The organism is Rhizobium sp. YTU87027 (assembly GCF_050644135.1).
In the GTDB taxonomy this organism is placed as follows: Bacteria; Pseudomonadota; Alphaproteobacteria; order Rhizobiales; family Rhizobiaceae; genus Rhizobium.
Genome location: NZ_CP098441.1, coordinates 1,254,986 through 1,368,886, shown reverse-complemented (window position 1 = coordinate 1,368,886; position 113,901 = coordinate 1,254,986). Strand labels below are relative to the sequence as shown.

The following is a 113,901-nucleotide window of genomic DNA, read 5'->3' as shown; positions in this document are numbered from 1 at the left end:
CGCTTATCTTGCCAACCGCCTGTTGAGGCAATCCCATGTAGGGGTCAGGAAGGAGTTCGTGGGGTTGGCGGGATGGACGTCTTTTAGCGCCCGACCGGCGCACGCCCACCACACATCTGGAGCTGGCCGAGGTTAGGCCGCGGCTTATCGGCTATCCCATGCCCCCTCGGGATGGCGTCGTAGAATATAAGAAACCGATATACGTCCTGCTCGAGGTCAGCGCATAGCTGAGCGTACTCGCCGAGCAGCTCTTTATCTCCCGACGTCCGCAACCATTCGAGATAAAGCACCGGCTCGCTCAAGGATTTGCGTAGGTCCTTCACGCGATGCTGCTTGCCGCGAAAGGCACGATCGGCCGGGCACGGCATCTGCAGAAGCATCCAGCCATGAGCGAAAGCATCGAATGTTTGTTGCATTCCAGGCTTCCGGTACTGCGTTTCGAGTGGAAGCTCAATATAACGGCGGTCCATCGGTTCCCTCAGCCCGGCGAATTTTAACACGTCTTCGGGAACGAAGTGCGGGCACTGCTCAATCCGAATACGGAGCACACCACTTTGACGAACATCAAAGAAACCTTCCAGGAACGCGATACGATCCAGCTATCAAGAAGGAGGCAGTGCGATGAGCATTAAAACCGTCATGTGCGTCTTCGACGTCGACCGCTGGGACCAGGACCTCAAGTTGGCCATTGAGTTTTGCGAAACACAGGGCGCCCATATGACCGCCCTCGTGATCTGCATGGGTGGCGTTCCAGCGATCGCCACCTACGAAGCAATCTCGACAACCTGGCTCGAAGGCCAACAACAGGAAATAGACCGGCTTGCCGCGGAAACGAAAGCGGTACAAGAGATCCTGGAAAGGACGGAGCTGTCCTTCGACGTCCAGGAGATCTACACAGAGTTCGCATGGGCTGAAGGAGACATCGCTCAGCATGCGCTTTACGCCGATCTCGTCCTTGTTGGAGCCCAGGCTGCTGGCAACGAGGATCTTCAGAGACGCATCATCGATGGCGCGCTGTTCGAATCTCCGACGCCGATCCTGATCAACCCACGCATGCAGGCTGTCAGCTCGTTTCCAAAGTCGATCCTGCTCGCCTGGGATTCGAGCGACGAGGCAGCGCGTGCCACCCGCCAGTCGATGGAATTCCTGAAGGGTTGTGATTCCGTGCACGTCACGATTGTTGACCCTGTCGCGAGAAGCTGGGAGAACGGCGAAGAGCCCGGATCCGATATCGCCATGTTCCTGACCCGCCACGGCGTGAAGGTCGAGGTCGATCGGGTGGCCAGCGGCGGGCGCCGCGTGGACGAAACCTTGCGCCAACATGCCACGGACGTGGCAGCCGACATGGTGGTCATGGGTGCCTACAATCACCCGCGCATACAGCAACGCCTGTTTGGAGGCGTCACCCGTTCGATGCTGAAGGACAGCCAGGTTCCGCTCTTCCTATCGCGGTAGTGGAAACTTCGAGCGACCGTGCCGGTCGGCCTGGCCGCTCGAAGCAATGAACCATGTCATGTCTCGGGAGGACGTCATGAAGCCACAGTTTCATCTGCCATTGACCACGCATCCAGAAGCGAGTTCGTTTGCGATAATCGAGAACGCCATCCAGTTTTCGTTGCATCAGGGTGCCGACCTTGTCGCCAGCCTCGCTGCCGCGCGACGCCATCGTCACGAAGTGGCCGAGACATATTCAGACGACGACGAGTTCCAGGCCGATCGCTTTGATCGGGATGTCGCAGCACAGCTCGTCAGGCATTTGCGAGAGCGGGCCGAACGGGTTGGTCTCGACGTGAGGCTTGTCCCCACTGATGCCGAGGCGATGTCGGCGACGATAAGGCTCGCCGAACTTGCTCGCGCCTACGACGTTACGATCCTGGAAAACACCGAGCTGGCGAGGCCGATCATAGAAAGTCTCGTCTTTGACAGTGGTCGCCCGCTGCTTCTCATCCCGTCGGGGGACTTCTACGGTCGCATCGACAATATCGCGATCGCGTGGGATGGGAGTGCAACGGCGGCCCGCGCGGTTTCCAGCGCGTATCCGATGATCCAATCGGCGACAAAAATGACAGTGATACACGTGTGCGCTGCAGCTCCGCGGAGCGAGGTTTTTCTTGATCGCTACGTGGAGGCTCTGAAGCATTCAGGGCTCGACGTCGCGTTGGCTGCCGTGCACAGTGACGGAGAAGCCGTCACCACCGTCATCCAGGACATCGCCATTGAGGGCCATGCCGATCTTCTTGTCGCAGGTGCCTATGGGCATTCCAAACTGCACGAAACCCTCGTCGGCGGAGTGACACGCGGCCTGCTCGACAATCTCCGTATTCCGACCCTGCTTTCTCACTAGACAAGGGCTCGAAGCGCATTCAGAACCACCGCAATGTCGATCGCCTCCTGAATGAGCGCGCCTTGAACCGGGGGCAAAAGTCCGGCTCCGGCGAATGCCATCGCGACAGTAGACAGGCCAATACCAACTGCCACGCTCTGGAGTGCAATTCGCCGCGACCGACGGGCAACCTCCAACGCAGCCACTATGCCGCTCAAACCGCTTTTGAGCAGCACCAGGTCCGCAGCCTCGGCCGCGGCGGCCAGATTGCCGCGGGCGACCGCCAGTCCGACGTCTGCTGCGGCCAGTGCCGGAGCGTCATTGACGCCGTCGCCCACCATCATCACGCTGCCCAGCGCCTTCGTCCTTAAAACGATTTCGACCTTGTCTGCCGCGCTGAGATCTGCCTCGACGGCGTCCATTCCAAGACGGTCGGCGATTGCTTTTGCGACCTCGAGCCGATCGCCGCTTGCGAGCGAAATATGCTTTATGCCGAGCGTGCGGAGATCTTCGATTGCCCGAACGGCATCCCCTCTCAGAGGGTCTTCGAAACGTATTGCCCCGAACACCCTGTCATCCACACACACGAGCGCACTGGCCGAGGCGTCGGCAACCGACATTTGCGGCTCGATGCCCTTTGCTCTGACGAAGGCAGGCCCTCCGACAAGAACACGACGCCCATCGACCATCGCCTCGACACCCTCGCCCGCCACCTCGGCTGCCCGTACGGGCTTGCTGAGCAAAAGGCGCCGACTTTGCGCTTCCTTGACGATGGCCCGGCCCAATGGGTGTGCCGATGCCAGTTCCGCTGATCCCGCCAGACGCAGCAGCGCGTCCGGGTCGTCAGTGCCGAGAACGTCAGAGACCGTCGGTTGCCCGATCGTCAGGGTTCCAGTCTTGTCGAAGACGATGGTATCGATCTTCGACAAGGCTTCGAGCACAGCTGCGCCCTTGATCAGGATTCCTCTGCGGGCCGCCTTCGATATCCCCGCTACCAAAGCCACAGGAACGGCCAGGATGAGGGGACAGGGCGTCGCGACGACGAGGACCGCCAGGAGCCTGACGCTGTCTCCCGATGCCGCCACTGCAGCCGCAGCAACGAGGAGGGTAAGCCCAAGAAACCAAAGCCCCATACGGTCGGCTACTCTGAACATCGGCGCCTTGGATTGCTTGGCCTGCTCGACCAGCCGCAGGACATGCGCATAGGTGCTGTCCTTGGCCGCCTTCGATGCGATCAGATCGAACGCGTCGCCGGCGTTCGATGCGCCGCTCAGGACCACCTCGCCCTGCAAAACCCGGGCAGGCAGCGGCTCCCCCGTCAGTGCGGACTGGTCGAGGACGGCCGTGCGCCCATCCACGGTTCCATCGACGGGAACGACATCGCCACGCCGAATGAGGAGGCGGTCTCCGGGTGAGATCGCATCAATGGGCACCTCTATGAACTCGCCGTCGCTAATACGCAGCGCACTGCGGGGCACTCGGGAAAGAAGCTCAGTCATCCCGCTTTCGGCACGACGATGCGCATAGAATTCGAGAAAGTGGCCCCCGGCATACATGACCGAAACGATCGCGCCAGCGAGGTATTGGCCGAACCATAGCGCCGTGGCCATGGCCAAGGCGGCAATGAGATCAAGTCCGAACTCTTTGCGTCGAAGCTTTGAGGCAATTTCGACGAGGAGACAAGACAGCACCAGGAGGATGCCCGAAACGAGAAGAACGTTCGCAGTCGACCAACCGCCCAGCAGTGCAAGAAATAGACCGCTTACCAGAAATGCGAGAGCCAAACAGAAGAGGATAAGGGGCCAGTGCCGTCCGACAAGGAGCTTCGCACGCCCTGCGAATAAAGCCGGTTTCAAAGTTGATGTGGCTTCGAAGGATTGCATGGCGCGCGTCCTCCTTGAAAGCTGCGCTGCTGGAACTGCCTGTCATAGACCGAGTGGACTTTCAGCGACGTTTTAAAAAAAAGGCGCTCAGCGCACCAACCGCTCTTGCCATGGGCCTCGGCCGTCCCCGGATTTCAGTCCATCTTTTCCAGTCGCGCCCAGTGTGCCATTTCTCCAGAAAAAGCAGATCCAGCTTTCCCGCGCGATTGTCGCGCGACGGGACTGGCCGGGGCGATCGGCATGCCGGTCGCCGGCGTAACCTTGCAGAACATTTGCATGAGCATGTTCATGACGAGCGCGACGCGCCCATCGCAGATAGAATAGTAGACTTGGCGCGACTGGCGGCGGGTTAAGACAAGGCCTGCCTGGCGAAGTTCGGCAAGTTGCTGCGAAAGCGCCGGCTGCTTGAAACCCAACTCCTCCTGGATTTCACCGACGGCGCGCTCTCTTTGCGCGATGTAGCAAAGGAGCGTCAGCCGACTTGGGGTGCTGAACAGGCGCATGAAGTCGGCGGCCTCGACGGCCTTCTCCTGCATTTCTTCAAAAGGGAGAGGGTGACCACTCATCCGCGACGCTCCCGATAGTACCAGGAACCGCCTTCGCACGGTTCGCAGGCGTCCTCCATTGAAGCCGCAGCCGGCTCAAGCAGCGCGTCCCCATGTCTCCACCCTTCCGGAGTAAGAGCCGCTTCCCTTTCGGATGTCTGCAATGCTTCGACCAGACGAAGCAGTTCGCCAACCGATCTGCCCACGTTCATCGGATACCAAACGATGGCGCGAATGACACCTTCCGGATCGATCACGTAAGTCGCGCGCACCGTTCCGCTGTTCTCGGCAGAATTGTCCAACATCCCGTAGGCTTTCGCGATCACCATCGCCGAATCTTCGATCAGAGGGAACGGCACCTTGACGCTGAAGCTCCGTTCGATGTCACGCAGCCAGGCGACATGAGCATAAAGGCTGTCGACCGAAAGACCAAGGAGATCGCAGTTCAGTTTGGAAAAGCTATCATGGGCGCGAGCGAACGCGATGAACTCGCTGGTGCACACCGAGGTAAAGTCGGCCGGGTGAGAGAAGAACAACAGCCATCGTCCCCGGTAGCTCGAAAGGGACACTTCCCCGGCAGTCGAGCGGGCGACAAAACCAGGTGCCCTGTCGTTGATCCGCAAGGCCGCTGGCGCGGCCTCCAAATTTTCAGTCGTCGCGTTCATTTCCACCCCTGTCGACCGGCAGCACAGCCACGCTGGCATGTGTAGCAATACATACTTGCATATTTAATGTAAATATGTATATGTGCAAAAAAACTGCAAGGGAGAACCACATGCCCGGCCCGGCTATAGACACCCACCTTTCACATGCGTCCTGGATCGTCCGGCAAGCGCTTGAGGATCATTCCAAGCGGCCCGCAGTTCGCTCGTTCTTCGATCCCGCGACATTCACCGTCAGCCATGTCGTTCGCGATCAGAACTCGAAGGCCTGCGCCATCGTCGACAGCGTGCTCGACTTCGACCCGACATCCGGGCAAACGACGAACCCATCTGCTCGCGCCCTTATAGATTACGTAAAATCCGAAAGTCTGGAAGTTCTATGGCTTCTCGAGACGCATGCGCATGCCGACCACCTGTCGGCGGCGCCACTGCTGCAGGCCGAACTCGGCGGTCAGCTCGCGATCGGGCGTGAGATCGTTCGCGTCCAGGAGGTGTTCGGCAAGATCTTCAATGCCGGCACGGAGTTTCAAAGAGACGGCAGCCAGTTCGACCAACTCTTCCAGGACGGCGACCGCTTCAAGATCGGCACCCTGGATGCGACGGTTCTTCACGTTCCCGGCCACACGCCCGCTTGTCTCGCCTACGTCGTCGGCGACGCCGTCTTTCCCGGCGACACCCTGTTCATGCCCGACTATGGGACGGCGCGCTGCGACTTTCCGGGCGGTGACGCGCGCACGCTCTACCGATCGATCAAGCGCCTGACCCGGCTCCCCGACGAGGCACGCATGTTCATGTGCCATGACTACAAGGCGGCAGGTCGCGATCACTTCGCCTGGGAGACGACCGTCGGCGCCGAACGCAAGGGCAACATCCACGTGCATGAGGGGGTCAGCGAGGACGCCTTCGCCAAGATGCGAAACGATCGCGACGCCACTCTGGCGATGCCGAAGCTGATCCTCCCCTCGGTGCAGGTGAACATGCGCGCGGGCAAGCTACCGCCCGCCGAGGACAATGGCATCCATTACCTGAAGATTCCAATCAACGCACTGTAGGCGCACATGTCACACCTGAACTACATCTGGCCGCTTTCCGGCGGTCTTCTGATCGGCCTGTCAGCAGCACTTTACCTGCTGCTTGACGGTCGCATCGCCGGTATCTCCGGCTTGACCGCCTCCGCCCTCGGATGGACGGGTGCGGGCATCAGCCCGCTCGGCATCGGTTTCATTGGCGGGATCGCCGGCGGAGCGGCAATCGCGTTCACCTATTTCAGGCATGCCGAGTTGACGATTATATCGTCGCCGATGCTTCTCATTGCAGGCGGCCTGCTCGTCGGCTTCGGCACACGACTGGGCTCGGGCTGTACCAGCGGCCACGGCGTCTGCGGTCTGGCAAGACTGTCGCCGCGTTCGATCGTTGCCACAGCGACCTTCATGGTCGTTGCGGCAGCGACTGTCTACGTGATGCGCCATGTGATCGGAGGCTTGTGATGGCCAACCGCATCCTTGCTTCGATCCTCTGCGGCGTTCTCTTCGGTATTGGGCTCGTCGTATCGGATATGGTCAACCCGGCCCGCGTGCTCGCCTTTCTCGACGTCGCCGGAGACTGGGATCCGTCTCTCGCCTTCGTCATGGGCGGCGCGTTGGTCCCGTCGTCGGCAGCCTATGCGATCAAGCGATATCGGCAACGCCCGGCCTTTGATACTGAATTTCATGTTCCGACCAGCCGCTCCATAGATGCCAGCCTCGTCGTCGGCGCGGTTCTCTTCGGCCTGGGCTGGGGCCTCGTCGGTCTTTGCCCCGGCCCGGCGATCGCATCACTCGTCACCGGCCGTTGGGAGGCTGTCCTGTTCGCCGTGGCCATGATTGCAGGCATGTTCGTCTACCGCATAGCAAAATCCTGGCAAACCGCGCCGCTTCGGCTTCATTGAGCATAAGGGGCCGCCCGGCGGCTTGCGTCCATCCATGTACCTCGATCCAATGCAATATGTTCTGGGGGCCGCTTCCGGCGGCCTTGTCGGCTTGACGCTCGGGATGTTCGGCGGTGGCGGCTCGATCCTTGCCGTTCCCCTGATGGTCTATTTTGTCGGCGTTCCAAGCCCACACCTGGCAATCGGCACGAGCGCCTTTGCCGTGGCCGCCAATGCGTTCGCAAACCTCCTCGGCCATGCGCGGCTCGGCAATGTCAAATGGCGATGCGCGGGCGTCTACAGTGTCGCGGGCATCGCAGGTGCCTTCATCGGCTCGACCGTGGGCAAGATGATCGACGGACAGAAGCTGCTTGTATTCTTCGCACTTCTGATGCTCGTCGTCGGCTTCCTGATGCTTAGCAAGCGCACGGCGGAAGGCGACCCAGGAGCGCAATGCTCACGAGGCAACGTGCACAAGGTGGTCGGTTTTGGCGGACTGACGGGTGTCTTCTCCGGCTTCTTCGGTATCGGTGGTGGCTTTCTCATCGTTCCGGGTCTGATCGCCTCGACCGGAATGCCGATTCTCTTTGCGATCGGATCATCACTCGTCGCCGTCACTGCATTCGGGTTGACGACTGCGCTCAACTACGCCCTATCCGGATATGTAGACTGGTTGCTCGCAGCCGCCTTCATCGCCGGCGGCGTGGTCGGAGGATGGCTTGGTGCCAACCTCGCCCGCCATCTTTCAGCCCGCAAAGGGCTTTTGAACAGCCTGTTTGCCACCCTGATCTTCGTCGTTGCCGGCTACATGCTTTACCGAAGCCTCGCTCAGACGTTGACTGCCTGATGTCGGCGACGAGGTCGAACCTGGCCTGTCGGTCGAGTTCAAACCTCGCTGGCCTGGCCATTGCCGCGCGCAGGCTACCGACCGGTGCCGCACTGGCGCAAAGCGGCGAAACGTCGTTCGGTGGATCGTCCGCATCGGACAGGAAACCGACAGCTTTGCAGCCTTATCGATGTCCCTGTCGCCCGCAACGGGTGCTAACAGAGGATATTGTTCATGACGCTGAAACTGATCGCCGCTATCGCTATTGCATCCGCAACGCCCGCCCTTGCACTCGCAAGCCCGAGCTGCACCGTTGAACCGAAGTCCAAATGGATGTCCGAAGAAGCCATGAAGGCGAAGATCGACACCATGGGCTACAAGGTCAAGACGTTCGAGGTCACGGGCAACTGCTACGAAATCTACGGCAAGGACAAAGACGGCAATCGCGCCGAGGTCTATTTCAACCCCGTTTCTGGTGCCATTGTCCAGAAGGGTGACTGAGATGACGATGGTCTCATCGAAGAAGGAGGGCTTAGCGCCCTCCGACACTGCAAAGCGCACGATCAAGGTGTGGGATCCTGTTGTGCGCTTGTTTCACTGGACGGTGGCTGCGGCATGCATGCTCAATCTCTTCGTGCTTGAGGAGGGAAAGTACTGGCATCGCGTCACTGGATACGTCGTGGTCACCGCCATCGCCGTCCGCGTCGTCTGGGGTTTTATCGGCACGAAACACTCCCGCTTCAATGATTTCCTGCCGACGCCTTCGAAGGTGATGGATCAGATCCTGGATATCCTCAATCGCAACGAAAAGCGCTACATTGGCCACAACCCGTTGGCTTCGGTCATGATGCTGGGCCTGATGGCCTTGCTGGCGGCAACGGCGCTGACGGGCTGGATGACGACGCTCGACGCCTTCTGGGGACAAAAGTGGCTGGAGGAATTGCACGGCGCAATCGCCAACAGCATCATGGTCCTCGCTTTCGTCCATGCCGGTGTTGCCGTCATCGAAAGTTGGAGACACAGGGAAAATCTGGTCTGGTCGATGGTTACGGGTCGCAAGAAGGCATGAGGATTCTGCTGATCGAGGACAGCTCGCGGCTTCGCGACCTGCTTTGCGAAGCCATCAGGAGCGTCGGTTGGAAAATCGACGCCTTCGAAAGCGCGCAGGAAGGACGTTTCGCGCTTAAGGGCGCGCACTACGATCTTCTCCTTCTTGATCTCGGCCTGCCCGATGAGGACGGAATCGATGTTCTAAAATCACTGCGAAGTGCAAAGGTTGCAATTCCCGTTCTCGTGCTGACGGCGCGCGGTGCGATCGACGAGCGTATCGTTGGCCTCGATGCAGGCGCAGATGACTACCTTGCCAAGCCCTTCCACAATGGCGAACTGATCGCGCGTATTCGTGCCCTCATGCGGCGTGCTCCCCTCACGGCGATGCCGACATTAGAGTACGCAGACCTCCACCTTGAGATCGCGTCGCGACGCGTAACGTGCGCCGGCGCCGAAATCGCGCTCGCCCCCTCGGAGAAGGACCTGCTCGAACTTCTGATGCGCAATGGCGGCAAGGTGGTCTCCAAGATCAAGATTGAGCATGCATTTTCAGAATTCGGCGACGAAAGAAGCAGCAATGCGGTCGAGCTGGCGATCTCGAGGCTACGCAAGAAGCTCGAAGGGCATCCGACCGGCGCTTCGATCGAAACCGTCCGAGGCGTTGGCTACATGATGCGAGAGGAAGGCGCGTGAGCTCCTCACATCCTACACTCGGTGCAATCCTGACCAGACGGATTGCGTTTTTTGCAGTGCTCGCAATGATCCTGCAACTCGTCGTGATATTCTCCAACTATTATTGGAACGTCGGTGAGCTATCGCGTCTGTTTGTTGAGCAGGAAACCGAGCGCCTGGCCTCCGGTATAAGCGTGGAGGACAAAAACGTCCGCTATCAGCTTCCTGATAGCGTCAGGCAGCGCTATCAGGAGCGAGCATCCGGATACGTCGCGAGGATACGTGATGCGGCTGGCGCACTTGTGTTTTCGTCCTGCGACGACGCCTGCGAGAGCCGGTTTCTTCCAGCCGATGTCAATCCGCCGGATTTTTGGCTGAGGTCGCTGCGGCCGGGAAAGCCGTTGGCCCTTGTTGGTGGCCGTGCGTTCGCGGTTGGAAACCGACGGTTCGTCGTCGACGTCGCAACAATCGACGACCCTCAAAATGTAGTCTCCTCCGTCTTCTGGAACGAAGTCATCGAACATATGCTGGTGCCGATGAGCATCCTGCTTGTCCTGGTTCTCGGCGCCACCCTGCTCTCGGTGCGACAGGCATTGAAGCCGGTGCGTGCCGCAGCCGATGCAGCTGATGACCTTGATCCGATGGATGCACGGTCGCACCTGAATTTCGACGGGATGCCGCGCGAGGTCGCCCATCTCGCCATTGCCGTCAATCGCGCTTTCGAGCGCGTTGGCGAACTGATGACGTCACAGAAGGTTCTTACATCCGGCATAGCTCACGAAATCCGTACGCCACTTGCAGCCATAAAGCTCGAACTGGGAAACATCGACCATCCGCGTGCCCGCAAAGCGGAAGATGATCTGGATGACCTCGTACGCTTCGTCGCGGAACTAACGACGCTCGCCCGACTAGACAGCTTCGACCATGGTATCTTCGAGGCGGTCGACCTCGTCGCGCTTTCGGCCTCCGTTGTCGAGCAACTCGCACCATGGGTCTATGAGAACCGCCACTCCCTGGAGTTCAGTCCTCAAGTCGAATCCGCCCTCGTCCAGGGGGCGCCGGCGCTAATGAAGGACGCCTTGCGTAATCTCGTCGAAAACGCCGTACATCATACGCCGGCAGGCACCGGTATTCTTGTGTCCGTCAGCAGCAATATCGTTCGTGTGGAGGATCGGCATCCAGGTGGTCTGCGGCGGGACACCAGAGCGCCCGGCGGCAGTGACAACCTTGGCATCGGTTTGAAGATCGTCCGGCGGATAGCTGAATTGCATCGGGCTTCATTTCGCCAGTCCACCTCCAAGATGGGGCACGTCTTCGAGATCGTTTTTTCCGATCGACAGCCGAAACCCATGTCGCTGCGCCCTTAAGGCATGGCGACGGCCAGGATGAGAGGGAAAGACACCTGCCCGGCGACACGCGTCAGCACGCCGAAAAAGTCATGCGCGCCGATGGCGGATTCTGGCGGGGTCGCCAACTTGGGCACGGCCCGAGCCGGTCATGACGATCGCTCCCCGTTTGACGCGAGAACGCTTCAAAGGCCGGGGCCGTAGAAGGCTCTAGCGGTCGCTATTGCCCTATCGGACCGAACAGCCTGTTATGCGGTATTGCGAATCGACTTTCAAATTCGGGGGGCCCAATTGTATCGCCGCAGTCTTATTGCCATTTTAGCGCTCGCTCTTACCGCTTGCACCACAGCCACCATTGATCCGCAGAAGAAGGCCTCCATGGGCGCTGTCTATGTGGCGCCTGTGCAATTGTCCAAAGCCACTGTCTTCGGGCCAAGCGTAGGTGAGGTAAATGCAAGTTCTGGGAAAGTGCCCACCACTGTGTCAGAAGCGACATCTCGACTTCAGCGGGTCGTAGATTCGCGTGCAAACCTGCCCGAGCTCATCGGGGAGCAAGCCAGGCAAGATCTCATTGCCAAGGGATATCGCGTAGCAGACGCGGCATCAAGCGCCTCCGCCGAGCTGAAGATCAACGTGTACCACGCATTGAGCGTTCCAGTGGGCGCCAATGATGGGCGAGGGATTGCAATGACCGTCAGCGCCGAGATGGTTCGCTCATCGGATGACAAGCGGTTGATGTTCGCCGGCGAGAGCCAAATCAGGGATTCTGAAAAGAAGGGAGTTCGCATGGCACCCTACGCCGAATGGTTCACCAATGATGATTTACTCGTCGACCAGTACCGCTTGGTTGCGCGGCTACTGACAGCTCAGGCCCTTGCGGGCCTATAGGGATGTAAGAACGCGTTGGTGGCGATGTCCCGTCGAGGATATCTTCGAATGGGCACCTCTCCTACCCTTCTCGACTGCGGGTGCCGTCCAGCGTGGTCCCTCGCATCGGGCGAACGATCGGATCGACACCAATCACCAGGCTCTGCCCCCGCGAACCCATTTTATGGATGACAGCCGCGCGCTTCTCTGCGACAAGAAGCCGAAGAGAGACAGGGGCGCCTTCCGAACGGCAGGCTGAGAAGCACCCTTTGAACCTGAACCGGATAATGCCGGCGGAGGGAGTCGCTCGGGACCTCCCGCTTCCCGCGTCTGTCCCTCGCGCCTTTCTTCCCGGTCGAAAGGCACACAATGCTTGACCAAACCTCACCGGGAACCTTGCTGAGCGAATTACGAAAGCAACCGCCGCTCGTCCACTGCATCACCAACTTCGTTGCCATGAACATCGCAGCCAACGTGCTTCTGGCGACGGGCGCTTCTCCCGCCATGGTGCATGCGCAAGAAGAGGCGGGTGAATTCGCCGCAATCGCCGGCGCGCTGACAGTCAACATCGGCACACTGTCGTCGGGCTGGCTTGGCGGTATGGAGGCGGCCGCTGTCGCGGCCCGTCAGTCCGGAAGACCATGGGTTCTCGATCCGGTCGCCCATTATGCCACGAGTTTTCGTCGTACGGCCGTGGGTCGGCTGCTGGAGCTCGGCCCCGCCGTCATTCGCGGCAACGCCTCCGAAATCATCGCGCTTGCCGGCGGCGCAAGCCGCGGTCAGGGCGTCGATAGCCGTGACGGTGTCGAACAGGCCGAAGAATCCGCCCGGCTGCTTGCCAGGGCGCATGGAGCGACCGTTGCAGTGACAGGCGTCGTTGACTTTGTCACAGACGGCGAACGGGCGGCGCGCATCGAGGGCGGCTCGGCATTGATGCCTCAGGTGACCGCGCTCGGCTGTTCTTTGACCTGCCTTGTGGGAGCTTTCACAGCAGTTCGCCCGGATGCGCCTTTCGCAGCAGCGGTTGCGGCGCTTGCGACCTTTGCTGTCGCCGGCGAGATGGCAGCCGGCAAGGCAAACGGCCCCGGCTCGTTTTCACCAGCGTTCCTCGACGCGCTCGCAGCGCTCGACGCCTCCCTGCTTGATCGCGATGCCAAAGTGTTTGCCGCATGAAACACCTCGATCTTTCTCTCTACCTCGTCCTCGACCCCGACCTTTGTGCCGCCTTCGGGATGGTGGAGACTGCACGTGCCGCGGTCGCCGGCGGGGCAAAAATAGTGCAGTTGCGCGACAAGCGTGCGGACACCGCCCGCATGATCGACACCGGGCGGGCACTCCGGGCGGTTTTGTCTGGCAGTGGCGCGCGGCTTATCGTCAATGACGACGTGGAGGCGGCGATCGCAATCGGTGCCGACGGCCTGCATATCGGACAGGAGGATATCGATACGCCGACTGCCCGGGCACGGATTGGGCCGGACATGATCCTCGGGCTCTCGGTCGAGACCGAGGCGCTGGCCGCGGCGGTCGATCCGGACATCGTGGACTATGCCGGTATCGGCCCGGTATTTGCGACGCCGACGAAAGCGGACCACAAGGAGCCGATCGGTTTTGCCGGGCTTGCTCGCCTGGTGCGGATCTGTCCCGTTGCCTCAGTCGCGATCGGCGGCCTTAAGGCCGCCCATGTCGGGGATGTCTTTGCGGCCGGCGCTGACGGTCTTGCCGTCGTCTCGGCGATCTGCGGCACGCCTGACCCGGAGGCTGCGACCCGTGACATCGCCAGAAACATCAAGAAGGTTTACGGATGATCCGCAATGTTCTCTCCATAGCCGGTTCCGATCCGTCGGGTGGGGCCGGAATCCAGGCCGACTTGAAGGCATTCTCTGCCCGCAGCGTCTACGGCATGGCAGCCTTAACCGCGCTGACGGCGCAAAATACGCAGGGTGTGTCTGGTGTTCATCTGGTTCCCGCCGCCTTCGTTGCCGACCAGATCAGAGCGGTCTTTGCCGATGTGCGCATTGACGCAATCAAGATCGGCATGATTGCCAATGCAGAGATCGCCGATGCGGTGGCCGATGCGATCGAGCCTCACAAGGGTATACCGATCGTCCTTGATCCCGTCATGGTGGCCAAGGGTGGCGCTGCCCTCCTCGATCTGTCTGCGGTCGAAGTCCTTAAAGGGCGCCTGCTGCCGCTGGCGACACTGCTCACACCCAATCTGCCGGAAGCCGCAGCACTCCTGCATGGAGCGACGGCTGAGACGCGCGCGGAAATGGCGGATCAGGCGCAAAGCCTGCGGGCGCTCGGCCCCGAGGCCGTGCTGGTCAAAGGCGGCCATCTGTCTGGCCATGAGAGCCCGGACGTCCTCGCGACCACCGCAGGGCTGTGCTGGTTCGAGGCGGAGCGGATACCAACGGCGAACACGCATGGCACGGGCTGCACACTGTCGAGCGCGCTTGCAGCCGAACTTGCAAAGGGTGCCGCGCTGCCCAAGGCGGTGGCGGATGCAAAGGCCTACCTTGCCGAAGCCGTGGCGCATGCAAACACGCTGAGTGTCGGCTCCGGTCATGGGCCGGTCCAGCATTTTTTTGAATTCTGGCCGATGGCGCCCAACGGAACCGAAAAACGGCGGTAACAACCAATGGGGGCTATCCTTTGTGCGCCCCGGAGGGATGATCCCGGAGCCTTCCTTGTGCAATCGCGCATGCGAACATTATAAAAAAAGCTCAGCGTCTCCCGAGGAACCTTTCCCAGCGAGAACGCGCCTTGGCAATACGATTGATCGCAAGTAGCGCTTTGCGGAAGAGACAATCGGCCCGTTGGGACCAGCAACGCTTGATCGAGCCCTGCGAAAAAACTGGCGCGTTGAAAGCTGACTGAAAGCTCGGGCTGCTAATCCTTTTTCCACGCACCGGGCAAATATGCGTTTGGAGAGCGTTGCGCCGGTGCCATACGCAACAGGGAGGAATTCATGCGTTTTCATCGCAGCTTCGTGCGCGCTTTTTCCATGTCTGCTCTGGCCATTGCCGGGCTTTTCGCTACAACCTCGCTTGCCGGCGCATCCGAAAAGATCACTATCATGGTCGGCGGCTATGAAAAGCAGATCTATCTGCCGGCCAAGCTCACCGAAGCACTGGGTTACTTCAAGGATGAAGGGCTCGATGTCGAATTGCTCAACGAGGCCGCTGGCGTTGATGCCGAAAACCAGCTTCTCGCCGGGGCGGTCCAGGGTGTGGTTGGCTTTTATGACCACTGCGTCGACCTTCAGGCCAAGGGCAAGTTCGTCCAGTCTGTTGTCCAGTTCAGCCAGGCGCCCGGCGAAGTGGAAGTCGTTTCCAACAAATATCCCGACGTGAAAGGCCTTGCCGACCTCAAGGGCAAGAATCTGGGCGTGACGGGGCTCGGCTCCTCGACAAACTTCCTGACCCTCTACATGGCATCCAAGGCCGGCCTTTCCGGCGGCGACATTGTCACCGTGCCGGCTGGCGCCGGGGCGACCTTCATCGCCGCCATGCAGCAGGACCAGATCCAGGCGGGCATGACGACCGAGCCCACCATCTCGCGTCTCGTGAAGACTGGCGACGCTCGCGTCCTCGTCGATTTGCGTACCGTCGATACCACGCGCGCAGCGCTCGGGGGTACCTACCCCGCCGCCTCGCTGTACATGGAGACGGCCTGGGTGGATGAGCACAAGGAAGAAGTGCAGAAGCTTGCCAACGCCTTCGTCAAGACCCTGAAATTCATCAATACCCATTCCGCCGCCGAGATCGCCGAGAAGATGCCGAAGGATTTCTACGTCGGTGACAAGGATGGATACGTAAAGGCGCTCGAAGCGGGCAAGGGCATGTTTACGGCCGACGGCGTGATGCCGCAAGACGGTCCGAAGACGGTCCTCGCCGTGCTCTCGGAGTTTTCCAAGAACGTCAAGGGCAAGCAGATCGACCTGTCCAAGACCTATACGAGCGAATTCGTGAAGAACGCCCAATAGCCAATCCTCCCGACCGCTCCCGCCTCCGGGCGGGGGCGGGTTCTCCGGAGATATCGTCTGCGAGCGCAAACAGCGCCGCCGAAAGGATAACCCATGTCCAAAAATCAGGGCCGAGAGCCGGCCATCGAGCTCATCAATGTCACCCGGCGCTTCGTCTCCCCGACCGGCAAGACGCTGACGGCGCTCAGGGACTTCAACATGACGGTGGAACGGGGCGAATTCGTCGCGGTGGTCGGTCCGACCGGCTGCGGCAAGTCCACCACCTTGAACCTCGTCACTGGTCTGGCCAAGCCCTCTGCCGGCGAAGTGCGACTGATGGGTGGTCCCGTGAAGGGCATAGACCCCCGTGTCGGATTCGCATTCCAGAAGGATGCGCTCTTTCCCTGGAAGAACGTCATCGACAATGTCATGGCCGGTCCCCTCTTCCGCGGCCGGTCGCGGGCCGATGCAGAGACGGCCGCCAAAGACTGGCTCGCCCGCGTGGGGCTGTCGAAATTCCTGCATCACTACCCGCACCAGCTTTCGGGCGGCATGCGCAAGCGCGTGGCACTTGCGCAGACCTTCATCAACGAGCCGGAAATCCTTTTGATGGACGAGCCATTTTCCGCGCTCGACGTGCAGACCCGCACCGTCATGCACGAGGAACTGCTGAAGCTCTGGGCGGAACGCAAGGCGTCGGTGGTCTTCGTCACCCATGACCTCGAAGAAGCCGTGGCGCTCGCCGACAAGGTCTATGTGCTGACAGCCGGACCGGCGACGGTGAAATCGGTCTACCACATCGACCTGCCGCGTCCCCGCGTCGTTTCGGAAATCCGTTACGAGCACGCATTCATCGACTACTGCAAAACCATCTGGGACGACCTGCGCCAGGAGGTCGAGACCAGCTATCGCCGCGCCAGCGAAGCGGCGTGAGAAAGGATAAGGCCATGACGGACATTACCATGGAGACGGGCACCACTTCCTTCCGTCCGGGCACGTCGGACAAGGAGATCGAGGCCGCCGCACTGAAAGCGATCAAGCGCCGCAAGCACACGGTCTTCTTCTGGCAAATCACGATCCTTGTCGCAGCCCTCGGGCTTTGGGAGCTCTCTTCCGATTTCGGCTGGATCGACCCCTTCTTCTACTCAAGTCCCTCCGGGGTCGCCCAACGCCTCTATGAGTGGGCGACGGAAGGCACCACGGAGGGGTCTCTCTGGTATCACCTCGGGGTGACGATGGAAGAGGCGCTGATCGGCTTCTTTACCGGCTCGATCGCCGGTGTCGTGGTCGGCGTCGGGCTTGGACGCAACCCGATGCTCTCGGATATTTTCTCGGTCTACATCAAGGCGATCAATTCGATACCGCGCGTCGTTCTCGCTCCCATCTTCATCATGATCATGGGTCTCGGTCTGGCCTCCAAGGTGGCACTCGCCTTCGTGATGGTGTTCTTCGTGGTCTTCGCCAACGCCTTCCAGGGCGTGCGTGAAGCCGACCGCGACATGATCGCCAATGCCCGCATCCTCGGCGCGTCGGACTGGCAAGTCACCCGCACTGTGGTTATCCCCTCGGCGATGAGCTGGATCTTCGCCAGCCTGCATGTGTCCTTCGGCTTCGCGATCATTGGTGCGATCGTCGGCGAGTTCGTCGGCGCCCGCTTCGGCATCGGTCAGCTGATCTCGATCGCCAAGGGTACCTTCGACGCCGCAGGCATGTTCGCCGCCATCGTTCTGGTGATGGTCGTGACGCTTGCGGCAGAATCTGTGATGACGCTCGTCGAGAACCGGCTTGCCAAGTGGCGCCCGCAACAAAGTCTCGAGACACATTGAACCGATCGCTGATCGAACCACTGTCGAGGGGGCCAAAAGCCCCCTCGTTGCTACGACGCCAACGGCAAACGAACCGTCACGGCAAGCCCACCGCTTGGCGATGTCGCGAGATCGATGGAACCGCCGGCACCGTCCACGACCTCACTGACGATGGCAAGCCCGAGCCCGCTGCCCTCGGCCTGGGTTCCGATAATGCGATAGAAGCGTTCGAAAACCTGGTCACGTTCGTTTTCGGGGATACCGGGACCGGAATCGTCGACTGTTAGCAAGACATGCGCTTCATCATGCGCTACGCTGACAGTGATTTCGCCGGGCGCCGGCGTGTAGCGCAACGCGTTATCGACGAGATTGACGACCATCTCGCGCAGCATCGTTTCGTCGCCCACGACCGGGGCCTGACCGTCCGCCTCAAGACCGATGTCGATGCCGCGTCTGAGTGCCTCCTCCGCATGAGCCTCGAGCACCTTCCGCGCCACCTCAGCCATGTCGATCCGTTCGGCGCGCGGCGCGCGACTGCCCGGCTCGGCGCGCGTCAGGGTAAGAAGCTGTTCGGCCAGGCGAGATACCTGCCGGGTGCTGCGCGTAAGCGCCTGCAGTGCCTCGTGGCGGCGGGTCGGGTTGCTTTCACGCGCCGCGACACTGGCCTGCGTCGCAAGCAGTGTCAAAGGTGTCCTGAGCTGATGCGCGGCATTGGCGACGAAGCGGCGCTGCGCGCCCATCTGCTTCTGTACCCTGCCCATGTAATCATTGAGAGCGTGCACAAGCGGTTGCAGCTCTGTCTGGACGCTTGCCGGATCGAAGGGTTCAAGTCGTTCGCGCCGGCTTGCCAGAACCGCATCGCGCAGCCTCAGCACGGGCGCAAGCAGGCGCCGCAGACCAAGCACGGTGACAAGGCCGGCGGCCACGACCAGCGCCACCTGATTGGTGAAATCGGACATCCAGAGGCTCCGCCTCAGCGCGCCCTCACTGTTCAGCGTCACCGCCACGGTCACCGTCGCGACGCCGTCATTGCCAAGGCCGACGACCGGATGATCGATCGCCATCGCCCTGATATCGAGGTCGCGAAACCGCATATCCTGGCCGGTGACGAGCTTTTCAGGCTGCGCAAGCGCCGGGTCACCGGCAACGAGATTTCCCCAGGGGGTCGTCACCCGATAATAGACGCGGTCGCCATAGCCGGTACCGAAGATCTCGAGGGCAGCCGGGGGAATGTCGACCGTGATCGTGCCGCCTGGATCGACGCGCACCGCTTCGGCGATCATGCGCGCCGAACCCAGCAGCATATTGTCGGTGACGATATTTGCGGTGAAGACGGCACGGCGTTGGCTGACATAGAGGTTGAGGCAGAGAACGCAGACGAGCGTTACGGTTACCCACGCCAATAGCTGGGCACGAAGGCTGTCGCGAAGGCGCGCAAAGAGAGCTGCAACGCGCGGCCACGGCTGAAAAACCGTCATCTCAAAGCGCCCTCAGCATATATCCCAGGCCTCGGAGCGTCGCGATCTGGACAGTTCCGCCTTCGAGCTTCTTGCGCACGCGGTGCACATAGATCTCGATGGCGCTCGGATCCGTCTCGGCGTCGAAACCGAAGACACTCTCCAGAAGCGCTGCCTTGGTCACCGTAGTCCCGGCTTTCAGGATCAAATATTCCAGAACGGAATGTTCGCGCGGCGTAAGCTGCAAGGGCTCGCCCTTCAGGCTGAATTGCCGAGTGGCGCTGTTGAGCACGAGATCGCCTACGGCAATTGCCGGATTCGCCAGGTCATGCCCTCGCCGGATCAGGGCGCGCAGCCGCGCTTCCAGTTCGGCAAGTTCGAATGGTTTGGCAAGATAATCATCGGCGCCCGTGTCGAGGCCCGCTACACGCCCGTCAAGCGAGGCATTGGCCGTCAGGATAATCACGGGCGTCTTGTTGCCAGCACGGCGAATGCGTTTAAGCAGCGTCATGCCGTCGACCTTCGGCAGGGAAAGATCGAGGATGACAGCCGCGTAGCTCGCGATGGCGAGCAAATGCTCGGCCTCCTCGCCGTCATGCGCCGCATCGACGGTATAGCGTGCCTGCTCAAGCGCTCTCGCCAGCCAATCTGCGAGCTCGTGATTGTCCTCAACGATTAACAGTCTCATTTGCCTCCACCCTTCACACCAAGGAAGACTAGGAAGAAAGTCGTGCAAATGCAATTGGTTGAGGTCGATAGTTATAGCGATCTATCGGATACCATGTGATAGATCAGCAGATTAGCGCAGGAAAATCCCCGGGTCGAGAACGGCCGGATAAGCGATTTGGCGCGGAGATCTTGCGGTAACGGTCTTCAGGATTGGCGATACCGCCGACGAAGCCGGACATCGTATTGTTTCGCATAATAGTGACCGCAACGCAAAGACAGCCATCGAAACGCAAACGACTCCCGCCATTCGGCTTTGCCGCTCATTCTCCCTTTTCCTGTCTTGCTTCAACGGCTGGGGCAGCCCACCATGATCGACGCGACCGACATCCCCGGACCGCTCGGGTCACGCGCGGTCCCGGTTGAGTAGAAGGATAGTTGCGATGCACAACGATTGGACCGCCCAAAGTTGGTACGAGGTGGGCAAGAAGCAAGGCGTACGCGCCGGCAGGCTCGGCGGAGAGGTACAGCGCCGCCAATACGACTTCGATGACGGGGAGGAGAACGCCGAATGGATCGACGGGGTCCTGGAGGGCGTCCTGTCCGTTGGCGCCAGGATCGCCGCGGTCACCCGTGTTCAGGACCTCATGAAAGGGTCGAAGGGCGGGCTCATTCAGGTGATCAAAGTGGAGCGTCGATAGACTTCTTCGTTTGCGAATGCCCAAGCTCCTGTCGACCGCAGCCAGGAGGGCGCAAACCGCAGGCAATACGAACAGGGTGCAGCAATAACGCGCTCAGAAGTGCGAACGGGCTGACGTCATTCGTTCGCCATTATCGTGGTCGATTCCGCCCAGGGGAATCTCCTCGCAGCATGAACTCAATGTAGGAAAACAAGAATGTTCGACTATATTAGAATTAGATTACCATGCCCGTTTCCGGTCAAACAAAGGTCAGCTCGCGAAAAAATGGCACTATCGGTATTTTGCGTACAACTACTCCGGTAACGTTCGAGGTGGTGAAGCATGGCAAGCATCTCGACAACATCAGATTTTCTCTCCGAGCTCGTTCGCGCCGTCGATCAAATCCACCTGCTGACGCCCGACGAGCGAAAAGAGCTGGTTGCTCGCGGTATCGCGAGCATTCACGAACTGCGGCTCACGCTTGATGAAAGCGGCACGGATACGCCCATGACATCTCGCGCACTGAGCGAAGTGGAGACATTGATTTCCGGGATGGACGATACGCCAAACGAGGTCGTCGCCGCTGCATTCATGGTTTTGTGCGACGAGATCAATACGCTCCTGAAAATTTGCGAAACGCCATCTGGGACCAAAGGGAGGGATCAGTGATCTCATCTCGGCACGGCTTTCGTTGCCGCGATTGCGGTCTTGACGCGAGCCTACGCCGGGACCAGCAAATGGCCCGACGGACGAGAACCATACTTGCGAAGCCGGTGGACCGTGGGCCTGGAAGGCGAATGAGTACCAGGTTGCACAGACATTTTAAAAGGACATGCCGGCTGCGGATCGCAACTGGCCCCAGCACCGCGTTCGCTACTTGCTGGATCTTCGTGTCTCCACCGATACAACACGACGATGCCGGGGCGCGACATGGGCGCAATTGAAACCGGCGTGGATGGAGGGCTTGCCTCGAACGACCAGCGAAACGTCACGTTGGCCGGACAACGACATCGCTGCCAGCTGCGCTCCAACGCTTAAGATATCAAGACTAAGGCACGCGCAGGCCGTTTAGTGATCATTGAAGGCAGTATCTGCCTGTTGCAGAACGACAACGGGCGCTGGCTGTGGCCTGATGTTGACGAGAATTCGATGTGACCACACATGAGATAGGCCTAAGAAGATAGGCTCTCTCAGTTCGTGAAAGGATTGCCATCATGCACGGCTCCAGAGCTTCCTTTTCCGTTTGCTTCGCCTTCGCCACTTTACTGGCAACGATGGCGTCCGCCCAGATGCCGCAGCAGCAGCCCGGTTCGAAATCCTTCAAACTCGGCTCATTCGACATTGTTGCCCTGCATGATGCACAGTTCGTCAGGCCGAACGACAACAAGATATTCGGTGTCGGTCGCAGCCCTGAAGACGTCGCAGACGTCCTAAAGGCGGCGAGCGCGCCTACGGACACGATAACGCTCAGCGTCGACGCGCTGCTGGTGAAGCAGCCGAAGCGGTTGATCCTCATCGACACAGGTGTTGGCGGCGCGCTCCAACAGTCGCTCGCTCAGGCAGGCTTCAAGCCGGAAGACGTCACCGACGTGCTGATCACACACTCCCATCCCGACCACGTAGGTGGTCTCGTCAAGGACGGCAAGCTGGCCTTCCCCAAAGCAACCATCCGCATCTCGTCACCCGAATGGGCCTTTGCCAAGAAGGACGATGAGCTCGCCGAAGTCGTCAAGGCAATTGCCGGGCAGGTGAAGACCTTCAAGCCCGGCGCAAAGGTTATCACCGGAATTACCTCGGTCGGGTTGAAGGGACACACGCCCGGCCATGTCGGCTACGAGTTGGTTTCCGGCAAAGAGAAACTGTTCGATATCGGCGACACCGTGCACAGCTCGATCATTTCGCTTGCCCGGCCCGATTGGCCGCTCGGGTTCGACAACGACGCCGTCATCGGTGAGGAAACTCGCATTGAGACCCTGAAGAAGCTTGCCGCATCGCAGGAACTGATCTTCGCGCCTCACTTCCCGTTCCCCGGTGTCGGCCACATTCAGTCCGATGGCGATCACTTCAAGTGGGTTCCGGCATCGTGAGATGGGCACGTGCTGTCACTTCGCCATTGCCTCATCGCGAACGGCCGCCTCGCCTTCGGCTGAAGCGCAGTCTCATCCTCGGGGCTCGCGTCAAGACTTGACCGCACCCGCAGTCAACCCGGCGATGATATGCTTCTGCGCCAGGAAAAACACGATGATCGTCGGCATGATGGTCAGCGTGATGAAGGCGAGCACCAACTGCCAGGCTGTGCCGAACTCGCCCCGGTAGACCATGATGCCGAGCGGCCAGGGATACATCGTCTCCGAGTTCAGCATGATCAAAGGCAGAATGTAGCTGTTCCAACTGCCGACGAAGGAGATGATGCTGACCGTTGCGATGATCGGCCGCGAGAGCGGCAGCGAGATGTGCCAGAAAAACCGGATGTAGCCACAGCCGTCGACGATTGCGGCCTGGAACAATTCTTCCGGAAGGTTGCGAAAATAGTTTCGGAACAAGAGAATGCTCATGCCGAGCCCAAAGGAGACCTGGGGCAAGACCACGCCCCAGTAGGAATTCAACAACCCAAGGTCACGGATCCGGATGAACAAAGGCAGGATGGCGGTCGCGGCCGGAAACATCAGGCCGATCAGGAAATAGTTCAATAGGAAGCCAGCACCGAAGAACTTCACGTGTGCGAAGGTGAAGGCGGCCATGGCCGAGACCGAAACTGTCAGGCAGACTGTCAACGTCGCGATGATCAGCGAATTCGTCATCTGCCGCCAGTAGCGGTCACCGAAGAGAATGTCGGTATAGTTCTCCGGGTGCCATGCGGCAGGCAGCCCAAAGGGGTTGGTGCGCAGATCGCCGAGATCCTTGAAGCCGCCAAGCGCCGTCGTCAGCAATGGCACGAGCACAATTGCGGCAATGATCGTCAGCGAGACGTAGAGGTAGATCTTTGTGCCGGCAGCAATCCGGGCGGTTGAGGCCATATCAGTCATTGCGCATGAATATCCGTTTGTAGCCGAAGGCGAGCGTCACGCAGATGACGAACAGGACGACGCCTACGGCGCTGCCGAGGCCAACCTGCATGCGCGTAACGCCGAAGTTGAACAGGAAGGTGACCATGGTCTGTGTCGCGTTGAAGGGCCCGCCGCCAGTCAGCGGCATGATGAGGTCGAAGAGCTGCAGTGAGCCAACGACTGCGAAGAAGACGGACAGGCGGACCGTCGAGCCGAGAAGCGGCAGGGTGATGTAGCGGAACCGCTGCCAACCGCTCGCGCCGTCGATTTCGGCAGCCTCCAGCACGCTCTTGTCGAGCGACTGCAGTCCCGCGATGAACAACATCATATGGAAGCCGAAATACTTCCAGACGACAACTGCCAGGACCGCATAGATTGCCAGGTCCTTATCGGCCAGAACATAGGGGGTTTCGACGCCAATGAGGTGGGCAGCCGAGGCAAACAAACCATAGTCGCCGTCATAGACGAAGCGCCATATGAGGCCCGCTGCAACCTCGGCCAAGACGTAGGGCAGGAAGAAGATCAGGCGGAAGACGACGACGCCCGCAATCCGGTGGGCGAGCATCATCGCCAGCCAGATGGCGAGCGGTATCTGGATCAGGATCGAAATGACGATGATCAGGGCATTGTTTTTCAGCGCGGTCAGGAAGGCGCTGTTCTTGAACAGCACCTCGAAGTTCCGCATTCCGACGAACTGCGTCGGTAAACCGTACCCGTCCCATTTATAGAGACTGTACCAGGCAGCCTCGCCCATCGGCAGGATGACGAAAATCGTAAACAGCAGCACTGCTGGCGGCAGGAACAGAAGCAGGACCGGCAGACGCCGCGCCAGGCTGGGATCCTTGCTGCGCACCGACGATCTGACGGTCGGGCGCGGACGCACAAGGCTTGTGGCGCTGATGGTGGTCATGAAGGCCGATCCCCTTTACCCGGATTGAGGGTGGCGCGGGGACTTGCTCCGCGCCGCGATAGTCTTGATCAGAGCTGATCCTGCTCGAAGGCTTCCTGGATCTGCTGAGCGCCGTCGGCGGGGCTCATTTGACCCGATACGATGGCAACCGAGACGTCGTTGACCACGCGACCGACGGACGGGCCGAGATCCTGATCGAAGAAGTTCTGATGCCACGTCGAATGCGCAAGCTGTTCGGCGGCCTGATGCATCAAGGGATTGGTCACCCCGTCCTGCGCACCGGCGGCAACCGGGATGAGCATGCCTGCCCTGGCCATCTCGCGCTCGTTTTCGGCATTTGTCAGATAGGCAAGGAAATCAAGCGTTTCTGGCGGGGCCTTCTTTGTCACAGCCCAGCCATTCAGGCCGCCGAGCGTGTCGGTTACAGCCCCCGCGCCGCCGGCAACGGCGGGGAAAGCGAAACGGCCGATATTGTCGGGATCGAGGCCTTTGCCGTCGCCGGAATTTGTGCGTTGGTTGGCAGCGGTGTTTTCGAAACCGAGGATCATCGCGGCCTTGCCGTCACCGAAGACGCCGAGCGCCTGTGGCCAGGTGGCACCAAGGTAGCCCGGCTGGAACGGTTCTAGCTTGCCGAGTTCGGCGAGTTGTTCGCCAGCCTTGATGATGGCTGGATCGTTGAAGCCCTCGCCCTGCCCGTTCTTGGCCGCATCGAAGACCTTCTGGCCGCCGTCGCGCATGACGAGGTAGCTCCAGTAGAAATGGATTGGCCATTTTTCGCCACCCCCGCCTGCAATCGGTACGATGCCGGCATCCTTGAGCTTTTTGACGGCGGCGAGGTAATCGTCCCATGATTTGATCGAGGCTGCGTCGACGCCGGCCTTCGCAAACATCTTTTTGTTATAGAAGAAGGAAACCGTACCCATCTTGTAGGGAACAGCACCGATCTTGCCGTCGAAGGTCAGCCCGTTGATCGAGGCCGGATTGTAGCTCTTCAGCCAGGCGCCATCCTTGGCCTTCATGGCTTCGGTCAAGTCCATCAGCGTGCCGGTGGCAAGCTGCTGCTTCAGGACGCCGCCGCCCCAGCTGAAAAACAGGTCCGGGGCATCACTCGATTGCAACAGCGTCGGAAGCTTCGCCTTGAAGGCTTCGTTTTCCAGAAACTGCATTTCGATCTTCACGCCAGGATGCTCAGCCTCGTACTTGACAGCGATCTTCTTCCAGACCGCCAGATAGTTCGGGTCGATTTCAAGATGCAGCCACTTCACGGTGGTCTCTGCTGCGGCACTTCCCGCAGCAATCAGGAGTGCCAGCCCGGTGGCCGCCGAGCGGGCAATGAAACGGCTGCGAAGCAAGGCTTTCGCCTTCAAATGGTCAAACATGATTTCTCCTCCAGGAAGGGCAAAAATCGTCCTCTTCAATTTTTCCCTTATGCGGATTAAATCATCGGGAGGTTTTGGAGAATGTCAACTCCCCTCCCGGAATTTAGCAATTTTGGCTTGACAGACGGGGTCACCGACGCGCTATTTAATTCGTATACCGTTGAAAATATAAGCCCCGCGACTTGCGGGAATATCGAAGAGCCGGCCAGACCTCATGAAGACCGCAGATCCGGAATTGATGCGCGCGATCAACCGCTTGAACGTGCTTGATACGATCCGCCGTCACGGGCCGATATCGCGTGTCGAAATCAGCGAGCGGACGCAATTGTCGACAACCACGGTTTCAGCAATCACCGCCTCGCTGCTCGACGACGGCCTGATCTTGCCACGCCATGAGGGCGATATTCGCAACGAGGCGGGCCGCGGTCGACCGCGCGTCATGCTCGAACTCAATCCGGATGCCGCACGGGTGGTCGGCGCCAAGATCGCCGCCAACCGCCTCGTTTTCGTCGTGACCGATTTTCGCGGAGACGTGCTGTCACAGCTCACGCTCCCTATTCGCATCGATCGCCAACCGATCGGCGTCATCGCCGATCTTGTCGAGGATGGTGTGCGCCGCTGCGTGGTCGATGCCGGGCTCTCGCTCGAAGATGTCGATACTGTTTGCCTTGGGCTTCCGGGGGTCATCGAACACCGCACCGGCCATATCCGCAGCAGCCCGATCTTTCGTGACACGAATGTCGACTTCGCAAGCGAGATGACGGCCAGGCTCAATACCCCGACGATCGTGGAAAGCGATGCGCATGCCATCACGCTTGCCCACCACTGGTTCGGCCAGGCGCGTGATCTGGAGGACATGGTCCTGATTTCCCTGGAGCAGACGCTTGGTCTGGGCGTCCTGCATGACAATCAGCTGTTTCGCGGCGCCGGCGGCCTCAGCCACAATCTTGGCGACCTGGTGCTGGGCATGGGACCGCGCGGCATCGTGCGACTGTCGAGCCAGGCTGGCGAAAGCGAGATTCTCGGCGACCAGCCGGCCAGCGGCCGGTTTGCCGAGGCCATCCGGCTTGGACGGGGAATGACGCATGCCCAGGCCCTTATCAAGGCCGAGGACGACACGCTGATCAGCGCAGCAATCCGCGCCGGAGAAGCTGTCGGCGTGGCGATCGCCAATATCGTCACCTTGTTTGCGCCGCCGCGGGTTATCCTCGTCGGTTCCAGTCTTGCGCTGGGCGAGCCGTTTCTCGACAGCCTGCGAAACGCCTATGCGCTCGCCGTGCCGCCGTCTTTGAAGGGTGTTGCCGAACTCGTCTTTGACGATTCGACCGACGACTTCTGGGCGCAAGGGGCAGCCGCTGTGGCACTTTACGAACTCTACGAGTCGCCGTGGAACACCACCGGTCCGGCGCTCTAGACAGCAAAATCACGACATCCAACAGGAGGAAATCATGGAACCAGTCGGCATCGGCATCATTGGCTGCGGCAACATCTCCGGCGCCTATCTGAAGGCGATGGCGTCGTTTCCTATCCTTGATGTTTGCGGCGTGGCCGACCTCAACCACGATATGGCCGTGGCAAAGGCCGCCGAGTTCAACGTGCCATCAAAAAGGATCGATGAACTGTTTGCCGATCCCAGGGTCGAGATCATCGTCAATCTGACGGTGCCCAAGGCGCATGTCGCGGTTGGCCTGCAGGCGCTCGAGGCTGGCAAGCACGCCTATTCGGAAAAGCCGCTTGGCATCAATTTCGCGGAAGGCAAACGACTTGCGGAGGCAGCAAGAGCCAAGGGCTTGCGCATCGGTGCTGCACCCGACACCTTCCTCGGTGGCGGGCACCAGACCGCGCGCACGCTTGTCGATCAGGGCGTGATTGGCCAACCGGTCGGTGGAACCGCGACCTTCATGTGCCCGGGTCACGAGCGCTGGCATCCCAATCCCGGCTTTTACTACGAAGTTGGCGGCGGCCCGATGCTTGATATGGGTCCCTACTACATCACGGATCTCGTCAACCTCTTTGGACCCGTCGCACAGGTCGCCGGCTTTGCCCTCACACCGCGCAAGGAGCGTGTCATTACCAGCGAACCGAGAAACGGCGAGCATATTCCGGTGCATGTGCCCACCCATGTCGCGGGTCTCATGGCCTTTGTTAATGGCGCAGTCGTTCAGATTGGCATGAGCTTCGACGTCGCCGGCCACAAGCACGTACCGCTTGAGATCTACGGGACCGAAGGCACGCTGATCGTCCCTGATCCGAACCACTTTGGCGGCGATGTGGAGCTGCTGAAGAAGGGCGGAGCATTCGAACCGCAGCCACTCACGGCACCTTATGCCGACGGCAACTACCGCTCGATCGGTGTCGCGGATCTCGCCCATGCTGTCCGCACGAACCGGCCGCATCGCGCCAACGGCGATCTGGCTCTGCATGTCCTTGAGGTGATGGAAGCCTTCGACACGGCCTCCAAGAGCGGACGCACGGTCGACATTACAACGCAAACAGAGCGGCCGATGCCGCTGTCCCAGTCGCTCATTGACGGGCGCTTGGCCAAGTAATCATCAGGAGGAAGAGCATGCGTGAAGCACTGATCGTCTGGGGCGGATGGAGCGGCCACGAGCCGCAGGAATGCGCCGCAATCATCAAGGACATGCTGGAGGAGGATGGGTTCAGGGTCTACGTCGAGCACACGACCGAAGCCTTTGCCGACCCTTCTGTCCGTGATCTCAGCCTGGTCGTACCGATCGTGACGATGTCGAAAATCGAAACGGAAGAGATCAAGAACCTCGCGGCTGCGATCGAGGGCGGCGTCGGCCTTGCCGGCTACCACGGCGGCGCCGGCGACAGCTTTCGCGAGTGCGTCGACTATCAATTCATCATCGGCGGTCAGTGGGTCGCCCATCCTGGCAATATCATCGACTACACGGTCAATATCGCGCGGCCCGATGATCCGGTGATGGAGGGCATTGGCGACTTCCCATACACTTCCGAGCAATACTACATGCATGTCGATCCTTCGAACGAGGTGCTGGCGACGACGACGTTCACCGGCGACCACGCCTATTGGATCGACGGCGTTGTGATGCCTGTGGCCTGGAAGCGCAAATACGGCAAGGGCCGTGTCTTTTATTCTTCGCTCGGCCACCAGGCCAAGGAATTCCAGGTCCCGCAGATGAAGACGATTTTCCGTCGCGGTGCGAACTGGGCAGCGCGTTGAACGCCCGTTCACAAAAATACCGGCGCCGCAGTATGGCGCCGGTATTTTAGAAAGATAGCGTACGAATTGCGCGGGCGCATGTCAGCCGTAGCGGCCGAGATCCAGTCCCTCGGTCGATATCTGCGGTTTCGCCCTGTTGACAAGATCGGTCAGTACGCGGCCGGAGCCGCAGGCCATCGTCCAACCGAGCGTGCCATGTCCGGCGTTGAGGTAGAGGTTGTCATAGACCGCCTTGCCGATGATTGGCGTTCCGTCGGGCGTCATCGGCCGCAGTCCGCACCAGAACTGCGCCTTGCTCTGGTCCCCTGCTCCACCGAACAGATCCTCAACCGAATGCGCAAGTGTCGCTTTACGATTAGGCGGCAAGTCCTTGTTGAAACGCGCGATTTCGGCCATGCCGCCGACACGGATCCGATCACCCAGACGGGTGATGGCGATCTTGAAGGTTTCGTCCATGATCGTCGAAACGGGCGCCCGGCTCTCGTCGAGGATCGGAACCGTGATCGAATATCCCTTCACCGGATATATCGGGACCTTCAGTCCGAGCGGTTTCAACAAGGTCGGCGTGAAGCTGCCGAAAGCGGCCACGAAGACGTCGCTGTCGAAGGCGCCATGCGAGGTTTCGACGGCCCTGATCCTGTTGTTCTCGATGCGCAGCTTATGGACCTCTGCCCCGTAGACGAAGCGCACACCTAATGCCTCCGCACGCTTTGCGAGTTCGTTTGTGAATTTGAAGCAGTCGCCCGTTTCGTCGTTGGGCAGGCGCAAACCGCCAACGATCTTATGCTTGACCGGCGCCAGTCCAGGTTCGGCCGCGACGCATCCTGCCGGGTCGAGGACTTCGAACGGCACGCCGTCCTTTGCGAGGACCTCGATGTCTTTTGTAATCGCATCGAGCTGCTTTTGCGTGCGGAAGAGCTGCAGGGTCCCTCGGGCCCGCTCGTCGTAGGCGATGCCGGTCTCGTCACGCAGCTCGATCAGGCAGTCGCGACTGTATTCGGCAAGACGGACCATACGGCTCTTATTGATGGCGTAGCGCGCCGAAGTGCAGTTGCGCAGCATTGCCGCCACCCAGGCCCAGGTGGCTGGGTCGAATGTCGGACGTATGATCAAGGGCGCATGCTTCATGAAAAGCCATTTGACCGCCTTCTGGGGAATCCCGGGGGCTGCCCAGGGGGATGCATAACCGGGCGAGATCTCGCCGGCGTTGGCGTAGCTGGTTTCCAGAGCCGGTCCGCTCTGCCGCTCCAGCACTGTTACCTCGTGTCCCGATTTCGCCAGATAGTAGGCAGTGGTAACGCCAATGACGCCGGCACCAAGCACGGTGATCTTCATAGTGAACCCCAAAAAAAGTCAGATCAGATGTAACGATTTCTCAAATGGCCGAGAATTTTAAAAAGGAGATGGTATCGGCGTCATCAGCCATCATCTCCACAATTTGCCCTTTTTCCAACAACACGCTTCATGCCGATGCTGCGCTGCCACGCGCCCGGCAAGGGCTGCTGCGGGAAAGCGCCAGGGTCAATTGAATTGGCGCCGCATCCGTCAGTTGCGAGCGTAACATTCTCGATGCTGCTGTTCATGACCCGGCCCAAGTGTATACGCCCGCAAGGATATCGGTCTGTGAACGAATTTTTCACTCACTTCGTTATGGAAACAAGCAATTGCGGCAGCGTTCTTGCAACTTTCTTCAAACCGTTGAACGTTTCGTGCGGGAACGCGGTCAGATGAGATAGTTGATGAAGCGCTCTGCCGCTGGAGGCAGGCTGGAGCGGCTGCGGGTCAACAGATAGAGGGAGCGGACAAGCCGAAAATCGGCTATCGCGCGAAAAACAATCTCATCGCTCTGGATGACCTTGGCAGCGTGCCTAGGCAACAGTGCGACGCCGGCGTTGCGGCTGATCAGGGTCAACTGCGCAATGGTGCTGAAAGTCTGTATGCGGCCGATAGTCAGGCTCGGTGGCAATTCGCGGCAATCGGCCAGCATCCTTGCAATACCGGCCTGTCGGTCAAGCGCGATCACATCTTCCGGATTGATATCGGCCAGCACAACCGGTCGCGATGATCGTGCAAGATGATGATCTTTGTGGCAGACGAGACCGAAAGGGTCCTCGCTGATCTTTCTTCCCTCCAATTCGCCCGATTCAAAGCCAGGACCAGCCAGCGCGAAGTCGAGTGTCTTGTTGATCACCATGCCGGCCAATCGCTCAGCCACGTCGTCATGGACAACAATATCAATTCCCGGATGGTCAGTGCGAAACTTCGCAATCGCCTCCGACAGCGGCGTCAGGACGGCTGATGGCGCTGCACCGATCGCCACACGACCGCGTTTGAGGCCGCCGACCTGCCTGAGGTTTGTCAGCGAAAGCTCGAAGCGATCGAGAATGTCGCGAGCGCCCTCAAGGAACGCTTCACCGGCTTCTGTCGCTCTTACAGGACGCGTCTTTCGATCGAAGATCGCCGTTGCGCACTCAGCCTCGAGCATGCGGATCGTCTCGGTCAGGGCCGAGGGCACGACGCCAAGCCGTTGCGCCGCCCGGCTGAAGGATCCTTCTTCCATGACCGTGAGAGCCGCGCGAAGATGGCGCAGTCCTATGTTCGTATTTTCCGAAAACACCTTCATATCTTTCTAATTATACGAAGTGGTCAGATGTGCTTCAATACTGGTTCCCCCGATTTTTCCGGATCTACAGTGATGCTGCACCAGACTGTCAATACAACGCCCTATCACATTGCACTTGAGGAAATTTCCTCCTTGCTGACTGACGCAGGATTTCGCGGCGACATCGCAGCAGACGCCGCACTGCTCGCAGCCATGTCGACGGACAACAGCATTTACACCATGATGCCGGATATCGTTGTTGCTCCACGCGATGCCGAAGATGTTCGACGGCTGATGCGCGTCCTCGACGCCGAACATCTGCGTGGTGTTCCCGTGACAGCGCGCGGCGGCGGTACCGGTACAAACGGCCAGAGCCTGAACACGGGCATCATCGTCGATTTTCAAAAATACATGAACCGCCTTCTGCGCGTGAACGTCGCGGAGCAATGGGTGGAGGTTGAACCGGGCATCGTTCTTGACGAACTGAACGCGCAGCTGGCCGCGACCGGTCTGTTCTTCGCGCCGACGACCTCGACGGCAAGCCGCTGCACGATCGGCGGTATGGTGAGCACAGATGCATCCGGAAAAGGATCGAGGCGCTACGGCAAGACCAGCGACAACGTGCTTGGAATGGAGATCGTCCTTGATGGCGGTCGGACACTGGATAGTGGCGCGCCTGCGCCTGACTGGGCGAACACTATGCTGTCTGAGATCGAAGCGGCTTGCAAGTCGGGCCGCGACGCTCTCATCAGCCAGGTCCCGGCGCTTTCGCGCAGGTTTACCGGATATGACCTTGAACGGGCAAAGCCGCCCGAACGCGATCTCGAATGGTGGCGCCTGCCGATCGGTGCGGAGGGCACGCTCGGCCTCGTTACGCGGGTACGTTTGCGCCTGCTGCGCAAGCCGAAATTCAAGCGATTGATCGTCATTGGTTTCGAGACATTTGCCGCCGCCCTGGACGCCGGAAGTGCCCTCCTCGCGCATGATCCGCTCGCAATCGAAGTCATGGACGAATGGGTGCAGGGTCTCGCCGACAAGGCCGGAATTCTGCAAGCCCTGCCAGCCAGCCTGCGCGCTCGCGACGGCCAGGCGATCGCCTACAATTTCGTCGAGTTCGTTGGAGACGAGGAGGCAGATCTGATGCGGCGGGTCGAAGCACTGCAAGAGAGCGCGCTGACGCTTGCCGGTGTAATCGCAAGCCATGTCGCCATTGACGATATCGAAATGGCATCACTCTGGCACGTCAGGGCTGCAAGTGTTGGCTTGCTCGGCAAGGTCAGTGGCAAGCGCCGACCGGTTGCCTTTGTCGAGGACTGCGTGGTTCCTGTCGAAAACCTTGCAGCCTTTGTCGAGGACTTCACGGCGTTGCTCGGCAGCAACGGCTTGACCTATGGCATGTACGGACATGTCGATGTCGGCTGCCTGCATATCCGTCCCGCACTCGATATCGACCGCGAGGAAGACCGGGCAATCATGAAGGTGATTTCGGATGGCGTCTTCGAACTGACACGCCGGCATGGTGGCATTTTCTGGGGAGAGCATGGCAAGGGCGTGCGTGGCGCGTACCTCGCGGAGTTCGTCGGCGCTGTCGCATATGATGCGTTTGGCCGTGTCAAACGCGCCTTCGATCCAAAACATCGCTTCAATCCCGGCAAGCTCGTCGGTGATGCGGGGTCTCTCATGGGCATCGGCACAACCCCGTTTCGCAGCGTCAACACCGAGGACAGTGATCCTCTCGGCCTTGCCTTCAGGTGCAATGGCAATGCGCAATGTTTGAGCTATCAACGCAGCAACGTCATGTGCCCCTCGTTCAAGGCGACACGGGATCTGCGCCACTCGCCAAAGGGCCGCGCCGACGCTCTGAGGCATTGGCACCAGGCGCAACGGCAAGGTCGCGCGACCGAAGAGCTGGAGCGCGATGTTCTGTTCGCTCTCGACGGATGCCTCGGCTGCAAGGCCTGCGCCACGAGCTGTCCGGTACAGGTCGACATACCGGAGATGAAGTCGCATTTCCTCGACCGGCTCCATCAGAAGCGTCGGCGTGCGCTTGCCGATAGGGCAGCGCTGTTGCTGGAGGAATACGCATCCGTTTTGATCCGTTACAGAAAGCCGGCGGCGGTCCTTGCAAGGCTCGTCAACCCACTGATGGAAAAATTGACGGGTCTGCGCGACCTGCCTCTCCTTGCCGATGATGATGTGGGCAGCGGTGGATATCAGACGTTTGGCGCCGAAACGATCACGCAGCATCGATGGCATGAGGACACGGTCTTTATCTGGCAGGATCCTTTTACGGCGCTTTTCGACACCAAGGCGGCATTGGCGCTCGCTGATGGCCTTCGTGGCTTTGGTTATCGCCCGGTTTTCGTGGCCATGTACCCAGGCGGAAAGGCAGCCCACGTGCTCGGCGACAGAGCCCGCTTTGTCAGGCAGGCGCGCAAACTCAGGTCGGCGCTCGACATGGTTGCCGCATCCGGTCGACCAATGGTGGGGGTCGATCCGGCCTTCGTCATGATGATCCGCCAAGAATATCTGAAGGCCGGTCTGACGGGCCAGCCGGTAATGTTGGTTCAGGAGTTCCTGAACAGGGAAATCGCAAACGGGCGCGCCCTGCCCAAACTGGCCACAGCACGCCTGCCGCGCAAACTGTTCCTTCATTGCAGCGAAAGCGCCGGCGCCGGGGCGACGGCCTGGAAGACGGTCTTTGCCGCACTCGGCGCACCGGTCGAAATTGCTGCAACCGGATGCTGCGGCATGGCCGGGTTGTTCGGACATAAGGAACGACACCAGGTGCTCAGCAGAAGCACATTTGACCTTTCCTGGACCGGGCAATTGCAGGGCGAAGAGGAGGCGATGGTCTCTGGCTTCTCATGCCGTTGCCAGACGAAGCGATTCTCTTCTATTCGGGGTGAGCATCCTATGCGATGGATGGCCGATGCAATCAGTGGCGCGTGACGGCTGCCTGCGGCGCGAATAGATGAGGCGATAATGTATGAGATTGATGCCATCGACCGGAAAATCATCCGGCAGTTGCGCCTGAACTCCCGCATATCCAATGTCGATCTCGGCAAGGAGGTTGGCCTGTCCGCCTCGGCTTGCCTGCGCCGTATTGCCCTCATGGAAAAGGCTGGAATCATCAAGGGTTATACAGCGCTTATTGATGTGCTTGGTGAGGAGGCGATTGCCGTGATCATCCAGATCACGCTGGAGCGCCAGACAGAAGAATATCTGAAACGCTTTGAAGCGGCCGTGCGCAAATACCCGGAAATTCGTGAGTGCTTCCTGATGACGGGCGGCTCGGATTATCTCCTGCGCATCGACGTCGAAAGCGCCGGTGCCTTCGAAAGGATCCACAAGGAGATCCTCTCCGTCCTGCCAGGTGTGCTGCGCATCAATTCCAGTTTCTCCATCCGCAATGTATTATCGGCTCGTCAAAAATAGACCCTGAGGGCTTGAGGCGGAGCGGCTTGCGCAAGCCTCTTGCAGTGCCATACGTCATAAGGATCGCAAGACGACGAGCCGCGTGAATGCTAGCCTGACAGCAGACGAGTCGGATCCGGGGTAGCGGCATGTATGACAATTGCGTCATTGGAGGTGGCATCGTCGGCCTGGCGGCTGCCATGGCGCTTCAGGAAAAAACACCTGGCGCCAGTATTGTCGTTCTGGAAAAGGAGACCGAACTTGCAAGGCACCAGACAGGTCACAACAGCGGCGTCATCCATGCCGGCATCTATTATGCTCCCGGCTCACTGAAAGCGAAACTCTGCCGCGAGGGCGCGGAGGCGACAAAGCGCTTCTGCGATGAAAATCGCATCCCCTTCGAAACCTGCGGAAAGTTGCTGGTCGCGACCAGTGACGCGGAGATGGAGCGGATGGAGGCGCTCGAGGAAAGAGCGCAAAAAAACGGCATCGATCATACCAGGTTGTCGACGGCGAAGCTGCGAGCCGACGAGCCCAATATCGCCGGTCTCGGCGCCCTTCTCGTTCACGCCACGGGAATCGTCGACTATGCCCTCGTGTGCCGTGCCATGGCACGAAAGATCGAGGAACGAGGCGGCAAAATCAGGCGCGGCGTGGCGGTCCGGGCGATTAACGAGGAAGACGAAGGCGTACGCATCGAAAGTGCGTCCGGTTCCATCAAGGCCCGCAGGCTGATTGCCTGCGCCGGCCTCCAGTCCGATCGCATTGCCATGATGGCCGGTGTGAAGATCGATCATCGGATCGTGCCGTTTCGCGGCGAATATTACGCATTGCCGGCATCAAGGGCGAAAGTGACGCAGCGCCTTATCTATCCGATCCCCGATCCAAACTTGCCCTTCCTCGGTATCCACCTGACGCGAACGATCGATGGTGGCATGACAGTTGGACCGAACGCCGTGCTTGGCTTTGCGCGCGAAGGCTACGGCAAGGGAAGTTTTGCGCTCAAGGACGTCGCCAGCATGGCTGCATTTCCCGGCTTCTGGAAAATGGCGCGGAAAAACTGGCGCTCGGCGATGTCGGAATTTGCCAATTCCGCATCGCGGGCGCGCTATCTCGAGGAATGCCGGAAATATTGCCCCTCGCTGACGATTGATGACCTGCAAAAACCACAGGCTGGCATTCGCGCGCAGGCGGTGATGGCCGACGGAAGCCTGGTACATGACTTCCTCTTCAAGCAGACCGAACGAATGCTGCATGTCTGCAACGCTCCCTCGCCCGCAGCAACCTCGGCCATCCCGATCGGCAGCATGATCGTGGATCGGCTGCTCGAAGGCAGCGCCACGACGATCACCGCCTCCCTGCCCCGTGAGGAAGCCCAAGCTTAGCTTCTTGCGGAGCTCGATCGGGTTCGCCGGCATCAAGATGGCGAAGCGGCCGTCGAGCGGAAGCGATATGCCCGTGACCATCGATCAGTCGTCGCTCAAAGCGAAGAGGATCGCTTCGGCGAAGATCGGCTTGCACGCGACCTCAAGTCGCCGCAATCGTGGTCAACTCCACCGCTGTAGCGCCCGCTTCGCCAGGTGAATGCTGCTGCGCGTCCGAGCTCTTTCGGCCGGGCGGGCGATGAGAATTCGTTCCCGACCCCGTCCTTCTTTTATTCTCCTGATGAACCCTGACGTCGGCGTCGTTGACGCAGATTTGACTGGAAATGCACTGTCGAACATCCAGGCAAGCATGAATCGGATGACAAAAAACTATCGGTAAGCGCGGTCAAATGTGGTGGAGCGGCCTGTCATGTCCGGCTAAGCTTCTTTCGTGGCCGCGGGATGGAACCGGGAGAGTTCGCCTGCTTTGGCCCGGCAAGAGAGTTCGGACCTGGGAGGGTAGTCGTATGAAGGATGCATCAGAGCCCGATCTGGAAGTCGTCCAGATACGTTCCGGCGAATCCTTCAAGATGTGGTCACACGGATATCCCTATCATACGGTGCGGTGGCACTTTCACCCCGAGTATGAAATCCACCTGATCACCGAAACCTCCGGCTGCTATTTCGTCGGCGACTTCATCGGCGATTTTCAACCGGGAAATTTTGTGATGACCGGTCCGAACCTGCCGCACAATTGGGTGAGCGAGGTTTCGGACAACAGACGCATCGAAAAGCGTTGCCTGGTCTTGCAGTTCTCCGAGCAATTCATCGACGGCCTGCTTGCCATCCTGCCCGAACTCAAAGGGTTTCGCCCGGTGCTGGCCGACAGCCGTCGAGGCGTCCTGTTCCCTGTTAAGACCGCCGCACTCGCCAAACCGGTCATGCAGGAGATGCTTTACGCCACGGGTGCACGTCGCATCGCACTTTTCATGCAGCTCGTCGAACTTCTGACGGTTGTGAACGATCGCATCGCGCTGACCACACCCGACTATCAGCCCGACCCGTCCGGTTACATGTCGATCGGCACCAACAAGGCGTTGGCATTTATCCGCGAACGACTGACGGAGCCGTTTGCCGAAACCGACCTGGCAGCGATCGCCGGTCAGACGCCAAGTGCGTTCTCGAGGTCGTTCAGGAAACATACCGGCTTCTCGGTGGTCCAATATGTGAACCGCTTGCGCATCAACCTCGCCTGCCAGCTGTTGATGAGCAGCGAGGACATGCCAGTGATCGATATCTGTTACGCGTCCGGGTTCAACAACCTTTCAAATTTCAACAGACACTTTCTCGCGCAAAAAGGAATGCCGCCCTCCAGGTTCAGAGCCTTGCGGGCACAAAACGAAAAAGCGGTGGAGGCCGCCTAACCAGGGAGGACAGGGAGGAGAAAGCACACATTGATGGCGCGTTCGAACGAAGGCCCTGGCGGCCCTCGTGAGGGCAACGCTTGTCTTCAAATTCAAAACAGCTGCGCCCCAGCAGCTCGGCCGGCGATGGTCCTCGACCGTTGGTTTCGGTGGCGGCTTCGTGCGCTTTGAACTCAGGTGAGCCACGCCTGAGACGGTAACCGCAACAATCGATCTCTTCAATGGAGAAACCGAAATGACGCAACTTTCAACGAAACTCGCAAGCGCTGCAATCCTGGCCTTCGGCCTTCTCGGCGCAACGTCCGTTTTTGCACAATCGGCCAAGGTCACGGATGCAACCGTTGCCTTCCTCATGCCCGATCAGAGTTCGACACGTTACGAAGAGCATGACTTCCCGGGCTTCCAGGCCGAAATGGCAAAACTGTGCGCCGGCTGCAAGGTGATCTACCAGAATGCCAATGGCGATGCATCGCGCCAGCAGCAGCAATTCAACTCGGCGATTTCGCAAGGTGCCAAGGCGATCATCCTCGACCCTGTCGACTCGACGGCTGCGGCCTCGCTGGTAAAGATGGCACAAAGCCAGGGCGTCAAGGTCATCGCCTATGACCGCCCGATCCCGTCGGCAGCTGCCGACTATTACGTCTCCTTCAACAATGAGGAGATCGGCAAGATGATTGCCGCATCGCTCGTCGATCACCTGAAGAAGACCAATGTCAAGCCCAAGGATGGTGGTCTCCTCGAGATCAACGGCTCGCCGACCGACGCGGCTGCTGGCCTCATCAAGAAGGGTATCCATGCCGGCATCGCTGAAGGCGGGTATCAGGTGCTGGCCGAATACGATACGCCGGAGTGGGCGCCGCCGAAGGCGCAGCAGTGGGCGAGTGGACAGATCACGCGCTTCGGCAAGAAGATCATTGGTGTTGTCGCCGCCAACGACGGTACCGGTGGCGCGGCAGTGGCAGCTTTCAAGGCTGCCGGCGTGGATCCCGTCCCGCCGGTGACGGGCAATGACGCGACGATTGCCGGCCTGCAGCTGATCATTGCTGGCGACCAGTACAACACGATTTCCAAGCCGAGCGAGATCGTCGCTGCCGCGGCCGCCAACGTCGCCATAAAGCTGCTTTCGGGCGAGACCCCGAAGGCTGACACGAAGCTCTTCGACACGCCGACCCAGCTCTTTACGCCGGCATTGGTGACAACAGAAAATCTCAAGGCCGAGATCATCGACAAGGCAGTCAACGGCAAGCCGATCCAGACGCCTGAACAGCTATGCGGCGATCGCTACGCCGATGGTTGCAAGAAGCTCGGCATCGGCAGCTGAGAAATCCTCCCGAGGGCCCTCCGACACACGCCGTCGGGGGGGCCGCCGCGGGTATCGCGAAGTCATACAGAAAGGCTTGCCTCGATGACGGACAACCAACATGACGCGCTCGCGACCGGCGAGCTGGTGCTCAGCCTGCGTGGCGTCTCCAAGAATTTCGGCGCCGTGTCCGCCCTGACGGATATCGACCTCGACGTGCGTGCGGGCGAAGTCGTGGCGTTGGTCGGCGACAACGGCGCGGGGAAGTCGACACTTGTCAAGATCCTGGCCGGGGTCCATCAGCCGACGTCAGGCACGATCACTTTTGCCGGCAAACCCGTCACGCTGGCTGATCCCAGTAACGCACTTGATCTCGGCATTGCGACAGTTTTTCAGGATCTGGCGCTTTGCGAAAATCTTGACGTGGTGGCCAACATCTTCCTCGGCCGGGAGACCAGTCCCTTAAAACTCGACGAGGTGTCGATGGAGGTGCGCTCCTGGACGCTCTTGAACGAGCTGTCGGCCCGCATCCCGAGCGTGCGTATTGCGATCGCCTCGCTTTCCGGTGGACAGCGTCAGACGGTGGCGATTGCGAGATCGCTGCTCTTGGAGCCGAAGCTCATCATGCTCGACGAGCCGACGGCGGCCCTCGGCGTGGCACAGACGGCGGAGGTCTTGAACCTTATCGAACGGGTCCGTGATCGCGGTCTCGGGGTGATCATGATCAGCCACAATATGGAAGACGTTCGGGCCGTGGCGGACCGCATCGTGGTCCTGCGTCTCGGTCGCAACAACGGAATATTCTATCCCGACGCCACCAACCAGGAACTGGTCAGCGCCATCACCGGGGCCGCAGACAACTCCGTCTCCCGCCGGGCAAGCCGACGCCAGGCGCCGCGGGAGATCACAGAGGGGAAAAACCCATGAGCAGCAACGCCAATCAAAACGCGCCATCCGCACCGCTGCTGGATAGAAGCGATGTTCGGGTCAAGCACGAAACAGGCATCAGCGGCGCCATCTTGACCTTTGCAGATCGGGTGAAATCAGGCGATCTCGGGTCGCTTCCAGTCGTCGTCGGTCTTGTTCTTATCTGGACGGTGTTTGCCTCTCTCAATCCGATCTTCCTTTCAGCCAACAACCTCGTCAATCTGCTTTTCGACGCATCGACCGTCGGCGTCATTTCACTGGGGATCGTCTGCATCCTGATGGTTGGCGAGATCGACCTATCCGTCGGTTCGATCAGCGGATTTGCTTCGGCGCTGGTCGGCATGCTGTGGGTCAACCAAGGCTGGCCGGTTGCGCTGGCGATCGTCGCTGCCCTTACCGCCGGCGGTATCATCGGCGCGCTCTATGCCTTGCTCTTTAACCGCCTCGGAATGCCGAGCTTCGTTTCGACACTGGCTGGCCTTCTCGCGGTCCTCGGCATGCAGCTTTACCTGCTTGGCGCGACTGGCTCGATCAACCTGCCATACGGTTCGGCGGTCGTGAACTTCGGCCAGCTGCTGGTCATACCGGATCCCGTTTCCTACGGTCTCGCTGCCATTCCCGGCATCGTGATGTTTGTGACCGGCTACCGGACCGTCCTGCGCCGGCGCGAGGCGGGCTTGTCGTCGCGCTCGCTTGGCAGTCTCGTTTTCCGCGCGGTCATGATCACCGCAGGACTGGAGACGATCGTCTTTTATCTCAACCAGGACCGCGGCATTCCGTGGATGTTTGGTCTCTTTGTCGGCCTGGTCGTGGCAATGAGCTATGCGCTGACCCGCACAAAGTGGGGCCGTTCGATGACAGCGGTCGGTGGCAATCGTGAGGCTGCGCGCCGTGCCGGCATCAATGTTCGCATGATCTATACGAGCGCCTTCATGCTCTGCTCGATGCTGGCTGCCTTGGGCGGCGTATTGTCTGCCGCGCGTCTTGCATCGGCAAGCCAGCAGGCTGGTACGGGCGACGTCAACCTGAATGCTATCGCAGCTGCCGTCATCGGCGGAACCAGCCTCTTTGGTGGTCGCGGCAGCGCCTATTCGGCGCTGCTTGGCATCATCGTCATCCAGTCGATCGCCAACGGCCTGACGCTGCTCGATCTGTCATCGTCGCTTCGCTACATGATCACGGGCGCCGTTCTTGCCGTTGCGGTCATCGTCGATTCCCTCGCGCGCCGTTCGAGAGTGTCGCACGGACGCGCGTAAAACCCGGGCAAAAGGTACGGAATGCTATGAAACAGGAACTTTCTGGAAAAGTCGCTGCAATCACCGGCGCGGCCTCGGGGATCGGCCTTGAATGCGCAAGAGCATTGATCCGTGAGGGCGTCAGCGTTGCCCTCATCGACCGGGCAGAGGATTCATTGAAGCGGATCTGCGCCGAACTGGGACCACAGGCATTCCCGCTGGTCGTCGATCTCACCGACCCGCAGAGTGTTGCGACGATGGTGCCGCATATCCTGGAAAAATTCGGCAAGCTCGACATTTTTCACGCCAATGCGGGTGCCTATATCGGCGGAGACGTGGTCGAGGGAGATCCGGATGCCTGGGATCGCATGCTTAACCTCAATATCAATGCGGCCTTCCGTTCGGTTCAGGCAGTGTTGCCGCATATGGTCGAGCGGCAGACCGGCGACATCATCATGACGAGTTCGATTGCCGGTCTGGTTCCGGTTGTTTGGGAACCGATCTACACCGCCTCCAAATTCGCGGTACAGGCGTTCGTCCATACGGTGCGCCGACAAGTGATGAAACACGGCATTCGCGTCGGCGCAGTCGCACCAGGCCCCGTTGTGACTGCCCTGATCAGCGATTGGCCGAAGGCCAAGCTCGAAGAGACCATTGCAGCGGGCGGCTTGATGGAGGCGAGTGAAGTCGCCGATGCTGTGATATTCATGTTGTCGCGGCAGCGGAACGTGACAATCCGCGACCTCGTCATTCTGCCTCACAGCACGGATCTCTAGACATGACACGCCACTTTCTCGGAATAGACGTCGGCACCGGCAGCGCGCGGACCGGAGTGTTCGACGAGAGCGGTGATTTGCTATCAACGGCGAAGCACCCAATCGCGATCTGGCACGAGGCTGGCGGCGTCGTCGAGCAGTCCAGCGAGGACATCTGGCGGGCAGTGTCCCGCACCGTCCGCCAGGCCGTCAAGGATGCGGGCATCGCTCCTGCCTCCATCGCCGGGATCGGCTTCGACGCTACCTGCTCGCTGGTCGCAGTCTGCCAGGACGGAGGTCCGCTCAGCGTCAGCACGTCCGGCGATGCCAACCGGAACATCATTGTCTGGATGGATCATCGGGCTGTTGTGGAAGCCGACGCAATCAACAGCGGCCAGCACGCCGTCCTGCGCTACGTCGGCGGCCGCATCTCGCCAGAAATGCAAACACCGAAGCTCCTGTGGCTGAAGCGGCACCTCCCCGGGCAATACCAGGCAGCCGCCCATTTTTTCGACCTTTCTGACTATCTGACCTGGCGTGCTACCGGCAGTTTTTCGCGATCGGTCTGCACGGTGACATGCAAGTGGACCTATCTCGCACATGAAGGGCGCTGGGACGTTGACTATTTTCGCGCCATTGGTCTTGCGGATCTGGCCACAGATGGTTTCGAGCGGATTGGGACGGATATCGTCGCGCCGGGAGCGGCACTTGGCACGGGGCTCTCCAGCCAGGCGGCGGCAGATTTCGGGCTGTTGGTTGGGACCCCGGTTGGCGCAGCCCTCATTGACGCGCATGCCGGCGGGATCGGGACACTTGGCGCAGTCGAAAATAAAACGTCGGGCTCAGCCGACACCGGCCGCCGGCTGGCCTATATCTTCGGCACGTCGGCATGCTCGATGGCGACCACGCAGCAGCCGACCTTTGTCGACGGCGTCTGGGGTCCGTATTTTTCAGCGATGGTGCCTGGCCTGTGGCTGAACGAGGGTGGACAGTCGGCGGCGGGAGCCGCAATCGACCACCTGGTGAGCATGCATCCGGCAGCCCCTGAAATCGCGACACGCGCCAAGGCCGAGGGTCTGTCGCTCGTTGCCTATCTGGAGCGCGCAGCCGCTCGGGCTGGTGACGACGCTGCCGATCTCGCCGGGAGGATCGTTGTCGTGCCCGAATTCCTTGGCAACCGCGCGCCTTTTGCCGACCCTGATGCGCGCGCATTGATTGCCGGGCTGACGCTTGATGCCGACGAGGCGTCGCTTGTTGCGTTCTATGTCGCTGGCCTTGCAGGGCTCGGCTATGGGCTGCGCCAACTGCTCGACGCATTGAGCGACAAAGCGATCGACATCGATCTGATCATGGCGAGCGGCGGTGCGGCAAACAGCCCCCTCGTTTTGCAGATGATCGCCGATACCACCTCAACCAAGGTTGCCAGCGTGACCAGCCCGGAGCCGGTCCTGCTTGGCGCCGCTATGCTTGGGGCGGTTGCCGGTGGCTGCTACCGCGACATCTCAAGCGCCATGGGGGTCATGTCGCGCATCGCAAAGGTCTATCGCCCTGCCTCGGGCGTAATAGGCGAGCGGCACGATCGGCGATATCAGGCTTTCAAGCTCTTGCAGGAGACCGGCCGAAAGCTGCGTGACGTGAACGAGTGAGGCTCTATGCCCGAGAGGTCGGTCTGTTTACATCACCGGAAAATAGGGATACTTTATATCCTTAATAGATGCGGTTCAGCATCGACCCGGACTGAATTTATGATCCTGAAAAGCCAAGTCGAATGGGCGCTGCATTGTTGTGCCATTCTCGCCGGTCTGCCCGCGGGCCGTTATCTGTCCACCAAGGCGCTGGCCGAGTTCCACGGACTTCCCAAGGAATATCTTTCAAAGGCGTTGCAGAGCCTGTCGCAAGCCGGTCTCGTCGATACGTCCCTCGGGCCGTCAGGTGGGTATCGATTGGCAAAGACGCCAGCAGAACTGACCTTTCTCGATATCGTCGAGGCGGTCGAAGGCAAGGCGCGGACCTTTATCTGCAACAATATCAGAGCCAACAACCCTTGCCGACCGCTCGGCTACTGCGAAAGCGATCCCTGCGCCGTGGCGCGCATCATGTGGGAAGCCGACGAAGCCTGGCGCCAGAAACTGCGCAGTGTCAGGCTATCCGATCTGATCGAGACGCTGTCTAAGGATATCCCGGCGGAGCTTTGGAAGAGCAGTTTCGAATGGGTGCTAGAGCGCGCGGGATGAACGCAGCTTGATGTCGTCTAATTCAGGCAACGCGTATTGATAGCTCTGGGGCGGCATTGCGAGGGAGAGGCCGCTTTGCCGGCAGTGATTGTGGACAAGGTCGATGACTTCATTTCTCGCCGGCGTCCTGTTTGCCGAACTGGCCACCCGAAACTGCAATTCGGTCTCGATGGCGATGGCGTCTATCCCTGTCAGGGCGACGATCGGTGGCGGGTCCTGGACGATGCGCCTACTGCCTTGCAAGGCGGTCCGCATTGCTTCTTCGACCAACCGTGGGCTATGGCTTGCGTCGATCCGGACAAGCAGTGTGATCTGGTGCGTTTCGTCGGGGCGGCTGAGATTCGTGATCCCGACCTTCGCCAGGACGCTATTTGGCAAAACGACGACGTTATGAGCGCCAGTCAGCAAAAACGTGGAGCGCCAGTTGTTCTCGATGACACGTCCCTCGGTTCCGTCGCAAAGCACGATCCAATCGCCGATGACAAAGGGCCGGCCCAATGTGAGTGCGATGCCCGAAAACACGTCGCCGAGTGTATTTTGCAGCGCCAGGCCGAAGATGATGGCGACGACGCCGGAGGTTGCGACCAGCGTGCCTATGGGCGCTTGGAAGACGAAGCCCAGGATGGACAACGCCACTGCGAGATAGACAACGGCAACGATCAGATCCTGCAGCAACCGCGCCTCCCGCGGCCTTCGCTCCAGAACAATATAGATGCGAACGAAGCCGATCAGGGTCCAGGCCAGATGTGTCCACCACAGTACGCGGGCTGAGATGGACAGAAACGCCATGAGGCCCGAAAACTGCATCTCGTCGACGCGATGCGGCAGGATGCCCGCAAAGACAAGGACGGCGGTCATGCTTGCGAAAAACAGAATCTGAACGACCAGGCGGGCAGTCGCACGGTTGCGACCCTGGAGATGCCATACGACGATGCCGGCAACGCCCAGAATATTGATCAGAACAAGCGGTAACGAGAGTTGGTCATTGAACATGACAGGCTCCAATCGCGATAATTGCGGCCCGTGTGGAGGGCCGTGTGTGCGATCACACCCGGCCCGCCGCTGACTTGCTACTTCAGAGGAAAGGTCAATTCCTTCTGATTGGTGTCAACCACAAAGACCGCCAGCAGCTTTGCAGGTTTTGTCTTGCTGCCGTTTGCGCTGACGCCATGACGGTCGCCGGGCATTTCCGAAAAGCTCTCTCCGGCCTTGTAGGTTTTCACCGGCCCATCATTGACCTGGCTGCGAATGGATCCTTCCAGAACCGTTGCATAGATGAAGGCGGAGTTCGGGTGGGTGTGGCCCTCGGAAAAGCCCCCTGGACCATATTCGACCAGCACACCCTTGACGCTCTTGCCAGGAACGTTCGGCAGTTCATGCTCATAGACGAGCGTAACCTTTGAGGCCTTGCCGCCGGCGTCATCGGCCAGCGCTGCGGTGAACGTGACCGCTGCAAGGGCAGTTGCAACAAGGATCGATTTCGTCATAGCAAATTTCCTTTCATGGGTTGGTTGCTGCGCCTCAAGACCTATGGCGCAGCCGCGCCTGGTCATTTCCGTGCGGCGGTTGCCAGCCATTGCTCGAAGGTGATCTTGCCCAGGCGTGGGTTGTTGTCGGAGACCAGCGAACCATCCTTGAGCCGGACGCCGAAATAACGCGCTTCGGCATCCGCTTCGACCTTGCGGGCATCACCGGTCGCCTCAAGGTAGCGAGCAACGAGTTCATTGAGCCGGAAGCGTTCGGGGCCAGCAATTTCGATCGTTCCGTTGACCGGGGCAGCAAGGGTCACATCCGCCATTGCGTCGGCGACGTCATCGGAGGCGATCGGCTGCACATAGGCCGGTGACAGATGAACTTTGTCGCCGACCGTGCCGGATTGCGCGATGCCGCTCAAAAACTCCATGAACTGGGTGGAATGGACAATCGTGTATGGTACGCCGGAGGCCTTGATCAGCTTCTCCTGGGCGAGCTTGCCGCGAAAGTAGCCGCTTTCCTGCAGTCGCTCGGTTCCGACGACTGAAAGGGCGATGTGGTGTTTGACGCCAGCTGTCTTTTCAGCCGCAATCAGATTACGGCCCGAGGTTTCGAAGAATTCCAGCACGGCCTTGTCTTCGAAGGATGGCGAGTTGGCGAGATCGACGACGATCGAAGCACCAGTAAGCGCTGCGGCGAGCCCCTCCCCTGTGATCGTGTTGACGCCGGTGTTCGGTGAGGCGGCAATGACCTCATGGCCCTCTTTGCGCAAGCGGTCGACTGTTTTGGAGCCGATGAGCCCGGTCCCGCCGATAATGACGATCTTCATAGGACTTCTCCTTTCGGGCGGCCATCGGCCGCGGTGTTGATGGCTTTGAGGTCGCAAGCTCAGTTGAGACCGGCTTTGTCGAGGCCGTAGGCCTTGTCTGCAGAGCCCGGGACTGCCTTGAAGGCGATGCTCGCGCGGTTCCAGGCATTTATCACCATGATCGAGAAGGTCAGGTCGGAGACTTCCTTCTCAGAAAGCTGGCCGCGCACCCGCTCGTAGAGCTCGTCGGCAACGCCGCCTTCGGCAAGCTTCGTGACTGCCTCGGTCCATGCAAGGGCCGCCCGCTCGCGCGGGACAAAGAGGTTCGATTCACGCCAGATCGCGACGTGATAGAGCCGCAATTCGCTTTCCCCGTGGATCTTGGCTTCCTTGACATGCATGTCGAGGCAGAAGCCGCAGCCATTAATCTGTGACGCACGGATATTCACGAGGTCACGGATCTTCTGTTCGATGACGCTGTCCTTCAGGCCCATGCTCAGGTCTGAAAGCTTCTTGAAGAACTCGGGTGATTGCTGTGCGTAGTTGAGGCGCTGCGTCATGTCTTTCTCCTTATTACGGATATTCAGTGTCCTTATGGACATACAATATCCGCAATCTCTGGACAGTAAAGTCTTTCCGACCTAAACTGCGACATAAGGCTTATGTCGAAACGTATGGGGGACAGGATGGACATCGTATCTGCGCTCAGAGCCTTTTTGCGCGTGGCGGAGACAGGGTCGTTTTCTGCAGCGGCAATCGATCTTGATCTCACCCAGCCAGCAGTCTCCAGGCAGGTTTCCGCACTCGAAGACCATCTCAACACGCGCCTGCTACATCGTACCACGAATGCGCTGGCGCTGACCGTGGAAGGCGAACAAATGATCGCGATGGCACTACGGGTGGTAGAGGCAGTGAACGCGCTGGCCGAATCCTCCTGCGTCGAGACCGCCATGGCGTCGGGCCGGGTGCGGCTTACGCTTCCCGCGCCTCTCGGCCTTTGTGTGAGCGAGCGCCTTGCGGGATTGCTCGAACGCTACCCCGCACTGTCTGTCGAACTGATCTTCCGCGAGGAGCCGTCCGATCTGATCGGCGATGGCATCGATCTCGAAGTGCGGCTCGGTCCAGTGTCAGACAGTAGCTTGATGTGCCGCCGGATCGGCTGGACAACGGCCTTCCTCGTCGCGGCGCCCCGCTACCTCAAACAACATGGCAGCCCCAATACGCCCGATGAGATCAGTGGCCATGAATGCATCTGCTATAGCCGCGCCGGTGATGGGCGGTCATGGTCGTTTTCCAATGGCTCCGATGAGACTTCCGTGCGCATTTCACCGCGCCTCATCGCCAACAACGCGGTGGCGGTACATCGCGCGGTCCTGGCCGGAGGCGGTCTTGCGGTGCTTTCGCATCTCCTTGCCTGCCCCGACATCGAGGCTGGCAGGCTGGTCAAGCTAATGCCTGAATTCCCCCCCGCACGCCTGCCGATCAATGTCGTTTACCCCTCGCGCAAGAACCTGCCATTGCGGGTTCGCACGGTCCTCGATTTCCTGGCCGAGACGGTCAGAAATGACCCTTTGATGGCGTCCTAGAGCGCAGGGACCGCGACGATTTCGGCTCATCTTCATGCTGCGGGCACTTGCGGAAACCGTGAGCGGCAGCATCCGCTTCTTTTTGCAAACACCCGCCCCGTGCGTCCCGGAAATGGCGTTGCGACAAGGCGAGCGGGCCGGGCAAGCTACGTCGCCGTCGATGCGGTTTTCGCGACGGCCGCGGCACGCCGCTTTGCGTTATCCCGCCTGCGCTGCAACCCGGCCGGAGACATCGCTCATGTAAATTCCGTAGAACAGGTGTGAAGGGGCCGCCGCAGGCGGCAGCTCTGCGGTTTTGAGGGAGCCGATCTCCCACCAGTCCAAGTGTCTCTTCAGTAGTGACCACGCATGAAGCCGCTCCTCGTGCCAGATATCGTCGTCCGGCAATTCCTGGAAGCGGCCGGCAAGCACGACGCTCCTCCATCCGCCTTTGGCCCACTGCTCCTCCACCTGCAGGCATACTTTCGGGTTGCGTCGCATCCACTCGACTTTTCGTCCCGGCATCGAGAAGCTGTAGGCTACTCTTGATCGGAAAGCGAAGTAGACCGGGACGACGTAAGGCTCGCCATCGTTGCAGCAGGCCAGATGACCGAAGTGGGCTCGTTCCAGCATTTCCAGGCATTCGGCATGGGTCATCGTCCTCAGTGCCATTGACATGTCGGTTCCTCCCGTTCCTGCGAGGGCTCGCAGCTTGAGAAAGCTGCTGCGCTACGCTCCTCCTTCTTTGATGGGGCTGCATTGCTTTTAATCAAACTCTACCCAGCAGACACGACGCGCCGGGGAAAAACATCCCGACACATCGGGTGGCGGACCTGAACGCCGCGCGCGGCCAGTGCCCGCCGGCGTGCGAGACGTCAGGCCGAAAAGGAAACACTCGCGCAAGCGCCTTACCGGCTTCTTCCACCCTGTTTCCGACTTTTTGACATTGATCAAAGTCTCTTGCCGGCAGGCGTGCTTTGATGATCGAGCTCGATGTCGAGCGCAATGCAATGATTAGATCCGGTTTCCGGACCTGCTTGGCAGACAGGAGATGATCATGCCTGACACATTCCCCGCTAAGAAAGAACAGAAGGCCACGCTGCCGGTCCCCGGCGCTCCGTGGTCACCATTCGATACGCTTCGTACCGAAATCGACCGCCTGTTCGACGACTTCGGCCCCTCCTCGTGGCGTCCGCTCTCACGCCAGTTGCTCGCACGCACGCAGCCTTCAGCTGCAGCCTGGGTTGCGTCCCCCGCGGTCGACGTCGTCGAGAGGGACGACGCATTCGAGATCACCGCGGAAATGCCCGGCCTCGACGAGAATAATATCGACATACGGCTCGCGAACGGCGTGCTGACCATTCGCGGCGAAAAGACGGAGGAAAGGGAAGAAAAGGAGAAGACCTACCACGTTTCGGAGCGCCACTATGGCTCATTCCAACGATCGTTCCGGCTGCCCGAATATGTCGAAGCCGACAAGGTGAGCGCCGGCTTCGCGAAAGGCATCTTGAAGGTCACGATTCCGAAGACTTCAAACGCTGGAACCAACGACCGCAAGATCGAGATCAAAGCCGGATGAGGCGGGTGCAACGCAAACGGGGATGTCCCGACCTGTAACCTCCGGGGCTGCCGATGCAGCCCCTCTTTGGCCACCGCACCCGAAGAAGCGGTGGCCAAGCCAAGATGACAGGTCGCATATCAGGTTCACAGATGATGGAAGCAATGCTCGCCGCAAAGGCCGCTGTCGGGCCGAGCAAATGCAGGAGATCGCAAGATGGGCGCAAGGGTGCTCGCGACGCTCGAATGGGCGACCTTCTTCTCGCGGCTTGACAAAGATAGTCGAGGGAAAGGAAATCCGGATTGAAGTTCCGGGGCTGGCCATCGGAGATCAGGTTCTCGTAAATCCTGCCCATTTGCTCGGTGCGACTTACGAGCCGAAGCAGGACTTTCTCGAAATTCTCGAAATCTCGGTGAAGGGGATGACACACGTCGTCGAACAGCCACAGACGATCTCGGTTGAAGATAACGAAGGAGAAATCTTCGCCATTGAGGTGATCGACTGCAGGCAACGACACCAACTCATGACCTTTTTTGGAGGATGCGCATATCCTGTCTGGAGGATCTCAGCATGAAGGTCGACAACCGGATGCGCGATCCGCTTCCGGCGGAAGCACCGAGCGCAAATGCGAAGACCCGCCAGGACGTCGCCATGCCGCACAAGCTCGTCGGATTCATCGTCAAGATGGGGCGCCGGCACCAGGCGGCGCTGGTCGGACTGTCGGTTTTGTTGTTTGCCGTCGGCATCCTTCCGCTAGAAGTTCAGCGGCGCATCGTCAACGGAGCAACGCAGGGGTCGAGCCTCAATGCCATTTTCGGCCTGGTGGCGGTCTACCTCGCACTGGTTATGAGTGAGGGCGGAATAAAACTCGCCTTGAATATCTACAGGGGCTGGATAGGCGAAGTGGCCGTTCGCTGGCTGCGCATCGCAGTACTGGAAGTGGGTAAACAGCACATTGGTGAGGCGCCGACGTTGGCAGAGGGCGTCGAAATGTCGATCGTCCTGGCCGAAGCCGAACCGGTCGGAGCGTTCGTGGGTACAAGCATTTCCGAACCCATCCTCCAGGCCGGTATTCTTCTGACCGTCGGCAGCTACATGATCTACCTCCAGCCCTTCCTCGCGCTTGCTGTCATCGCGGTCTTCGTCCCTCAGGCCGTGCTGGTCCCAATTCTGCAAGGCCTCATCAACCAGCGCGTCAAGACGAAGATCACTGTGATGCGACATCTGAGCGAAGAAATGGTCGATCACGGGTCGCCCAAGGGGCTGCGGCATCAGGCCGCCCGCGTCCAGCGGCTGTTTTCAACGAACATGAGCATCTACAGGCTGAAGTACTCGCTCAACTTTCTGATAAACCTGATGTTCCAACTGGGCTATGCCGGGATTTTCGCCCTCGGCGGCTACTACGTCATCACGGGAAGAATCGAGATTGGGACCGTCGTCGCCTTCATCGCGGGCCTGAACAAGGTCGCGGACCCTTGGGGAGCGCTCGTCGACTGGTACCGCGACCTGAAGACGACGCAGGTCAAATACGAGCTGATCCGCGATGCGAGCAGCGTGGGACCTTCGCAGCAACCTCTCTAGAAAAGTTCCTCGAGGTCGTCGTGTTGTGTTGCGTAAGCCTAATGGAAGGCACTTTGACCTTGGTCAAGGACGCATGCCTTACTATAGTCTAGTCTTAAGAGGGATCGATGATCGAGTTCAGTCCGATCGTGCTGTCCTCCATGGGGCTATGGACGCGCTGGCGTTCACGTAGCTGAGGGCTTCATGGCGCGTCAACCGACATCTTAAGGAGGATTGCCATGCTGTCGTCCGATCGAGATTCGAAACCCGGTGGTGAGCGCTTCGCCATTCCAACGCAAGGAGAGGTCGAGGGTAAGCTGCTTGTTTCCGAGATCGTTGCAGTGGCTTGTCTGCAGGAGCTTATAAAGCGGCAGGACGCGGCCGCGATCGCCAGGGTCCGCCGACGCATCCTGCGTGATCTCAAAGATGGGTGCCAGGGACTGAAGTTATGTGCGACAGACAAGAGGTCCGTCGTCGAATATGCGGAGCAGATCCTGGAGTGCGCAGTGACAAAGGCCGGCGATCGCTAGTGTCCTGGCCCAGCAAGGGATGCGGAGGGTCTTGTGATATGGCGAGCCACATCGCCCATCGAGCGAGCCTTTGATGCCACCAAGACCCTTTACGTTCGTTTGAAAGACAAACCTGCGAGCGCTGATGGCCCCTGAACATTAATGGGGCACAGATATACGGTTGAAAGATCAAATCATAAACATCGGCCCTCTTCGGGCTCCAGTCCCGCGCGAAATCGAAGGTCGCAGAAGGGTGGGGAGCAGTCGCTCAATGCGATGAGCACGAATGACCCCGATGCAGACGAAGCGGAAGTTGCTCCAGTCGCAAGCCTCCGCGGTCTTGAAGGCTGTAGCTTCAACTGAGCATTCCGCGACGCCAAAGTCTCAGTCTGAAAGCTCGACTTTGGCCTTTAGTAGATCACAAACGCTCCAAAAGCAGACCTGCCGCCAAGGCATGAAAAGCCTCGACCGCCTTCGGCAGCACGCTCTGCGGGTTTTCGCTCGCGGCGATCCAGAGAGCAGCATTGAGAGCCGCGCCGCTAAGCAATCGGGCCGCCGCCTCTGCGTCAAGTGGCTTGAGGATGCCTTGTGCGATTAGGCGCTCCACAGTGCTCTTGCTCACCTGTAGACAACTGTTCTGGCTGGGCCACTGCGAGGGATCACCTAACACCGCAGGTCCGTCGAGCAGAACGATGCGTTGGACTTCCGGATTTAGCGCCATCTCGATATAGGCCGCACCCTCGGCGAGCAAGCCCTGCCAATCGTTACCCGCCCGAGCCCCAATCTCTTTAGCGCGCACCGCCATTTCCGTGTCAATCTGATCGACAACCGCCGCCAGGAGCCCGCGCTTGTCTCCGAAGTTGTGGTAAAGCGCACCCCGTGTCAGACCGACGTCAGCCGTCAACTCGTCCATTGACGCTGCGGAGTACCCCTTTTCCGCAAATGCCTTTCGCGCAGCCGCTATCAACTTGACGCGGTTTTCCTGCATCGTTTCGCTGCGTGTTTTCGCCATTCAATCCCTCAGATTCACATACGAAGCGTATATGGACTTGACATACGATACGTATGTCGGATATTCCACATACGTATCGTATATCAAATGGAGCGCGAGCTTGTGAAGCGTTACTCCGGGCTCAGCGGTCGTTGCCAACAATAAAGAGAGATCAGAATGACCCAACGCGAAGCAATCTTTCCTGCTAACAGGCACACTCTTTACGAGGAGCACGGCTATTCCGCCGCTATCCGATCCGGTGATCTGCTGTTTGTGTCCGGACAGGTTGGCAGCCGTTCCGATGGAACACCTGAACCCGATTTCGAACGCCAAGTACGGCTGACCTTTGAAAACCTGAAGGCCACGCTGAGCGCAGCGGGCTGCACGATGGATGATATCGTGGACGTAACCACCTTCCACACTGACCCTGAAAACCAGTTCGGAACTATCATGGCTGTCAAGCAACAGATTTTCAGCAAGCCACCCTACCCGAATTGGACTGCGCTCGGTGTAAACTGGCTCGCCGGCTTCGACTTTGAGATAAAGGTCATCGCCCGTATTCCGGCAAGTACTTGACATCGCCACACCCCGGCTGCCCGGGAAATCGCCATGTTCTGTCGCACGCGCGCTCCAGAAGAAGGCACTTGCGATGGAGTTTGCGAAAGCTCGATGACCGCTATGGGACTCAATCCAGGCCCTTCATTGTGCTTGTCGCGAACGGCGGTAACGGGTCGAGGGCGGCCGAAGAAGCTGCGAATCTGTCTGCCCTGAATGCTTCAGGTTTCGCGCTTGCGACGGGCGAGCAGTTTTTCACCATCGGCCCTCAATTCGCCTTTCGGTCCGACGAACCGGTAAAGCGTCTGCCTGGTAATCCCGAGTTCGGCACACAGATCGCGCACCTTGGTCTCGGGCTGCCCCATCGCCGCACGAGCAAGGCGCAACTTGGCCGGGGGCGGATTCATGCTGGCACGCGAGCCCTCCCGACCTACACGCCACCAACGTCTCTCGAGCAGTTTCGATCAACGCTATCGCATCAGCGAAAAAAGTGCACCCGAGCGTCGTCTGAATTCAGGTGCACTCACGGCCCTCGCCGCTCTCCTCAGTTTAGCTGGACCGACAGCTTGTCGATCGTTCCGGTAAACGCGAACGGCACTTGGTAGTCCTTGTCATCGACACCGGTGCGAGTATCCATGCCAACATCGAATGTCTCGTCCCATGGCATAAGGGCGGGGACAGTGTGCGGGATTTTTTGGCTGGCGACTTCCTTGCCGTCCACCTTGAGGATGCCCGTACCGCCGCTGCCCATGCGCTGGCTGTCAGAAGTGAAGTCGAACTCGATCGTATGCTTGCCGGGGGCCAGCATGTCGGGGCCCTCCCACCGGAAGCGTTCGATGTCCACGAAATTATAAAGAAACACCGGCTTTTGCTTCAGGATGTATAGGCCGAAGCCGCCAAAACGACCGCCCGTGGTCGCGAGCATGCCATCCGCGCCGGTCGCCGGGATCTCGATCTCAGCGGTGATCGTGTAGGACTTGTTCAAAATGTTCGGGGCGTTTCCTCCGGGCACGCCGGAGACGACGCCTGAATAGGTGAACAGCTTGCGTCCCGCCGTCGCGCTCGGCCGGGGCGTCATGAGGCGCTCCAGGATCGAATTGTCGAGCGGGAATACGTTGTACTTCGCGGCTTCGAGCAGGAACAGTTGCTGCAGTTGATGTAGCTTGTCGGGATTGCTCTGCGCGAGGTCGTTGGCCTGTGAATAGTCCTCGTTGAGATTGTAGAGCTCCCACTTGTAGCCATTGACCACTTCCGGCATCGGCGCCGTGCCCATCAGCCAGGGCGGTGCCGGCGGCGTGGTGCACGCGTACCAGCCGTCGTTGTAGATGCCGCGATTGCCGAACATTTCGAAGTACTGGGTGTGGCGTGTCGAGGGCGCGTTGGCATTGGCCTTATCCCACGTGTAGGCCATGCTGAGGCCTTCGATCGGCTTTTGCGACACACCGTTGACCATGGCTGGCGCCGGGATCCCGGTCGCCTCAAGGATCGTCGGCACGATGTCGATGACGTGATGGAACTGGCTGCGAATGCCGCCTGCGTCCTTGATCCGGGCGGGCCACGCCATTGCCATGCCTTGTCGCGTGCCGCCGAAATGCGAGGCGACCTGCTTGGTCCATTTGAATGGGGTGTCAAAGGCCCATGACCACGCTACCGACATGTGCGGGTAGGTCTGGTCGGAACCCCAGGCATCGTAGAATTTCAGTTGGTCGGCGACCGGGATCTGAAGGCCCTCGATGGTGATTACCTCGCTCGGGGTGCCGAGTGTGCTCCCTTCCGCGCTCGTGCCGTTGTCACCTTCGATGTAGATGACGAGCGTGTTGTCCAGCTTGCCAATGTCGTCTACCGCCTGAATCACGCGTCCGATCTCGTTGTCGGAATAGGCGACGTAAGCTGCGAATACCTCCGCTTGACGAGCAAACAGCTTCTTGCTGTCGGCGTCGAGTGTGTCCCATTTCGGCAGGTCATCCGGCCAGGGGGTGAGCTGCGTATCTTGCGGGATGACACCGAGGCGCTTCTGGTTTGCGAAGATCTGGTCGCGCATCGCATTCCAGCCGATGTCGAACTTGCCCTTGAACTTCTCGATCCATTCCGGCGTGGGATGGTGCGGCGCATGTGTGGCGCCGGGCACGTAGTAGACGAAGAAGGGTTTGTCTGGCGCAGCAGCGTTGAGCTGCTTTATGTAGTTGATCGCGTTGTCCGCCTCGTCCGTAATCAGGTTATAGCCGGGCTTTCCGACCCATGGAAAAATCTGCGTGTGATCCTGAAAGAGGTAGGGCTCCCACTGGTTGCTGTCGCCGCCCATGAAGCCGTAGAAGTAGTCAAAGCCCATGCCCGACGGCCATTGGTCGAAGGGACCGGCGCTGCTGTACTGGAATGATGGCGTGTTGTGGTTCTTGCCGAACCACGATGTGGAATAACCGTTCTGTTTCAGGATGTTGCCGATCGTTGCGTTGTCCACGCCCAAAACGGAGTCATATCCTGGATAGCCGGTCGCCTGCTCGGAAATCACTCCGAATCCGGTCGAATGATGGTTGCGTCCGGTGATCAGCGCCGCGCGTGTCGGCGAACAGAGCGCGGTTGAGTGGAACTGCGTGTAGCGCAGGCCCGTCTGCGCCACCCGATCGAGCGCGGGTGTTGGGATAACGCCGCCGAAGGTGCCGGCAACCCCGTAACCTGCATCGTCTGTCATGATCAAAAGGATATTCGGTGCGCCCTTGGGCGGCACGATTTGTGGCGGCCAATACGGTTTGGAGTCCTTGGCGCTCAAGCCGATCTCGCCGCCGAAGGCAGCGGGTGGATTGGGAAGGTAGCGTCCGTCGACCGTCGTCGTGGCATCGGGCGCTCCCGGTGTACCAGTGGTTTCTTGGGCGCTCACGGTCCAGGCTGAACACGCCAAGGCGGCCGCGGCGACCTGCGTCAATAAGGCCAATTTCACTCGCATGATGCTCCCCTTTCTGTTCACTCCTCAACAAATCTCGGCGCTTTGCGGTTCTCAACCGCTTCAGTCGCAAGGCAGGTAAAAGGGCGGTCGTCATGTGCCACGCCCGCGTGGGCTCGGACCGGTTTGGACGACGTCGCGCCGCACCGGCTGGCCGGCGAAGGTGATAGCGTTTGCCAAGATGCCACCGGGCGCCGATGCCTCGCCCTGCAAGTTGGCGCCACGGACATTCATCGCGATCATGGAAGGCTCGACTTCGGTCCTTGCCTTGGCGATCGCCTTCTGAGCGGGCGACTTGATGTCATCATCGGCCAAAGGCAGTCCCTGCAAGACAAAAAGACCGGCCTCAAGAAGGATAACGGCGCATGTACGACTTGCGGCCACGACGACAGTCCCCCTCGTATTGTGTCCTGCTCGGACGGGCGGATCATCTTATCATTGTTTTAGACAATGCGAACTTATCCAATAGTTGTGATATCGCGCCGACGATCCTGTCGGAGCAAGCGAGCAGATTGACGCATTTGGCACCGCCGCGATGACGAAATCATCGGACAAGGCGAGCAAGCAACGTCACCGGCCGCCCCGCATGTTCGGCTGTCCCATGCGTTGCAGATGGCAAAGAAGCGGCGCGGCTCCATCATGGCCAACTCAGCATCGCCAAGCTGCCACCGGCCACTGCCAGGGGTGGTCAGGACTGGATGTTAGGAGACAGTCACAGGTTTCGACCGGAGCCGATTGACCGTCGCCAGATCTGCCCGCCGGCAAAGTTGCGGAGGCAACCCTTTCATTATCAGTTCGGCATCGGCAACCGCCATGGAGCCGAGAGCATAGAACGCGTCGCGTGTTCCGCCGGTGCGGTGCGCCGAAAGAAGCATTCCTGGTAAAGATCGCACGGGATCATTTGCGTGCACCGGTTCTTCTGGGAAGACATCGGTCGCGACGCGGATGTGACCGGATTGAGCGGCGTCCAGCATAGCCGGAAAGTCCACCACCGCGGCGCGGCTCATAAGAAGAAAAGCAGCGCCCTTCTTCATCATGGCGAACTCGCGCCTGCCCAGGAATGACTGGTTTTCGCTCGTCACGCTGGCAAAGACAAAGACCAGCCGGCTTTGCGTCAACACCTCGTCCAAAGAGCTCGCAATGCAGTCCGCATTGGTGACGATCTCCCCAGGCAGCCACGGATCGAAAACCCGAACCGTGTTTTTGAATGGCCGGATCAGATCTCTGAATTGTCGCCCAAGGTCGCCGAACCCGATGATACCGACCGGCGCTCCAGCGAACCTGAAGGTTGTTGCGTTTCCGGCCAACCCATATTGTTCGACCCCTGCCCTGAAGTCTCGGTCCGCCTGAGTGATGCCGCGCGCGAGATCCAGACCCATCGCCAACGCCGCCTCGGCCACCGGCGAGGCGAATGCCGCAGCAGGCGTGATGACCCAAATGCCGCGCTCCACGCACGTCTTGTAATCGATATTCGGCAAGAAGTTGGATTCGACGTTGATAATCGCTTTCAATTTCGTCGCGCGATCCAAGCGTTCCTTTGGCATGTCCGTCTGCCCGAAGATCAGCACGGTATCGGGCAGAAGCGTGTCCACGAGTTCCCCGGACATTTGTTGTTCCTCGGAAACGACGACCTCCCCCAGCCGCTCCAACCTGGCGCGGACGTCGGGCTCCATGATCAGGTCAAGGGTCCGTGGCAATGGGTCGACAATGACGACGGTGCGGCTCATGTTTCCTCCCTGGAGCAAAAAGGGCCATAGTAGTCGAATGTTGCCAGAAGCATAGCGTCGTGCGATCTGACGCGATATCCTCGCGCCTTACCCCGCCTCAACCGGCGCAGAAGACTGTTTCCTGCAACCGTAAAGTTCCCGGTGTCGTCAACTGCGACCGATACGGCAACAGCAATCCTTGCCTTCCACTCAGATTTTCAGTTGCCAGATACGCGCGGCCGAAATCGCGCGCCAGCCGGCCTTCATCGCCACCGAGCGGATGCCGGCAAAGCTCGGCAAGCGCTTTGTTCCAGTCCAGCGACCGTTGTCGGCAAAGACCTCGATCGAGCCGGCATCAAGGAAGATCCGCACGTGTGACGGTCGCGCCCCGACGGCGAGATAGCGTGGTGAGGTCTTGCCACTTCGATCGGCGAACAGGATTGCCAACCCATCAGCGTCGAGCCGCACGCCAAGGTCGATATCGGCATGGCCGAAAGCTAGCTCGAACGGTGCACCGGGTGCTACGAGATCGAGCTCGATCTCGACGGCTCCACTTTCCAATCTCAACTGTTCGCCGGAAACAAGACGGCTTGCGTCCAGCGCCAAATGGCGCAGGCTGACGACGCTCTCGACGGGGGGCGTCAGCACCGCAGCACCGTCCCATAGGACCCGACGTGGCAGGGTCATGGCGGTTGGAAAGTCGTCCTTCTTCGAGACATCCGTCCAATTTGCAAGCCAGGCAATTCCGACTGGTCCACCGTCGTCGACGAAAGCCTGGAACGCATATGCATCGGAGCCAAAATCGAGCTCCTGCTCGACTTCAGGCTTGAAGCTGCGGCCATTGAAGCGGCCAACCGTGACGCTGGTCATGTTGCGGCGGCCGGTTACCGCGTCGCGGCTGGTCAGGAGGCCGAAAATCAATGCCCAGCGCGCTTGGGGATCGTCGATGTCGCTAAGCGGCACCATGCAGGGGCATTCCGCGGCCGTCATGCCGTAGCGGTTCTCCCGGTGCAATGTGGCGATGAAAGTCCAGCCGTTTTCCGCCTCGGGATCGAGCGTCTCATAGAGTAGAACCACGCCGCCGCACTTATCCCGACTGCCTAGAAGCATTTTCCAGTATCCGTCCGGCCCCTTGAAGACGTAAGGGTCTCTGAAATCGAGCGTCAGGTCCAATCCGTCGGGCCGTTGCGGCAAGACGACCGACGGTGGCCTTGCGACAAGGCCATCAGCGCTCAAAGCAGAGAGCTGGATCTGCTCCTCCGGCTTGCGATCCCGCATCTGCTCGGTAAAGAAGACGCGGATGCCGCCCCCAGGCCCGGCTGCCGATATCGCTGAACCCGAGAATGCGCCGCCGCGTCCGTCGTCGCGTTTTGAGAGTTCTTCCGATGGGAACAGGAAAACCGGCAGATGCTTCCAGCGGATATAGTCTTTGGAGATCGCATGCCCCCAATGCATCGTATTCCAGCGAAGCCTATGGGGATAATGCTGGTAGAAGAGATGCACCTGACCAGCGAAGCGACCGAAACCGTTCGGATCGTTCATCCAGCCGAAGGGAGGTCGGAAATGGTAGTTGTCCGCTACGTCCGGGGGCGCGTTTTCTGCTGCATGATGCAGAACGCAAATACCCTCATCTCGAACCGTCAACGGGTGGAACATGTAAATCAGAGAGACGGCAGCGTCCAATGGGTTGTAGCTCAGTTCGGCCTTTCCACCTTGGGACAGTTCCACTTCACTGAACTCAAACTCCTCTGTTCGGGTCGTCACGACATCGGCCAGCAAAACGCCGTCGACACGAACCTTTAGATCGGCGGGATGATCCGTTCGGCGCGACTTCAGCCAGAGATGAATGACTGCGCCAGCGTCAAGGTCTGCTTGCACGATGTGTACTGGGGGAATGGACATTGCCTGGTAAGTCATCAATCAACCTTTCACGGCAGAGCCGACGAACGAGCTCACGAACCAGCGTTGAAACGCGAGATAGAGGGCAAGGATGGGGATCATCATCAAAACCGAGGCAGCCATGGCGCGATCCCAGTAGATGCTGTCCTGACCAAAGAAGGTGGCGATAGCGACGGCGATCGGCCGGGCGTAATCGGTCTGCGTGACCAAGGTCGGCCAGAGATACTGGTTCCAGCTTTCGATCCCCATGAGGATGGAGACGGTGGCAAGTGCGGGAAGGCTCAGTGGCAGATAGATCGAACGATAAATGCGGAAGATCGAAGCACCATCAATTTCCGCCGCTTCGTAGAGTTCCTTGGGAAGCTGGGCGAAGAACTGGTAGAAGAGGAAGATGTAGAGCGGACTTGCCACAAAGGGCAGGATCTGGACGGCGAAGGTATCGGTCATGCCGGCCCGCGACATCATCACGACCAGCGGCATGATGATGCTTTCCTGCGGGATGACGTAGAGGGCGACGACGAGCGACAACAGCACCGCCTTGCCGCGCAGCGATCCCCAGGCGAGAACGAACCCGGCCATGGAATTGACGACAAGTCCCGAGGCCACGGTGACGGTGAGTATCAGCAACGAATTGGCGAGATAGCGGCCGTAGGCGAGTTCGCCAGAGAAATGCGCGATTTCCTGGAAATTGGCGAGCGTTGGGTTGGCAACCCAAAAGGCTCGAAAGCTCCCCATGTCAGCGAGGATCTGGAAGCGGTCGTCTTTGAGGCTCGCCACCAACAGCATGAAGAGCGGCGAGATCACGACAAGTGCAATGATGAAGATGCAGACGGTCTGAACGAGGCGCAACGATATATTGCCGGTGCGTTCAGCGGGCACAACCCGAGGAAGAGCGATGTCAGACATCAAAACGCCTCAACATTTGGCGCTGCAAGAGCGCAATCGCAAGAACGATGACGAAGAGGATGACCGAGACGGCGGAGGCGTAGCCCAGTTTCTGCTGCTCGAATCCGCTTCTTACCATATAGTGGACGACGGTCTCGGTGCTGCCCTTCGGGCCGCCCTGGGTCAGGATGGCGACCTGCGTATAAAGCTTGAACGCCTGGATCGTCGTGATCACCAGCACGAACACATGAGTTGGCCTCAAGCCGGGCATCGTCACGTGCCAGAAGCGCTGGATTGCATTGGCTCCGTCGATCCTTGCGGCATCGTAGAGTTCGTCGGGAATTGCCTGAAGACCGGCCAGATAGACGATCATCTGGAAGCCGTAGGCCTGCCACGCAGACAACAGCACGATCGAAAACATCGCCCAGTTGGGATCGCCAAGCCAGTCGATCGGTTGAATATACCCGGCCGAAAGAAATCCGACGATCTGGTTCAAAGGCCCGCTGGGATACTGGAAGAGCGTGCCCCAGATGACGCAGACGACGACCATCGATGTGATAGCGGGCAGAAAGAACATGCCGCGCAGCAAATTCCGGCACGGTATCTTCTGGTGCAACAATAGAGCTGTGGCGAATGCCATTCCGCATTGGACCGGAAGTATCCAGATGGTGAACCGGGTTACATTCCATAAGGAAGTCCAAAACAGTGGATCGTTGAAGATGCGGACAAAATTCTGCAGTCCGATGAAGCGGACGGGCGTCGGCCGCGGCACCAGCGGCTGATTGGTCATCGACGTCCAGAACGACAAAAGGAACGGCGCGATAAGGAAGCAGCCCAGCAGCATGACGGCTGGCGCGATCATCAGAACTTCCTGCATGAGCCGGCCGGGGTCGCTACGTCGGCCCACACGCGGCCGGGCAGCCGGATGGGCTTGTTGCAAGGTCATTGTCTCCTCCTCGGGTATTCTTGCCGGTGTCGCATGTTCCGGGGCCGGTTTTTCTCCGGCCCGGGCAAGGACGGTTACTCCTTGGCGTCGAACGGCGGATAACCGTCGTTGTCGTCGATATCCTCGTCGATCTTCTGGGCCGCCTCGGACAGAGCCTCCTTCACGTCGCCGCCGTTGAAGGCCTTGTCGGCAGCCTGCATGAAAGCGGCCGTGATTGCGGGATAGGCCGGATGCGGGGGGCGAGCGACGGCAGTTTTCTGCGCCTGCTCGAATGCAACGGCCATCGCCCCCCCCTCGGCATATAGAGGTGAGACCGCAGCGAAGCTCTTCAGGCCCGGGAACGCCGATTCCTGCTTGGCATATTCACGGTAGTCCTTGTCCTTCAGCAGGAAGCTCAGGAATTTTCCGGCGACGTCGGGATGTTCGGATGTCTTGGTGATCCCCCAGATCCAGGTACCGTTGGGGCTCACGCCCTTGTCGCCCAGCTTCGGCAGCGGCATGACGACGATATCGTCCTTCATCGCTGCGGCTGCCTCGGCATAGAACCAATGCCCCCCAAGTGCGAGCGCGGCCGGATGGCCTGGCGCATAGAACTGATTGGTGCCCGATGAACCTGGTACCACCCAGCCATTCTTCACCCAGGTTTGCAACATGGTCAGCGCCCCGACGCAGGCGTCACTGTCGAGCGTGCCGGACGCCTTCCAGGTCTTGCGGTCGATCAGATCGCACCCGGCACTTTCGAGCAGCGGACCGTAGGCATAAGTGATCCATTCTGTCTTGATACCGTAGCCACGGAACGTGTCGATCGGCCATTTGACGCCGTCGAGCTTCGCGAGCTTTTCCAGATAGCCTTCAAATTCCTGCTTGGTCCAGGCGTCGTCTACCGACTTCGGGATGCGAGCGCCGATGGCTTCAAGGTACTTCTTGTTGCCATAGAGTACGACGGACGAATCCGTAAGGCCGACTGCGTAGAGCTCCTTGTCGATCGGGTATGTGCCCTGAGAGACGTTCGATGCCGTCATGTCGCTGAGGATGTCCTTGTCGATCAGCGACTTGATCGGCTGGAGATAGCCCGACCAAACGTAATTGGCGAGGAAAGGTGCGTCGAGCTCCATGATGTCGGGCAGCTGCTTGGACATGACGGCGGCGCTGAATTTCTCATTGTAGGCGTCATGGGGGGCATAGATGAATTCGATGTCGACGTCTGGATTTTGCGCCTCGAAGCGCTTGGCGACGTCGGCATATGCTTTGACCCAGCCTGGATCCCCTTGGTGCATCATGTGAATGACGGTTTTTGCATCGGCCCCGCCGGCGGTCGCGGCAAGTGAGGCCGAAGTCAAAAGCAGTGCGCACAGTAAACGATTACCCATTACAGTCTCCTCCTTGGTAGACGTGGTTCGACGACATTTACACGGATGACCGCTCGACGAGCTGGAACGGCAGCTTTCGCAGCATCGGCTCGCCGCCATCTGCCGCCAACAGAATCTCGGCGGCAAGGCGACCCATTGCGCGATGGGGCAACGCCATCGTCGTCAACGGCGGATCGAGACGTGAGGCAATTTCGACCTGGTTGTCGAAACTGGCCACGGCAACGTCGTCCGGGATTGCCGCCCCCAGACGACGTAGCGCGGCGTAGACCTCCATTGCGACACGATCGTTGCCGCACAAGATGGCATCGGGTCGTGTGTCTGCCGCCATCAGCGCCGTCAGATGCGACAGGACGAGGGTTGGTGCGCGATCGCTATAGATCGTCCGACGGACAGCCGGCAGGACGGCGACAGGACCAAGCCCCGCTTCCTGGAGCGCCTTTTTGAAACCCTGTTCACGCAACTCCCCTGCGAGGATGCCGGGAAGATTGATGAAGGCAATTCGACGCCGTCCGGCGGCAACGAGGTAGCGCGTTATTTCCGCAGCCGCCTCCTCCTCATCTGGCACCAGCGATGCCACGCGACCTGCAGCTTCGCGGCAATTGATCATCACACCGACGCTTTTGGAAAGGTCGGGGCCGAGTGCCACCGTCTTGTGATACATCGCGGCGAATGCGATAGCGCGCGGACGGAATCGGCGAACTTCCTCCAGTACTGACGCGACGTTGCGATTGCCGCTCAGATTCATCGCAAAGACGGCCATTTCGGCGCTCCGGGCCGCGCCGTCGAGGCCGCGAATGATCTCCGTAGCGAAGGGAGACGTAATGAGTTCGTCAGCGACGACGCCGATGAGGGGCAGCCATCCTTGCCGAACACCACGCGCTGCAAGATTGGTGACATAGCCAAGCTCGTCTGCAATCGCCTTGATTCTTGCGCGAGTCTCATCCGACATCCGGGCCGCGCCGCCGTGGAGCGCGCCGGAGACCGTCTTGACAGAGACTCCAGCCCTCTCAGCAATGTCAGACAACGATGCCGTCAACCCTGCTCCCCTCCTTGGGTTATCGGTTACCCATTAACCTCTTCGCTGGATCTCTGTCAAGGTGTCACACCGATCAGGCCTCCAAGACCACTGCATCAAGGTCGCTCACTTGCGCAAGGAATGGTCCGGCCCGGCACCAGTCGATCTTCCGGGGAAGCCGTTTGATAAAATATCCTAAGGCTCTATCGCGTCGCGTGCGGTTAAGATGTTAGCCTGCGGCAAAAGAAGAATGCCGGAGGATGACATGACGAAGAAGACGCTTGGCGATTGGCGGGCTCTCGCCGAGAAAGAGCTGAAGGCGGCACCCGAAACGCTCGTCTGGAAAACGCCCGAGGGTATCGACGTCAAGTCGCTTTATACCGAAGCCGACGTCGAGGGCGCCGAGCACCTCGGATCGCTTCCGGGCCTTGCACCGTTTACCCGCGGGCCGCGTGCCACTATGTATGCCGGCCGACCCTGGACAATCCGCCAATATGCCGGCTTCTCGACCGCGGAAGCCTCCAACGCTTTCTACCGCAAGGCGCTGGCAGCCGGTCAGCAGGGTGTTTCCGTCGCTTTCGATCTGGCCACACATCGCGGCTATGACAGCGATCATCCGCGCGTCGTCGGCGATGTCGGCAAGGCAGGTGTGGCGATCGACAGTGTCGAGGACATGAAGATCCTGTTCGATGGCATCCCGCTGGAGAAAGTCTCGGTCTCCATGACGATGAATGGCGCGGTCATTCCAATCCTCGCCTCCTTCATCGTCGCCGGCGAGGAACAGGGCGTGGCTCGCGCCGCGCTTTCGGGGACCATCCAGAACGACATCTTGAAGGAGTTCATGGTCCGCAACACCTATATCTATCCGCCGCAACCTTCGATGCGGATTGTCGCCGACATCATCGAATACACCGCCAAGGAGATGCCGAAGTTCAACTCCATCTCGATCTCCGGCTACCACATGCAGGAAGCCGGTGCGACGCTGGTGCAGGAGCTTGCGTTCACGCTCGCCGATGGCCGCGAATATGTGCGCGCAGCACTTGCCAAGGGATTGAACGTCGACGATTTCGCCGGTCGCCTTTCCTTCTTCTTTGCCATTGGCATGAACTTCTTCATGGAGGCGGCAAAGCTGCGTGCCGCACGTTTCTTGTGGACGCGCATCATGGAGGAGTTCAAGCCGAAGAAGGCCTCGTCGCTGATGCTGCGCACGCATTGTCAGACGTCGGGCGTGTCGCTGCAGGAGCAGGATCCACACAACAATATCATTCGGACCGCCTTTGAGGCGATGTCGGCAGTGCTCGGCGGTACGCAGTCGCTCCATACCAATTCGTTCGATGAGGCGATTGCCCTGCCAACAGAGTTTTCGGCACGCATCGCCCGCAATACGCAGCTTATTCTTCAACACGAGACGGGTGTGACAAAGGTCGTCGATCCGCTGGCCGGCTCCTACTACGTCGAGAGCCTGACGAAGGAACTGGCAGACAAGGCGTGGGATCTGATCGAGGAAGTGGAGGCCCTCGGCGGCATGACGAAGGCGGTCAACGAAGGCTTGCCCAAGCGGCTGATCGAGGAAGCGGCGACACGACGCCAGGCGGCCATCGACAAGGGCGATGAGGTCATTGTCGGCGTCAACAAGTACCGTCTCGAGACCGAAGAGGAGATCGACATCCTGGCGATCGACAACGCCGCCGTGCGCGCCGCCCAGATCAGGCGGATCGACGAGACGAAACGCCGGCGCGACGGGGCCGCCGTGAAGGCAGCACTCGACGCGCTTGCGCAAGTGGCAAGCAGCGGCCACGGCAACCTGCTTGCCACAGCCGTCGAAGCGGCGCGCGCGCGCGCAACCGTTGGCGAGATCTCGGATGCCATGCGCCGCGCCTTCGGTGATCATGCGGCCGAGCCTGAGGTCATCAAGGATGTCTATGGTCAAGCCTATCGTGATGAGCCAGAGCTGGCAGTGCTGAAGGACCGCATGACAGCAATCGGCAGGATCCTCGGACACAGGCCGAAGATCATGGTTGCAAAGCTCGGTCAGGATGGCCACGACCGCGGCGCCAAAGTGATTGCCTCGGCCTTTGGAGATATCGGTTTCGACGTCCTGGCCGGGCCACTCTTCCAGACACCAAAGGAAGCGGCCGATCTCGCCGTCGCAAGCAAAGTGCACGTGGTCGGCATGTCGTCGCTTGCAGCGGGCCACAAGACCCTGGCACCGCAACTTGTCGACGAGCTGAAAGCACGGGGCGCCGAGGACGTCATTGTGGTCGTCGGCGGTGTTATCCCGCGGCAGGATTACGACTTCCTGATGGACCACGGTGTGGCAGCTGTCTTTGGCCCCGGCACCAATGTCCTCGACGCGGCAAATTCGGTTCTCGATCTGCTCGAAGGCAGGCGTCGAAACCGCTAGATTTCAAGGCCCGCGCCAGAATTGGCGGGGCGCCCTCGCCCTTGCAGCCGCAGCGCGACACAACAAGCCAGCTTCTTCGCCGCGCTTCGACGGCGAAAACGATTTCCGTGTCCCTGGTTGAAGGCCCCGGCAGCCCGGAAAAAGGCCAGTTATGAAAATTAATTTCACCGCTTCAACTTTTCGCGCGATTCGTGTTGACGAGTTCGAATTTTTGTCCCAACTTGACGAAAATAAATTACGTAAGTGGGAACGAGAATAGCATGAAAGTGGGAATTATCGGGCTTGGTTTCCGGCTCGGCTATCTTGGCTATGTCTTCAGGTCTGTCGATGAAAGCTTCGAGATCGCGGGATATGTCGACCCCGATCCGGCGGGTCTTCCAGGTCTCGTCGAAAAGGGCATTTCTGCCGGCACCTCCTATGCTTCCCCCGAAGAGCTGATCGCCCACGAAAAGCTTGATCTCTTGATGATCGGTTCCCCGAACCACATGCATCTCGACCACATCAGGCTGGGCCTCGAAAGCGGCCTGAAGGTGTTCTGCGAAAAACCGATCGTCACGACGATCGCCGAGAGCATCGAGCTCGCGCGTCTGATGGCAAAGTTCGGCCATGAGCGTCTGATGGTCGGCCTCGTGCTGCGCTACTCGCCGCTCTACAAGGACCTGCGCGCCATTCAGGCCGCAGGCAAGCTCGGCCAGATCGTTTCGATCGAAGCCGCCGAGCACATCGAGCCCTATCACGGTGCGTTCTTCATGCGCGACTGGCGCCGTTATGAGCGCTATTCCGGCAGCTTCATGCTGGAGAAGTGCTGCCATGATCTCGATCTCTACAACGGCGTCGTCGGTGTTCGACCGGAGCGCGTCGCAAGCTTTGGCGGACGCAAGAGCTTCACGCCTGCAAACGACCCGGCACGAGAAGGCATCAACGACCTGGAACTCTTTCATCGCAAGCCGAGCGGCTGGATGGGGTCCGACAAGGTGTTCGACAGCGACGCCGACATCATCGATTACCAGGTTGCGATTGTCGAATATGCCAACGGTGTGGGCATGAATTTCCATACCAATCTCAACGTTCCTGACCAGTTTCGTCGCTTTGCCATCATGGGGTCGCGGGGCATGGCGGAGGGCGATTTCGTCCGTGGCTATCTCGACGTTCATGAGCAGTTGAGCGGCAAGAAGGTGGTCGAGAACAAATACGTGGCGACCGAGCTGTCGCAACATTACGGTGCCGATGAACAGATGGCCGCCGACCTCCTCGATAGCGTCCGCACGGGCACTGAGCTTCCGGTCTCTACGCTTAACGCCCTTGAAGCCGGCATTCTCGCCTTGTCGATGGACGAGGCGCGCATGAGGAAGGCGGTTGTTGATCTGCGGCCCGTCTGGGACAGGTTCGACGAAGCCCTGCACGCAAGAGCGGCTTGAGGAGGGCGGCAAGATGAGCGTCCAACGCAACGCAGTCATCTTCGCCTGGATCCTTCTCCTTCCGGCAGTGCTCTATGTGCTGGCGATCGTTGCCTATCCCCTGGTCGACACATTCATTTTGTCCTTCACCGACGCATCGCTGAAGAAGACGACGAATTGGGTCGGCTGGGTGAATTACGAGAAGATCTTCAACGCCACATTTGCGGAAGTCATCATCCGCACCTTCATCTGGACCTTCTTTTCCGTATCGATCAAAATGATCATCGGCGTCTTCGGCGCCACCATGCTGAATTCCGCAGTGCCAGGCAGGGCCCTCTTCCGTGTGTTGACGATGCCGCCCTGGATTGTCCCAATGGCGATCGGCATCTTCATGTGGGGCTGGATGTATAACGGCCAGTTCGGGATGATTTCCGGCATGCTGCAGCGCTTTGGCCTGGTGGATGCTCCCGTGGCCTTTCTCGCACAGGGTTCGACAGCGTTCTGGGCGACGATTATCACGGATGTCTGGATCGGTGTTCCGCTGGTCACCCTTTATATGCTGGCCGCCATGCAGGCCATTCCTCAGGATCTTTACGAAGCCGCCTGGACCGACGGCGCCGGTCGCTTCTACCGCTTCCGGCGCATTACCCTGCCACTGATCGTCCCTTCGATGATCACCATGTCGATGCTGTCACTCATCGCCACGTTCAACTCCTTCGACATCATCTGGATCCTGACGCGTGGCGGTCCAAGCGGCGAAACAACGACGATGATCATCGATACGTACCGCACGGCGATTGGGTCCAACAAGTATGGCGAAGGTGCCGCGCGCGCCGTGCTGATCTGCATTTTCCTGTCGATCTTCTGTGTCTGCTACTTCCGGCTGACCAGCCGCCTTGCCTCCGGAGACAAGCGTTGATGCAATCCCATCTGCTCATCAATCGGTACAAATGGTATGAGATGATCGGCATCTATGCCGGCGTGCTGGTGTTTCTCACCTTCGTGCTCGCCCCCTTCGTCGAGGGCTTTCTTGTATCACTGAAACCGCTCAGCCAGCTCTTCTCCTCGCCTTATCGGTTCATTCCCGAGAACGGTTCCTTCGAGGCGTACCGGACGATGTGGGTCAGCGTGCCAGGCTTTGCGCGCTACATCTTCAATTCCTTCTTCATCTCCACCGTCGTGACCGCTGTCGTTCTGGTCCTCGTCATCCCGGCTTCCTACGCGTTTGCCCGCTTTGAATTCAAGGGCGCCGGGCTGTTGCTCGGCGCGTTCCTGGCGGTCAACATGTTTTCAGGGGCAGTGCTGCTTATTCCGCTCTTCCGGTTGATGCGCTCGCTCGGGCTGCTCAATACCTATTTTGCCATCATGGTTCCCGGTGTCGCCTTCCTCATTCCGTCCGCGATCTGGCTGCTTAGAACCTACATGATCCGTATCCCGAGAGAACTGGACGAAGCTGCCTTTGTTGACGGTGCCAGCCAATTCTACACGCTTCGCCGGGTCATCCTGCCGATCGCCATGCCCGGCATCATGGTGGTCGCCATCACCACCTTCATCGGCTCCTATGCCCAGCAATTCATCTTCGCGCTCACCTTTAACTCCAAGACCGAATTTGCCCCTTTGCCGGTCGGGCTCTTTGCCTACTTCGGCCGTCAGGAAGTGGTCTGGAATGAGCTGATGGCTGCCAGCTTCGTCGGCATTGCGCCGGCCATGATCGTGATTTTCTTCCTTCAACGGTATCTCGTCAGCGGGCTGACCGCGGGCGCGGTGAAACAGTAAGTCAACCACCAGAGAAAAACGGGAGCTAACAAATTGACGATACAGTTTAAAACCGGGCTGATGGCCCTTGCCCTGCTCGGCTCCACCGCGCTCGGCACCATGAGCGCCCACGCTGCTGACAAGGAGATCAGCTGGATCTACTGCGGCGACAAGATTGACCCGATCCACGAGAAGTACATCAAGGAATGGGAAGGCAAGAACCCGGGTTGGAAAGTTACGCCTGAGGTTGTTGGCTGGGAGCAGTGCCAGGATAAGGCAACGACGCTGGCTGCCGCCGGCACGCCGGTCGCCATGGCCTATGTCGGCTCACGCACCCTCAAGGAATTCGCCGAAAACGACCTCATCGTTGCGGTGCCGATGAGCGACGACGAAAAAAAGAGCTACTATCCGAACATCGTCGATACCGTCACCTTCAACGACACCCAGTGGGGCGTGCCGATCGCGTTCTCCACCAAGGCGCTTTACTGGAACAAGGATCTCTTCAAGCAGGCCGGACTTGACCCCGAAAAGCCGCCGAAGACCTGGGCTGAAGAAATCGCTGACGCCAAGGCCATCAAGGAAAAGACCGGAATTGCCGGTTACGGCCTGCCGGCAAAGACCTTCGACAACACCATGCATCAGTTCATGCACTGGGTTTATAGCAACAACGGCAAGATCATCGATGGCGACAAGATCGTCGCCGACAGTCCCGAGGTTCTTGCAGCCCTGCAGGCCTATAAGGATATCACGCCCTATTCCGTCGAGGGTGCAACGGCTTACGAACAGAACGAAATCCGCGCCATTTTCCTCGACGGTAAAGTCGGCATGATCCAGGCCGGTTCCGGTGCTGCCACCCGCCTGAAGGACACCAAGATCAACTGGGGCATCGCACCGCTGCCGCTTGGCCCGTCGGCCAAGGGCGAAGGTACGCTCCTGATCACCGACAGCCTGGCGATCTTCAAGGGATCGGGTGTCGAGGACAAAGCCGTCGAGTTCGCCAAGTATATCACTGCGCCCGGCCCGCAGGGTGAATACGAGCTCCAGGGCGGTGCGGGCCTGACGCCGCTGCGGCCGTCCGCAAAGGTCGACGAATTCGTGAAGCAGGATCCCTATTGGAAGCCGCTGATCGACGGCATCTCCTATGGCGGGCCGGAGCCGCTCTTCAAGGATTACAAGGGCTTCCAGAACGTCATGATCGAGATGGTCCAGTCGGTCGTTACCGGCAAGGCCGAACCGGCGGATGCGCTGAAGAAGGCCGCCGCCGATCTCGAGCAGTACAAGTAAGCCATTGCTTCAGGCAAGGGGACGCTGCCTTTGGTGCGCCCCCTTGCCTGTCACGTCAAACAGCAAGCCGCCTTGAAGGCGGCCGGGGAAAGTACCGTGGGACAGCTTTTTCTCAGTAACGTTCAAAAATTCTACGGCGACTACGAGGTCTTAAAGAGCGTTAAGCTCGAGGTTAAGAACGGCGAGTTCGTGGTCTTCGTCGGGCCGTCCGGCTGCGGCAAGTCGACGTTGCTGCGCATGATTGCCGGTCTCGACGCCACGACGGCGGGCGACATCGTCATCGATGGCCTGAGAGTGAACGACCTCCCCCCGGTCAAGCGCGGTATTGCCATGGTCTTCCAGTCCTATGCGCTTTACCCGCACATGAGCGTTTTCGAAAACATCGCCTTCCCGCTACGCGTGGAAAAGATGGAAGAAGAGAAGCTGAAGGCCAAGGTCGAGCATGCCGCGCGTATCCTTCACCTGGATCAGCGTCTGCAGCAAAAGCCCGGGATGCTTTCCGGTGGCCAGCGCCAGCGCGTCGCAATCGGCCGCGCGATCGTGCGCGAGCCGAAGATCTTCCTGTTCGACGAGCCGCTGTCCAACCTCGATGCGGCCCTGCGGGCCGACATGCGCATCGAACTCGCGAAACTGCATCGCCAGCTGAAGGCGACGATGATCTACGTCACGCACGACCAGATCGAGGCGATGACCATGGCGGACCGGATCGTCGTGCTGAATGCCGGCGAGATCGCCCAGACCGGGGCACCGTTGGAGCTTTACCACAAGCCGGCCAACATTTTTGTCGCGGGCTTCATCGGCAATCCGAAAATGAACTTCCTGCCCGTCACCTGCACTGGCGTCAGCGATACCGGCGTCGAAGTTGAATACAAGGGCCAGACGGCGATGATCCCGGTCACGCCGCGCCAGGGTGTTGTTGGAAAGCCGCTTGTATTGGGTGTGCGCCCTGAGCACATCCAGGTCGGCAAGGGTGACATTACACTGACAGTTACGCCAACAGTCATCGAGCGGCTTGGGGCGCAGACGGTGGCCTATGCAGCACTTAACGGCGAAGGCGAGAATTTCTGCGCAACGCTTCCTGGCAGCGCTGCAGTTCGGCCCGATCAGCCGTTGGCAGCCGGGATCAATGTTGCAGACTGCCATCTGTTCGATGAGGCCGGCAAATCATTCGAGCGTCATGTGGAACTGACGGACATCGACATGAACCTGCTCAGCCCGACGGCCGCATGACCAGTGACGGCCGTGCTGCGTCGCCCCTTCAATACAAGGGATAAAACAGCCTGTTGGCGGGGTAGGAATAGGCGCCGCGGTCCACGATCCCCAGCCGGTACATGCAGCTCCTGAGCGCGGTGACGTGCCAGGGATGGGCCGGATAGGGAGAGCCGCGGTAGACGGCTTCGGGCTCGCAATAGCGATATGCCCTATCGAACCGCGCCAACAGCACCGGATCGGAATCCATCCGCACACCGTGATAGGTTTGCCATTGCCCTGGCGCTTCAGCCGCCGAGACGGCCAATAGACTTGCTGCCATTCCCAATGCAACCGAGATTCTCATCGATATGACCTCCCGCGTGCCAAACGCCCGCGCAAAAGAAGATGTTTTTCAATTGCCTAAGGTCAAGGGTCCTACCTCAAAGGGAGGCGCGATCTGCTTGCAACGCGCACTATTGCGAGGCGTCTCAAATTGCAGCCGATGATAGCAGCGCTTCGTCTCAATGCGGATCACGCAGACGACCTTGTCTCAGGGCCGGACAGTGATCTTGTTTGCCAGGGCAAAAGGGCAGCCTTGCGGGGTTGCCCTTTGCTTTGCTTCACGCCCGGTCATTAATTGCCCGGCTTGTTCTTGATTGCAGCATCGATCTGCCGCTTGACCGCATCCAGATTGAAGGAGGCCGGGTCCTGCATCGGCGGGTAGTCAACTGCCGTCAGTGCAAGGTTCGCGACCTCCTGCTGGACGCTGACGAAGCGCCAGAACTCCCGGGCAAAGAAGTCATTCATGTAGCCTCCACCGAGGTCATTGAGGCTTTGCTGACCAATCGATGGGGTCCGCTCGAACGGATCCTGACGGATGTTGATCATGGTCGGCATGTCCGTGGTCGCCTTCGCGCCGGGCCAGCCCTGAGGCTGCTGGAAAAACTGGAACTTGAAGTTGTCGATGCGAATCGCCCCAAGAGCAGGCCCGGCGAAGTAGAAGAATTCATGCCGTGCGGACGGCGATTTGCCCAACAGCAGATCCATCTGGTTGTAGCCATCGAGATGGTTCTTGTAGGTCCGGTCGCCGAGCTTCACACCCTTGAGCAGCTGGTCCTTGACCTCGATGTTGCCTGCAGCTGCTGCCAGTGTAGGAAACCAGTCCAGGGCCGAAAATATGCCGTTCTCGACGGTGCCCGGCTTGACCTTACCCGGCCAGCGTATGATGGCCGGTGCGCGGAATCCGCCTTCCATTACGGTGCCCTTGGTGCCTTTGAACGGGGTCATGCCACCGTCGGGCCAGGTAAACACTTCCGCCCCATTGTCGGTCGTGAAAATAACGATGGTGTTGCCGGTTTCGCCCGCATCTTCCACGCATTTCAGGAGAGCGCCGACGCTGTCATCAAGCTGTGCCACTCCCGCTTCTTCAAGGCCATAGTTGCTGTCGCTATTCATGAGAGCCTGGTACTTGGGCGACAGAAAAGTCCAGACATGCATCCGTGTTGTGTTGTGCCACACGAAAAACGGTTTGCCGTCGGTCTTGGCCTTGTCCATGAAGTCGCACGAAGCCTTGACCAGCACTTCGTCGAAGGTGCCCATATCGTACTTGGCCTTCGGCATCACCTCATGCATGTTTGGAACATTGGACATATCGGGATATGGCGCCAGGGGGCCCTCATCCACGATCCTCTGCTTGCCGATTTTACCCCAACGCGGCTGCTCGTTCGTGTCATCGGTATCCATTGCGAAGCTGTGGATCAAATTCCGCGGCCCGACCTTATCGCGGTACGATTGGTCATTCGGAAACGAATACCAATAGGGGTCCGACATCGCATCGAGATGATAGAGATAACCGAAAAATTCATCGAAACCATGCAGTGTCGGTAGATATTTGTTCAGATCGCCGAGATGGTTTTTGCCGAACTGACCGGTGGCGTATCCCTCCTCCTTGAGGACGGCGGCGAGCGTTGCTGCCTTATCCGGCATGCCCACGTCTGCTCCCGCCTGACCAACAGTCGTCAGGCCGGTGCGTAGCGGAATTTCCCCGGTGATGAAACTCGCCCGGCCCGCCGTGCAACTCGCCTCTGCATAATAGTCGGTGAACATCATGCCTTCGGATGCAAGCTTGTCGAGGTTAGGCGTCTTCCCGGACATGATCCCCCGGTGATAGGCGCCAAGGTTGAACCAGCCGACATCATCACCCATGATCACAAGGATGTTGGGTTTGGGCTGCTGTTGCTGCGCAACTGTGGGCGCAGCCAGCCCGGATGCCAGTGCGGAAACCAATAGACCAAAGCAAAGATTTCTCATGCTGTTCATGGCATGTACCCTCCGTTGATCTGCCTGAATCTTCATTGACGCCCGACGCAAGGGGCTGGACCCCTCCGGATGCAATCCGAGCAATCGCGTGGCCTGTCCCCGGCGTGGGCTGATGGAACTCAATGCTGCTTCGAATGACTCGCCGTAGTGCGGCGATGGCTATCGGGCCATCGAAGGGGTCGGTGGCGGCGATGAAACACACGTCATGACGAGCCCGCTCCAAAAGATTGCGGTCGTCCAATACGAGTATTGCACATCTTTATTTTCGCCGCCAGATTGAAGTCCTGCGCCCTTCAGTCAGCACCCAGCGGTTGCGGGCGAGCAAACTTCACGCTACGCGGTCGTCTCTCAAGCGGCAAGCGCGCTTGGCGTCCTACCAGACGAGACCGCGGGCCGCCACATCCTCGACGCGCGTTACGACGCCGTCACGGTGAAAGACCATCGTGTCGAACAGATTGGAGACGACGCAGGTGTGGTTGGGGATGATGCGGATCGTCTCGCCGATCTCGGGACGGCTGTCTCCGCATCCCGATAAGTCGATGACGCCGTGTTCCTCGGATAGTCCTGTAATCACAGCCTCGGGATAGCCGACAACGGTTCCGAAATCGGCAAAGCCGAGCAGATCGGAGGTCAGGGCCTTTGATCCGGCGTCGATGACCGCGCGATCGGCGGTCGGACGAGACACCACTGTCGCCAGCACATGCATGGCACAATCGGCTTCGCTGCAATGGCCGGCGCGCACCATCGAGCGATCGTTATAGATATATGTCCCTGCGCGATGCTCGGTCGCGGCACTGACGAGATGGGCCTCAAAGAGGCTGGGCGTGCCGCCATTGCTGACGACCGGACAGGCGATCCCATCGATTTTAAGGAGCGAAAGTGCATTTTCGAAGAAGGCTTGAACAGCCTTGGCCGAACCGGGCTTTGGGTAGTTGAGAAGACCGCCGAACGTAAGCCCCGGTGCGTCGCTGATCCGTCTTGCCAGGCGTCGCGCTTCTTCCGGCGTCTGGACACCGCAGCGCCCGCCACCGGTGTCGCACTCAACGAGAACGGTCAATGGTTTGGAGGATGCGAAGTTGGACGACAGGCCATCGATCGTCACCGCGCTGTCGGCGACCACCTTGAGACCGGAGATCCGCTCGTTGAGCGCGCGAAGCCGCTCGAGCTTTTGCGGGCCGAGGATGTTGAAGGTAATGAGGATGTCTTCAAAGCCGGCCGCAGCGAAGGCTTCCGCCTCGCTGATCTTTTGGCAGTTGATGCCCTTGGCGCCGGCCGCGATCTGCGCGGCTGCAAGCGCGGGGATCTTGTGCGTCTTGATATGCGGCCGAAAATTCAGGCCATGCTCATCCATATATGCCTGAACCCGGGCGATGTTTGCAGCCAGTCGATCCTCATCGATGATCGGGCGCGGTGTCGAGAGGTCAGCGACCCTGTCGCCCGGCTTGGCGACGACGGCGAAGGAATTTTCCGGCATATGAAGCTGCTCCGCGCTAGCGGCCGTGGGGGTTGGAGACCATCGGCCAGATATTGTTCGGCGCCCGACGGTAGGGTGTCTTGGCTGGATTGTTGGGATAAGGCGTTCCGGCCGAGCAGTAAATGATTTCAGCAGCGATTTTCGAGAAGGACGCGTAGAAATGATTGGTCGATTTGATGACCAGGATCTTCTTTGACGTCGGATCGATCCCCATGACGGAGAAGAGGCTTGGATCGAAACTCTGGGCGCGCGTTGAATTCAAAATGATATCGATGCCGTCAAGCGTGATGTGCGCGGCATCGCCGAACGGCGCAAAGCTCTCGCCGAACCGCATCTCAGCGTTCTCCACGAGCTTCACCACCTTGACGACGCCATCGACCGGGTTGCCGGTGCCGGGCGCAGACTTTGCGCCGAAGCGCAATGGAATCTCAGCACCCTCACCCGCCGCCATGCAGATCTGCACCGCCATCGGATCCCAGATCGTGCCGAGCGCAGCACCATTTACCTTCCGGTCCAAAAGCTCCCTGAGAAGGACGGTGGCATCGCCCGCCGTGCCGCCGCCTGGATTGTCCCAGACGTCGGCGATGACGACGGGCCAGGAGGTCGCTGCTGCGGCCTTTGCCACGGCCTCGACTTCGTCTATCTGCGGCATGATGAAGGTGCCTCGCTTGGAAAAGAGCTCGAGGCCGAGTTCACGTGCCAAAGCCTCGCCCTTCTCCGGCTTGTCGCTGCTGACGACAAGCATCTTGGTGCCCATTTCCGGTACGTCGCCTGCCATGAAACCATGGATGACGGAAATTGACACGATGTCAGCGTCTTCCTTCTCCAGGCGCATGATCTTGTCGACAAAGGAGCGCATCGGATCGCGCGAGGTCGGATAGACGTCGATCATCCGGCAGTCGAAGACGGACATCACAGGGTGCAGCCGGCCTTCCAGTGTCTCGACCGCAATCCGCCAGAGGTCCTCGGCTCGATCGACAAAGTCCGTGTGCGGGAATTCCTTGAAATAGACGAAGAAATCGGCGGCCGCGAGCCGCTTGGCCGTCAGATGGCTATGTGGATCAAGCTCGGCACAGACGAGGATGTCTGGTCCGACGATCTCGCGAACGCGCGCCAATATATCGCCTTCCGTATCCTCGTAGCCGGCCGCAACCATGGCGCCATGCAGGCCGAGGACAACGGCATCGACGGGCATTGCAGCCTTGAGCTGATCCAGGATCTCGTCGCGCAGTCCCTCGTAGGTCGAGCGGTTCACCAGTCCAGCCGGATCAGCCCAGGCAGCCGTTCCCTCGATCAGTTCCCATCCCTTTTCTGCGCAGACCCGGCGCCCAACGGTGATGGGCGCCGAGCAAAGTGTCGGGGTTTCAGGATGCTGGCCCGGAGGCGCATAGAGAGACGCCTCAAACGCGCGCCGATCGACGCAGATGGGAGAAAAGGTGTTGGTCTCGGTTGCGAGCGCCGCCGTGAAAATGCGCAAGGGTTCTGGCCTTTGTGTTGATCAGCCCATGGGGTTCGGCAAATAGCCGGTAAAGCCGCATATCTTCCAGCGGCCGTCATGCAGGCGGCAATAATAAAGCGTCTGCCACTGCATCACATCACGTGTACCGTCGGCCTTTGCAAGCCCACCATCGAACTTCTTGCGCACGAGCGCCATGTCGCCTGCGATTTCGATGTCCTCGAGCGTTGTGGTCGTGAAGATGGCGGTGCGGGTGTCCTCCGAGAAGGATTGCGTTTTAAAGTCCTTCGCCTGGCGCAGCCACTCGTCGCGATAGGCCGACAGGCTCGGAAATGCCAGACGCCACTTGTCCGGGCTTGGCTGCTTGCGTCCATCGATGCCGATGAAGCCCTCCTCGACGAAATCATCTTCGACCAATGACCAGTCGGCTGCCAGGAAGGCATCGATGTCACGAGGAACCAGCATCTCCCAGATCGCGTGCCGCGCAACGTCGGACACCGGAAAAGGGTTCTTGAACGGATCGCGCATTATCTCCCCCGGATTGAAATTCTTTTCATGAACAGCGTTTTTCACTGGTCAAATTCCGCTTTCTATGGTGAGTTGTCAACTTAATACGAAAATAATTTGCAAGGATCGATCGATGTCCATCAAGCGTTACGGCGCGGTTCAAGAAGGTGCCGGCGGCAAACCCCTGCCTTTTGCGCGTGCTGTCGAAGCAGACGGCTGGCTCTATGTGTCGGGTCAGGTTGCCATGGAAAATGGCGAAATCATCGATGGCAATATCATCGCGCAGACGCACAAGACGATCGAGAACGTGCTGGCGATCCTGAAGGAAGCCGGATACGGCGTGGAGCACGTGGTACGCTGCGGCGTGTGGCTTGATGATCCGCGTGATTTCTGGACCTTCAACGCGATCTACCAGCAGTATTTCGGCGGCCATCCGCCGGCCAGGGCCTGTGTTCAGTCGTCGATGATGGTCGATTGCAAGGTCGAAATCGACTGCGTAGCGTACAAGCCGAAGGACCGGTAGCGCAAACGAGGGGGACGGGATGGACATTTTCTCGACATTGCAGGAAGAGAAGGCCCGGCTTTCGCCCTCGGAAAACCGGATCGCGGATATCCTCGTTAATGACTTCGAGTTTGCGGTCAACGCCTCGATCATCGAGCTTGCCGAAAAGGCTGATGTGTCGCCGCCGACCGTTACGCGCTTCTGCCGGCGACTGGGCTGTGAAAGCTTTTCCGATTTCAAGGTCCAGCTGGCAAGGACAGCCTATGTCGGCATGCGCTACCTGAAACCGGAACCCAAGAGCACCAATCCGGGTGATGTGGCGCAGGACATCATCACCAAGGCACAGAACGCACTTTTCCTGCTTCATCGTTCCCTCGACCTTGCTGCAATCGAGCTGGCGGCCGAGCGACTTTCGCGCGCCGACATGATTTACGCCTTCGGCTCCGGTGGCAACTCGTCAATGATCGCCAACGAACTGCAGAACCGCCTGTTTCGCTTCGGCCTGCATGTGACGGCAAGCTCGGACCATGGAATGCAATTGATGATGGCGGCCGCCGCCAAGCAGACGGACGTTTTGATCGGGTCATCCTTCACTGGGCGCAACGCCGAACTCGTGCGTGCCTTCGCGCTTGCGCGTGAATCCAGAGTGACGACGATCGCGCTCACCCAAAGCAATAGCCCCGTCGCGCAAATAGCGGAAATTGTTGTGCCTATCGACCTGCAGGAAGGAAGCAACATCTTTCGTCCGACCTCGACGCGCATCGCCTATCTGGCGGTCGTCGATATTCTCGCCAGTCTCGTTGCCTATGCGATCCAGCCAAAGGCTGCGGTGGCTCTGCGCCGCATCAAGCAGCAGCTTGTTGCCCACCGCGATGGCGATGATCGGCAACTGCTCGGGGACTAACAGTTCCATGCCAAGAAGGAATGCTGCATGACACAGACGGTAGCGATCGTAACCGGTGCTGCGGGCGATATTGGACGGGCTATTGCAGAGCGGCTCGCAGACGAGCACGATGTCATCTTCATGGTCGACATCGACGTCGCCGCAGCCGAGAAGGCCGCCCGCGCTCTCGGCCCAAGCGCGCGCTTTGTCGCGCACGGCTCGGACGTGACCAGCCAAACAGATGTCGCCGAAATGGCAAGGCAAGCCGGCTTGCTTGGCTCGGTTCGTACGCTGGTCAACAATGCCGGGGCAGCACGCGCCGTCAGCCTGCACGACACCACCCCCGAAATTTGGAGAATGGACAATGCGCTCAATCTCGAGGCTGCCTTCTTGTGCTTTCGCGCCGTCGAAGATCTGCTCGAAGCGTCGAAGGGTTCGGTGGTCAACATCGCATCCGTCAACGGCATGAACGTCTTTGGCCACCCCGCCTATAGCGCTGCGAAAGCGGGACTGCTGCATTTCACCAAGCTGGTTGCAGTGGAATATGGAAAGCTCGGTATCCGCTCGAATGCGGTAGCGCCCGGCACGGTGCGCACACAGGCATGGGAGGCGCGCGCTGCTGCCAACCCCAACGTCTTCGAAGAGGCTCGCCGCTGGTACCCGCTCCAGCGGGTCGTCGATCCCAGGGACGTCGCTAACGCCGTGGCGTTTCTTGCCGGACCGCAGGCCGCCGCAATCACCGGCGTCTGCCTGCCGGTTGATTGCGGCCTGACTGCCGGCCAGGCTGAGCTTGCCCGGACATTCTCGCAGTCCGAGCATTACTAAGAGACATAATAAGAGAGGAACAGATATGACGTTGGCGCCTTATCGCCTGGAGAGTTCGTGGCAGCCTGATGGCGGCCCGAACGGCCGCTTTACCTTTTCCCTTTTCAATCTCTCCGAAGTCGCGCTTTCTGGCTTCACCCTGGTCTATACGTCGCTCACGCGCGTCATCGATGCGAAGGCCTTAGAGAATGCGACCTTTCTGCGTCGCAACGCCAATTTCCACGAGTTTGCTCCGCCGAAGGGATTTACACTCGCGCCCGGCAGCAGGTGGAGTTTCACGGTCAGCGGCCTCCACCGGCCGGCTCGCCACTGCACCGATGGTGCGAAGTCGGCCTATCTGACGCTTCAGGACGGGAAACACATCACGGTTGCCGTTTCCGATTTGCTTCTCGAAGGACGCGTGAACGCACCGCCGCCGGTCCTGCTTCCTGAAGGCAAGCTTTCAGGGCCGTTCTCATTGCAGCCCTGGCCGGCGGACATCGACGCCAGGCCGGGAGATGGTTTCCCCGTCGTTCTTTATCCAGCGGAAGGGTCCTCAAATGAAAACGCACGAGCGGTCTCGACGGTGCTTTTCCTTTGCCGCCGACTGTTCGAGAGCGATCACGCACCGTTCAATCTCGCCCCTTCGCCGCAGGGGCGGCCCGTACGGTTCCTGGTCGATGCCGCGATGGCCCCGGAAGCCTACAAGCTCGATTTTTCGGCCACAGAGATCACATTGTCCTTTGCCGGTGCCGCCGGGCGCCAATATGGGCTGACCTCGCTTGCGCAGCTCCTGCATGGAGCCCGCAGCCAACCGCAAACGTTTCGCTTTCCGATCTCCGGGACGATTTCCGACATGCCGAGATACGGGTGGCGCGGCTGCCATCTCGATGTTTCACGTCAGTTCTATCCCAAAGCCGACATCGAGCGGCTGATCGACATCCTGGCCTGGTTGAAGCTCAATATCTTCCATTGGCATCTGACCGACGACGAGGCATGGCGTCTTGAAATCAAGGCCTATCCCGAATTGACGACGACGGGCGTCCTTCGCGGTCCCGACCAGCCGCTCCTGCCGCAACTCGGCAACAGCGCCGAACCTGTCGGTGGCTTTTATTCCCAGGGCGATGTGCGCGACATCGTCGCGCATGCTGCGGAATTGAATGTGGAGATCATCCCCGAGATCGACATTCCCGGCCACAGCACCGCGACATTGACGGCGTTGCCAGATCTGACGGACGGCCAGGAAGCGCCGGAGAGCTACCATTCGGTACAGGGATATCCGAATAATGCGCTCAATCCCGCGGTGCCGCTGACCTATGAATTCCTCGAAAAGGTGTTCGACGAGATGGTCGAACTCTTCCCGTCCGCCTACCTCCATATCGGCGGTGACGAGGTGGCAAACGGGTCGTGGCTTGCCTCGCCGCTAGCCAAGGCATTGATGGAGAAGGAAGGAATCTCGGGCACGTTTGCGCTGCAATCCCACTTCCTAAAGCGCGTGAAGGACATGCTGACGGCGCGCGGCCGCAAGCTCGCCGGTTGGAACGAAGTGGCCCATGGCGGCGGTGTCGCAGCCAAGGACACGCTGCTGATGGCTTGGGAGAACCCGCAGGTCGGCATCGATCTGGCCAAGGAAGGTTACGAGGTCGTCATGACCCCCGGCCAGGCTTATTATCTCGACATGGTACAGGCCGACGCGTTCCAGGAGCCTGGTGCAAGCTGGGCCGGAACCGTGCCGCCGGCACTCACTTACGCCTATGAGGCAGAAGGCGACTTCCCGGAGGAATTGAAGGGCAAGATGAAGGGCATTCAAGCCTGCATATGGTCGGAACACTTCCTGTCGCGCGGCTATTTCAACCGGCTCGTTTTCCCTCGCCTGCCGGCGATAGCGGAAGCCGCATGGACGCCCCGGGCGATGAAGGACTGGCACCGCTTCGCCGCAATCGTGCCCCTCAGCCCGAAATTGTGAGGCCGGCGATGCGGATTGCAGTGGGCGGAATTCACACGGAATGCAGCACCTATTCGCCGGTTATGATGACAGTCGAGGACTTCCGCGTTCTGCGGGCCGAGGATCTCCTGGCTTCGGACTATTTCGGATTTTTGGCAGCCGATGGGGTTTTGCACCTACCGCTGTTGCATGCGCGCGCAGTGCCCGGGGGGCCGGTCTCCAGGGTGGCCTACGAGGCATTCAAGACCGAATTTCTTGATCGGTTGAAGGCTGTCTTGCCCGTCGACGGCCTCTATCTTGCGATGCATGGCGCGATGAATGTCGAGGGCATGGACGACGCCGAGGGCGACTGGATTGCCGCCGCCCGCTCTGCCGTCGGTCCAGATTGCTTGGTCGCTGCGAGCTATGATCTGCATGGCAATGTCAGTCAAAAAATCATCGACCAGCTCGATATATTCGCGGCCTACCGGACCGCCCCGCATATCGATGTGCGTGATACGATGGTGCGTGCATGGTCATTGCTGGTGGACGCCCTTTCGTCAGGCACGCGGCCAGGTGTCGCCTGGGCCCCGGTGCCGGTTTTGTGGCCAGGTGAGCGTACGTCGACCGAGGACGAGCCCGCGAAGAGACTCTATAAGGCGCTTTTTGCGATCGATCAGCGCGACGGCGTCCTCGATGCCAATCTGATGATCGGCTATGTCTGGGCGGACGAACCGCGGGCGAGCGCCTGTGCGGTCGTGACTGCGACAGACAAGCGAGCGGCGTTGACAGCTGCCGAAGAGATTGCGCTTTCCTATTGGAATGCGCGCGACGATTTCGTCTTTGGGCCCGTTACCGGTCCGCTCGACGCCATGCTCGACATGGCGGCGAACGCATCGACAGCGCCTGTCATTCTCGCAGATTCGGCCGACAATCCGACGGGTGGTGGCGTTGGCGACCGGGCCGACGTTCTGAAAGCGCTGCTGGCCCGTGGGTTTGCGGGCGTGCTGGTTGCCGGCATCACCGATCCACCGGCCGTCGCGGCATGCTTTGCAGCCGGCAAGGGTGCAACGATCGCGCTTGACGTCGGTGCCACCCTCGATCCGTCGAGCTCGGCCGTTGGCATTGAAGCGGAAGTCATTCTTCTCGATGACCCGGGCCCCGACGCTGAGCGTCAGGCGGTCATAAACACCGCGGGAATTACCGTGGTGCTCGCGGCACGGCGGCGTCCATATCACACGATAGCGGATTTCTGGCGGCTTGGGCTCGATCCGAAGTCGGTGCGTCTGCTTGTGGTCAAGTCCGGTTATCTTTCCCCGGAACTGGCGCCGATCGCCAATCCGAACCTGATGGCATTGACTGACGGCGTCGTGAACCAGGACATAGAAGGCCTGGTCAGCAACCGACGGGCTCGACCGACCTTCCCGTTTGATCGCAACTTTGACTACGCGCCGCGTGCGCGCCTTTCCGCGCGCTGGCAAGACTGATCATTCGCTCAAAGAGTTTCGGCTTCACGCCGAACCTGCTAAAGCGCCTTCATTCGCAATACAGGTGATCGATCACCGCACCATTCATGTCATGAGCCGTCTCCTCCCCGATGTTTTTCGCGACCCGACAATCCGGGTCAGCATGCTCGCGATCTTTGCCTTTGGCTTTGCCGGAGCGGCGACCTCGCCGTACCAGTCGGTCATTGGCATTCGCGAACTGGGTCTGAGCAACGCACTCTACTCAGTGCTGATATTTGTGGCAGCAGCCGTCAACGTCACCGTGAGCATCCTGCTTGGCAATCTTGCCGACCGGCTTGGCGAGTATCGAGCGCTGATGGTCACGGTTACCGTCTTCGGAATCTTCGGTTACGGGGCGGTCTATCTCGTTCCTGCTCAGGCGACCTTCATCATCAGTGGGCTCCTTCTGCTGCCGGTCTACAACGCACTCAATTCGCTGCTCTTCGCCAATGTGCGCGCCAGGACCAGCGGAATGGCGCGCAGCGAGGTAGCGGCCGTCAACTCGGGCGTGAGGGCGATGATCTCGCTTTCCTGGGTACTTGTGCCCGGCCTTGTCGGGGTCGTTTTGTCGCGATCGACAAGCATGCTGCCGGCCTATTTGTTTGCGAGCCTCGCCTCTACGATGTGCCTTGGTCTGATTGCGCTCTTCCTGCCGCGCCAGAGCGGGACGGACAAGGCGGCGACGCGCCACCTTTCCTATCTTGCAGCACTTGGCGAAGTCATCTCGCCACGCGTCCTCATCCGCGTCATCGCGGTGTCACTGATCAGCAGCACCCTTCACGTCAATGGCGCCATCCTGCCGCTGATCGTCACCGGACCCGCACATGCGACGGTTGGCGACGTCGGAATACTGGTCGGGATCGTCGCCTTCCTCGAGGTCCTTTTTATCGTGGTGTGGGCGCGCGCCCAGAGGAACATGAGCCATGTCACGGCCCTGGCTATCGGCACGATCATCTATGTCGTCTATCTCGTTCTGCTGGGCTTTGCCTCTGCTCCCTGGCATGTCTACGCATTGACCATCATCAGCGGGATCGGCGCTGCGGCCCTCATCTCCATCCCGATCACCTATCTGCAGGATCTGATCGCAGAGCGTCCTGGCCTCGGCAGCGCACTCATATCCGTCAATATTTTCGTGAGCGCTGGGCTGAGCGCGCTTTTGTTTGCGATCGGGACCGGTATCAGTGGCTATTGCGGGACGGCAATCATCGGTGCTTTAGCCGGTTTGAGCGGGCTTGCACTGTTGCTGTCATTCGACAGAACCAAGCGAGCGGGCTGAAACTGCGCATGTTCTAAAGCATGTCTCCCGAAAGCGGGAGCCGGTTTCGGCCAAAGACATGCGTGAAAACAAAGAACTAAAGCGCGACAAGCGAATCTGAAAGATCGCGCCGCGCTTTAGGCCCTGCGGCACCTGGCCTGAACGGAAATGCCCGCCGCGAGACCGGCGGCGGGCATCTGCTCCTGGGGCTCGGGAGAGTTGAGCCTCAGATGTTGGCGAGCAACTCGTTGATGCGCTGTTCCATGTCAGCGAGTGCTGCACCGACTTCCTTCTGACCAGTGACCGCCGCGCTCATTTCCTGGCCGATGATGTCCTGAATTGCGAACTGGCGCTGAACGGTCGACGGCAAGGGGGTTCCGAGCGTGGCGACGGCCGAGATCGTGTCGCGATGCGGGAGAGCCTTGAACTTGTCGGATTGCAGAACCGCCTTGACGGCCGGCAGGTGGCCGGTGCGCGACCAGTCGAAGTCGTTGTCATGGAAGAACTTCAGGAACTTGCCGATTGCAGCGGTCTGCTCCTCAGACCGGTCTTTCTGTGACACCGCCCAGCTATGACCGTCGGCATACTGCGCCTTCTTGCCCGGGAAGAGCTGCGGATAAGGATAGACGGCATAGCCGCCGGCGTTGAGCGCGGTACCGGCCTTTTCCGATGACGCTGTGTAGTCACCGATCACCCATGTTCCGTTCAGGTGAACGCCGCCTTCGCCGGCCAGGAAGGCGTTGATGCCGGCCGCGTAGTCGAGATCCTTCGTGGTGTAACCATTGTCGTAGATCGCCTTGTACATCTCGAGGACCTTCTTGGCCTCGGGCGTATTGATCTTGACCTGCTTCGGATCAGCAAAGAAGGTCGAATCCTGCTGGAAGAGGTACGTATAGAGATTGCGGGTATAAAGAGCGACTTCGTTCGCAAGGTTCTGGACGAAGTATGGCTTGCCGGTCTTTTCCTTGAACTGCTTGGCCTGCGCAAGGAGTTCGTCGACGCTCGTCGGGAGCTTCGGGGTGCCATCTGCATTGATCAGATCGGCCTTTTTGAAGAGATCCATGTTGATGTGGTACAGCATGGTCCAGTTGTCGATCGGCAGCCCATAGATCTTGCCGTCCTTGGTCACGCCGTTCAGGCTGGCATCGGTAAAGTCGGAAGGCGCAACACCGACCGACTTCAGCACGTCATCCAGCGGCATGAGCAGGCCCTTGGACTGATAGTCAGCAAGCACCGATTGATGAATGGTGACGATATCGGGTGGGTCGCCTGCAGCAAACTGCGCCGTCAGCTGATCGTAGCCGGGCCATTCGACGGTGGTCACCGTCACATGAACATCCGGATTGTCGGCATTGAACTTGTTGATCAGGGAGGTGATGATGCCGCATTCGCCGACGGCCTTGCTGACATCGGTGTTGGTGCCGAAATCAGCATCGCAAGCGCCGAAGAAGCGCTGGACGGTCAACTCCGTGGCGGCGAATGCCGGGCTTGCACCCGCAAGCGCGATCACCGAGGCTGCCGCCAGCATGTATTTTCTAAAGGTAAGCGTCATTTCCATCTCCTCCTCATTGGGTCTTCGACCCTTGGCTTCAAGCCCCCTCCCCGGGGACGGGTTTGCAACGTGACCGATGGCGAGGTGTCAGCGCACGGCGGCGCCAGACACTGCCGTTACGATGTATTTCTGGAAGAACAGGTAGAGAACGAGGATCGGGGCACCGGCGAAAACCGCCTGCGACATCAGGAAGCCGAGACCTTCCGACTGCGCAAAGTTCGTCTGCGACGAGGCAATTCCGATCGTCAGCGTATACATTTCCTTCTTGGTGCCGGAGATCAGCGGCCAGAGGTAATCGTTCCAGGCGCCAAGGAAGGTGAAGATGCCGAGCGTCGCCTGGGCGGGAACTGTCAACGGCAGGAGAACCTTCCAGAAGATCTTGAAACGGCTGGCGTTGTCCAAAAGCGCCGCCTCATCAAGTTCCTTTGGGATGGCCCGGAAATACTGCGTCATCAAGAACACGCCAAAGGGCGCCGACAATCCCGGCAGGATCAGGCCGTGATAGGTGTTGTGAAACTTCAACCAGCTGAAAATCTGATGACGAGCGATAAGCACCGCCTGCTCAGGGATCGCAAGTCCGAGCAAGACAATGATGAAGAGGGTGTTGCGGAACGGAAAGTTCAGCCGTGCAAAGCCATAGCCTGCAAGCGACGAGAGGATCAGCGTGAAGATCGTCAAGCCGCCGGCAACGATGATGCTGTTCAAGATCCAGCGGAACACCGAGGAGGTCGCCAGGATATTGATATAGTTGTTGATCGTGTAAGGAGCACGGAAGACGGAATTCATGTCCGCCATCAGCTCCTTGTTGTCCTTGATGGACAACCCGATCACCCACAGCACCGGCGCCATCATGATCAGTGCGCACACAAGTGCCAGGAGAAGGATCACGCGATCGCCGGTCGAGCGGCCGACCATGTTTCCACCGGATAAGGCGCTCATCCTTCTTCTCCTTTGCGACGCGAGATGAAGTACTGCGCCATCGCGGCAATCAGGATCAGGATGAAGAGAATCTCGGAAGCGGCCGCACCAAGACCGAGGTCCCACTGCCTGAACGCAGCTTCATAGATGTAAAGCACGATCGGCTTCGACACGTTGTTCGGGCCTCCGAGCGTCATCAGTTTTGCCTGACCAAAGAGCTGGAACTGCAGCACGACCTGGATGATCAGGACGAGCACGAAAGTCCGCCGGATCGAAGGGAGCGTGATGTACCGGAGTGTTCGCCAGCGGTTGGCATTGTCGAGGGCCGCGGCTTCGTAGAGTTCTGCCGGCACCTGTTGCAATGCCGAGAGAAAGAGCATCATTGGCAAGCCGATACACCACCAGACGGTCGCGATCGCGATGCCGATCATGGCGAGGTTCGGATCGGAGAGAAAGGCCGGCGCAGGCACGCCGAACCAACCGTAGATGGTGGCAAGCAGACCGAAATTACCGATGAAGACAATGCGCCATATCAATGTGACGATCGTCACGGACAGGACGGAGGACGAGAAGTAGACGGCCCGCAGCGCGGCTGCCATTTTCGTCTTTCGGTTCAGGGCGAGCGCCAGAAGCAGACCCAAGATGGCAAGTGTGGGAACTGTCAAAAGCACGAAGTAGAACGTATTGCCGACGGCCTGAATGAAGACCTTGTCGTTAAACAGCCTGGTATAATTGCCGAGGCCGACAAAACGGCCAGTCCCAAATGCGTCGGCCTTGTGAAGGCTGAGCCAGATGCCCCAAAACAGCGGAACGACAAGCAAGGTCACGAAAAAGAACAGGTAAGGCGCGACGAAGAGAGCGTTTCGCCAGAGCGGCGCATTGATATTTTGCACCTTTTGCCTCGCCGAGGCGCGGGTCACAGATCTGGCCGATGAAAGGGCCGCCTCAGCCATGGCCGACCTCCTCATTGTGCCAGGCGTGGCCGGCATCGTCGAAAAGGTGCGTGCGGGTTCCGTCGAGGTTAAGAGCCACCTCATCACCGATCGCAACCCGGCTGTTGCCGATATCCTCGGCAACGACAACGCTGCCATCCTTGAGACGGGTGTACAGAAGCGTGCGGTCGCCGAGGCGCTCCAGCACATCCACTTTGCCCGTCGTCGTCGCAGCAGCGCCGTCGCCAAGCTTGACCGCCTCGGCCCGGATGCCGAGAGAGAGTTCGCCGGCCTTAACCCCGCTCGCCCGGATCATGGTCTGCAATTTTGTTCCGTCCGGCAGCTTTGCGCGCAGAAAGCCATTTTCTTCCGTCACCCCGACCTTGAGGAAGTTCATCGTCGGCGAGCCGACAAAGGTGGCGACGAAACGGCTTGCCGGACGGGAATAAATCTCCATCGGCGTTCCGATCTGCTCGATCTTGCGATTGTTCATCACGACGATGCGATCGGCCAACGTCATGGCCTCGATCTGGTCGTGCGTGACGAAGATCATTGTCGATCTGACCCGGTGGCGCAGCTGTGCAAGCTCGACACGGGTGCGAACGCGCAGCGCAGCATCGAGGTTCGACAACGGCTCGTCGAACAAAAAGGCCTTTGGTTCCTTGACGATCGCGCGGCCAATGGCGACGCGCTGGCGCTGGCCGCCGGAAAGCTGGCCGGGCTTGCGCTCCAGGAGATGGGCAATCTCGAGCATGCGAGCCGCCTCGGCGATACGTTGAGAGATCACATCGGCAGAAACGTTGATGTTGCGTAGTCCGAAGGCCATGTTGTCGGCCACCGTCATATGCGGATAAAGCGCGTAGGACTGGAACACCATGGCGATGTCGCGCTGGCCGGGCGGAAGCGTATCGATGCGCTCGCCATTGATCGAAATCGTGCCGTCGTCCACGCTTTCAAGGCCCGCGATCATGCGAAGAAGCGTAGACTTGCCGCAGCCGGAAGGGCCAAGAAAGACCATGAACTCGTTCGCCTTGATCGACAGCGACAGGCCATCAAGGACAGTCATCGAACCATAGCGCTTGGTGACATTCTGGATTTCGATGTTGGCGGTCATCCGACTGCTCCTGGATTGCAGTCAGAACCCGAAATGCCGATATGGATACCAGAATGACACAACTCCACCAAGACAGCATCCACGATCAGAAGTGGAGCCCCCTCAGTCAGTGATGGTGCCAAAACAGAAGCGCTTGCTCCCATCTTTTCCTCCCAGTGGCACGTCAAGACAGGTGCTGACGTTAAATCATACCATTGCATTGTCAACATATCGTTTGATATGTATCAGAAATCAGGATTCATATTACGCTTGCAGACGGATCATCCGATAGGAGAGCGGGGCAATCCTTGCCTTGAGCTTGCCGTCGACGAAGCTTGAACCGGTTGCCGCCTTCGGCACGACGTTGCTGGGCTTGTCGGCGGTGTTCGTGATGTTGAGATCGCTGTGGGCAAGGACCTGATCGTCGATGACCCGCAAGGCGCCGAATTCAAGCAGGCCTGCGTCGAGATCGAGCGGCTCCGTGCCATGGCGGTTGACGATAAAGAAGGTCACGGTCTTCTTGTCCGCATCATGAACCGCAGACACGTCGAGGTAAGGAACGTCGCCAAGGTCATCGACCGTGTAGGTCGGGCTGTCGACCATCAGCTTGAGCGCCGTTCCGCGTCCATAGACGGAAGCGAAATAGTAGGGATAGAAGATCGTCTGGCGCCATGCCGGACCACCCGGGACGGTCATGATCGGGGCGATGACGTTGACGAGCTGTGCCAGGCAGGCAATCTTGACCACATCCGCCCGATTGATGAAGGTGTTGAGGATGCAGCCAACCTGCAGGACGTCCTCGAAGTTATAGTCATCCTCCAGCAGTGCGGGCGCATGCGGCCAACCGTTCGCACCGGCAAGCGTTGCCTTGTCGCGTTCCTTGGAGTGGTACCAGACATTCCATTCGTCGAACGAGATGTACACATTTTTGGATGAGCGCTTCTTCGCCTTGACGTAGTCGATCACGCCGGCGACCGTGCCGATGTAATTGTCGAGTTCGATGCTGCGGGCGAGATAGTTGGCGGTGTTCTTGGCGCGATTTTCAAAGTACATGTGCAACGAGATGTAGTCGACCTCATTGTAGGTGTGGTCGAGCACCGTCGCTTCCCATTCCGGATAGGTCGGCATGTGCGCGTTTGACGAACCGCAGACGACGAGTTCGAGCGAGCTGTCGAAGGCGCGCATGGCCTTGGCGGTCTCATGGGCCAGCCGGCCATACTCGTCCGCCCTCTTGTGGCCGATCTGCCAGGGGCCGTCCATCTCGTTGCCGAGGCACCAGAGTTTGACATCCCAGGGCTCGCTGCGGCCGTTGGCAATGCGCTTGTCGCTCCACTCACTGCCGCCGGAATGATTGACATATTCGAGGAAGTTGCGCGCTTCATCAAGACCGCGTGAGCCGAGGTTGACCGCAAGCATCATCTCGGTGTTGGCCGACGTGCACCAATCGGCAAACTCGTGGATGCCGACCTGGTTGCTCTCGCAGGTGTGCCAGGCAAGATCGAGGCGTGTCGGGCGACTTTCCTTGGGACCGATGCCGTCTTCCCAATTGTAGGCAGACACGAAATTCCCACCGGGGTAGCGCACGATCGGAACGTTCAGCTCCTTGACGAGCTCGATGACATCCTTGCGCATGCCGTTTTCGTCAGCGCTCGCATGACCAGGCTCGTAGATGCCGGTATAGACAGCACGGCCGAGATGCTCGATGAACGAGCCATACAGGCGCGGATCGATCTCCGAGATCGTGTATTTGCTATGCGCTGTGACCGCCGCCTTCATGTCATCCTCCACTATATCGTCTTTTGTGATTTGTATCACAATTTGAGATCAATAAAGCGGAAGCACGGGAGCTGGTCAAGCGTAAAGTTCAGAAATCCGGATAGACTTACCGGGTCTTCAGCCGCAGCAGAATGTCCTGATCATAGTTGCCGAAGCCGCGACCAAAGATGTTGATGCCACCAGGATGTTTGGCGTCGTCGCGCACACCGATCCGCAGGCGCACCGAATGGTGCTCATCGAGCTTCAGATCGGCAAGCGTGACATCGGAAATGCGCAAACCATCGACGAAGGCGCCATCATCGTTGATGCGGAAGTTCTTCAACTTGCCGTACTGCGAGCCCTTCAGCTTCCACCAGTCAGGCGTGAAGACCCCCCGTTTGTCGCCGAAATCCCCTGGCGACGTCCAGGTTCCGATATCGGCACCGTTGACCGTGAGGGTGATGTCGGAGGGCCAGTCGGCGCTGGTCCCAGGAACCTCTGAGCTTAACTCCATGACGAATTCGATCTCGCGAATGCTGGTGTTCGTCAGTCGCGCGTTATTGGGGAACTGATACTCGACGTGGCCTCGCGTGAACCAGATGAGCCCCGCTTTCATGCGATCCGGATCGAGGAAGGTATTGGGAACGTCGAGGAGCCCAATGATACCGTCGGCTGAACACAGGCCACAAGGCGCCGTCACTTCGAAACTCGTATAGAGACCAAGCGGCATCGACACCTCGATCGCGTCCGGTTCGGTTTCCTTGATTTCATTCTTGAAGACGACGAGAATCTCGTCATAGACGCTACGGCAGACCTTCTGGTTGCCCTTGCGTGCCTTTTGCGTCTCGGTACGGATCAGCCCGGCCTCTTCCAGCATCTGGACATTGGTCGAGACGCTCGACTGCGGCAGATCAAGGATCTCAGCGATTTCATTGACGTTCAGCGCCCCCTTCTCGTGCAAAAGCTTCAGCACGGCGACGCGAGCCGGCGATGCGAGCCCCTTGAGGATAGGCATCCCCTCTTCGGGGTCGACGACAAGAAAATTGCGGCTCATGGGGCTCCGATCTGCGACGGGATAGTCTCTGTTCTATATCAGAAAATGTGATGTTATCAATTGGTGATCGGTGGAGGTAAAAGCGATTGGCTGGCGTTGCAGGGAACGCGTCCGCGGTGGGCGTCAAGGTCCTCCCGCGCTGACCTTGGACATAAGGACCAGGTGGATGAGAACAGCCGCCACTGGGCCTTACCTGAAATCCGTCAACGTGGATCGACGAAGACGAGCACCGTCTTGAGCACGGCTCATCGATTTCAGGCTGGCCTTAACACGGTGCCAATGAACTGCGACCATTGCGATGAGCGCTTGGACGACTGAAGAGAATAGTTGCAGAGCGACGCGTTTCGCGCCCCGAACCGGTATTTCCGACGAGCCACACTAGGTCGGGGAGCGCAGAAATGCGCTAGCCGCTGACCACCTGAAGGGCCTTATCCGAGTGAAACCGTGCTATTCCTTTGCCGCTCGATTTGGCCAGGTAGAGCGCTTGATCGGCCTTCTGCAGGAGAGCGGCGCTTTCTTGCCCGTCGGTGGGCGAGACTGCGATGCCAATGCTGACACCGATTTCGACGACCGTGTCAGCGACCCTATAGGGCGATCGCAAGGTTTCGATGATCCTGCTTGCACGTGTGCGCAACTCGTCCTGGTTGGTCAGCCCTGGCATCACCACGACAAATTCGTCGCCGCCGAGACGGGCTGCAGTATCCTGCTCACGAAGAAGCGACCGCAGGCGCTGCGCGACCTGACAGAGAAGCTCATCGCCGGCCGCATGGCCGTGCCCGTCATTGATCGCTTTGAAGCCGTCCAGATCGAGATACATGAGGGCTACGCCCGGCTGGCGGCTTTTCAGGTGGCCGACGAGGCGATCGAGGCGATCAAGCAGCAGCAGGCGATTGGGCAAGCCTGTCAGTGCGTCGCGCATGGCGCGAGCCTCGCTGCTGCGGATCAGCCGTGCAGCCTCTCCCGAATAGCGAAGCACGACTATCGACAGGGCCACGAAGGCACACAGAGTGAGAACAAGAACCGGCCCGGCTGTTCGCAAAAGCGCATCACCGGGACGCACAGGATCCCAAGCCAGATAGCGGGCCGTCGCCCGTATCTCGTCCGAAATGCGTATCCGCGCACGTGGATCAACACTCCCGTCATCGATATCAGCGGCCCTCAGATTGGGCAGCAGATACGTGTGGCCGAGGTCAGCCAGACGGGCTCCGTTCAAGACGTCGACGAACACGATCAGATAGCCGGTATCCTGCGATCGTGCCTTGTCATCAAAGGGGCGCAAGGGTGCTACCGCCACCATTGCAAGCTCGTTTCCTGCAGTCACAAGGCCAGATGTGGAACTGACGTGATCGCCCGCACGATTGCGCGCAAGTATTTCGTTGAAGCCGTTCGAAAGAAGCGACCGGGCATCCACAGTGCCGCCTTTGCCATCGACGTAGGAGTAGAGAGTACGATTTTCCGGGTCCAGGACGAAAGACATGGCCAGGCCGTAATTCTGGGCGCCGGCCTGGCCGATATTGCCGTCGACCCAGGAAAAATCGAAGCGATCGACGATCGCCTCCACAGCCTCGTCCCAATGACCGTAGTCTGCGGCTCCCTTGGCGAGGGCTTCGCCGTGGACGTCAACTGCAGCGCGGGCCAATCGCGCCTGTTCGCCAATCGCGGCCTTCGTCTGATAGTCAGCGAGCCAGATCAAACCGCCAGCCGAACCAACGAGCAGCAAGGCGATCAGCAGGGCAAGCGGCAGAATGACCTTGAAGAAGAATTGCCGGGTGGCATCGATTTGTCGGGGCATTTTTCTCAACGAACAGCATTTCTTGCGTGGAATGGCGCCGAGCAATTCCACAAACCCGGCGCTCTGGGCTTGGGTGACCGCCCGCCTTTAATGATGACCTATGCACGCGCTCAATTTAGAAGTCGTGAAGAAAGAGCCTCGGTTTCGATCTTTCTTGGATCAATTTCGATGAGATTGGCACGAGCCAGTGCAAATTGCTTCGGGCGGGCGCAGTTCCAATCCCTCTTGTTGTCGGTGACCGCCACCAATCGTTAGCGCCGGCGGCCCGCGCCGCCGCTGGTCGCCTGATCCGTCGCAAATACCTCAACAAGACAAATACCCACGGACATCGGAAGCTCGATGATGGAGGCGATATGGGAAGACTGCATAGGTGATGATAGGTGATGCCGAAGATTGCACGGGACGCGCGCCGGAGCAGTCGGCGATCCCTGCGCCGGTCCAGACGGAGGGTGGCGGGGCGAGTTTGTCGCTAAAGCCTGCGCATTGAACCCGTCTGTTGGAATCAGACGTAGGCGACCCGCTCTCCGAAGTCGCTGTCTTCGTCAAAGTTCTTGGTTCCGATGCGGTCGCCTTCACCAGAGAGTGTGGGCTGCAGGGCTCCGCCCTGCTGTCGGGAGGCTGCATTCGAAGACTTCTCCAGCTTGGCCAATTTTGCCTCAAGCGTTGAAATGTCGCTTTGCAGCGTTTGAGCTTCGTTCGGATCCTTCGTGCTGGCAAGTTCGGCCTTCTTGCTGGCGATTTCCTGCTTGATGCTCGCGGCATCGTCCGAGGAAGAGGAAGAAGTTGATGTCGAAAGCAATGTCGTCGATGCCGACGAATTCGAAATAGCGGTGACCATACGACCCTCCTTACAGGCGACTTGTACCTGTCTACTTCGCCCTGCCTTACCAGCAAGTAAAAAATGGTACCATTGGGTACCGTTTTTTGCGCAAGGTGATCTAGTGGAATTGCGATCACGCATTTACCGTCATGATTGTCAGGCGCGCGTCACAACATGGCGGAAGCCATCGGCTCTGTCGCCGCACATCACTCATGCGCGCGCCGGCCGACGTTTTTCCAACAAAGTCCTCGTCAATGAGCGACCGGAAATGCTTTATGGAATTCCGTGTATTCCACCCGGATGCGATGGTTAGAACAGCAGTCGCGCGGCGTTTTCGTCTTAGCTTGGCGGATCGTACACGCCGGGCGCAGGCCAAGGGATCGTGCCCGAAGAGCGCAAAGTCAAAAAAGGCTATTCCGCCCATTCCACGTCTGCGGTAAAGGCAATGGTCAGCCAGCGATTAGCACTCTCGTCGCCGATCGCTTCACCGATTTCATCGCGCAGCGCATCCCACTCCTCGACCGTCTTCGGCGGCAGCCCCCCGGGAACGATAAAGTAAAGCTCGATCTGCGTCGCTCGGCCGACGCGGGCGACATAGGCGCGATAGGAGAGGAAGCCGAGGCGGCGCACCGTCTCCGACGCAACGCGATCGACATGGTCCCTCAGGTCCACCGGCGCGATCAGCAGGATTTCCGTAAGCGCCTTCCAGACGGTACCGATTGGAAGCGGGATCATCACTAGGCTGACAAGCGCCAGGACGACCGGGTCGACATAGTTTGCGACCCAGGCAGCGGGCGTCGGCAAAACGGCAAGTCCGATGAGAAACGCAATCAGCAATGCGAGCGCAATCCCGCCGGACATGATCCAGGCCGTGATATCGAGCGATATGAAATTCGATCGCAGGCGGCGGTTCAGCCTGATGCCCATTCCGGCCATGGCCATACAGACGAGCAATGTCACCGCGGAATAGGCGATCGCAACACCGAAATGCAGCTCGTGACCGCCATTGAGGATATTGATGATCGCGTTGATGAGCGCATAGACCGCCACCGTCATGAGCAGGCAGCCGTTGAGCATGAGGACGATCGGCTCCAGATGCCAGAACCCCATGGTGAAGCGGTTGCGAATTCTGCCAGAGAGGGCATCGGTCTGCGCCGACTTGACGATCAGGCTCGAAACCCATAGCGCAAGGCCCGTCATTGCTGCGTCCGCCAGCGAATAGACGCCGTCGAAGGCGATGGAAAACGAGCCCGACAATATGCCGAAGACGACACCGAGGCCGGCGACCACGACCGTGGCCGCGATCGAGACGCGTAAAAAACCCTGCTCACTCCACATCCGCATCTCCCCCACCGTCCCGGTGCTGAACCGCGTCATCCTATCATTTCCGGATCAATCCTCGGTGTGATCGCCCCTCGATTTCGATGCACCCGCTTGCGCCGCTCCACAGTGTAGGCCAGATCCGCCGCCGGCGGTTCCAGGGCGGCAAACTCGGTCTGCACAACTGACGGCACTGTTGAGAGATTGTCAGTCGCGTTGTCGACAAGGATCAGCACCTCAACGCCGTCGACTGCTTCGAGCGCCTTCGTCAGACCCTCCGTTGCAGCGAAATGCCTTGCGCGGACTATCCACACCGCTGGCCGAAGCATTCCCGGCCACATGCCCGCTACAGAAGGAGAAGATGGCTCTAGGCCACCTCCCCCTCGTTTGCCATCCGCGGCTGCAGGTGATGCAGATAATCGACTGCGCGCTGGGCATGGGCGGCGGCGGCGAAGATCGCGCGCTTGTCACCATCGAGTACCTTTAGCCAGCTGTCGATGTAGCTCGCATGATCGGGACGTGGTTCAAGTTCGGGAACGACGCCGAGGTCGGCGCAGAGGAAGCAGCTGCCGAGTTCGGCGACAAGCTCTTCGCGGGCACGCTCGCTCCGGTCCTTCGCATAGCGGCTGAGATCACGATCGAGCCGGTCCTTTGCCGCCGTCCAATGGGTCATCTCGTGACTGAGGATGGCAACGTAGGAAGCGTCGTTTCTGAAATCATCAAAGGATGGCATCTGGATATAGTCGTGGGCAGGCACATAATAGGCCGACGACCCACCGTGGCGGATCAGCGCGCCGGTACTTGCAAAGAAGCGACCGGCATCGCCAATCCGGTCAAATGGGTGTGACGGGGTTGTGGTCTCCTGAAACCGCCCGTCAAGACCCGTGATCTGATCGGCATTGAAGACCGTGTATGCTTTCATGAACGGGATATCGTGTTCGACGTCCTCGCCAGTTTCGGCGCTTTTTGCGCGGATGAACGAACTGGCAAAGACGACTGTCGTACCGGTCTCGCCCTTGCGGACTGCGCCACCGTATTCCAGCGCCTGGCGAAAGGTCATCCAGGTGGCCGATGAGAAACCGCGTGCGATTGCCTCGCACCAGAGAATGAGGACGTTGATGCCAGAATACGGCTCGCCATTGTGGCGAAGTGGCCTTGAGACGCGATCTGACGGGCAGGCCGTTTGCCAGGGCTGCGTCCAGGGTCTGACACCTTGCTCAAGTTCGGCGATGATCTTGTCGGTGATGCGGCTGTAGAGATCGGACCGTTTAGTTGGCTGCCCCGTCATGTTCAAACCTCCGTTCGAGGTCGCGACCATCGCGACCTGCTACGGCGGTCCGAAAGCCGGGCTGCAAGCGCTGGCCCGCACCCGATAGGGCCGAAACGAAAGTGGAGGACGGCAGGCCGTTGCGGGGCAGCGCGAGCCCGGCAGGACCCAAAGCCGGTGCAGGACGCGAAGCGCAGGCATCACCGCGATGTTCAACGGCAGGCAGGCCATTCGGACGTGGTCGCGCCGGCTGCGTTACCGCCAAAGCTGGTCGATGGCGGCTGCCCTCACCACCCGCAATTGCCTCGGCAAAATGGGACGGCGCAAGCTGAACCCCATGCGGCCGCTCGACACTTAAGGGGCTCGATGCGTTCAGCGCGCCATTGTCTCATCGCTGCGAGACGATGCTGCAGCCGCTGCCCCGAAATCGACGGCGACGGCGCGACCGCGGCGCGGCCATGGTCGAATGGATATCGGCTGAGGGTTCTGGCGCATGCCAAGGAAACATCGAACGAGCTGCTGCGGGAGCCGATCGCTTCACTTCGATGACGCGCGAATTGTCGAACGCTTCGGGCTTCTCGGCCTGACCGCCCGGGGCGATACGCTCCGGAAACTCGACCAAGCACTGTTCAGACTGGGCTCGATCGGCCTGCCGCCCGAGCTCGTAAGAACCCGCTGCGGTTTCCACATCATGACGGTCGCCAGCCGCATCCTCGGCAGAATGCTCCCCTTCGCGTTCGCCCGGGACCACATCGCCGAGCGCCTGCCCGCCGGCCAGACTGATATTACCGGCGTCGATCTCGACGCGAGTGCGTCGCCGCTTGTGCAATGACCCAAGGCTTGATGAGCTGCCGCCCTTTAAGTTTGACGCCCCCCGGAGCTCGCCATCAATCGAACAGCCCATCGTTACCGGCAGTACGGCCTTACTGGACAAGCCGGATGGCGCCGGGACTGTTGATCTGGTTATCGGCCAGTTCCTGCTTGCAATCCAGCTTGAACGTGCTGTTGCCGATCATGGTGATCTCCTGGGCGATGATGCGGACGCATTCGCCGCCCGTCCCGCCATTGCCGGCGTATTGGACTTCCTGGGCCGCCGGCATGTAGATGATGCCGTTAAGATGCGAGCTGCTGTTCCCGTTGATGACCGCGGCAGCTGTGTTGCTCCGGTCGGCGACGATCGAGAACCCGGCCCATGCGCCCGATGTCGCAGCGGTGACGTTGAAGGTCGAGCCGCCATGGATGTCGATTGAGGCACCGTTCAGAAGGAAGAAGGTGACCTGATCGCCGGTGATGACCGACTGGCTGGCGAACTTCAAAGTGCCGCCGTCGATGATGTAGTTGCCGGGCTGCAGCTTCACATTGCCCTTGATTTCGAGGCCGGCATAGGTCCCAGGCTTCAGCGTCACGGCATATCCTGCGGCAGGCTTGTTTGGCGTCTTGCCGGTACCATTGCAGGTACCGCCGCCACCGCCACCGCCGACAAAGTTCTGTCCGCATCCGGACAGATCCACGGCTTGTCCGGCTGCAGGCATTGTCTTGCGCTTGAACGGGTCAATGGCCACTGAGCTTCCTTCATGCGCATGGCCGCAGGCGAGAGTCGTGCTGTTTGGCGACGCCGAGACCTTACCCGGCGTATAAAGACATTCCGTCTTCAAGGTTCCCGACCCGCCGACATAGATGGCTTCATTGCTGCTTGAGTTTGCGGTGATTGTGCAGCCGGATGTGTCGACCGTGGAACTGCCGCTGACCTCGAACGCGCGGTCAGCCGTCCGATTGAGCGCCAGGATGCAAGCTTCCCCGCCCGTCTGGTAAGACGCACTGCTGTGGCGGGAGATGGGAAACGACAAGCGGGTCAGGAACACCGGCTGGTAATCAAACGAATAGTTGGCCGCTGCCGTTATCTGCTGTCCCGCCTCCGTATAGAGGATATTGATAGACGAGGGCACCGCCGCGGCGGCTTGCCCGTTGCCTTGTGAGTGGTCCCAGTTGCCGAAGAACGTATCGTTTGCCACCTGGGTGGCTTCCGCCTCGGTTTGGCCTTCGCCGTAAAGCCGCACCGCCCTCAGCGCGGCGCTGTCCAACGCCTCCTGCAGCTTGTCAGCCTCGAAACCGGCATTGGTGTAGTCGACTGCAACTGAGGCGGCCGCGAGCAGCGGCACCATTGCCAGCGCAGTCAAGACTGCGAAGTTGCCGTCATTGTTGCGAAGAAATCGATGGGCATGCCGACTGAGAAATTCAAGCATCTTTGCGTCCCTGATCCGATACGGCCACGGGAGCCACATTATTATATAGTGATATAAAGATTGATTGCTTGAACCATTCGAATTCTACTTATCCTCGAAATAGAGTCCACCCGCCGGCAAGGAGCTGGCATGGAAGCTTGTCCAGCCTATTGAGGTTGGCCTCTTCGGCAAGGACAGCTTCGGTCGCCTTTACCGATAAGAGTTTGTTTCGCTTCGCAGCCGCAGCACAAAAAAAGTCCCGCGGCGACGCCGCGGGACCTCATGTGGCCGTGACCGGGAGAGAGATGGTCAGGCGGCCTGAACCTTGCGGCCACTGCGAGCCCATGCCGGTAGCCAGTCGCCGTGGGCGGCGAGCATCTCGTCGACCATTGACCAGATCTGGTCGAGGTCGAGTTCTGCCGCCGTATGCGGGTCCATCATCGCCGCATGGTAGATGTGCTCGCGATTTTCGGTCATCAGCGCCTGGACCGTCAATTCCTGGACGTTGATGTTGGTGCGGATCAGCGCCGTCAGCTGGGGCGGCAGGTCGCCGATGAAGGTCGGCTGGATGCCGGATGCGTCTACGAGGCAAGGCACTTCAGCAGCACAGTTAGAAGGTAGCGATGTGATGCAGCCATTGTTGCGGACGTTGCCGTAGATTACGGAGGGTTCGCCCGTCCAGACCGAATTGATGATCGACGAGGCATACTCCTTCGATTGCTTCACCTCGATCTTGTCGGCCGAGCGATAGGCTTGCGCCTGCCCCTTCCAGCGCTCGATCTGCTCGATGCAGCGCTTCGGATATTCGTCGAGCGGGATCCCGAACTTCTCGATCAGATCCTCGCGACCTTCCTTGATGAAGTAGGGCGTGTACTCGGCAAAATGCTCCGAGCTCTCGGTCACGAAATAGCCGAGACGGGTCAGCATCTCGTAGCGCACCTTGTTCGGGCAGCGCGGATTCCAGCCAGGCTTCGGTGCGCGGCCTTCGCGGTAGGCGCGCACCAGTTCCGGATAAAGATCCTTGTAGGTACCGTCCGCCTGGCGATGCTCGAACTTCAGGTAAAACGCCATGTGGTTGATGCCGGCAGAGCGGTAGCGGATTTCCTCGTAGGGAATGTCGAGGTCGTGGGCGAGTTCCATCGCGGTGCCCTGCACCGAGTGGCAAAGGCCGACCTGCTTGATAGCGGGGTATTTTTCCGCAATCGCCCAGGTGTTGATCGCCATCGGGTTGACATATTGCAGCATGATCGCCTCGGGGCAGACGGCAAGCATGTCCTCGCAGATCTTCCAGAGATGCGGCACGGTGCGCAGGCCGCGCATGATGCCGCCGACGCCGAGCGTATCGGCAATCGTCTGGCGCAGGCCGAACTTCTTCGGGATCTCGAAGTCGGTAACCGTGCAGGGCTCGTAACCGCCGATCTGGAAGGCAACGACGACGAAGTCGGCGCCATCAAGCGCCTTGCGCTGGTCGGAATAGGTCTCTGCCTTGGCATTGACCCCAAGCGTGGAGATCAGCTTGTTGACGACAATCGCGCTTTCTTCCAGGCGCTGCGGATTGATGTCCATCAACGCGATTGTCGCACCCGACAGCGCCGGGCGCTGCAACACGTCGCCGATGATGTTCTTCATGAAGACGGTGGAGCCTGCTCCGATAAATGTGATCTTGGGATTTCTTGCCATTATAACCTCCGGCATGTGCAATCAGGCTACCTCGAAAGCGGCTTTGACGAGCCGTTCCGTGTAGGCGGTCTTGGGATTGGTGAGAACTTCGTTGACGGGCCCCTCTTCCATGATCTTACCGTGCTGCATAACGATCACCCGGTGGCAGAGGGCGCGCACGACCTTGAGGTCATGCGAGATGAAGAGATAGCTGAGGCCGCGTTCGTCCTGCAGCTTGCGCAGCAGTTCGATGATCTGGGCCTGGACAGACAGGTCAAGCGCCGACGTCGGCTCATCCAGCAGGATGAATTCAGGCTCCAGCGCAATTGCACGAGCGATGGCGATGCGCTGCCGCTGCCCCCCGGAAAACTCGTGCGGAAAGCGTGACAGGATATTGCCGGGCATACCGGCCGCTATGAGCGCCTCGCGAACGCGATCGAGCCGTTCTGCCCTGGTCGCGCCGAGTTGGTTGACGATCAATCCCTCCGCGATGATCTGGCCGATCGTCATGCGTGGGTTGAGCGACGAGAACGGGTCCTGAAAGACGACCTGCATGCGCGAACGCAGTGGCCGCATCTCGGAGCGCGATTTGCCATGGATCGGCGCCTTGTCGAAGAAGATCTCGCCTCCGTCCGGCTCGTTCAGTCGAATGAGGGCCTGTCCGAAGGTCGTCTTGCCGGAACCAGACTCACCGACAAGCCCCAGCGTTTCGTGTCGGCGAAGCGTCAGGTTCAGGCTGTCGACTGCAACCAGTTCCTTCAGTTGCGGTCTAAAGAAGGTGCCATGCCGCATCATGAACGAGACGCGTACGTTGCGCGCATCGAGGATGACATCGGACCCTTCCGGCAACGGATTGGCCTGGCCGCGCGGCTCCGAGCCGAGAAGGTGCTTGGTGTAGGCATGCTGGGGATTGGCAAAGAGCTGTTCGGTCGTATTGTGCTCGCGCATTTCACCATGCTGCATGACATAGACATAGTCGGAGAACTTGCGCACGACCGTGAGATCGTGGGTGATGAGGATCACCGCCATGCGCAGTTCCGTCTGCAGGTTGCGAATGAGATTGAGGATCTGGGCCTGCACGGTCACGTCGAGCGCCGTCGTCGGCTCGTCCGCAATCAAAACGTCGGGATCGTTGGCAAGGGCCATGGCGATCATCACGCGCTGGCGCTGTCCGCCCGACAACTGATGTGGATACTGCATCAGGCGCGCTTCGGGATCGGGAATCTGAACGTGCTTCAAGAGCTCAAGCGCCCTCGCCTCGGCCTGGCTTCGGCTAACCTTGCGGTGGACGCGGATCGCTTCGACGATCTGGCTACCGATGGTGTAGATCGGGTTCAGCGAACTCATCGGTTCCTGGAAGATCATCGAGATCCGATCACCCCGCAGTTTGCGGCGCTGACGCTCCGAAAATGACAGGATGTTGTTGCCGTCATATTGGACGCTCGACTTGTCGGAGACGGTGGCACGTTTCGACAAAAGCCCCATGACAGTGCGGGCCGTCACGGATTTACCGGAGCCGGATTCGCCAACAATGGCAATGGTTTCCCCGCGGTAAAGCTGGAAGGAAATGTCCTTTACCGCATCGACGATACCGTGCTCGACCTTGAATTTGACGCCGATGTTGCGTGCGTCGATAACGGGTTTTTCCAAATGCGCCTCGTGGTCGTGACGAAGGGGCGGCGCGAAGGAATTGACGAGTGAGAGTGCCATCTTCATCACCTCAATAGGGATCGACCGCATCGCGCAGACCATCACCCAACGCATTGAAGGCGAAGACGGTGACCAGCACGAAGCCGACGGGTGCCAGGATCCAGGGATAGGTCCCGATGACGGAGTAATTTGCGGTGTCCTGCAGCATCAGGCCCCAGGAAATCAGCGGCGGCTTGACGGCAAAACCGAGGAAGCCGAGGAACGATTCCAAAAGCACGACGCTCGGGATGTGCAGGGTGACCGCGACGATCACGTGGCTCATCACGTTCGGGAAGATGTGCTGAAAGATGATGCGCCTGTCAGTTGCCCCAACCGCCATGGCCGCACGCACATAGTCGATGCGGGCGAGAGCCAATGTCTTGCCGCGGACCTCGCGCGACATCTGCGCCCAGCCGAGTGCGGACATAACGACAATGACGAAAGCCAGGAATACGTTCGTCGGCGCGGTAACCGGGATCAGCGACGTCAGGGCCAGGTAGAGCGGCAATTGCGGGAAGGCCAGCACAATTTCCACGAAGCGCTGCAACCAGGCATCGAAGGTTCCCCCGAAATAGCCGGAAACCATGCCGACGGTCGTGCCGACGATCGTGACGATGAAGACAACCGTCAGTGCGATCATCAGCGAGATGCGAGAGCCGATGATGGCCCGCGAGAGGATGTCACGGCCAAATTTGTCGGTTCCAAGGAAGTGAACCGGCTGGCCGTCGACGGAGCCGAAGAAGTGCCGATCGGCTGGAATGAGGCCGAGCAGATTATACTCGGCGCCCTTGACGAAAAAGCCGAGATAGCGCGGGTTGTCATAGTCCGGCCCGACAATCGGCTGGAAGGTCACGGGATCGAGTTCTTCGGATTCCCCCAGCGCATAGACGCGCGGCGGATAGGCGAAGTTGCCGTCCTTGTCGCGAAAGCTGATGACCTGCGGTGGGGCGAAGCCGACATCGGTTGCCTTGGGATCCATTGGTGCGAAGAAATCCGCAAAAACTGCCATGAGAAGCAGCAAGCCAACGAGGACAAGCCCCATCATGCCGGTCCAGGAGCGCCTCAGTCGGCGCCAGACGAGCGCAAGATAGCTTTCATTGCCATGCGCTGCGTTCTTGACAGATTCTTCGTGCGGCGGCGGTGGCGCGGAATCGAAGGCGAGCATATCAGGCTCCTGCGTACTGGCGGACACGCGGGTCCAGCATGGCAAGCAGCATGTCGGCGATGATGTTGCCAACGATCAGCGTTGCCGAAAGGACCATCATGAAGGTGGCCGTGACATAGACGTCGCCGATCGCCATGGAACCGACGATGGCCGGACCGACGGTGGGCAGCGAGAAGATGATTGCCGTCTCGATTTCGCCCGTCAGCATGTAGGGAAGCACGACGCCCTGGTACATGACGAGCGGGTGCAGCGCGTTCGGCACGGCATGGCGCATGACGACCGCTCCGCCTGACAGCCCCTTGGCGCGAGCCGTTTCGACATATTGCGCGTTCAGCGTATCGAGCAGATTGCCGCGCATGACGCGCATGTTGTAGGCGAGGCCACCGAAGGTGGCGATGGCGACGACCGGCCAGACATGGCTGACGAGGTCGAGGAATTTCGCAAAGGACCACGGCGCGCCGCCAAACTGAGGCGAGAAGAAACTGCCGATTTCCGAAACGTTGAACTGGAAGACAAGCAGATAGACGATGATCAGGGCCATCAGGAAGCGCGGCACCGTCATGCCAAGAAAGGAGATGCCCGAAAGCAGGCTGTCGATCCAGCTATACTGACGGGTGGCCGCCCAGATGCCGAAGCCGATTCCAAGCACGGATGCAAAGATGTGGCAGACCAGGGCCAGGGCCAGGGTGCGCGGCAGTCGCTCGGCCACCACGTCGGCGACCGGCTTGTTGTAGAACATGCTGTAGCCGAAATCGCCTTGGGTCACGATGCCTTTGATCCAGTTGAAATACTGGATGACCATCGGCTGATCGAGGCCATGGGCGATACGATAGGCCTGAGCCTGTTCGTCGGCCTGAGCAAAGGAGGCACCACTCTGATTGATCAGCTGCGAACGGATGTAGTCGGCATAGTCACCAGGCGGAGCCTGGATAATCGCGAAGGTCACGATGCTCAAAATGATGAGGACGGGGATCGCAGAGGCTATGCGCACGAGCAGGAAACGTAACATCGGACGGTTCGCTTCTCCTTGCCGCCAGTCGCGCCTGTCGGTGCGGCCGGCTTGTTGATATTGCCCGGCCGCGCTTCACGCGCGACCGGCTTTTTTTGGTTGGGAGGGAACTCTTAGTTGACCTTGTCACCGGGCTTGCCGGGCAACTGTTCTGGGAACAGTTCGTATTTGCCCTGCTTGTCGGCGGCCACCCACAGACGTTCGCGGATGACGGAGTCTTCAGCCCAGTTGAACATGAAGATCGGGGTACCTTCCGGCACATTCGAGAACCGCTTGTTGATGATCAGCGCACCCGGATATTCCGTCAGCCCGACCGTATCGACATTCTCGGTCGCGACCTTCTGGTACTGCTTCATGAGTTCGACGCGCTCATTGTTGTCCTGGCTGGCCTGGAACTTGGTGACGATATCGACCAGCTTTTCTTCGTAGGGCATCAGGTCAACTTTGCCGTCCTTGCCGGCACGATGCTGCCAGCTGGTACGCGGACCGAGCGGGGCAAGCTGCTCGGTATTCTGCACGACCGAGGCAAGTTCCGGCGAACTGCGCTGGATCAGCCAGTCGAAGCGGCCGGCGTAGTGGGCATCGTCACGCTTCGTACCGTCCAAGGCATTGAGAATGACCTTCAGGCCAAGCTTCTCCATCTGTCCGATGACGCCTTCGGCAAGGCTCTTGTCGGTCGCGTAACCGTTGTTGACGAGAAGCACGATCTCGACGTTCTTGCCGCCTTCGGTGCCTGCCGGGAAGTTGACGAAGCCGTCACCATCGGTGTCCTTCAGGCCTGCCTTGGCGAGCAATTCCTTGGCGCCCTTCAGATCGAAGGGATAATAAACCACGGAATTTCGATCGTAGAAACTCGTGCCGGACGAGATGCCGCCGGGATAGATCGCCGTGAACGGACCCTTGACCAGCGAGTCGCCGATCGCCTTGCGATCGAGACCCATGGTGATCGCCTTTCGGAAGTCTTCATTGCGATTCAGTTCACGGACGGCCTGGCCACGCGCATCAGGGTCGCCCCAGCCGTTTCCGGAGAGGTTCATACGCAGGTTGTAGCCGATAAGACGCGGGCCAAAGGCAAGACGCGCCGGCGCCGACTTTTCGGCAGCGCGCTTCAGCGACGCCACGAAATTTTCCGGCTGTTCCAGGTTGGAAAAATCTCCGGAGCCGGCAACCGCCTGCACGTCACGGTCTGCCCAGGTCGACAGCTTGTAGTGCAGCTCGTTGAGATAAGGAAGCTGATTTCCCTTCTCATCGACCTTCCAGTAATAGGGGTTGCGACGCATCACGATGATGTCGTCGGGACGATATTCCACCGGCACCCATGCACCCATGACCGGCATGTTCATGAATTCCGGCGGGAAGGCATTCTTGAACTGGTCATAGGTGTTCTTCGAATACTTCGGATGCTGCGGCTTCAGGATATGCGAGGGGCCCGGGCAGAAGCTCGGATAGGCCATGGTATAGAGATACTGCTTCGGGAAGGCATCCTTGAAGGTCCACTCGACGGTGTAGTCGTCGATCTTCTTGAGCGTCGTTCCCTCGCCGAACGCCTCCGGCGATGCGCCGCCGCCGAGCGGCGAAACGTTCGGATCGATGACTTCATCGTCCCAGTAGAACATGATGTCGTCAGCGTTGAAGGGGGCGCCATCCGACCATTTCGCACCTTCGACGAGGTGCATGGTCAGCTTGTGACCATCCTTTGACCACTCCCAGCTCTTGGCGAGGTTCGGCAGCGGCTCGGTATCCTTCGCCTCAACCTGGAAGAGAGGCGCGGTGCGTGTCAGGCATTCCGACAGGCCGATATCGATACCGCCCCAGCCTTGCGTCTGGCCAGCGCCATAATTCCATCCTTCCGGACGACCACCGATGACGTGGCGCATGGTGTCGCCATAGACACCGATGCCGTCGGCCATGTTCTCCGTCTTGAAGACAAGCGGTTCCTTCGGAAGGCGGTCCTTGACGGCGGGCAGCTTGCCGGTCGAGACGAAGTTCTTCGTCACCCAATCAGGCTCGTGATATTCAGGCAATGCCTTGAATTCCTCGATGGAATCCCTCGAGACATACTTGATCTTGCCTTCCGCCGGGAACGGTGGCGGCGCGGGTGGTACGGTCGGCTGCGAGGCGTAGGCGCTCAGGGCCGAAACGGAGACGCTGAGCGCCAGTCCGGCCATAATGCCAATGTTGCGGAAATTTCTCATCGTTTCTCCCTCTTGTTTCAGGGCGCCTTTAGCGACCCCGCTTCTCCTCAAACGATCCGGTGACGGGCTTTGGGCGATGGGCTTTCTCCCGAAGCCCCATCGCCCACCCTTTCTCCGGCAATTCTATACGGCCTGCTTGAGTGCCGCCTTTTCGGCACGCAACTCCTCGATCGAGCGGACGTCTCGGCGCGCTGCACCGGCCCACTCGCGGGTCTTGACGGTCGATTTCGCCAGCCGCTCCTTGGCGGCCGGAACGGCATTGGCATATTGCGGCAGCCATCTGGCCTGGGCGACCACCATCTCGTCGACCATCTGCCAGACCTCTTCCGGGGTGGCGACCGCACCGACCAGCGGGTCGTGCAGGACGGCAAGCTTCAACAGATCGATATCGCCGCTGACTGCTGCATGAACCGACATGCGCTGGACGTTGATCGAGGCGATGCAGGTGGCCGCGCAGGCTTCCGGGATGGTGATGCCAGAGACCATGTTTATGCCGAAGCGGTCGACGAAGCCTGGCGACTCGATGATCGCATCCGACGGCAGATTGGCGATGACCCCATTGTTCTTGAGGTTGAAATGACCGCGGTAGACACGTCCGGTTTCCAGCGCCTCGAGAATATGGCTCGCGTGCTCGTTCGAACGCTTGGCCGGATCGATCGGCTTGGACGCCGATTCGAGGAATTGCGGGAATTCGGTTTCGAACCAGTTGCGGGTTTCTGTGGAGTGCCTGAGGTAGCCGCCGGTTTCGCCGTGGATCCAGTCGGACATGTCGATCCACTTGGTGATCTCGTCCGGACGCTTGCGGTACCAGGGAAGGTACTCCGACAAATGACCGTTGCTTTCCGTGGAGTAGACGCCGAAGCGCTTCAAGACGTCGATACGCAGCTTTTCTTGCCGCGAGAAGACCGGATGCGCCTCGAAGGCTGCGATCAACTCCTCCTTGCCGATCTTGCGCCCGTTCAGGCGCAGGTCCACAAACCAGGTCTGATGATTGATGCCCGAGCAGATGTAGTCGAGTTCGGCAGGTGATTTTGCCCCGAGGACCTCGGCGATCTGTTCGGCGCCGTGCTGGACGCCGTGGCAAAGCCCGACCGTGTCGACCTTGCCGTATTCGATCGCGGCCCAGGTGTTCATGGCCATCGGATTGGCATAGTTCAGGAACTTCGCACCCGGCTCGGCGACTTCGCGGATGTCTTTGCAAAAATCGAGAATGACTGGAATGTTGCGCTGGCCGTAGAGAATGCCGCCGGCGCAGATCGTATCGCCGACACACTGGTCGATGCCGTATTTCAAAGGAATGCGGATGTCGTCGGCATAGGCCTCGAGACCGCCGACGCGCACGCAGCTGATGATGTAGCGCGCCCCTGTCAGCGCCTCGCGCCGGTTCGTCGTCGCCGTCACCTTGGTCGGCAGCTTGTTGGAAGAAACGATCGTGTCGAGGATCTGCTTGATCATTTGCAGATTGTGCTCGCTCATGTCGGTGAGCGCGAACTCGACGTCCTGGAACTCCGGAACGCAGAGGATGTCGGTAAACAGTTTTTTCGTGAAGCCGACGCTGCCTGCGCCGATGATAGCGATTTTGAAACTCATGGCCTTTGCCTCAATGCGATCAAATTGCCGGCGCTGAAGGATGAGAAGGAGAATTGGAGGCGGGCTTGCGCCCGGCGCCAAAAAAGTCCAGAAATCAGGCTTGTTCTCCTCCCCGCCGCTCCTCTTTGCTGGCGGTGTTCTCTCTCTTGAGAGCCGATTATGCGCAAATTCGGCGAGGCCGCCAGAGAAGGATTATGCTTTCATGGGTAATTCTGTGCTGCAGAAATTGATTGACAATGGTCCAGTCATGCGGACGGTGTCACTGCCGCGCGGCCGCCAGAGCCTGCACACGATGCCGACCAGCACCGGCTACGAGATCCGCGAGAACGCCACCTATGACTGGGATGGCAGAAAGCGCGGGCAAACACCCTTTACCGTCCTCCAGCATACGATCCAGGGCGCGGGAAACCTGCGCTACGAGAATCGCCAGCTTCGGGTGAAGGAGGGAGAGACGTTGCTGGTCCTCGTTCCGCACAATCATCGCTATTGGCTCGAGGATGGGGACCGCTGGGAGTTCTTCTGGATTTCGATGAACGGAGAAGAGGCGCTGCGTATCCATCGCTCGATCCTTGCAGTGACCGGCCCGATCCTGAAGCTGCAACCGCACACGATCGAGCATCTGGCCGACTGCAGCCTGCGGCTGATCAATGACGCGGAAACGCCTGGACTGGCCTCCGCAATCGCCTATGAGGCAGCCATGGCGCTCTACGACGACGTCTTCGGTTCGCATCCCGTCTTCAGTGAAGAATACCGGACGATGCAGCATGTCATCGACTACATCATGGCGAACTTGGAGCGTCCCCTGCCCGTCGAGGATCTTGCGCGGGTCGCCGGTCTCAGCCGGGCACATTTTTCCCGAATGTTTGCGGCCAATGAAGGCCTGCCGCCGGCAGAATTCGTTTTGCAGAAGCGGCTGAAGCGAGCCGTGACGCTGTTGACCAAGACCGCCAATATGCCCGTAAAGGAAGTGGCGATCCGTTCGGGGTTCGAGGACGCCAATTATTTTTCCAAGGTGTTCCGGCGTGTCTATGGCACCAATCCGACGGAGTTCCGTACAACTGGCATGTATGCGAGCGTCGGCAAGGTTCGCTGACGCCCGCATCGACCGTCGGTGCTATTGTGCGCCGTCATAATTGAGCTTCGGATACCAGGTCGGCGGGCGTCCACCCGGCGTGGTGTCGAGCACGGTCCAAAGCGGCATGAAGTCCGGTGCGCCGCGTGGGTCCTGGCCAGGGTCTGCGGTTGCCGGCCCCATTTCCGGGTTCCAGAAGTGGCGGATCACACCATCGTTGAGCGTGAAGACGTTGTAGGCAGCGTCATCGCTGCCGTCGGGACCAATGGCGTGATAGTCGCGACTGAATTCGTCGGTCGGGTCGCAGTAAAGTGGCAGGTGATGCCAACCGCGCTCCTTCTTGAATGCAAGCAATCGTTCGATTGGCGAACGTGCAACCACGGCAAAGGCAACCTGCTGGCGAATGTCCGGAACCTCTCCGTCGAGCGCCGACAGCATGGATGTGCACATCGGGCACGGGCGTTCGCGCTGCGGCCCATACATGTAATTGTAGACGACCAGTGTGGACTTGTCCTCGAAGAGATCGCGCAGCGTCACCTCGCCATCGGGGCCCTGGAAGCGGTAGTCTTTGCGAACCTGGCCACCTGGCGGCAGCGCGCGGCGTTGCTCGGCCACTCGCTCGATATGTCGGCGCAAATCGATTTCCTCGGCGAGCAATTCATCGCGAGCGCGCCGATATTCGGGGCTTTCGTTCGGAAAGCTTAGGCCGTTTCTTCTTGCCAGCTCGCTTGCGGAAACAAGATTGTTCGCATCCATCACGTGAACCTCCTTCTTACGTTTCTGACAGAACCATGCGGCGGATTTCGTGGACGCTGTCCGCCGCTCAGACAAGAAACGTTTGAGGACCGCAAAAATCGACAAGACGACCCAATTTCTTGACGGGCCCGACCCGGCTGCACTTTCTAGGCGCTTGAATTTTCTGGGATACTATCCGCCGTTGCAGCTCGGCGCATATTCTTCTCTCTCAGTGATCTTTCCCCTTCCCCGCTCCGATTTAAGACCTATGTCCCACTGATCCTTCATCTCCTGGAAGGACGAGGGAGGCTTCAAGACGTCGTGGCAACCGGTGTCAAAGCCTCCCTCCATGGAGGAAAACAATGAGATCCTTCATATCCCTGATCGAGGCAGCCGTTGTCGCTGTCGGTTCTCCTGTTGCATCTGATGACGGCAAAGGTCTTGAGCGTGCTGAGGCCGTGTGCTCGTTTCTAAAAGACACCGGCCTGAATGGCGATTGTGGCGTCGATGCCAAGGAGACGCTCATTGAGGTTTCGCTGGCGGGACAATACGACAGCCCCGCAGACTGTCCCAAGGTTGTCGACATGCTGCGGGCACATGGCTTTCAACTGGGCTCGAACTGGGAGCTACGGATCAAGGCAAGTGTCAAGGACGAGCCAGCGGTCACCGAGTGTCGCCTGGCGCCTGCTCAACAATAGGAGCCGGCGTAGCAGGGGCTGTCGCATTCACGGGTGACGGAGGAAGTGCTAGGGCGTCGTCTTCGGCGCGATAACAAGTTCTGATCCATGCGCTTCCTGCAATTCGTCATCGCCAGGCTGGCGGTCGCCTGCCTTGTGCAGGAGGATTGACCTGTAGCCTTGAAGCTGCGTTCCCTCGATCAACGTGACGTCGGAATTTCCCGGATTGTCGGAACGCTCGAACCAGTCGACGGGATGTTGGAGAACGTTCATTTCGAGCGCCCGATTTGTGACGCCGTGGCCGACGATAATGACGTCGTTGCCTTTATCGGACATATCACTGACCACGGTTTGCAGGAAAAGACGAAGCCGCTGGGCCACATCTGCCCTGCTCTCGCCGTCCGGTGGCCTTGCATAGAATTTTCCGCTGTTGTTTCGCAGTCTCGCCCATTTCTCGAACTCATCTGGAAACTTCTGTCGCCGCTCCGCATGGTCGTAGATTTCGGTAAAGAGACCAAAATCCTGCTCTCGCAACAGATAGTCCTCCCGTACGTCCCTCACCCATTGCGGCGGCAGGGCTTGCAAAATCGCGTCCTTGCTTTGTCGCGTCCTCAGATAGGGCGAGTACCATATATCCAGTCCTTGATTTACGCTCTCTGGCAATTCGGCAAGATAAGACGCTAGCGCTCGTCCGGCGACGAGCGCTTGTCGATAACCCCATTGTGTCAGCGGGACATTGTGATCGCCAAACTGCCCATAGGCCTTCTCATCGATGTTTCCAAGGGATTCGCCGTGACGAACGAGAAAGATGCGCATTGGTCTCCGTGTGTTTTCGTGTCGATTGCTCCAGTATGCGGGCGCGTGAGGCGCGGCGCAACGTCGGCCGCCTCAGACGCACGGGTGCCTGCAACGAGGACTGTGGGCAAAGAGAAAAGGCGCAATTGAGTTAAATATTAGCGTAGGGTGTTATGACACGTCGCGTCCGCTACCGGAGGTACCCATGACCAACGATGTCTGGGAGGCATGCGTGGTTCGTCGCTTAATGGTGATCATCGTGGAGGTCTTGGGCGCTGTCGGCGTTGCACACAGCGCAACAATCAACGTCGAGCCTAAAAGCGAGGGCCGTGACGAGGGGTTGACGATCCAGGATGCGCTCGACGTCGCACAGCCGGGTGATACGGTCATGTTGGCGCCCGGAACCTATATGCAGGATTTGCGGTCGGTGCGGGATGGTGAACTCGGAAAGCCGATCACGATCGAGGGCACACTTGGATCTGTCGTTAAGGGCGGTGGCCAGCCCCGGGTTATTGAAATCAATCACAGCTATATCGAGCTCAGGAATTTTACCGTCGATGGCCGATTTGAGAAGCCGAATACCAAGAAGAGCTATCGGGACAAGCTTCTCTACGTCATCGGACACACGCCTGGCAGGGAATTGACGGGTCTTCGCGTGCTCGGGATGGACATTCGCAACGCAGGCGGCGAATGCGTTCGCCTGCGATACCAAGCCAGACAGAATGAAATTGCTTATTCCAGAATAAGTTCGTGCGGTCGCTTCGACTTCTTGTTTAACGACGGCGGAAAGAATGGCGAGGGGATCTATATCGGAACCGCGCCAGAACAATTGGGTGGGCGTGGCGCGCCTGACAAGGCGATCGACCATTCCGATCGCAACCGCATCCACGACAATGTGATTACCACCGCAGGCAATGAATGCGTCGACATCAAGGAGGGCTCGAGCGGCAATATTATCGAGAAGAACAGTTGCACAGGGCAGAAAGATCCCAACTCGGGCGGCTTTGACTCGCGCGGCAACAGCAATGTCTTCCGCTACAATCTTGTCTATGACGTGGTTGGGACCGGCGTGCGCCTTGGCGGGGACGAGGCAACGGATGGCACCAATAATGATGTCTACGGCAACACGTTTCGCAATGTGGGCGTCGGGTTGATCCGGGCGCAGCGAGCGCCTCAGGGAAAAATCTGCGAGAATATTTCTCAGAACAACAAAGCTGTCGGCACCAACGCCATCGGCAAGACACTTGATCCGACCGGGCCTTGCGACGGACCGAAGGCAACGGCAGATCCGCGAACCCAATCGGTGGCTGCAGCAATCCGATCCGAGGCGACCAAGAACGTCGAGAAATATAGCAAGCCCTTAAGTTGCGGCCCCTCCGTGGCAGGGTGTGTGATCGGTCGCCTCGAAGGCGACGATCGCAACAGGATCAAGATCGTCGATGCGAGCGACGTCGTCCTGCGCGGCCACCACCTGATTTTGTCCGACGCTGTCGGGCTCGACGGAAAAGCGATGCCGCTGAAGCCGCTCGCTGGAAAGCTGGTCAGGATCGAATACACCGGTATCGAGAAAAAGCGGCTTGCGGGCGCCAGGATCATCGAGGTGATCAATTAGCCTGGCATGGGAGACTTGCCGGGGAAAGGCTCCCGAGAGATGAAGCTGCGCCCGCCCGCGGCCCGTCGGCTACGGCCATCTCAGAA

At 59.5% G+C, this 113,901-nt stretch carries 106 protein-coding genes, 2 pseudogenes and 1 riboswitch (1 of these 109 running past the window's edge); of the genes and pseudogenes, 56 read left to right on the top strand and 52 right to left on the bottom strand.

Annotation, left to right across the window (positions count from 1 at the left end):
* Both NBG89_RS25335 and NBG89_RS25330 read right to left on the bottom strand, forming a co-directional pair.
* A pseudogene (locus NBG89_RS25335) lies at window positions 1-16 on the bottom strand (haloacid dehalogenase) (its annotated part extends 225 nt beyond the left edge of the window); the annotation flags it as partial.
* 67 nt (window positions 17-83) lie between these two features.
* A complete protein-coding gene (locus NBG89_RS25330; RefSeq protein ID WP_431323082.1) occupies window positions 84-416 on the bottom strand; it encodes a hypothetical protein in 333 nt (110 codons plus the stop codon).
* A gap of 205 nt (window positions 417-621) precedes the next feature.
* On the opposite strand from NBG89_RS25330, the gene NBG89_RS25325 reads away from it, so the two are divergent.
* The gene (locus NBG89_RS25325; RefSeq protein ID WP_431323081.1) at window positions 622-1,455 is read left to right on the top strand and encodes a universal stress protein; all 834 of its coding nucleotides are present in this window, start codon (window positions 622-624) and stop codon (window positions 1,453-1,455) included.
* Window positions 1,456-1,531: 76 nt separating this feature from the next.
* Window positions 1,532-2,344, top strand: a complete 813-nt coding sequence (locus NBG89_RS25320) for a universal stress protein (protein WP_431323080.1) — start codon at window positions 1,532-1,534, stop codon at window positions 2,342-2,344.
* On the opposite strand, the gene NBG89_RS25315 is transcribed toward NBG89_RS25320, so the two are convergent.
* The 3 genes from NBG89_RS25315 to NBG89_RS25305 form a co-directional block, all read right to left on the bottom strand.
* Window positions 2,341-4,206, bottom strand: a complete 1,866-nt coding sequence (locus tag NBG89_RS25315) for a heavy metal translocating P-type ATPase (RefSeq protein WP_431323079.1) — start codon at window positions 4,204-4,206, stop codon at window positions 2,341-2,343. The genes NBG89_RS25320 and NBG89_RS25315 overlap by 4 nt on opposite strands.
* A gap of 134 nt (window positions 4,207-4,340) precedes the next feature.
* Window positions 4,341-4,772, bottom strand: coding sequence for an ArsR/SmtB family transcription factor (locus tag NBG89_RS25310; RefSeq protein ID WP_431323078.1), 432 nt, complete (start codon window positions 4,770-4,772; stop codon window positions 4,341-4,343).
* The gene (locus NBG89_RS25305; protein WP_431323077.1) at window positions 4,769-5,416 is read right to left on the bottom strand and encodes a peroxiredoxin; all 648 of its coding nucleotides are present in this window, start codon (window positions 5,414-5,416) and stop codon (window positions 4,769-4,771) included. The genes NBG89_RS25310 and NBG89_RS25305 overlap by 4 nt, the downstream gene beginning before the upstream one ends.
* 110 nt (window positions 5,417-5,526) lie before the next feature.
* Between NBG89_RS25305 and NBG89_RS25300 the strand changes: the two genes are divergently transcribed.
* The 15 genes from NBG89_RS25300 to NBG89_RS25230 all read left to right on the top strand — a co-directional run bounded on the left by NBG89_RS25300 (window position 5,527) and on the right by NBG89_RS25230 (window position 17,870).
* Window positions 5,527-6,465: an MBL fold metallo-hydrolase gene (locus NBG89_RS25300; protein ID WP_431323076.1), complete on the top strand. Its 939-nt coding sequence runs from the start codon at window positions 5,527-5,529 to the stop codon at window positions 6,463-6,465.
* A 6-nt stretch (window positions 6,466-6,471) separates the two neighbouring features.
* Window positions 6,472-6,900 carry a YeeE/YedE family protein gene (locus NBG89_RS25295; protein WP_431323075.1) on the top strand — a complete coding sequence of 143 codons (429 nt, stop codon included), beginning with the start codon at window positions 6,472-6,474 and terminating at the stop codon, window positions 6,898-6,900.
* Entirely contained in the window at window positions 6,900-7,340 is a 441-nt protein-coding gene (locus NBG89_RS25290) for a DUF6691 family protein (RefSeq protein ID WP_431323074.1), read from the top strand. Before NBG89_RS25295 ends, NBG89_RS25290 begins: the two co-directional genes overlap by 1 nt.
* Before the next feature lie 34 nt (window positions 7,341-7,374).
* Window positions 7,375-8,166, top strand: a complete 792-nt coding sequence (locus tag NBG89_RS25285; protein ID WP_431323073.1) for a sulfite exporter TauE/SafE family protein — start codon at window positions 7,375-7,377, stop codon at window positions 8,164-8,166.
* 213 nt (window positions 8,167-8,379) lie between these two features.
* Window positions 8,380-8,646: a PepSY domain-containing protein gene (locus tag NBG89_RS25280; RefSeq protein WP_431323072.1), complete on the top strand. Its 267-nt coding sequence runs from the start codon at window positions 8,380-8,382 to the stop codon at window positions 8,644-8,646.
* 1 nt (window position 8,647) lies between these two features.
* Complete coding sequence (locus NBG89_RS25275; RefSeq protein WP_431323071.1) at window positions 8,648-9,214, top strand: cytochrome b/b6 domain-containing protein; 567 nt, start codon at window positions 8,648-8,650, stop codon at window positions 9,212-9,214.
* Window positions 9,211-9,888, top strand: a complete 678-nt coding sequence (locus tag NBG89_RS25270; protein WP_431323070.1) for a response regulator transcription factor — start codon at window positions 9,211-9,213, stop codon at window positions 9,886-9,888. The genes NBG89_RS25275 and NBG89_RS25270 overlap by 4 nt, the downstream gene beginning before the upstream one ends.
* Entirely contained in the window at window positions 9,885-11,234 is a 1,350-nt protein-coding gene (locus tag NBG89_RS25265) for a sensor histidine kinase (protein WP_431323069.1), read from the top strand. Before NBG89_RS25270 ends, NBG89_RS25265 begins: the two co-directional genes overlap by 4 nt.
* 270 nt (window positions 11,235-11,504) lie before the next feature.
* The gene (locus NBG89_RS25260; RefSeq protein WP_431323068.1) at window positions 11,505-12,101 is read left to right on the top strand and encodes a hypothetical protein; all 597 of its coding nucleotides are present in this window, start codon (window positions 11,505-11,507) and stop codon (window positions 12,099-12,101) included.
* A 201-nt stretch (window positions 12,102-12,302) separates the two neighbouring features.
* Window positions 12,303-12,399: riboswitch (TPP riboswitch) on the top strand.
* A gap of 50 nt (window positions 12,400-12,449) precedes the next feature.
* The gene (gene thiM / locus NBG89_RS25255) at window positions 12,450-13,253 is read left to right on the top strand and encodes a hydroxyethylthiazole kinase (RefSeq protein WP_431323067.1); all 804 of its coding nucleotides are present in this window, start codon (window positions 12,450-12,452) and stop codon (window positions 13,251-13,253) included.
* Window positions 13,250-13,885: a thiamine phosphate synthase gene (thiE, locus tag NBG89_RS25250; protein ID WP_431323066.1), complete on the top strand. Its 636-nt coding sequence runs from the start codon at window positions 13,250-13,252 to the stop codon at window positions 13,883-13,885. Before thiM ends, thiE begins: the two co-directional genes overlap by 4 nt.
* Entirely contained in the window at window positions 13,882-14,712 is an 831-nt protein-coding gene (gene thiD, locus NBG89_RS25245) for a bifunctional hydroxymethylpyrimidine kinase/phosphomethylpyrimidine kinase (protein ID WP_431323065.1), read from the top strand. The genes thiE and thiD overlap by 4 nt, the downstream gene beginning before the upstream one ends.
* A 336-nt stretch (window positions 14,713-15,048) precedes the next feature.
* Window positions 15,049-16,065 (top strand): ABC transporter substrate-binding protein, encoded by a 1,017-nt coding sequence (locus tag NBG89_RS25240; protein ID WP_431323064.1) that lies wholly within the window; start codon window positions 15,049-15,051, stop codon window positions 16,063-16,065.
* A gap of 93 nt (window positions 16,066-16,158) precedes the next feature.
* Window positions 16,159-16,977, top strand: coding sequence for an ABC transporter ATP-binding protein (locus tag NBG89_RS25235; protein WP_431323063.1), 819 nt, complete (start codon window positions 16,159-16,161; stop codon window positions 16,975-16,977).
* Window positions 16,978-16,991: 14 nt separating this feature from the next.
* Entirely contained in the window at window positions 16,992-17,870 is an 879-nt protein-coding gene (locus NBG89_RS25230) for an ABC transporter permease (RefSeq protein ID WP_431323062.1), read from the top strand.
* 50 nt (window positions 17,871-17,920) lie between these two features.
* On the opposite strand, the gene NBG89_RS25225 is transcribed toward NBG89_RS25230, so the two are convergent.
* On the bottom strand, window positions 17,921-19,327 hold the full coding sequence (locus NBG89_RS25225; protein ID WP_431323061.1) for a sensor histidine kinase: 1,407 nt from the start codon (window positions 19,325-19,327) through the stop codon (window positions 17,921-17,923).
* Between the two features lies 1 nt (window position 19,328).
* Complete coding sequence (locus NBG89_RS25220) at window positions 19,329-19,994, bottom strand: response regulator (RefSeq protein ID WP_431323060.1); 666 nt, start codon at window positions 19,992-19,994, stop codon at window positions 19,329-19,331.
* Window positions 19,995-20,415: 421 nt separating this feature from the next.
* Between NBG89_RS25220 and NBG89_RS25215 the strand changes: the two genes are divergently transcribed.
* The 3 genes from NBG89_RS25215 to NBG89_RS25205 all read left to right on the top strand — a co-directional run bounded on the left by NBG89_RS25215 (window position 20,416) and on the right by NBG89_RS25205 (window position 22,739).
* The gene (locus NBG89_RS25215) at window positions 20,416-20,673 is read left to right on the top strand and encodes a hypothetical protein (protein WP_431323059.1); all 258 of its coding nucleotides are present in this window, start codon (window positions 20,416-20,418) and stop codon (window positions 20,671-20,673) included.
* Between the two features lie 321 nt (window positions 20,674-20,994).
* Window positions 20,995-21,321 carry a hypothetical protein gene (locus tag NBG89_RS25210; protein WP_431323058.1) on the top strand — a complete coding sequence of 109 codons (327 nt, stop codon included), beginning with the start codon at window positions 20,995-20,997 and terminating at the stop codon, window positions 21,319-21,321.
* Window positions 21,322-21,866: 545 nt separating this feature from the next.
* On the top strand, window positions 21,867-22,739 hold the full coding sequence (locus NBG89_RS25205; RefSeq protein ID WP_431323057.1) for an MBL fold metallo-hydrolase: 873 nt from the start codon (window positions 21,867-21,869) through the stop codon (window positions 22,737-22,739).
* A 90-nt stretch (window positions 22,740-22,829) separates the two neighbouring features.
* Here the strand turns inward: NBG89_RS25205 and NBG89_RS25200 are convergent, their stop codons facing one another.
* From NBG89_RS25200 to NBG89_RS25190, 3 genes are all read right to left on the bottom strand, one after another.
* On the bottom strand, window positions 22,830-23,678 hold the full coding sequence (locus NBG89_RS25200; protein WP_431323056.1) for a carbohydrate ABC transporter permease: 849 nt from the start codon (window positions 23,676-23,678) through the stop codon (window positions 22,830-22,832).
* Entirely contained in the window at window positions 23,671-24,609 is a 939-nt protein-coding gene (locus NBG89_RS25195; protein WP_431323055.1) for a carbohydrate ABC transporter permease, read from the bottom strand. Before NBG89_RS25195 ends, NBG89_RS25200 begins: the two co-directional genes overlap by 8 nt.
* A 68-nt stretch (window positions 24,610-24,677) precedes the next feature.
* Window positions 24,678-25,988, bottom strand: a complete 1,311-nt coding sequence (locus NBG89_RS25190) for an ABC transporter substrate-binding protein (RefSeq protein WP_431323054.1) — start codon at window positions 25,986-25,988, stop codon at window positions 24,678-24,680.
* Window positions 25,989-26,202: 214 nt separating this feature from the next.
* Between NBG89_RS25190 and NBG89_RS25185 the strand changes: the two genes are divergently transcribed.
* The 3 genes from NBG89_RS25185 to NBG89_RS25175 are packed head-to-tail and all read left to right on the top strand — an operon-like array spanning window position 26,203 to window position 29,196.
* Window positions 26,203-27,402, top strand: a complete 1,200-nt coding sequence (locus tag NBG89_RS25185) for an ROK family protein (protein WP_431323053.1) — start codon at window positions 26,203-26,205, stop codon at window positions 27,400-27,402.
* 34 nt (window positions 27,403-27,436) lie between these two features.
* Window positions 27,437-28,537: a Gfo/Idh/MocA family protein gene (locus NBG89_RS25180; protein WP_431323052.1), complete on the top strand. Its 1,101-nt coding sequence runs from the start codon at window positions 27,437-27,439 to the stop codon at window positions 28,535-28,537.
* Window positions 28,538-28,554: 17 nt separating this feature from the next.
* Window positions 28,555-29,196, top strand: coding sequence for a ThuA domain-containing protein (locus tag NBG89_RS25175; protein ID WP_431323051.1), 642 nt, complete (start codon window positions 28,555-28,557; stop codon window positions 29,194-29,196).
* An 81-nt stretch (window positions 29,197-29,277) separates the two neighbouring features.
* Here the strand turns inward: NBG89_RS25175 and NBG89_RS25170 are convergent, their stop codons facing one another.
* Complete coding sequence (locus NBG89_RS25170; RefSeq protein ID WP_431323050.1) at window positions 29,278-30,531, bottom strand: D-amino acid dehydrogenase; 1,254 nt, start codon at window positions 30,529-30,531, stop codon at window positions 29,278-29,280.
* Between the two features lie 44 nt (window positions 30,532-30,575).
* Here NBG89_RS25170 and NBG89_RS25165 point away from each other — a divergent pair, with 44 nt between their 5' ends.
* Window positions 30,576-30,725 (top strand): hypothetical protein, encoded by a 150-nt coding sequence (locus tag NBG89_RS25165; protein ID WP_431323049.1) that lies wholly within the window; start codon window positions 30,576-30,578, stop codon window positions 30,723-30,725.
* 194 nt (window positions 30,726-30,919) lie between these two features.
* Here NBG89_RS25165 and NBG89_RS25160 read toward each other — a convergent pair whose 3' ends face one another.
* Window positions 30,920-31,819 (bottom strand): LysR family transcriptional regulator, encoded by a 900-nt coding sequence (locus NBG89_RS25160; RefSeq protein WP_431323048.1) that lies wholly within the window; start codon window positions 31,817-31,819, stop codon window positions 30,920-30,922.
* A gap of 72 nt (window positions 31,820-31,891) precedes the next feature.
* Here NBG89_RS25160 and NBG89_RS25155 point away from each other — a divergent pair, with 72 nt between their 5' ends.
* The 10 genes from NBG89_RS25155 (at window position 31,892) to NBG89_RS25110 (ending at window position 44,454) form a co-directional block, all read left to right on the top strand.
* Window positions 31,892-34,750 (top strand): FAD-binding and (Fe-S)-binding domain-containing protein, encoded by a 2,859-nt coding sequence (locus NBG89_RS25155; RefSeq protein ID WP_431323047.1) that lies wholly within the window; start codon window positions 31,892-31,894, stop codon window positions 34,748-34,750.
* 33 nt (window positions 34,751-34,783) lie between these two features.
* Window positions 34,784-35,236, top strand: a complete 453-nt coding sequence (locus NBG89_RS25150) for an Lrp/AsnC family transcriptional regulator (protein ID WP_431323046.1) — start codon at window positions 34,784-34,786, stop codon at window positions 35,234-35,236.
* A 128-nt stretch (window positions 35,237-35,364) separates the two neighbouring features.
* Window positions 35,365-36,600: an L-2-hydroxyglutarate oxidase gene (lhgO, locus tag NBG89_RS25145; protein ID WP_431323045.1), complete on the top strand. Its 1,236-nt coding sequence runs from the start codon at window positions 35,365-35,367 to the stop codon at window positions 36,598-36,600.
* 506 nt (window positions 36,601-37,106) lie between these two features.
* On the top strand, window positions 37,107-38,003 hold the full coding sequence (locus NBG89_RS25140; RefSeq protein WP_431323044.1) for a helix-turn-helix domain-containing protein: 897 nt from the start codon (window positions 37,107-37,109) through the stop codon (window positions 38,001-38,003).
* Window positions 38,004-38,238: 235 nt separating this feature from the next.
* A complete protein-coding gene (locus NBG89_RS25135) occupies window positions 38,239-39,324 on the top strand; it encodes an ABC transporter substrate-binding protein (RefSeq protein WP_431323043.1) in 1,086 nt (361 codons plus the stop codon).
* A gap of 84 nt (window positions 39,325-39,408) precedes the next feature.
* Window positions 39,409-40,230, top strand: a complete 822-nt coding sequence (locus tag NBG89_RS25130; protein WP_431323042.1) for an ATP-binding cassette domain-containing protein — start codon at window positions 39,409-39,411, stop codon at window positions 40,228-40,230.
* Entirely contained in the window at window positions 40,227-41,486 is a 1,260-nt protein-coding gene (locus tag NBG89_RS25125; RefSeq protein ID WP_431323041.1) for a sugar ABC transporter permease, read from the top strand. Before NBG89_RS25130 ends, NBG89_RS25125 begins: the two co-directional genes overlap by 4 nt.
* 26 nt (window positions 41,487-41,512) lie before the next feature.
* The gene (locus NBG89_RS25120; RefSeq protein WP_431323040.1) at window positions 41,513-42,241 is read left to right on the top strand and encodes an SDR family oxidoreductase; all 729 of its coding nucleotides are present in this window, start codon (window positions 41,513-41,515) and stop codon (window positions 42,239-42,241) included.
* 2 nt (window positions 42,242-42,243) lie between these two features.
* Window positions 42,244-43,866, top strand: a complete 1,623-nt coding sequence (locus NBG89_RS25115; RefSeq protein WP_431323039.1) for an FGGY-family carbohydrate kinase — start codon at window positions 42,244-42,246, stop codon at window positions 43,864-43,866.
* Window positions 43,867-43,965: 99 nt separating this feature from the next.
* Entirely contained in the window at window positions 43,966-44,454 is a 489-nt protein-coding gene (locus tag NBG89_RS25110; RefSeq protein ID WP_431323038.1) for an RrF2 family transcriptional regulator, read from the top strand.
* On the opposite strand, the gene NBG89_RS25105 is transcribed toward NBG89_RS25110, so the two are convergent.
* The 4 genes from NBG89_RS25105 to NBG89_RS25090 all read right to left on the bottom strand — a co-directional run bounded on the left by NBG89_RS25105 (window position 44,437) and on the right by NBG89_RS25090 (window position 47,295).
* Complete coding sequence (locus tag NBG89_RS25105; protein WP_431323037.1) at window positions 44,437-45,447, bottom strand: mechanosensitive ion channel family protein; 1,011 nt, start codon at window positions 45,445-45,447, stop codon at window positions 44,437-44,439. The genes NBG89_RS25110 and NBG89_RS25105 overlap by 18 nt on opposite strands.
* A gap of 77 nt (window positions 45,448-45,524) precedes the next feature.
* Entirely contained in the window at window positions 45,525-45,941 is a 417-nt protein-coding gene (locus NBG89_RS25100; RefSeq protein WP_431323036.1) for a cupin domain-containing protein, read from the bottom strand.
* 62 nt (window positions 45,942-46,003) lie between these two features.
* Complete coding sequence (locus NBG89_RS25095; protein WP_431323035.1) at window positions 46,004-46,756, bottom strand: SDR family oxidoreductase; 753 nt, start codon at window positions 46,754-46,756, stop codon at window positions 46,004-46,006.
* 59 nt (window positions 46,757-46,815) lie between these two features.
* Complete coding sequence (locus NBG89_RS25090; RefSeq protein WP_431323034.1) at window positions 46,816-47,295, bottom strand: carboxymuconolactone decarboxylase family protein; 480 nt, start codon at window positions 47,293-47,295, stop codon at window positions 46,816-46,818.
* A 126-nt stretch (window positions 47,296-47,421) separates the two neighbouring features.
* Here NBG89_RS25090 and NBG89_RS25085 point away from each other — a divergent pair, with 126 nt between their 5' ends.
* Window positions 47,422-48,321, top strand: coding sequence for a LysR family transcriptional regulator (locus NBG89_RS25085; protein WP_431323033.1), 900 nt, complete (start codon window positions 47,422-47,424; stop codon window positions 48,319-48,321).
* A 198-nt stretch (window positions 48,322-48,519) separates the two neighbouring features.
* Here the strand turns inward: NBG89_RS25085 and NBG89_RS25080 are convergent, their stop codons facing one another.
* A complete protein-coding gene (locus NBG89_RS25080) occupies window positions 48,520-48,978 on the bottom strand; it encodes a pyridoxamine 5'-phosphate oxidase family protein (RefSeq protein WP_431323032.1) in 459 nt (152 codons plus the stop codon).
* Window positions 48,979-49,357: 379 nt separating this feature from the next.
* Here NBG89_RS25080 and NBG89_RS25075 point away from each other — a divergent pair, with 379 nt between their 5' ends.
* The 4 genes from NBG89_RS25075 (at window position 49,358) to NBG89_RS25060 (ending at window position 51,948) form a co-directional block, all read left to right on the top strand.
* Window positions 49,358-49,879, top strand: a complete 522-nt coding sequence (locus NBG89_RS25075; RefSeq protein WP_431323031.1) for an Hsp20/alpha crystallin family protein — start codon at window positions 49,358-49,360, stop codon at window positions 49,877-49,879.
* A 178-nt stretch (window positions 49,880-50,057) separates the two neighbouring features.
* The gene (locus tag NBG89_RS25070) at window positions 50,058-50,432 is read left to right on the top strand and encodes a DUF5335 family protein (protein WP_431323030.1); all 375 of its coding nucleotides are present in this window, start codon (window positions 50,058-50,060) and stop codon (window positions 50,430-50,432) included.
* Window positions 50,433-50,509: 77 nt separating this feature from the next.
* Window positions 50,510-51,439, top strand: a complete 930-nt coding sequence (locus NBG89_RS25065; RefSeq protein WP_431324548.1) for an ABC transporter ATP-binding protein — start codon at window positions 50,510-50,512, stop codon at window positions 51,437-51,439.
* A gap of 218 nt (window positions 51,440-51,657) precedes the next feature.
* Window positions 51,658-51,948, top strand: a complete 291-nt coding sequence (locus tag NBG89_RS25060; protein WP_431323029.1) for a hypothetical protein — start codon at window positions 51,658-51,660, stop codon at window positions 51,946-51,948.
* A gap of 397 nt (window positions 51,949-52,345) precedes the next feature.
* Here the strand turns inward: NBG89_RS25060 and NBG89_RS25055 are convergent, their stop codons facing one another.
* The gene (locus NBG89_RS25055; RefSeq protein WP_431323028.1) at window positions 52,346-52,939 is read right to left on the bottom strand and encodes a TetR/AcrR family transcriptional regulator; all 594 of its coding nucleotides are present in this window, start codon (window positions 52,937-52,939) and stop codon (window positions 52,346-52,348) included.
* 156 nt (window positions 52,940-53,095) lie between these two features.
* Between NBG89_RS25055 and NBG89_RS25050 the strand changes: the two genes are divergently transcribed.
* Window positions 53,096-53,494: a RidA family protein gene (locus NBG89_RS25050; protein WP_431323027.1), complete on the top strand. Its 399-nt coding sequence runs from the start codon at window positions 53,096-53,098 to the stop codon at window positions 53,492-53,494.
* 200 nt (window positions 53,495-53,694) lie between these two features.
* Here NBG89_RS25050 and NBG89_RS25045 read toward each other — a convergent pair.
* The 9 genes and pseudogenes from NBG89_RS25045 to NBG89_RS25005 all read right to left on the bottom strand — a co-directional run.
* Window positions 53,695-53,904 (bottom strand): annotated as a pseudogene (locus NBG89_RS25045) (recombinase family protein); the annotation flags it as partial.
* A gap of 113 nt (window positions 53,905-54,017) precedes the next feature.
* Entirely contained in the window at window positions 54,018-56,414 is a 2,397-nt protein-coding gene (locus NBG89_RS25040) for an arylsulfatase (RefSeq protein WP_431323026.1), read from the bottom strand.
* 90 nt (window positions 56,415-56,504) lie between these two features.
* Window positions 56,505-56,795, bottom strand: coding sequence for a hypothetical protein (locus NBG89_RS25035; protein WP_431323025.1), 291 nt, complete (start codon window positions 56,793-56,795; stop codon window positions 56,505-56,507).
* Between the two features lie 317 nt (window positions 56,796-57,112).
* Window positions 57,113-58,138, bottom strand: coding sequence for a hydroxyacid dehydrogenase (locus NBG89_RS25030; protein ID WP_431323024.1), 1,026 nt, complete (start codon window positions 58,136-58,138; stop codon window positions 57,113-57,115).
* 189 nt (window positions 58,139-58,327) lie between these two features.
* The gene (locus NBG89_RS25025; protein WP_431323023.1) at window positions 58,328-60,034 is read right to left on the bottom strand and encodes a glycoside hydrolase family 32 protein; all 1,707 of its coding nucleotides are present in this window, start codon (window positions 60,032-60,034) and stop codon (window positions 58,328-58,330) included.
* Between the two features lie 3 nt (window positions 60,035-60,037).
* A complete protein-coding gene (locus NBG89_RS25020; protein ID WP_431323022.1) occupies window positions 60,038-60,922 on the bottom strand; it encodes a carbohydrate ABC transporter permease in 885 nt (294 codons plus the stop codon).
* Entirely contained in the window at window positions 60,915-61,847 is a 933-nt protein-coding gene (locus NBG89_RS25015) for a carbohydrate ABC transporter permease (protein ID WP_431323021.1), read from the bottom strand. Before NBG89_RS25015 ends, NBG89_RS25020 begins: the two co-directional genes overlap by 8 nt.
* A gap of 74 nt (window positions 61,848-61,921) precedes the next feature.
* Window positions 61,922-63,217: an ABC transporter substrate-binding protein gene (locus NBG89_RS25010; protein WP_431323020.1), complete on the bottom strand. Its 1,296-nt coding sequence runs from the start codon at window positions 63,215-63,217 to the stop codon at window positions 61,922-61,924.
* Window positions 63,218-63,254: 37 nt separating this feature from the next.
* The gene (locus NBG89_RS25005) at window positions 63,255-64,253 is read right to left on the bottom strand and encodes a LacI family DNA-binding transcriptional regulator (protein WP_431323019.1); all 999 of its coding nucleotides are present in this window, start codon (window positions 64,251-64,253) and stop codon (window positions 63,255-63,257) included.
* Window positions 64,254-64,497: 244 nt separating this feature from the next.
* Here NBG89_RS25005 and scpA point away from each other — a divergent pair, with 244 nt between their 5' ends.
* From scpA to NBG89_RS24975, 6 genes are all read left to right on the top strand, one after another.
* Window positions 64,498-66,636 (top strand): methylmalonyl-CoA mutase, encoded by a 2,139-nt coding sequence (scpA, locus tag NBG89_RS25000; protein WP_431323018.1) that lies wholly within the window; start codon window positions 64,498-64,500, stop codon window positions 66,634-66,636.
* A 260-nt stretch (window positions 66,637-66,896) separates the two neighbouring features.
* The gene (locus NBG89_RS24995; RefSeq protein ID WP_431323017.1) at window positions 66,897-68,054 is read left to right on the top strand and encodes a Gfo/Idh/MocA family protein; all 1,158 of its coding nucleotides are present in this window, start codon (window positions 66,897-66,899) and stop codon (window positions 68,052-68,054) included.
* A 13-nt stretch (window positions 68,055-68,067) separates the two neighbouring features.
* Entirely contained in the window at window positions 68,068-68,952 is an 885-nt protein-coding gene (locus NBG89_RS24990) for a carbohydrate ABC transporter permease (RefSeq protein WP_088702592.1), read from the top strand.
* Window positions 68,952-69,809: a carbohydrate ABC transporter permease gene (locus NBG89_RS24985; RefSeq protein WP_431323016.1), complete on the top strand. Its 858-nt coding sequence runs from the start codon at window positions 68,952-68,954 to the stop codon at window positions 69,807-69,809. The genes NBG89_RS24990 and NBG89_RS24985 overlap by 1 nt, the downstream gene beginning before the upstream one ends.
* A gap of 60 nt (window positions 69,810-69,869) precedes the next feature.
* Complete coding sequence (locus NBG89_RS24980) at window positions 69,870-71,072, top strand: ABC transporter substrate-binding protein (RefSeq protein ID WP_431324547.1); 1,203 nt, start codon at window positions 69,870-69,872, stop codon at window positions 71,070-71,072.
* Window positions 71,073-71,168: 96 nt separating this feature from the next.
* The gene (locus NBG89_RS24975; RefSeq protein WP_431323015.1) at window positions 71,169-72,302 is read left to right on the top strand and encodes an ABC transporter ATP-binding protein; all 1,134 of its coding nucleotides are present in this window, start codon (window positions 71,169-71,171) and stop codon (window positions 72,300-72,302) included.
* A 28-nt stretch (window positions 72,303-72,330) separates the two neighbouring features.
* Here the strand turns inward: NBG89_RS24975 and NBG89_RS24970 are convergent, their stop codons facing one another.
* The 5 genes from NBG89_RS24970 to NBG89_RS24950 form a co-directional block, all read right to left on the bottom strand.
* Window positions 72,331-72,627 (bottom strand): hypothetical protein, encoded by a 297-nt coding sequence (locus NBG89_RS24970; RefSeq protein WP_431323014.1) that lies wholly within the window; start codon window positions 72,625-72,627, stop codon window positions 72,331-72,333.
* A 269-nt stretch (window positions 72,628-72,896) separates the two neighbouring features.
* A complete protein-coding gene (locus NBG89_RS24965; RefSeq protein WP_431323013.1) occupies window positions 72,897-74,582 on the bottom strand; it encodes an arylsulfatase in 1,686 nt (561 codons plus the stop codon).
* A gap of 373 nt (window positions 74,583-74,955) precedes the next feature.
* On the bottom strand, window positions 74,956-76,056 hold the full coding sequence (locus NBG89_RS24960) for an alanine racemase (RefSeq protein ID WP_431323012.1): 1,101 nt from the start codon (window positions 76,054-76,056) through the stop codon (window positions 74,956-74,958).
* Between the two features lie 16 nt (window positions 76,057-76,072).
* Window positions 76,073-77,533: a M81 family metallopeptidase gene (locus tag NBG89_RS24955; RefSeq protein WP_431323011.1), complete on the bottom strand. Its 1,461-nt coding sequence runs from the start codon at window positions 77,531-77,533 to the stop codon at window positions 76,073-76,075.
* Between the two features lie 21 nt (window positions 77,534-77,554).
* Window positions 77,555-78,040 (bottom strand): hypothetical protein, encoded by a 486-nt coding sequence (locus NBG89_RS24950; protein WP_431324546.1) that lies wholly within the window; start codon window positions 78,038-78,040, stop codon window positions 77,555-77,557.
* A gap of 112 nt (window positions 78,041-78,152) precedes the next feature.
* On the opposite strand from NBG89_RS24950, the gene NBG89_RS24945 reads away from it, so the two are divergent.
* The 6 genes from NBG89_RS24945 to NBG89_RS24920 all read left to right on the top strand — a co-directional run bounded on the left by NBG89_RS24945 (window position 78,153) and on the right by NBG89_RS24920 (window position 84,913).
* The gene (locus NBG89_RS24945) at window positions 78,153-78,542 is read left to right on the top strand and encodes a RidA family protein (protein ID WP_431323010.1); all 390 of its coding nucleotides are present in this window, start codon (window positions 78,153-78,155) and stop codon (window positions 78,540-78,542) included.
* A gap of 19 nt (window positions 78,543-78,561) precedes the next feature.
* A complete protein-coding gene (locus tag NBG89_RS24940) occupies window positions 78,562-79,425 on the top strand; it encodes a MurR/RpiR family transcriptional regulator (protein ID WP_431323009.1) in 864 nt (287 codons plus the stop codon).
* Between the two features lie 27 nt (window positions 79,426-79,452).
* Window positions 79,453-80,229: an SDR family oxidoreductase gene (locus NBG89_RS24935; protein ID WP_431323008.1), complete on the top strand. Its 777-nt coding sequence runs from the start codon at window positions 79,453-79,455 to the stop codon at window positions 80,227-80,229.
* 25 nt (window positions 80,230-80,254) lie between these two features.
* Window positions 80,255-82,174, top strand: a complete 1,920-nt coding sequence (locus NBG89_RS24930) for a beta-N-acetylhexosaminidase (RefSeq protein ID WP_431323007.1) — start codon at window positions 80,255-80,257, stop codon at window positions 82,172-82,174.
* A gap of 8 nt (window positions 82,175-82,182) precedes the next feature.
* Complete coding sequence (locus tag NBG89_RS24925; protein ID WP_431323006.1) at window positions 82,183-83,619, top strand: M81 family metallopeptidase; 1,437 nt, start codon at window positions 82,183-82,185, stop codon at window positions 83,617-83,619.
* A gap of 91 nt (window positions 83,620-83,710) precedes the next feature.
* Window positions 83,711-84,913 carry an MFS transporter gene (locus tag NBG89_RS24920; protein WP_431323005.1) on the top strand — a complete coding sequence of 401 codons (1,203 nt, stop codon included), beginning with the start codon at window positions 83,711-83,713 and terminating at the stop codon, window positions 84,911-84,913.
* A gap of 205 nt (window positions 84,914-85,118) precedes the next feature.
* On the opposite strand, the gene NBG89_RS24915 is transcribed toward NBG89_RS24920, so the two are convergent.
* The 11 genes from NBG89_RS24915 to NBG89_RS24865 form a co-directional block, all read right to left on the bottom strand.
* Entirely contained in the window at window positions 85,119-86,444 is a 1,326-nt protein-coding gene (locus tag NBG89_RS24915; protein ID WP_431323004.1) for an ABC transporter substrate-binding protein, read from the bottom strand.
* An 87-nt stretch (window positions 86,445-86,531) separates the two neighbouring features.
* Window positions 86,532-87,383 carry a carbohydrate ABC transporter permease gene (locus NBG89_RS24910; RefSeq protein ID WP_431323003.1) on the bottom strand — a complete coding sequence of 284 codons (852 nt, stop codon included), beginning with the start codon at window positions 87,381-87,383 and terminating at the stop codon, window positions 86,532-86,534.
* Window positions 87,380-88,315 carry a carbohydrate ABC transporter permease gene (locus NBG89_RS24905; protein WP_431323002.1) on the bottom strand — a complete coding sequence of 312 codons (936 nt, stop codon included), beginning with the start codon at window positions 88,313-88,315 and terminating at the stop codon, window positions 87,380-87,382. The genes NBG89_RS24910 and NBG89_RS24905 overlap by 4 nt, the downstream gene beginning before the upstream one ends.
* Window positions 88,308-89,408: an ABC transporter ATP-binding protein gene (locus NBG89_RS24900; protein WP_431323001.1), complete on the bottom strand. Its 1,101-nt coding sequence runs from the start codon at window positions 89,406-89,408 to the stop codon at window positions 88,308-88,310. The genes NBG89_RS24905 and NBG89_RS24900 overlap by 8 nt, the downstream gene beginning before the upstream one ends.
* 243 nt (window positions 89,409-89,651) lie before the next feature.
* A complete protein-coding gene (locus NBG89_RS24895) occupies window positions 89,652-91,163 on the bottom strand; it encodes an alpha-N-arabinofuranosidase (RefSeq protein ID WP_431323000.1) in 1,512 nt (503 codons plus the stop codon).
* Between the two features lie 106 nt (window positions 91,164-91,269).
* On the bottom strand, window positions 91,270-92,196 hold the full coding sequence (locus tag NBG89_RS24890) for an ArsR/SmtB family transcription factor (RefSeq protein ID WP_431322999.1): 927 nt from the start codon (window positions 92,194-92,196) through the stop codon (window positions 91,270-91,272).
* A 403-nt stretch (window positions 92,197-92,599) separates the two neighbouring features.
* Window positions 92,600-93,988, bottom strand: coding sequence for a diguanylate cyclase domain-containing protein (locus tag NBG89_RS24885; RefSeq protein WP_431322998.1), 1,389 nt, complete (start codon window positions 93,986-93,988; stop codon window positions 92,600-92,602).
* Window positions 93,989-94,490: 502 nt separating this feature from the next.
* The gene (locus NBG89_RS24880) at window positions 94,491-94,826 is read right to left on the bottom strand and encodes a hypothetical protein (protein WP_431322997.1); all 336 of its coding nucleotides are present in this window, start codon (window positions 94,824-94,826) and stop codon (window positions 94,491-94,493) included.
* Window positions 94,827-95,219: 393 nt separating this feature from the next.
* Window positions 95,220-96,146, bottom strand: coding sequence for a cation diffusion facilitator family transporter (locus tag NBG89_RS24875; RefSeq protein WP_431324545.1), 927 nt, complete (start codon window positions 96,144-96,146; stop codon window positions 95,220-95,222).
* 35 nt (window positions 96,147-96,181) lie between these two features.
* Entirely contained in the window at window positions 96,182-96,457 is a 276-nt protein-coding gene (locus NBG89_RS24870) for a hypothetical protein (protein WP_431322996.1), read from the bottom strand.
* A gap of 38 nt (window positions 96,458-96,495) precedes the next feature.
* Complete coding sequence (locus NBG89_RS24865; RefSeq protein WP_431322995.1) at window positions 96,496-97,416, bottom strand: ArdC family protein; 921 nt, start codon at window positions 97,414-97,416, stop codon at window positions 96,496-96,498.
* A 472-nt stretch (window positions 97,417-97,888) separates the two neighbouring features.
* On the opposite strand from NBG89_RS24865, the gene NBG89_RS24860 reads away from it, so the two are divergent.
* On the top strand, window positions 97,889-98,227 hold the full coding sequence (locus NBG89_RS24860; RefSeq protein WP_431322994.1) for a peptidylprolyl isomerase: 339 nt from the start codon (window positions 97,889-97,891) through the stop codon (window positions 98,225-98,227).
* Between the two features lie 91 nt (window positions 98,228-98,318).
* On the opposite strand, the gene NBG89_RS24855 is transcribed toward NBG89_RS24860, so the two are convergent.
* From NBG89_RS24855 to NBG89_RS24825, 7 genes are all read right to left on the bottom strand, one after another.
* Window positions 98,319-99,638 (bottom strand): TadE/TadG family type IV pilus assembly protein, encoded by a 1,320-nt coding sequence (locus NBG89_RS24855; RefSeq protein ID WP_431322993.1) that lies wholly within the window; start codon window positions 99,636-99,638, stop codon window positions 98,319-98,321.
* A 288-nt stretch (window positions 99,639-99,926) separates the two neighbouring features.
* The gene (locus NBG89_RS24850) at window positions 99,927-101,297 is read right to left on the bottom strand and encodes an alpha-glucosidase/alpha-galactosidase (protein WP_431322992.1); all 1,371 of its coding nucleotides are present in this window, start codon (window positions 101,295-101,297) and stop codon (window positions 99,927-99,929) included.
* A 21-nt stretch (window positions 101,298-101,318) separates the two neighbouring features.
* Entirely contained in the window at window positions 101,319-102,986 is a 1,668-nt protein-coding gene (locus NBG89_RS24845) for an ABC transporter ATP-binding protein (protein WP_431322991.1), read from the bottom strand.
* A gap of 10 nt (window positions 102,987-102,996) precedes the next feature.
* Window positions 102,997-104,130, bottom strand: coding sequence for an ABC transporter permease (locus tag NBG89_RS24840; RefSeq protein ID WP_431322990.1), 1,134 nt, complete (start codon window positions 104,128-104,130; stop codon window positions 102,997-102,999).
* Between the two features lies 1 nt (window position 104,131).
* A complete protein-coding gene (locus tag NBG89_RS24835) occupies window positions 104,132-105,139 on the bottom strand; it encodes an ABC transporter permease (RefSeq protein WP_431322989.1) in 1,008 nt (335 codons plus the stop codon).
* Window positions 105,140-105,252: 113 nt separating this feature from the next.
* Window positions 105,253-107,334 (bottom strand): ABC transporter substrate-binding protein, encoded by a 2,082-nt coding sequence (locus NBG89_RS24830; protein WP_431322988.1) that lies wholly within the window; start codon window positions 107,332-107,334, stop codon window positions 105,253-105,255.
* Window positions 107,335-107,457: 123 nt separating this feature from the next.
* Window positions 107,458-108,924 (bottom strand): alpha-glucosidase/alpha-galactosidase, encoded by a 1,467-nt coding sequence (locus NBG89_RS24825; RefSeq protein ID WP_431322987.1) that lies wholly within the window; start codon window positions 108,922-108,924, stop codon window positions 107,458-107,460.
* 202 nt (window positions 108,925-109,126) lie between these two features.
* Between NBG89_RS24825 and NBG89_RS24820 the strand changes: the two genes are divergently transcribed.
* Complete coding sequence (locus NBG89_RS24820; protein ID WP_431322986.1) at window positions 109,127-110,017, top strand: AraC family ligand binding domain-containing protein; 891 nt, start codon at window positions 109,127-109,129, stop codon at window positions 110,015-110,017.
* 21 nt (window positions 110,018-110,038) lie between these two features.
* On the opposite strand, the gene NBG89_RS24815 is transcribed toward NBG89_RS24820, so the two are convergent.
* A complete protein-coding gene (locus NBG89_RS24815; RefSeq protein WP_431322985.1) occupies window positions 110,039-110,752 on the bottom strand; it encodes a DUF899 family protein in 714 nt (237 codons plus the stop codon).
* Window positions 110,753-111,093: 341 nt separating this feature from the next.
* On the opposite strand from NBG89_RS24815, the gene NBG89_RS24810 reads away from it, so the two are divergent.
* A complete protein-coding gene (locus NBG89_RS24810) occupies window positions 111,094-111,429 on the top strand; it encodes a hypothetical protein (RefSeq protein ID WP_431322984.1) in 336 nt (111 codons plus the stop codon).
* 48 nt (window positions 111,430-111,477) lie between these two features.
* On the opposite strand, the gene NBG89_RS24805 is transcribed toward NBG89_RS24810, so the two are convergent.
* On the bottom strand, window positions 111,478-112,224 hold the full coding sequence (locus NBG89_RS24805; protein ID WP_431322983.1) for a histidine phosphatase family protein: 747 nt from the start codon (window positions 112,222-112,224) through the stop codon (window positions 111,478-111,480).
* Window positions 112,225-112,408: 184 nt separating this feature from the next.
* Between NBG89_RS24805 and NBG89_RS24800 the strand changes: the two genes are divergently transcribed.
* The gene (locus NBG89_RS24800) at window positions 112,409-113,815 is read left to right on the top strand and encodes a hypothetical protein (protein WP_431322982.1); all 1,407 of its coding nucleotides are present in this window, start codon (window positions 112,409-112,411) and stop codon (window positions 113,813-113,815) included.
* Window positions 113,816-113,901: the final 86 nt, after the last annotated feature.

Excerpts from the sequence above, each read along its gene's own strand:
- NBG89_RS24855 (WP_431322993.1), bottom strand. The coding sequence starts at position 99,638 with ATGCTTGAATTTCTCAGTCGGCATGCCCATCGATTTCTTCGCAACAAT.
- NBG89_RS25160 (WP_431323048.1), bottom strand. The coding sequence starts at position 31,819 with ATGAAGGTGTTTTCGGAAAATACGAACATAGGACTGCGCCATCTTCGC.
- NBG89_RS25100 (WP_431323036.1), bottom strand. The coding sequence starts at position 45,941 with ATGACGAAATCGATCCTTGTTGCAACTGCCCTTGCAGCGGTCACGTTC.
- NBG89_RS25040 (WP_431323026.1), bottom strand. The coding sequence starts at position 56,414 with ATGCGAGTGAAATTGGCCTTATTGACGCAGGTCGCCGCGGCCGCCTTG.
- NBG89_RS25165 (WP_431323049.1), top strand. The coding sequence starts at position 30,576 with ATGGCCGAGAATTTTAAAAAGGAGATGGTATCGGCGTCATCAGCCATC.
- NBG89_RS25240 (WP_431323064.1), top strand. The coding sequence starts at position 15,049 with ATGCGTTTTCATCGCAGCTTCGTGCGCGCTTTTTCCATGTCTGCTCTG.
- NBG89_RS25125 (WP_431323041.1), top strand. The coding sequence starts at position 40,227 with ATGAGCAGCAACGCCAATCAAAACGCGCCATCCGCACCGCTGCTGGAT.
- NBG89_RS24940 (WP_431323009.1), top strand. The coding sequence starts at position 78,562 with ATGGACATTTTCTCGACATTGCAGGAAGAGAAGGCCCGGCTTTCGCCC.
- NBG89_RS25120 (WP_431323040.1), top strand. The coding sequence starts at position 41,513 with ATGAAACAGGAACTTTCTGGAAAAGTCGCTGCAATCACCGGCGCGGCC.
- NBG89_RS25180 (WP_431323052.1), top strand. The coding sequence starts at position 27,437 with ATGGAACCAGTCGGCATCGGCATCATTGGCTGCGGCAACATCTCCGGC.
- NBG89_RS24825 (WP_431322987.1), bottom strand. The coding sequence starts at position 108,924 with ATGAGTTTCAAAATCGCTATCATCGGCGCAGGCAGCGTCGGCTTCACG.
- NBG89_RS25010 (WP_431323020.1), bottom strand. The coding sequence starts at position 63,217 with ATGGGTAATCGTTTACTGTGCGCACTGCTTTTGACTTCGGCCTCACTT.
- NBG89_RS25305 (WP_431323077.1), bottom strand. The coding sequence starts at position 5,416 with ATGAACGCGACGACTGAAAATTTGGAGGCCGCGCCAGCGGCCTTGCGG.
- NBG89_RS25200 (WP_431323056.1), bottom strand. The coding sequence starts at position 23,678 with ATGACTGATATGGCCTCAACCGCCCGGATTGCTGCCGGCACAAAGATC.
- NBG89_RS25095 (WP_431323035.1), bottom strand. The coding sequence starts at position 46,756 with ATGAAGATCGTCATTATCGGCGGGACCGGGCTCATCGGCTCCAAAACA.
- NBG89_RS25085 (WP_431323033.1), top strand. The coding sequence starts at position 47,422 with ATGGACATCGTATCTGCGCTCAGAGCCTTTTTGCGCGTGGCGGAGACA.
- NBG89_RS25320 (WP_431323080.1), top strand. The coding sequence starts at position 1,532 with ATGAAGCCACAGTTTCATCTGCCATTGACCACGCATCCAGAAGCGAGT.
- NBG89_RS24895 (WP_431323000.1), bottom strand. The coding sequence starts at position 91,163 with ATGAAGGCGGCGGTCACAGCGCATAGCAAATACACGATCTCGGAGATC.
- NBG89_RS24810 (WP_431322984.1), top strand. The coding sequence starts at position 111,094 with ATGAGATCCTTCATATCCCTGATCGAGGCAGCCGTTGTCGCTGTCGGT.
- NBG89_RS25025 (WP_431323023.1), bottom strand. The coding sequence starts at position 60,034 with ATGACTTACCAGGCAATGTCCATTCCCCCAGTACACATCGTGCAAGCA.
- NBG89_RS25315 (WP_431323079.1), bottom strand. The coding sequence starts at position 4,206 with ATGCAATCCTTCGAAGCCACATCAACTTTGAAACCGGCTTTATTCGCA.
- NBG89_RS24850 (WP_431322992.1), bottom strand. The coding sequence starts at position 101,297 with ATGGCAAGAAATCCCAAGATCACATTTATCGGAGCAGGCTCCACCGTC.
- NBG89_RS25225 (WP_431323061.1), bottom strand. The coding sequence starts at position 19,327 with ATGACGGTTTTTCAGCCGTGGCCGCGCGTTGCAGCTCTCTTTGCGCGC.
- NBG89_RS24915 (WP_431323004.1), bottom strand. The coding sequence starts at position 86,444 with ATGACGCTTACCTTTAGAAAATACATGCTGGCGGCAGCCTCGGTGATC.
- NBG89_RS24845 (WP_431322991.1), bottom strand. The coding sequence starts at position 102,986 with ATGGCACTCTCACTCGTCAATTCCTTCGCGCCGCCCCTTCGTCACGAC.
- NBG89_RS24885 (WP_431322998.1), bottom strand. The coding sequence starts at position 93,988 with ATGCCCCGACAAATCGATGCCACCCGGCAATTCTTCTTCAAGGTCATT.
- NBG89_RS24985 (WP_431323016.1), top strand. The coding sequence starts at position 68,952 with ATGCAATCCCATCTGCTCATCAATCGGTACAAATGGTATGAGATGATC.
- NBG89_RS24875 (WP_431324545.1), bottom strand. The coding sequence starts at position 96,146 with ATGTGGAGTGAGCAGGGTTTTTTACGCGTCTCGATCGCGGCCACGGTC.
- NBG89_RS24935 (WP_431323008.1), top strand. The coding sequence starts at position 79,453 with ATGACACAGACGGTAGCGATCGTAACCGGTGCTGCGGGCGATATTGGA.
- NBG89_RS25195 (WP_431323055.1), bottom strand. The coding sequence starts at position 24,609 with ATGACCACCATCAGCGCCACAAGCCTTGTGCGTCCGCGCCCGACCGTC.
- NBG89_RS25285 (WP_431323073.1), top strand. The coding sequence starts at position 7,375 with ATGTACCTCGATCCAATGCAATATGTTCTGGGGGCCGCTTCCGGCGGC.
- NBG89_RS25175 (WP_431323051.1), top strand. The coding sequence starts at position 28,555 with ATGCGTGAAGCACTGATCGTCTGGGGCGGATGGAGCGGCCACGAGCCG.
- NBG89_RS25155 (WP_431323047.1), top strand. The coding sequence starts at position 31,892 with ATGCTGCACCAGACTGTCAATACAACGCCCTATCACATTGCACTTGAG.
- NBG89_RS25060 (WP_431323029.1), top strand. The coding sequence starts at position 51,658 with ATGCTGTCGTCCGATCGAGATTCGAAACCCGGTGGTGAGCGCTTCGCC.
- NBG89_RS25205 (WP_431323057.1), top strand. The coding sequence starts at position 21,867 with ATGCACGGCTCCAGAGCTTCCTTTTCCGTTTGCTTCGCCTTCGCCACT.
- NBG89_RS25280 (WP_431323072.1), top strand. The coding sequence starts at position 8,380 with ATGACGCTGAAACTGATCGCCGCTATCGCTATTGCATCCGCAACGCCC.
- NBG89_RS25185 (WP_431323053.1), top strand. The coding sequence starts at position 26,203 with ATGAAGACCGCAGATCCGGAATTGATGCGCGCGATCAACCGCTTGAAC.
- NBG89_RS25170 (WP_431323050.1), bottom strand. The coding sequence starts at position 30,531 with ATGAAGATCACCGTGCTTGGTGCCGGCGTCATTGGCGTTACCACTGCC.
- NBG89_RS24905 (WP_431323002.1), bottom strand. The coding sequence starts at position 88,315 with ATGGCTGAGGCGGCCCTTTCATCGGCCAGATCTGTGACCCGCGCCTCG.
- NBG89_RS25330 (WP_431323082.1), bottom strand. The coding sequence starts at position 416 with ATGCAACAAACATTCGATGCTTTCGCTCATGGCTGGATGCTTCTGCAG.
- thiD (WP_431323065.1), top strand. The coding sequence starts at position 13,882 with ATGATCCGCAATGTTCTCTCCATAGCCGGTTCCGATCCGTCGGGTGGG.
- NBG89_RS24865 (WP_431322995.1), bottom strand. The coding sequence starts at position 97,416 with ATGACGGGGCAGCCAACTAAACGGTCCGATCTCTACAGCCGCATCACC.
- NBG89_RS25300 (WP_431323076.1), top strand. The coding sequence starts at position 5,527 with ATGCCCGGCCCGGCTATAGACACCCACCTTTCACATGCGTCCTGGATC.
- NBG89_RS24815 (WP_431322985.1), bottom strand. The coding sequence starts at position 110,752 with ATGGATGCGAACAATCTTGTTTCCGCAAGCGAGCTGGCAAGAAGAAAC.
- NBG89_RS25325 (WP_431323081.1), top strand. The coding sequence starts at position 622 with ATGAGCATTAAAACCGTCATGTGCGTCTTCGACGTCGACCGCTGGGAC.
- NBG89_RS25235 (WP_431323063.1), top strand. The coding sequence starts at position 16,159 with ATGTCCAAAAATCAGGGCCGAGAGCCGGCCATCGAGCTCATCAATGTC.
- NBG89_RS24805 (WP_431322983.1), bottom strand. The coding sequence starts at position 112,224 with ATGCGCATCTTTCTCGTTCGTCACGGCGAATCCCTTGGAAACATCGAT.
- NBG89_RS24880 (WP_431322997.1), bottom strand. The coding sequence starts at position 94,826 with ATGGTCACCGCTATTTCGAATTCGTCGGCATCGACGACATTGCTTTCG.
- NBG89_RS25290 (WP_431323074.1), top strand. The coding sequence starts at position 6,900 with ATGGCCAACCGCATCCTTGCTTCGATCCTCTGCGGCGTTCTCTTCGGT.
- NBG89_RS25050 (WP_431323027.1), top strand. The coding sequence starts at position 53,096 with ATGACCCAACGCGAAGCAATCTTTCCTGCTAACAGGCACACTCTTTAC.
- NBG89_RS24800 (WP_431322982.1), top strand. The coding sequence starts at position 112,409 with ATGACCAACGATGTCTGGGAGGCATGCGTGGTTCGTCGCTTAATGGTG.
- NBG89_RS25055 (WP_431323028.1), bottom strand. The coding sequence starts at position 52,939 with ATGGCGAAAACACGCAGCGAAACGATGCAGGAAAACCGCGTCAAGTTG.
- NBG89_RS25065 (WP_431324548.1), top strand. The coding sequence starts at position 50,510 with ATGCCGCACAAGCTCGTCGGATTCATCGTCAAGATGGGGCGCCGGCAC.
- lhgO (WP_431323045.1), top strand. The coding sequence starts at position 35,365 with ATGTATGACAATTGCGTCATTGGAGGTGGCATCGTCGGCCTGGCGGCT.
- NBG89_RS24860 (WP_431322994.1), top strand. The coding sequence starts at position 97,889 with ATGCCAAGGAAACATCGAACGAGCTGCTGCGGGAGCCGATCGCTTCAC.
- NBG89_RS25080 (WP_431323032.1), bottom strand. The coding sequence starts at position 48,978 with ATGTCAATGGCACTGAGGACGATGACCCATGCCGAATGCCTGGAAATG.
- NBG89_RS25270 (WP_431323070.1), top strand. The coding sequence starts at position 9,211 with ATGAGGATTCTGCTGATCGAGGACAGCTCGCGGCTTCGCGACCTGCTT.
- NBG89_RS25015 (WP_431323021.1), bottom strand. The coding sequence starts at position 61,847 with ATGACCTTGCAACAAGCCCATCCGGCTGCCCGGCCGCGTGTGGGCCGA.
- NBG89_RS24925 (WP_431323006.1), top strand. The coding sequence starts at position 82,183 with ATGCGGATTGCAGTGGGCGGAATTCACACGGAATGCAGCACCTATTCG.
- NBG89_RS25210 (WP_431323058.1), top strand. The coding sequence starts at position 20,995 with ATGGCAAGCATCTCGACAACATCAGATTTTCTCTCCGAGCTCGTTCGC.
- scpA (WP_431323018.1), top strand. The coding sequence starts at position 64,498 with ATGACGAAGAAGACGCTTGGCGATTGGCGGGCTCTCGCCGAGAAAGAG.
- NBG89_RS24890 (WP_431322999.1), bottom strand. The coding sequence starts at position 92,196 with ATGAGCCGCAATTTTCTTGTCGTCGACCCCGAAGAGGGGATGCCTATC.
- NBG89_RS24900 (WP_431323001.1), bottom strand. The coding sequence starts at position 89,408 with ATGACCGCCAACATCGAAATCCAGAATGTCACCAAGCGCTATGGTTCG.
- NBG89_RS25150 (WP_431323046.1), top strand. The coding sequence starts at position 34,784 with ATGTATGAGATTGATGCCATCGACCGGAAAATCATCCGGCAGTTGCGC.
- NBG89_RS24820 (WP_431322986.1), top strand. The coding sequence starts at position 109,127 with ATGGGTAATTCTGTGCTGCAGAAATTGATTGACAATGGTCCAGTCATG.
- NBG89_RS24945 (WP_431323010.1), top strand. The coding sequence starts at position 78,153 with ATGTCCATCAAGCGTTACGGCGCGGTTCAAGAAGGTGCCGGCGGCAAA.
- NBG89_RS24950 (WP_431324546.1), bottom strand. The coding sequence starts at position 78,040 with ATGCGCGATCCGTTCAAGAACCCTTTTCCGGTGTCCGACGTTGCGCGG.
- NBG89_RS25130 (WP_431323042.1), top strand. The coding sequence starts at position 39,409 with ATGACGGACAACCAACATGACGCGCTCGCGACCGGCGAGCTGGTGCTC.
- NBG89_RS25110 (WP_431323038.1), top strand. The coding sequence starts at position 43,966 with ATGATCCTGAAAAGCCAAGTCGAATGGGCGCTGCATTGTTGTGCCATT.
- NBG89_RS25295 (WP_431323075.1), top strand. The coding sequence starts at position 6,472 with ATGTCACACCTGAACTACATCTGGCCGCTTTCCGGCGGTCTTCTGATC.
- NBG89_RS24980 (WP_431324547.1), top strand. The coding sequence starts at position 69,870 with ATGGCCCTTGCCCTGCTCGGCTCCACCGCGCTCGGCACCATGAGCGCC.
- NBG89_RS25105 (WP_431323037.1), bottom strand. The coding sequence starts at position 45,447 with ATGTTCAATGACCAACTCTCGTTACCGCTTGTTCTGATCAATATTCTG.
- NBG89_RS24970 (WP_431323014.1), bottom strand. The coding sequence starts at position 72,627 with ATGAGAATCTCGGTTGCATTGGGAATGGCAGCAAGTCTATTGGCCGTC.
- NBG89_RS25275 (WP_431323071.1), top strand. The coding sequence starts at position 8,648 with ATGACGATGGTCTCATCGAAGAAGGAGGGCTTAGCGCCCTCCGACACT.
- NBG89_RS24835 (WP_431322989.1), bottom strand. The coding sequence starts at position 105,139 with ATGTTACGTTTCCTGCTCGTGCGCATAGCCTCTGCGATCCCCGTCCTC.
- NBG89_RS25190 (WP_431323054.1), bottom strand. The coding sequence starts at position 25,988 with ATGTTTGACCATTTGAAGGCGAAAGCCTTGCTTCGCAGCCGTTTCATT.
- NBG89_RS24960 (WP_431323012.1), bottom strand. The coding sequence starts at position 76,056 with ATGCCGGAAAATTCCTTCGCCGTCGTCGCCAAGCCGGGCGACAGGGTC.
- NBG89_RS25230 (WP_431323062.1), top strand. The coding sequence starts at position 16,992 with ATGACGGACATTACCATGGAGACGGGCACCACTTCCTTCCGTCCGGGC.
- NBG89_RS25220 (WP_431323060.1), bottom strand. The coding sequence starts at position 19,994 with ATGAGACTGTTAATCGTTGAGGACAATCACGAGCTCGCAGATTGGCTG.
- NBG89_RS24930 (WP_431323007.1), top strand. The coding sequence starts at position 80,255 with ATGACGTTGGCGCCTTATCGCCTGGAGAGTTCGTGGCAGCCTGATGGC.
- NBG89_RS25135 (WP_431323043.1), top strand. The coding sequence starts at position 38,239 with ATGACGCAACTTTCAACGAAACTCGCAAGCGCTGCAATCCTGGCCTTC.
- NBG89_RS25020 (WP_431323022.1), bottom strand. The coding sequence starts at position 60,922 with ATGTCTGACATCGCTCTTCCTCGGGTTGTGCCCGCTGAACGCACCGGC.
- NBG89_RS24920 (WP_431323005.1), top strand. The coding sequence starts at position 83,711 with ATGAGCCGTCTCCTCCCCGATGTTTTTCGCGACCCGACAATCCGGGTC.
- NBG89_RS24990 (WP_088702592.1), top strand. The coding sequence starts at position 68,068 with ATGAGCGTCCAACGCAACGCAGTCATCTTCGCCTGGATCCTTCTCCTT.
- NBG89_RS25310 (WP_431323078.1), bottom strand. The coding sequence starts at position 4,772 with ATGAGTGGTCACCCTCTCCCTTTTGAAGAAATGCAGGAGAAGGCCGTC.
- NBG89_RS24910 (WP_431323003.1), bottom strand. The coding sequence starts at position 87,383 with ATGAGCGCCTTATCCGGTGGAAACATGGTCGGCCGCTCGACCGGCGAT.
- NBG89_RS24830 (WP_431322988.1), bottom strand. The coding sequence starts at position 107,334 with ATGAGAAATTTCCGCAACATTGGCATTATGGCCGGACTGGCGCTCAGC.
- thiM (WP_431323067.1), top strand. The coding sequence starts at position 12,450 with ATGCTTGACCAAACCTCACCGGGAACCTTGCTGAGCGAATTACGAAAG.
- NBG89_RS25075 (WP_431323031.1), top strand. The coding sequence starts at position 49,358 with ATGCCTGACACATTCCCCGCTAAGAAAGAACAGAAGGCCACGCTGCCG.
- NBG89_RS25115 (WP_431323039.1), top strand. The coding sequence starts at position 42,244 with ATGACACGCCACTTTCTCGGAATAGACGTCGGCACCGGCAGCGCGCGG.
- thiE (WP_431323066.1), top strand. The coding sequence starts at position 13,250 with ATGAAACACCTCGATCTTTCTCTCTACCTCGTCCTCGACCCCGACCTT.
- NBG89_RS24870 (WP_431322996.1), bottom strand. The coding sequence starts at position 96,457 with ATGCTTCGGCCAGCGGTGTGGATAGTCCGCGCAAGGCATTTCGCTGCA.
- NBG89_RS25030 (WP_431323024.1), bottom strand. The coding sequence starts at position 58,138 with ATGAGCCGCACCGTCGTCATTGTCGACCCATTGCCACGGACCCTTGAC.
- NBG89_RS24995 (WP_431323017.1), top strand. The coding sequence starts at position 66,897 with ATGAAAGTGGGAATTATCGGGCTTGGTTTCCGGCTCGGCTATCTTGGC.
- NBG89_RS25070 (WP_431323030.1), top strand. The coding sequence starts at position 50,058 with ATGCAGGAGATCGCAAGATGGGCGCAAGGGTGCTCGCGACGCTCGAAT.
- NBG89_RS25140 (WP_431323044.1), top strand. The coding sequence starts at position 37,107 with ATGAAGGATGCATCAGAGCCCGATCTGGAAGTCGTCCAGATACGTTCC.
- NBG89_RS24840 (WP_431322990.1), bottom strand. The coding sequence starts at position 104,130 with ATGCTCGCCTTCGATTCCGCGCCACCGCCGCCGCACGAAGAATCTGTC.
- NBG89_RS25090 (WP_431323034.1), bottom strand. The coding sequence starts at position 47,295 with ATGACGCAGCGCCTCAACTACGCACAGCAATCACCCGAGTTCTTCAAG.
- NBG89_RS24965 (WP_431323013.1), bottom strand. The coding sequence starts at position 74,582 with ATGAACAGCATGAGAAATCTTTGCTTTGGTCTATTGGTTTCCGCACTG.
- NBG89_RS25215 (WP_431323059.1), top strand. The coding sequence starts at position 20,416 with ATGCACAACGATTGGACCGCCCAAAGTTGGTACGAGGTGGGCAAGAAG.